The organism is Bacteroides cellulosilyticus (assembly GCF_020091405.1).
Lineage (GTDB): Bacteria > Bacteroidota > Bacteroidia > Bacteroidales > Bacteroidaceae > Bacteroides.
The window spans coordinates 6,576,521-6,691,863 of record NZ_CP081903.1; the positions used below are offsets into that span (position 1 = coordinate 6,576,521).

Sequence of the window (115,343 nt, forward strand, 5' to 3'; positions counted from 1 at the left end):
TGATATGTATCTTTTTCTCCATAATTATCTGATAAAACGCTCCAAAGATAGCTTTTGTTTCCGAAATCTCCCTATCTTTGTGGCAGTAACAATCATTTAATATCAATTTAATTATGATGAAAAAGTCAATACTTATTGCCACTTTAGGCTTATTGAGTTTCAATGTGTCAGCACAGGACACTCCGAAAGCGGAAGAAGGCTTCATCTTCACAACCGTTAAAGAAAACCCGATTACTTCCGTTAAAAACCAAAACCGTTCCAGCACATGCTGGAGTTTTTCGGCTCTTGGTTTCCTTGAAAGCGAATTGCTGCGTATGGGCAAAGGCGAATATGATTTATCTGAAATGTTTGTGGTACACCACACCATGATGGACCGCGGCGTGAACTACGTACGCTATCACGGTGACAGTTCTTTCTCACCCGGTGGAAGCTTCTACGACATCATGTTCTGCCTGAGAAACTACGGTCTTGTTCCGCAGGAAGCTATGCCGGGCATCATGTACGGTGACACATTGCCGGTACACAACGAGTTGGATGCCGTGGCCGGTGCTTACGTAAACGCTATTGCCAAAGGCAAACTGACCAAACTGACTCCGGTATGGAAGAAAGGCCTGTGCTCTATCTATGATACTTACCTCGGCAAGTGCCCCGAAAGCTTCACTTACAAAGGAAAAGAATATACTCCGAAGACATTTGCCGAATCCCTCGGAATCAATCCGGACGATTACATATCTCTGACTTCATTTACCCACCATCCATTCTACACTCAGATGAACATCGAAATCCAGGACAATTGGCGCAACGGCCTTTCTTATAACCTGCCTTTGATGGAATTCATGTCTGTTATCGACAATGCCGTTAACAACGGTTACACTGTAGCTTGGGGTAGCGACGTCAGCGAAAGCGGTTTCACTCGTGACGGTATCGCCGTTATGCCCGACGCGGATCGTGGTGCCGAACTCACCGGTTCTGACATGGCACGCTGGACAGGTCTTACAGCTGCCGACAAACGCAAAGAACTGACTTCCCGTCCATTACCGGAAATCACCGTAACTCAGGAAATGCGCCAAACAGCATTCGACAATTGGGAAACTACCGATGACCACGGTATGCTTATCTACGGTATAGCCAAAGATCAGAACGGCAAAGAATACTATATGGTGAAAAACTCCTGGGGTACTAACAACAAATACAAAGGTATTTGGTATGCTTCTAAACCTTTCGTTGCTTACAAGACTATCAACATCCTGGTACACAAAGATGCAGTGCCCAAGGCGCTGTTGAAGAAGCTGGGAGTTAAATAAAGTATGAAGTATGAAATATGAAGTATTAAGTATGAAGTATTAAATATGAAGTATGAAGTATGAAGTATTGAAGCTGCGCTGTAAAGCAACACACTTAATACTTAATACTTCATACTTAATACTTCTCTTTCATTTCATCATCCTACTATTAATATATTCCGTAAACTGATCCTTATAATTCTCTCCTACCGGAATATAAGTCTCTCCAAAAACGATGCGCAGGCGAGAAACTTCCGTTATCTTTTTCAAATTGACAATATAAGAACGATGTACCCGCATAAACTGAGAGGGAGGCAAAGTTTCTTCCAGACGCTTCATGCTGAGTAAAGGCATAATGGGCTTAGCCTCTCCTTCTACAAAGATACGTACGTATTCACTCATTCCTTCAATATATTTAATATCTGCCAGGTTGATACGCGTAACGCGGTAATCACTCTTCACAAACAGAGTACCGTCATTGAAAGAAAGTTCGGACGGGGCTGACGGTGGAGCAACTGTTCCATGACCTTTAGTACGAAATTCCCACCATTTATACGCTTTATCCACCGCCTTCAGGAAGTCTTGAAAGCCAAACGGTTTCAGCAGATAATCCAGTGCATCTACTTTGAAGCCTTCGACGGCATACTCCGAATAAGCTGTTGTGAAGATAACCAACGGCTTTTCCGTCAGGGAACGTACAAAGTCCATCCCATTCAGATCGGGCATATTGATATCGACAAACATCAGATCAATCTTTTGTGCGGAAAGAACACTCATAGCATCGAAAGCGTCTTGGCAGGAAGCTACAAGATTCAGAAAAGGTACACGGGAGATATATCCCGTCAGTTGGGTAAGAGCCAACGGCTCATCATCAATAGCTATACAATTTATCATAATATACCTCCATTCTGTATTAACTCACCGGCACAAGCAACTGCACATCAAAGCAATCGGCCGTATCATCAATAGATAGTTTATAACGCTCACCGAACAACAGACGCAAACGCTTACGGATATTATCAAGACCGATACCGTGGTGCTGATCTTCGGACCTATAATAATTACTGTTGGAACAAACGAAATGAATTTCCTCTCCCACCACCTGCAAACAGACTGATACGAATGAAGCATGCTGATAACTGACACCATGCTTAAAAGCATTCTCTACAAACGAAACAAACAATAGGGGCGGTACTTGTACTTCGCCCGTATCCGTAGGAAAAGATACATCTATCCGCACTTTATCCGTATAGCGGATGCGCATCAACTCTATATAATGATTGAGGAACTGCAACTCCTTGGAAAGCGATATCAAGCGGTTATTCGATTCATAAAGCACATAGCGCATTAACCGTGAAAGCTCGACAATGGTTTGTTTGGCCTTCTCCGTATCAATATCCACCAATGCATGTATATTATTGAGAGTATTCATGAAGAAGTGCGGATTTATCTGGTATTTCAGATAATCCAACTCCGTCTGAAGATTGTTATGCTCCAGTTCTTTCATAGCCTCCCGATCGCATACTGACTTAAAAAACAGCTTAACAGCAATGTTGAAACTGAACATAAGCAAAGCTATCAGCATGCGCCCCAGAAAAGGTCCACGAAACAGGGGCACAAAGAAAGGCATCTCTTCGAAAGGCGGACGCGGGAAGTCAGAATGCCGAGGATCAGGACGTTCCCCCCGTACAGACGGCATATCCGGTCCCGAAGGCTTACCGGGAGCATCATGCTCTCTCGGTCCGGGACCTTCCTTTCCCCGGTCGCGCATTCTCTGTTCTATTTGCTGCCGCTTCATGACAGGACGACTGGGAGACACCATATCCACTACCCAGAAAGTGAACGTAGATAATAATATGGCAACTACTACATACACTACCACTTTCTGCTTCAGGAAAAGGAAAGGAGCAAGCACACGATTATTCAACAAGAAAAGGAAAAAGAATGGCAACACATTGAGCCATAAAATAAAAACTCCTTTCCATCGCATCACTTCCACCTTACCCGATAAAAGTTCGAAGAAATTGCTTACCACCGGCACCATCAGTACGATAAGCCACACAGCAATGTAGATCATCATTTCCGGCAGGTAACGTTTATAGGTAGCACGGGCAAACACTTTCTTCATGTTTTGTTTCCTTTTTAGAGATGTCATGGCAAATATAGCAGACTTTCGATTAACTAACAAAAGAAATAGACAAGGAGGAGCTTTTCATCTGAACCTGTTGTATAGATTCCACCAACAGTCAATCCATAGAATTCAGTACCTCCGGTCACCGAACCGCCTGTATAAATCGTATAAGTGGTGCCCGATGCCAACTTCGAACTGCTGAACAACAATGTCATTTGCGAATAAGCACGGGGAATAGTGTAAGACATCACCTGATCAGAACCTTGAATACTCAAAAGCGTACCTTTACTACCCGAACCGCCATAGATAACCGTGCGTTGTGTACAAACGCTGGACGTGGGAGTACTAGTGCCGCCACTGATTCCCAAGATAGTTCCTCCTGTTATCTTAAAAGTATTCTGATCGCAGTCAAATCCTTCCTCGGGAGATGTAGTACCGATAGAGACAATCGTACCACCGGTAATAGTCAGGGTACCGTTAGAATCGACACCATCATTTCCACTGCTGTAACAATAGATATTGCCACCGTTGATAACAATGCTTTTAGAAGCATTCATACAGTCATCATAAGTTTACTGTGACATGTGCTCCGTTTGTGGTTACTGTAACCCCACTCACAGAGCCTGTCACCGTTGCCAAACCATTAGCATATGCTATTTGTATGGAAGAAGCGAATGATGAATTCTCTATAAAGTCATCATATTCGTCATCATCCTTGTCGGTTATGATAGTTTCAGCTATTTCAACATATGAATTATCGGCTATATCTTCCCACGAAACATCAAAGTCAAGTAATGTACCCGAAGCATCCGAACTGCCTGAACTTCCACCGGGATTCGTTCCCCCATCCGTTCCGTTCTCTCCCCAATCATCAAAAGGACTATCAGCACTACACGCGACACACAAGCAGAAACACACTGCATAAATCCCTATTTTCTGTATTCGTTTCATTTCCATCATTTATTTATGTGACTAATAAATCATTCACTTAAAACTTAAACGTATATCCCGCACCTACTACGTGCCCGTTCGTCTCGTCATCATCTGCATGATTCTGATACCGATAGAAAAAATTGCAGGACCGAATATATCCAGCATTTCCGCTATATCCTTCAATGTTTCTTCTGTTATCATACCTGTTTCGTTTCTGCGACAAATGTAACCGCAGGAGTGAAACAAAGAAAATAGATTCAACCAACAAGTGATTTTTAACGATAAACACAATCAAAAACGATGTGTTTTTTCTACCCTCTTTTGCTCAAAACCGTTCTGTATGTGCATTTTTTGCCCGCATTTCTTGTCAGAACGAACAGTTTGACTAATTTTGCACGCTGATAATTAGTTAACCGGATAATTTCAGTAGCTGGACACCGTGTACCTCCTACTCCTATTCCCGGCGATGACACTCCAAAGAAATACTAATACTAATAATTAATAACATGAGTTTGAAAATCGTAGTATTGGCTAAACAAGTTCCCGACACACGTAATGTTGGGAAAGATGCCATGAAAGCCGACGGAACCATTAACCGTGCGGCACTCCCCGCCATCTTCAACCCCGAAGACTTGAACGCTCTTGAGCAAGCCCTCCGACTGAAAGATGCACATCCGGGCTCTACCGTAACCATCCTGACAATGGGACCGGGACGCGCAGCCGAAGTTATTCGTGAAGGAATGTTCCGCGGTGCCGACAACGGCTATCTGTTGACCGACCGTGCTTTTGCAGGTGCAGATACCCTTGCCACTTCGTACGCTCTTGCTACTGCCATCAGGAAGATAGGCGAATATGACATCATCATCGGCGGACGCCAGGCTATCGACGGTGACACGGCTCAAGTGGGTCCGCAAGTTGCTGAAAAGCTCGGTCTGACACAGATCACTTATGCCGAAGAAATTCTGAATGTGGAGAAAACTACCGGACGTGTTGTCGTGAAACGTCACATTGACGGTGGTGTGGAAACTGTAGAAGGCCCTCTGCCCATCGTTATTACTGTGAACGGAAGTGCAGCTCCCTGCCGCCCACGCAACGCTAAGCTGGTACAGAAGTACAAACGTGCTCTCGGTGCACAGGAAAAAGCTGCTATCACCAAAGAAGGCGCTACCCTGCCTTATGCCGACCTCTACGAGAAGTATCCTTATCTGAACATCACCGAATGGAGTGTGGCAGACGTGAACGGTGACCTGGCACAATGCGGTCTCAGCGGTTCGCCCACTAAAGTAAAAACCATTCAGAACATCTCTTTCCAAGCCAAAGAAAGCCGTACACTGACCGGAAGCGACCAGGATGTAGAAGATCTTATTGTTGAACTACTCGCCAATCATACGATTGGCTAAGCTACGAGCAACAAGCGACAAGCTACAAGTTGCTGCGCCATTATACTGAATAGCACTTGTAGCCCGTAGCTAGTAGCTAAAAACTAAAAGTTATGAATAACGTATTTGTATATTGTGAGCTTGAAGGCACCGTAGTTGCCGAAGTAAGTCTCGAACTCCTTACCAAAGGACGCAAGTTAGCTAACCAACTGGGCTGCCAACTGGAAGCCGTTGTTGCCGGTACTAACCTTGCTGGTATCGAAAAACAAGTATTACCTTTCGGCGTCGACCGTCTTCACATCTTCGACGCTCCGGGCTTGTTCCCCTATACTTCACTGCCCCACTCTTCCGTACTCATCAATTTGTTCAAGGAAGAAAAACCGCAGATCTGTCTGATGGGCGCCACTGTTATCGGTCGTGACCTCGGTCCGCGCGTTTCTTCTGCACTGACCAGCGGATTGACTGCCGACTGTACTTCACTGGAAATCGGTGAGCACGAAGATAAAAAAGCAGGTATGGTATATGAAAATCTGTTATATCAGATCCGTCCCGCCTTCGGTGGTAACATCGTGGCAACCATCGTCAACCCCGAACATCGCCCGCAGATGGCAACCGTTCGTGAAGGTGTGATGAAGAAAGAGATTCTTAATGACAAGTATCAGGGCGAAGTTATCAACCATGACGTTGCCAAATATGTACCGACTACAGACTATGTAGTAAAAGTAATCGACCGCCATGTAGAGAAAGCGAAACACAACCTGAAAGGTGCTCCTATCGTCGTAGCCGGTGGTTATGGTATGGGTAGCCGTGAAAACTTCGACATGCTGTTCGAACTGGCTAAAGAACTTCACGCTGAAGTAGGCGGCAGCCGCGCAGCTGTTGATGCTGGCTTCTGCGACCATGATCGTCAGATTGGCCAGACAGGTGTTACGGTACGTCCGAAATTATATATCGCCTGCGGTATCTCCGGACAAATCCAGCACATCGCCGGTATGCAGGAGAGCGGCATCATCATCTCTGTCAACAATGATGAGAATGCTCCGATTAATACCATCGCCGACTATGTAATTAATGGCACGGTGGAAGAAGTGATCCCGAAAATGATTAAGTACTACAAACAGAACAGTAAGTAAGCTATGGCTAATTTTTATACCGAAGTTCCTGAATTGAAGTTCCAACTGAACAACCCGATGATGGAACGTATCTGCGAGCTGAAAGAGCGCGGATACGAAGATAAAGACAAATTTGACTACGCTCCGCAGGACTACTCGGATGCGATGGACTCTTATGATAAGGTGCTTGAAATCACCGGAGAAATCACTGGAGAAATTATTAACCCGAACGCTGAAGGCGTGGACGAAGAAGGTCCTCACTGTGCCGACGGTCGCGTAGAATATGCCAGCGGTACGAGACAAAACCTCGATGCCATGGTGAAAGCCGGCCTGAACGGCATGACTATGCCCCGCCGCTTCGGTGGATTGAACTTCCCGATCACTCCGTATACCATGTGTGCTGAAATCGTGGCTGCTGCCGATGCCGGTTTTGGTAATATCTGGTCTTTGCAGGATTGTATCGAAACACTGTATGAATTCGGTAACGAAGATCAACACAGCCGTTTCATTCCACGTATCTGCGCCGGAGAAACCATGTCTATGGACTTGACAGAGCCTGATGCCGGTTCTGATTTACAGAGCGTAATGCTGAAAGCCACATTTGATGAAAAAGAAAATTGCTGGCGCCTGAATGGTGTAAAACGTTTCATCACAAATGGTGACGCTGACCTGCACCTCGTACTAGCCCGTTCGGAAGAAGGAACCAGAGATGGCCGTGGACTTTCCATGTTCATCTATGACAAGCGCGAAGGTGGTGTAGATGTACGCCGTATCGAGAATAAGTTGGGTATCCACGGTTCTCCTACTTGTGAACTTGTTTATAAGAACGCAAAGGCTGAACTTTGCGGTGATCGTAAACTCGGTTTGATCAAGTATGTAATGGCATTGATGAACGGTGCCCGTCTGGGTATCGCTGCACAGTCGGTAGGTTTGTCACAAGCTGCCTATAATGAAGGTCTGGCATATGCAAAGGATCGTAAACAGTTCAATAAAGCTATTATTGAATTCCCGGCTGTATATGACATGCTGGCTATCATGAAAGCTAAGTTGGATGCGGGTCGTGCTTTGTTGTACCAAACTTCTCGCTATGTGGACATTTACAAAGCTTTGGATGATATCTCCCGCGAACGTAAACTGACTCCGGAAGAACGTCAGGAACAAAAGAAGTATTCCAAACTTGCTGATGCCTTTACTCCGCTGGCCAAAGGTATGAATTCCGAATATGCCAACCAGAATGCTTACGACTGTATTCAGATTCACGGTGGTTCCGGTTTTATGTTGGAATACGCCTGTCAACGTATCTACCGAGATGCCCGTATCACCAGCATCTACGAAGGTACAACTCAATTGCAGACTGTAGCTGCCATCCGTTATGTAACAAACGGTTCGTATGCCGCTACTCTCCGCGATTACGAAACAATTCCTTGCAGCGAAGAAATGCAACCGTTGATGGATCGCTTGAAAGAGATGACGAATAAGTTTGAAGCTGCCACCAATGCAACGAAAGAAGCTGCCAACCAAGAACTGTTGGATTTCGTAGCCCGTCGTCTTTACGAAATGGCTGCTGTATGCGTGATGTCTCATCTCCTCATTCAGGATGCTACCAAAGCTCCTGAGTTGTTCGCGAAATCAGCTGTTGTTTATCTGAACTATGCTGAAGCTGAAGTAGAAAAGCACTTCAATTTCATCCGCAAGTTCAAGGCTGAGGAGTTGGAAAGCTATCGCAAGTAATTGACTGACGAATAAGATAAAGAAAGCTGTCTCCACCAAAGAGACAGCTTTCTTAGTTTATACAAGTCAGAGACTTATCTTTCTATAGGTTTCGAATCACATTTCTGTCCTATAAAGAATACATAACCAAAAAACTCTTTATACCGCTGATAGACCAGAATATCCTTCTTCATCAGAGCAACGAACTTCTGTGCCGCTATGCTGTTATCATTCTCTTACAGAAAGTCCCGCATACGGGTTTCCATCTGGGCATAATAGTTGACCACCCAGCAACATTCGGAAACAGCGATATAACCTCCGCCCGGAAATGATTTCTTTAGCCAGAAGGTATTCAGCCGGATAAATTTCGTGACCGATGCCATACAGGTGAGATAGCTTATAGCCGAATCTCTGATAATAATTGGGATCACCCAACAGGAAAGCCGCCCCGTAGCCTGACGCTTCGGCAATGCGGAAACCTTCTTTCATCAAGGCAGAGCCAATACCTGCATTGCGGTATTCCAATAACACAGACAATGGAGCCACCATCAGGGTATCATACTTGCTGCCGTCCGGTTGGGCGACATACGTTTTTGTAAACATGACGTGCCCTATCAGTTGCCCGTCAAGTTCTGCCACTAAAGTATGCAAACGAATAAATAATCAAAAAAATAATGCTGCATGTCTGTGAATCAGTTTTTTTCGTGTACATTTGTCAAAGCTAAAATTAGACAGCTATGATAGAAATTCCTGAATCTACTACCATTAGCCGCCAGGCAACAGACGTATTGAAAGGCAAGATTGTTGCCGATGTAATGAACGCCACCAGTCCGCACCGCTTTGCCTGGTTCAATGGAGACGCAACGAAATATCCGGAACTCTTGATAGGAAAGACCATAGAATCCGTCAATGGTTACGGCTCTTTCATTGACATCTGTTTCAATGAAGATACCCATCTGGCCATCGGTGACGGCACCCATATGAAATATTATACCGCCACAGAGAAATGCCCTACTAAATTTCAGTTACTCATCGCTTTTGAAGATGACACGTATCTCGTCTTTACAGTAGCCATGTATGGTGCCATCTATGCTTTTAAAGGAGAATTTGATAATATCTACTACCGTGGCGGCATAGAAAAAGTTTCCCCGATGGAAGACCGTTTCGACTTTCCTTTCTTTGAAAGCATGATTGCAGGCATCGGAAAAGACATTTCGGTGAAAGCATTGCTGGCTACGGAACAACGCATTCCGGGACTGGGTAACGGTGTATTGCAGGACATTCTGTACAATGCCCGCATCCATCCCAAACGAAAAATCAGCACCTTGTCCGCTGAAGATAAAGAACAGCTTTTCTATGCCGTCAAAGACACGCTGGCGGATATGATTGAGAAAGGAGTGCGTGATACGGAAAAAGACTTCTACGGAATCCCCGGCAAGTACATAACCCGGCTTTCCAAGAATACATATACGAAGCCCTGCCCGCAGTGCGGTTCACGAATCATAAAAGAGGCTTATCTGGGCGGCAGTGTTTACTATTGTCCATGCTGCCAGCAATAAAACAAGCGTACTTTAATACACAATCCAATGAAGCTATTTACTATTCTACTATTATTATCATGCTTCATCTCATGCGGTCTGCGCCCCCAAAAGAGCATAGACGACCGCATCAATGAAGCCATCGAGCTGCAAAAGAACAAGCAACCGGAAAAAGCCATGGCAATCTACTACCAGGTACTTCCAGAGGTGGAAGACCTGAGCAAACGCTCCGTGATATGCTATAATTTAGGAGTAATGTACCTGTGGGACCGCGTATTCGACAAAGCATACGATATGCTTCATCAGGCTTACGTCTGCGACTCGATCCTGAAAGATACCTCCGCCATGAGTAGCCGGCTCAACTGTATGGGAAGTGCCCTGAATCACATGCAGGACTCCTTAAATGGAGAACGGCTGCAAAGAAAAGCCCTGTGCCTGGCACATGCCGTAAACGACTCCGCCATGCTCTACGAACTATACAGCCACTTTGAATATATGCACCAGCGCCTGAGGCAATGGGATTCGGTAGCCCACTACATACAACTTGCCATCCGCTATACCCCCGCAGGCCAGTCTCCATCGAAACAATATGCCGTTCTGGGCGAGGTATACCGCATGAAAGGCGACGCAGACTCCGCCCGTTATTATTATAAGAAAGGAATGGCTTGCCCGGAGATAGACGCACGGCTGCCGGCTTATTTTTATAGCGCCCAGTTGGAATCGCACCTCGACAACCATCAGAAAGCCTACGAACACCTGCTTGCCTACACCATGAGTGCTGATACCATCTACGCCCAACAAAAAACCACCGAGCTGGAAAAACTGGCTTACCAACATGAAGCCGAAATGAAAGTGCGCATAGTAAAAGAAAAACAACATCTGTACATCGGCTTAGGCATTTTAGTGCTTGTAACCGCCACCTTCATCTTCCTGCTTTTTGTGCAAACTCTCCGGAAACGGAAACGTATCATCCGGCTGGAATACGAGAACGAACTGAAAAATCTCCGCGAGAAAATAACTTTGCTGAAAGAGAACTTACACTCCGAAAGCCACGAAAAAGAACATATGCTGCAACAAATGGAAGAACAAATCAGCCAGTTGCGCAGCATTTCCTTCCGTCGCACTCCCATCTCCCGCCGCCTCGACACTCTTGCCGCTCAAAACAGCAAGGAAAAGAAGAACATCAAAGTGATGACCGAAAAGGAACAGACCGAGTTGAAACAAGTCATTTTCGAAATCTACGGAGATTACATCTGTCAACTGCAAAACCAATATCCCAAACTGACGGAAGCGGATTTGCTTTATTCCTGTCTCGCTTCTACCGGATTAAGCACTTTCGCCATCGCTCTTTGCTTCGGTAACACCGACACCGGCATCGTTGCCCAACGCAAACGCCGGTTGAAGCTAAAAATGGAGACGGAAGAGGCAAACGAAGAGTAAAATGTCATAACCGACCATAGTATTTCACTCATTTACAACGGATTGATTTTTTAGAATGTCATCCGTTTTTTTTCTTTTCCAGCCCGCACAGACCTAACTTTGTTGCATCAAAACATATAACTAAACGTATGCAGCAAAGACACGAAAATAGAAAGACTTACTTTCAGGAACTGGCAGCGACCAGTGAACTTCATTTCCTTCCCTACATTCACCGATTCACCTCCGTCACTCCCCAAAGCCGGATTCTTGAAATCAGTTGTGGCGAAGGTGGAAATCTGATACAATCATGAGGAACCGCATTCAAGAGCTGGACTATCTTAAATGCCTGTTTATCATACTCATGGTCATTTTCCACCTGAGCTATATAGGAGGTAAGTATCCGTACGTCAAAAGCATCGTATATACTTTCCATATGTCCGCCTTTCTGTTGATTTCGGGTTATCTGATTAATGTGCATAAAAAGCCGAAAGTTTTTCTGAAAGCGATGGCATGGATATTCATTCCATACGCCATTATGGAAATCAGTTATGCCTGCATGTCTACGCTGTTTCCCGTTTGGGACGGGATAAAAGAAATCAGCGCCTCAGTTCTATTCAGCAAAGTGCTGCTTGATCCCATTGGGCCTTACTGGTATCTACACACATTCATATTATGTGGCACAAGCCATTATTTCGTACATACTTATCTCCGGGCAAATCCATTTATCCGTCTGTTGGCAACAGGCAGTCTTCTTCTACTTTTCTCCGACGTCTTTCATTTGCTGACATTTGCCAATGCTTTCTATTTCATGGCAGGCACCGCTATCCATCTAGGCAAACGTTCGTTCCTGTCTTGTTTTCCCTCTTCTTTTCTTGCCATTATCCCTCTGATCTTTCTGTGCAGTCAGCCGGAGAATCTGAACAGAGGCACTTTAGGAGGAATATTAATCACCGGACTGGTCATCAGCTTCTCGCTGTACATCTACAAATATCTCCCCTATACAGTGAAACAGGCTTCCCTGTTCATCGGAAAGAACACATTGCCCATTCTTCTTTTCTCCCCCATCTTTACCGCACTATCCAAACTCTTTCTGCCTCTCTTTTCATTCGACCCGACAGGAATATGCTTTCTCTGCACCGCCACAGCCACCACCCTGTACGGTAGCATTTTCATGGCATTCTGTCTGGATAAAGCACGCCTCTCTCCTTTCTTCTTCGGGAAAAAGATGCTCATATAAAAAATTGGCATTTCAATAGAATTAAATTCATTACCGCTCCGAAATGAGTGAAGTGTTTTCGTTTATTTATCTAAATTTATTACCAACTTAAAAACAAAACGTAACCATTTGATTATGAGCGCATATAAATAGGGGCTATCTCAGTCGTATACTTAGGGTACCTCAGTCGTATACTGAGATACCCTAAGTATACGACTGAGGTACCCTAAATATACGACCCGAGGTAAGTATCTGCTTTTTGTAAAATAATATTCTCTTCAGATATCATCTGAACAGCCTCAACTGACTGCGCAACTCATGAAGTTCCCGTTGCATCTCTTCCATACGCTGCAACAGATGATGAATGGCATCGATCCCTTCCATATTGATGGACAAGTCATAATACATGCGGCTATAACGTTCCACGTCCGGCAGTTGGGTAAACGTCAGATAACGTTCACCACCTTCGGTTGTTACATCTATCAGACCACCTTCCTGCAACAAGTCAATAAACGACGGTTCGATGTGGCATTTGCGACAATATTCGCTGACTATGATTAATTCGTTCTGCATGGTACTACCTCCTTTTAGTTCATACTTTGAAGTTTACGGAACAGCTCTTTCTGTTCTTCCGTCAAGTTCGTCGGCAGTTTCACGGAATAAGTCACAATGAGGTCACCGAACTGTCCTTCTTTCTTATATACAGGGAACCCCTTACCTTTCAGACGGGCCTTCGTGCCATTCTGGGTTTCGGGTTTCACTTTCAGTTTCACCTGTCCGTTCAAAGTGTCCACCAACTGGTCGCCACCCAAAAGAGCGGTATAAAGATTGATGGGCACGTCTACGTACAAGTCATCGCCCAAACGTTTGAATACCGGGTCGTCCGCAATCACAAACGTAATGTACAAGTCACCGGCAGGGCCGCCGTTCACACCTTCGCCGCCGTAACCTTTCAGCTTGATAACTTGTCCGTTCGCCACTCCGGCAGGAATGGTGATACGCACATTCTTTCCGTTCACGGTCAGAACCTGCTTATGGGTTTGTGCCGCATCGCGGAGAGACAGACTTAAATCTGCATGATAATCCTGTCCGCGGAAACCGGCATTAGCGCCTCCACTACGTCCCCGATGTCCGAACATAGACTCGAAAAAGTCAGAGAAACCGCCACCGGCACTTCCGGAAAACTCCTGCCCGTCGGATGAATACCAGTAACTGCCGTTGCCATCCGAGCCATATCCTGCGCCCGAACCACCGAAGCCGCCACCTCCAAATCCGCCGAAACCACCGGCACCCGCCTCCTGTCGGGCTCGCTTCTGAGCTTCAAACTCATCGGCATGCTTCCAGTGCTCGCCGTACTCATCGTACTTCTTACGCTTTTCAGGATCGCTCAGCACTTCGTTCGCTTCATTAATTGCCTGAAACTTATCCTTGGCAGTAGAGTCGTTCGGATTCAGGTCAGGATGATACTTGCGTGCCAACTTGCGGAACGCTTTCTTTATATCATCCTGACTTGCCTTTTTGTCCACCCCAAGGACTTGATAATAATCTATATAAGCCATAGTCTATAATTTTAGTTTTTTCTTATATACCTTATCACAAATAACGCACCAAGCCCACCTTTTGAATACTAAAATACGTAAACGAAAATTAAAAAGAAGTATTACAGACTACAATACAAAGATACACAACTAATTAACCCTTCTATACAATCCTTATTAACACTATTTGAATTTTAAAATAATGTAAACGACACATAACATCAATTAATTATCCCTACTAAAAGTTCCTAAAATAAGCGGAAAACACTTTATTTGTATTTGAATAATGCAGTTACGGAGAGCAGATTTCCCCCAACCTTAATATATTGACTTATTATGAAAAGTAACCATTGGCTACTTACGGTAGCACTCACCTTCATCGTCCTGCAAGTAAAAGCAGATGCATGGATACGTATTAACCAACTTGGCTACTTGCCGCAAGCTGTAAAAGTGGCAGTGTTCATGAGCGAAGAACCGGCTGACATACAAGAGTATGCACTGGTAGACGCTTTCACCGGACAAACTGTCCGCACCTTCACCTCCACCAAAGCAACCGGAAAGATGGGCCTCATGAAAAGTACCTATCGTCTGAATTTCAGCGACTTCAATCAGCCGGGAACTTACTACCTGAAAGCAGGCAAAGCTGTTTCTCCCAATTTCCCCATCAACAACCACGTGTACAACGGCACCGCCGACTTCCTGCTGAACTACATGCGCCAGCAGCGTTGCGGCTACAACCCTTTCCTGAAAGACAGTTGCCATGTGCACGACGGCTATATCCTGTATCACCCCACCAAGACAGGACAGCACATCGACGTCCGCGGTGGCTGGCACGATGCCACCGACTATCTGCAATACACCACTACTTCCGCAAATACCATCTACCAGATGATGTTTGCCTATCAGGAAAACCCGGAAGCTTTCGGTGACTTCTACGATGCAGCCGGACTGCCAGGCGCCAACGGTATCCCCGACATCGTAGACGAAATAAAGTGGGGTCTCGACTGGCTGAACCGCATGAACCCGGCCCCCGGCGAATTGTACAACCAGATTGCTGACGACCGCGACCATGCCGGTATGCGTCTGCCCAACAAAGACGAGGTGGATTACGGTTACGGTCCGGGCAAGGGACGCCCCGTTTATTTCTGTAGCGGCGAGCCTCAGGTGCGCGGTCAGTTCATGAACGCAACCACGGGTGTAGCCAGCACAGCAGGCAAGTTTGCTTCCTGCTTCGCTCTCGGTGCCCGTCTTCTGAAAGATTTCTATCCTGAATTTGCTGCCGAAATCGGTGCAAAGGCCGATGCTGCCTATCAGGAAGGCGTAAAGAAACCGGGTGCTTGCCAGACGGCATCTGTCAAATCTCCCTATATCTACGAAGAAGATAACTGGGTGGATGATATGGAACTCGGTGCTATGGAACTTTTCAAAAGCACCGGAGACTTGAAATATCTGGAACAAGCCGTTGAATACGGACGCCGCGAACCCGTTACCCCGTGGATGGGCGCCGACAGTGCACGCCATTATCAATGGTATCCGTTTATGAACATGGGGCACTATCACCTGGCAACCGTAAACAATGACCGTCTCAGTAAAGAATTTATCCGCAATATGCGTGCAGGCATCGTTCGTACTTACGAAAAAGCTGTCGAAAGCCCCTTTATGCACGGTATCCCCTATACTTGGTGTTCAAACAATCTGACTACTGCCATGCTGACGCAATGCCGTCTATATCGTGAAACAACAGGTGACGACAGTTACAAGGAAATGGAAGCCGCCATGCTCGACTGGCTATTCGGTTGTAACCCCTGGGGCACCAGTATGATTGTGGAACTTCCTCTTTACGGAGATTATCCCTCCCAACCGCACTCTTCCCTACTCAATGCAGGTGTAGGCAATACCACAGGTGGCGTAGTGGACGGTCCCGTTTACCGTACCATCTTCGAAAGCCTGCGTGGAGTAAATATGACGGGTATTCCCGGCACTCCCGGTCAGGATTACGAACGTTTCCAGCCCGACCTGATGGTTTATCATGATGCCATCCACGATTACTCCACGAATGAACCGACCATGGACGGAACTGCTTGTCTCACTTATTATCTCTCTGCCATGCAGAAAGAGGGTATGAAGCAAGCAGGCATCCAGAGCGACAAGAATGTATACGTGAACGGAGGTATCATCCGTACCGACCCGTCAAAGAAACAAATAACCCTCGTTTTCACTGCCGCTGATAAAGCCGACGGCGCAGATGCTATCATCAGTACGCTGAAAAAGCATGGCATCAAAGGCGGTTTCTTCTTCACCGGTGAATTTTATGAGCTGTATCCTGATGTGGTAAAGCGCCTGCGTGCAGAAGGTCATCTGGTAGGCAGTCACAGTTACGGACATTTATTGTATATGCCGTGGGAAAACCGTGACTCACTGTTAGTGACTCGCGAGGAGTTTGAACAGGATATGCTGAAAAGTTACGAAGGTCTGCTCAAAGCAGGCATCGAGTATAAAGACGCTCCTGTCTATATCCCGCCCTACGAATATTATAATAAGGAAATTGCCGCATGGGCAAAGAATATGGGTATACAACTTATCAATTATACACCCGGCACGATGAGCAATGCGGACTATACCACTCCAGACATGGGTGCCAAATACCGTAGCAGTAAGTTCATCTATGACAAAATCATGGAGGTAGAGAAAAAAGAAGGATTAAACGGACACCTGATGTTGATACACTTCGGTACAGACGACCGCCGTACAGATAAGTTCTACAATGGTTATCTGGACAAAATGATTAAAACGCTGAAACGGAAAGGTTATACTTTCGTACCTGTCCTTGAAGCAACAGGAATATAGTTCATACCCATAGTTATTATAAAAAGGTTAGTTAAAGGTTATCATGCAAAGGTATTTAAGGTAATATTCAATCGGTTTGTTTTCAGTAGACTTTTTCCCACCCCCAAGGGAAAAAGTCGCAAACCAAAGCTCCATGCCTGCGAAGGTCCGGAGCTTTTTCTATTGTCAGATTTAAATAAATGCGTGATAACGAAGAATCAGAAACTATCCTTCACTGCCTGCAACAAAGACAGAATATCTTCTTCTGTCGTATCAAAAGAGGTCACAAAACGAATTTCATTTTCAGCTTCATTCCAGAAATAAAAGAAATAAGACTTCATCAATCTATCAATAACCGGACGAGGCATAGTCAGGAACAACTGATTACTCTCCATCTTTTGTGTGAATTGTACATCCGGCAATGTTTGCAACCCTTCATATAGTTTACGTGCCATCGCATTGGCATGTGCAGCATTCTTTTTCCACAAATCATCTGTAAGATACGCTGTGAACTGACAAGAAAGGTAACGCAATTTAGAAGCTAACTGAGCCGATTGTTTCCGTACATAGAGCGCTTCCTTTTTCAGGTCCGGATTGAAGATTATTACACTTTCACCTAACATCAATCCATTCTTCGTTCCACCGAAACTAAGAATATCAATGCCACAATCCACTGTCAGTTCCTTGAAACTGAGATTCAACGCAACACAAGCATTCGCTAAACGTGCCCCATCCATATGCACATACATACCATATTCATGCGCCAGGGTAGTCAGCGCTTTCAATTCTTCCGGAGTATAGACAGTACCTAATTCCGAACATTGAGAAATATAAATAGCACCCGGTTGAGAATGATGCTGTTCCCCGAAGTTCTTCAGATAAGGACGTATCAACTCCGGCGTCAGTTTACCATCCGGCGTTGCAATAGGACGTATCTGGCATCCTGTCATACGGGCAGGTGCACCACATTCATCTACGTAAATATGTGCAGTCTCCGCACAAAGAATTAAATTATAAGGGCGGGTAGCCAACTGCAAAGCTACTGCATTACTTCCTGTTCCATTGAAGACAAACAGTGGCTCACAATCAGGCGAAAATGTCTCTTTGATTTTGCGAACGGCTTCCTTAGTCCAAGGATCGTCACCGTAGCCAACTGCGTGATTTTGGTTTGCCCGGTTCAGCGCCTCCATCACCAATGGATGTACACCGGAATTGTTGTCTGAAGCAAAACTTCTCATAGTTATATTGATTTTATCGATAAATAGTTATAGCGTATAAATAATCCTTTAGCTCTAAAGGATATGCAAAGGAACGAAATAATTCGTTAGTAGAAAAAAAGAAGCGTGGATTTTACAATCCACGCTTTCGTTTAGGTTTTCAATCGGTTTTTTCGTTCTTACCCGATATAAACATTCACGCCCAAAAAAATGTAGAGCTCTCCGTCCTCCTGGTGCAATACGATCTTGTCTTCACAAGCTAACCATCCCAGGGCCGCTCCCAGTTCTTTGTCCTTCAGCCCGGACTTTCTCTTCAAAGTCCCATAGTCCCACTTGGCATAATTGCTAAGCAACCTCCAAATTTTGCCTGCGTTCAGGCCGATGTCGCTTTTGTTCATCTCTTTTCGTCATTAAAAAGGTTAAATAATTGATTGGTGATTTGTTTAGGTTATCCTATTATCAGCCTAAAGGTATCACTTTTTATTTATAAAACATAAAAAACGAACAAAAGATATTCTTTTTAATCAAAATTGTAACAGTTTCGTAATAATATACAGGTAATATAAGAAAAAACAGGCCAAAAAAGAGAAAAAAAGACCACAGCACCTTCAGAGAGATGCTGTGGTCATTTATTATAATTATGAATTCAGGGAAAAACGGGTATTACATCATTCCACCCATACCGCCCATGCCGGGAGCACCCATTGGCATTTCAGGTTTGTCTTCCTTCTTCTCAACGATTACACATTCAGTAGTCAGGAACATACCTGCAATAGAGGCAGCGTTTTCCAAAGCTACGCGAGCTACTTTTGCAGGATCAACTACACCGGCAGCATGCAGATTTTCATATACATCAGTACGAGCATTGTAACCGTAGTCACCTTTACCTTCGCGTACTTTCTGTACAACTACAGCACCTTCTTTACCTGCATTGGCAACAATCTGACGCAACGGCTCTTCAATAGCACGTTTAATAATGTCAACACCTGTAGTCTCATCAATGTTATCACCTTTGAAACCTTCCAATGCATCGAGTGCACGGATGTAAGCTACACCACCACCCGGTACGATACCTTCTTCAATAGCAGCACGTGTTGCACGTAAAGCATCGTCTACACGATCTTTCTTCTCCTTCATTTCAACTTCAGAAGCAGCACCTACGTAAAGAACAGCAACACCACCAGACAATTTAGCCAGACGTTCTTGCAATTTTTCTTTGTCATAATCAGATTTAGTAGCAGCAATCTGAGCTTTGATCTGTTCGCAACGTTCCTTGATATTTTGTTTGTCACCGGCACCGTTTACGATGGTAGTGTTATCTTTAGAAACTGTGATCTTATCAGCAGTACCCAACATTTCGATGGTAGCTTGTTCCAGTTTCAGACCCTTTTCCTCGCTGATCACTACACCACCAGTCAATACGGCGATATCTTCCAGCATTTCTTTACGACGGTCACCGAAGCCCGGAGCTTTCACAGCACAAATCTTCAACTGAGAACGCAGACGGTTTACAACCAACGTAGTCAAAGCTTCACTGTCCACATCTTCTGCGATTACCAACAGAGGACGTCCGGTTTGTACAGCAGGTTCCAAGATAGGCAAGAAATCTTTCAGGTTAGAAATCTTCTTGTCGTAGATCAGGATGTATGGTTTTTCCATTTCGCACTCCATCTTCTCCGTATTAGTAACGAAGTAAGCGGAAAGATAACCACGATCGAACTGCATACCTTCTACCACACCAATAGTAGTATCAGTACCCTTAGCTTCTTCGATAGTAATTACACCGTCTTTAGAAACCTTACGCATAGCATCAGCGATCAACTTACCGATAACCGGATCATTGTTGGCAGATACAGAAGCAACCTGTTCAATCTTATCGTAGTTGTCACCTACTTTTTCAGCTTGTGACTTAATTGAATCAACCACTTTGGCAACAGCCTTGTCAATACCACGTTTGATATCCATAGGACTTGCACCGGCAGTTACGTTCTTCAAACCTTCAGCAACAATAGCCTGTGCCAATACAGTAGCAGTAGTAGTACCGTCACCGGCATCGTCACCAGTCTTGGAAGCTACTTCTTTCACCAACTGTGCACCCGTATTCTGGTATGCATCAGACAGTTCCACTTCCTTAGCTACAGTTACACCGTCTTTCGTGATGTGAGGAGCACCGAATTTCTTTTCGATAATCACATTACGACCTTTAGGGCCGAGAGTTACTTTCACTGCATTTGCCAGTGTATCGATACCTTTTTTCAATTGGTCGCGGGCATCGATATTGAATAATATTTCTTTTGCCATAATGATATTTACAATTTAAATATTTTATAATTACTATATTAACCTAACACAGCGAGTACGTCACTTTGACGCATAATCAGATATTTAGTGCCTTCAACTTCCAGTTCAGTACCGGCATACTTGCCATACAAAACAGTGTCGCCCACCTTCAATACCATCTCTTCATCTTTCGTACCGTGACCAACTGCCACAACTTCACCTTTCAAAGGTTTTTCTTTTGCTGTATCCGGAATAATGATACCGCCAATTGTTTTCTCTTCTGCAGGTGCAGGGAGTATCAGCACTCTGTCTGCCAATGGTTTAATGTTCATAGTTCTTTTGTTTTTTATATGTTATACATTTATTATAGTAATGTCTTGTCTCGTTATTAGTGAGACGCAGAACAAATTGCGAAAATCGTGCCAAACGGTAAAGCGAAATTTCTGTCAGTATAAAAACTGACAAATTGGCATCTCAGCATAACTTTTTCATGCAAGCATGAAAATTATGCTTTCGATTTGCATTATCTTTGCACCCTCAAAAAACGTTTTTAGAACATGAATGCAGTCTGGATTGTTTTGCCTATTCTCACATTATTAATGTTTGAGTTGGGACTAACACTTGAAATTAAAGATTTTAAATTATTTCGTCAACGTCCCTATCCTGTTTTTGCAGGATTGATAGGGCAGATAGTCCTTTTACCAATATTGGCTTTTGCATTGGGTTATCTATTTCATTTGGAACCTCTGTTCTTTATCGGACTTGTGCTCATTGCTTGTTCTCCGGGTGGGAGTTCTTCCAATATATTCTCTATGATAGCCAAAGGTGATGTCGCACTTTCCGTATCACTGACTGCACTCAGCAGTATTATTACTTTGTTTACTATTCCTGTCATTATGGAGTTTGCCACGCAAATTGCAGGAGACAATAGTGGAATAACTATACATTTACCTATCGGCAGCCTCATTATCCAGAATCTACTGCTCATGTTACTTCCTATTGCAATAGGCGTTTTAACCAAACACTTTTGTCCTAAAGCAGCCGAACGGATACACAAAGTATTATCTAAGATAGCCTTCCCTGCCTTGATTTTATTAGCTACTGTTTTCTTCATACAACATCACGAAACGATAGCTGCACAGATCGGCCGATTAGGCTTGTGCATCACACTAATGATATTATTGGCTATGGGTGGAGGATATTTAATCTCCCGGTCAATGAAATTGAACAGGAAAGAACAGCGTACGCTTATCATTGAAATAGGTATGCAAAATGCAGCCCAAAGTATTGCTATTGCAAGTAGCCCGTTTATTTTCAATAATGACATAATTGCCATACCGGCTATAATTTATGCACTGATGATGAATATAATTCTATTAGTATATGTGGGAATAGTGAAGCGGAAATAACACCGTAGCCAGTCATGGTACCCCAAAATCCCCCATACAAGAAGTTAAGACTTTGCATACAAGAAGTTAACTTCTTGTCAACAGGGAGTTAAGTTCTTGTCAACAAGCTGTTGACGACTGATAAATAACAAGACTAAGACAGTTTAGTCAATATCCAAGTCTGTATCACAACTCAATTCAGTCGAATATCCCTGCCAGAAGCTCTTGGTAGAATGTACTAAAGCACTCCCCATCAAGAAAAGGAATATTACGGCTATTAATGTCATCACCATACCAATGGCTGCGTAATACTTCGGTTCTAAAACATCCATAATAGTTATCTTTGTTAGGTTAGTACTACAAAGATAACCAAGATGGATTACAAAGAGCTTACTCTTTTATGAAGTTTTTATTTCTTTAAAGTTTGTATCAATTCTTCGGCCGAAACCAGAGTCTGTTCACCAGTCTCCATATTCTTGAGTGTCACCTTATTTTCGTTCATTTCATTCTCTCCTACAAGAGCTACAAACGGAATATTTTTGGCATTGGCATAGCCCATCTGTTTCTTCATTTTAGATGAATCCGGGAAGATTTCCGCACGAATACCTTCTGCACGTACTTTGGCAAGTACATTCAAGGAAAAAGCTGCTTCTTTCTCACCAAAGTTGATAAATAGAAGTTGTGTACCGTTTACAGCTTCTTTAGGATAAAGATCAAGCTGGTTCAGCACATCAAAGATACGATCCGCACCAAAGGAGATGCCTACACCGGAAACTCCTGCCATACCGAATACACCGGTAAGATTATCATAGCGACCACCGCCTGTAATACTACCGATTTGTACATCCAATGCTTTCACTTCAAAAATGGCACCGGTATAGTAATTCAACCCACGGGCAAGTGTCAAATCAAGTTCCAATTCATTCTTCAGACCGAAAGCCGATAGAGTTTTCAAGATAAATTCGCTTTCTTCCACTCCTTTCTGACCTGTTTCACTTCCGGAAAGTACTTCTTTCAGGGTAGCCAGTTTCTCCTCGTTGGTGCCGCTCAGTAGAATGATAGGTTGTAATTTGGCAATAGCCTCATCGCTGATACCTTTTTCTTTCAACTCGGCATTCACATTGTCCAGACCGATTTTATCCAGTTTATCAATAGCCACAGTAATATCCACAATCTTATCAGCCTCACCGATAATCTCCGCAATGCCCGTTAAAATCTTACGGTTATTGATCTTGATGCAAACACGGATACCAAAGCGAGTAAATACAGTATCGACAATCTGCATTAATTCCACCTCGTTCAGTAAAGAATCACTACCTACCACATCAGCATCACATTGATAGAACTCACGATAACGGCCTTTTTGCGGACGATCGGCACGCCACACAGGTTGTATCTGATAGCGTTTGAAAGGGAAAGTTATTTCATCACGGTGCATCACCACGTAGCGGGCAAATGGCACTGTGAGATCATAACGCAAACCTTTTTCACAGAATTTACTTGCGAGTTTGGTTGCATTACGGCTCAACAATTCCTCATCGGTTAGTCCGGAGAAATAATCACCTGAATTCTGTATTTTAAACAGAAGTTTATCACCTTCTTCACCATATTTCCCCATCAGTGTGGAAAGCATTTCCATTGCAGGCGTTTCAATCTGTTGGAAACCATAAAGATGATATACATCGCGAATGGTATTGAATATATAGTTACGCTTCGCCATTTCTACCGGCGAAAAGTCACGGGTTCCTTTAGGAATACTGGGTTTTGCTGCCATAATTGTTTCAATTACTATTAAAATCGGAGGGCAAAGTTACAGGTTTTTATCGAGATAAGAAAAGAGATAAGCCGGTTTTATGCAAAACAACAATTAAGCTTGTAATACACTCAAGTGTTTACATTTGATTAAAACATTCATTTCTACCGGACAAAACATTCGAGCTATTAAAATTCCCGCATGCTGACTATAGAATAAGATTTCGAGTTCTTTTTATGGAACTTTTACATGCGCTTATGAAAAGAAATCGTATTTTTGAGACGAAATTACCAGATTTAAAAGAAGGATTATATGAATTCAGTTATCAGGGAAGTCAGGCAGTGTTTACAAGACAATATAGATGAAAAAGTGTTGAAAACTTCGGGACATTTCTTCAATTTGTGAGTTGAAGGAATGGGCGACATCCGAAAACCGCTGGATGAAGCGTGGTGAGGTATGCTATTGAGAAAATGCCACAGGAATTGAGGAAAGAAGCTATGAAAAAGGAGTAAGTATGAATATTGAAGAATACCGGGAATATTGTTTAAGTATCAAGGGAGTAACAGAGAGTTTCCCCTTTGACGAGCATACACTTGTCTATAAAATCATGGATAAGATGTTTACCTTTGCTCCGTTGAATCCTAAAGAGGGGCGTTTTTGGGCGGATACAAAATGCGACACTACCAAATCAACGGAACTGATGGAGCAGTATAGCGGCATTTCATTCGGTCCCTACTCCGATAAGAAATACTGGATTACCATCTATCTGGAAAGTGATGTGCCGGACAGTCTTATAAAGGAATTAATCAATCATTCCATAGAGGAGGTGGTTAAGAAACTGCCAAAGAAGAAGCAGGAAGAATATTATGCCGCATTAAGATAATGTAAAAGATCAGATACGTTTATTCCAATCCCGATTCTTCAAATAGAAATAGGAAAGAAGCAACAACATGCCTCCATAAATATACTCGCTAGTCCAGGCTACTGCCACATCTACCTTGAAGTACATAACCATGATGACGACATAAACGACATAAACAGCAATCGTCATCAACATGATTCTCATGGACTGGTTCGTGTTTCCTGTTCCTGAAACCGCATTGAACAGGACTAAGCCGGGGGCCGAAAGGAAATATCCCACCAACATGACGTAAGTGGTCGGCAAAGCTGCCTGCACCAGTTCCTCATTGTTCGTATAAATCTGCAACAGGGCAGTTGGAAATAAGGCGGACAGCAGCAAGAACGGGATACCAATCAGATAAGTCAGCTTTATCGCCCGCCTGCATGCAAGCCGGATTTCACTTTTATCTTTGCCACTTCCCAAGAGATTGCTGACCATAGAACTGGCCGTATCGGCAAATGCAAAAATCACCATAAAGAAGCAGGTGTTGATGCTGCGCATGATATTGGCTATCGCCAAAGAACGCTCACCCAAATGCTCTATCGCGATGAAAAACAGAAACCATTGCGATGGAAATAGTATGGATTGGAGCATCGTCCAACAAGAAATACTCCAAATCCGTTTGAACTCCGACAGCCGGAAAGCGAACCGCTGAAACAAGGCATATTTCTTTTTGTCCACCTTCAACCAGGTATATACTACGTAAAACAGCAAAGACACCAATTCCGCCAGTGATGAACCAATAGCTGCCCCCGCAATGCCTAGTGCCGGAAAACCGAACTTTCCGAATATAAGAATATAATTGAAAACAACGTTACTGAGCACCATCACAACAGAGTTAAGCGTCAGCGTGCGTGTTTCAGTAATACCGATGTAGAAAGCGCGAAACAGAATAGCGATAAAAGAGAAGAAAAGCCCGTATCTTCTCCATTCCAGATAAGAAGCTGCGGCAGCATAAACCTGGTCGGAAGAAATCAGTCGGCCGAGAATATGCGTTGTGATATAGTCGCACAAGAAAAACATGATAGTGGCCAATGCCAACAGGAAAAAGGCACCTTGCATGAATATTCCGCCAATTTCATCATACTTCTGTTCACCATTTCTACGCGCTATCAGTATCTGAACCCCAATGCTAAATCCAAACCCAAGCATATAAATAGCCATATAGAGCACACCCGCCAGCGCAGATGCTCCCAACTCCACTTCGCCTACATGACCTAAGAATGCCGTATCCGTAACATTTATCATGTGTTCCATCAGCAAGCTGATGAGAATGGGATACGCAATTAACCAGATTTGCTTATAGCTGAAATTCATATATATAAGAGCGGATTACCGCCTGTCTTTTCCCGTTATTTTGCCACCGTAGTGGCAAGTTATTGCCATCGTATTGGCAAGGCTTTGCCATAGGCATGGCAGGACTTTGCCATCGCATTGGCACAAGCGTGCCAAGCCTATGGCAATATCTTGGCACACTTATGGCAAAAAGTTCAGAGGATATCCCCCTTGTGGAGCATATCCTCTGTTGATATCAGAAATCAAACTTTTCGAGCTTCATGGAAGCCAATCCCTGTATTTTGGGAACCAACGTCACAAAATGTTCCGCTTTCTCATGGGCGGACAATGATTCTGCATCCTGCCATGTTTCGCAAATCATCAGGACATCATTACGGGTAGCGCTTTCAAAAACATCATAGGCAATGCAGCCTTTGTCCTTCAAAGAAGATGCCACCAACTCTTTTGCAGCTTCCAACACCGCAGCACGGTTACTTTCGTTTACTTGAATAAAAACATTCAGTCTAATCATATTTGTAGAATTTTAAAAGTACGCTGCAAATGTAAACAGAAAAGTCGGAACTCTGATTCACTTGTCTGCATAAATACCGATGCGGTTGCCTTCCGAATCGGCAAATACTGCAAAATAGCCTTTGCCATCGGCTTCTATCTTCGTACAGGGAATGAGCACTTTCCCACCCTTCTGCACCACACGTTCAAGGGTAGTCGCTATATTATCCGTATTGAAATGGATAAGTACACCCTTCTCAGAAGGCTGAAAATCGGGCAGGAGGTCAAAAGATTGTGAGATGGCTCCTACAGTCTCACCGTCTTCGGTGAAGCATGCCATCTTCTCCTGTTCACATTCAAAGACCGGAAGTTTCATGTTCAGTACGGTTTCATAAAAATCTACAGCCCGACGGAAGTCTGTAGCGGGAATCTCAAAAAATGCAATCAACTTTTTCATTTTGGTTTCTTTTTAGGGTTATTACTATGCCTTTGCAAAGACATTGCAAAAGTAGGGCAAGCCGGGAAACCTCCATAGAAGAAAACGGACATCTTTAGAGAGAAGAAAAAAAGTGTTTTTAGAGAGTGGAGAAATAATCGGAAACGGGAGCGCATACGGACAGGTATTCCACAGGGGTGTAACCGGAGAAGAGTTTAAACTCCTTAATCATGTGCGACTGGTCGGAGAAGCCACATTCATAAGCCACTTGCGCGAAAGGTAAACCGGGGTTTTGTTGCAGGACGTACAAGGCACGCTGCATACGCACGATGCGAAGAAATTCTTTTGGGGTAGTACCGATATAATCGGTAAAGACACGGCTGAACTGCTTGGTGCTGAGACAAGCTACATCGGAAAGTTGCAAAGTGTTTATCTGCGGATGAAGATTGATTTCGTCCAGAACTGTTGATAACCGTTTCAGGTTATATTCAGAACCGGAAGCCAGACGGCGGAAAAAGAATTGTTCAATCAGCCGGATGCACCGGTCGTTATCCGGAGTATCTGTTATCCGGCAGGATAAATCGAAAAGCTCCCTGTCTTCCACTTCGTCCGTGGAAACATTCTGCCCGTTGAAAAGATGCAAGGGAATTTGCAGAAAGACTTTTGCCGCATAGGGCTGAAAGACGACCGTTATCATTTCTATAATTCCTGTCGACACAACATCGGAGAAACCGAAAGTTTGTCCGCTAATAAAGGATTGCGGCTGCAACTGCGAATCTTGCAGGCACATCAAGCGCTTGCCTTTATGAAACACCAATTGCACACAGCCGACGGGTAGAGTCCGTTCCGATACCGGCATAGCCGCATCATCCCGCAATATCCAGTAATAACGGATATAGGGAGACAATGCAGGAGCTGGTTTTACGATACGGAAAGTTTGCATAGTGCAAATATACGGGATTTGATTATTGCGGCAAAGGTAGGCAAAGGGTTTTAGGGGGAATAGTAAAAATGGGACATTCTTCTGAGAGAATTTATCAGTCTCCCCACCTCTTATGGTATGCCCTATAGCGTTCATAAATATCCAATGAATATTTATCTCCGGATATAAATCCGCTTGAGAAAAATTCGTCTTCTACCTCTGCATAGTTACCGCAGCAGAACCGATCTACCAAGCCGGTAGTATACATGGCTTTTATCTCCGGCAACAATTCCTCAGCCCTGATATCCAGCAAATCACTAACCAACATTCCTGCCAAAGTGCCATCGCAATAGATATTGTCTGCAAGGTTTTTTGTAAAAAAGGTGAGAACCTGACGGAACCATTCAATGACTTCCTCCCTGCGTTCGGGCTGCAAGCGGGCAATGAGTGCCACCGCCGGAGCCACATGGCAACGGGCAAAGGTATATAGTCCCGGCTCCCTCATAAACTCCAGCAGCTGCGGCAAACGATTTTGACCTAATAAATAGAGAGTGGGAACAAATACCTCGTCACCCGTATCTCCGAAATAATAATCAAAGAATTCCTCTCTTTGTCTCAGCAGTTCAAGTATAACTGCCAGACTATCTTCCGCTCTCAATTCTGCCAGAAAGAAGGATGCATGCAGCAAAATATTAGGAGAACGCTCTTCACGACGTTCTTCTGATATTTCGTCACAAGTACAACCTGTTTCAAACAATGCCATTTGTTCCAAATCACGAATCAAGGATTCGCGAGGCAGTGATAATATATCACGGATGGTTGCATCAGGAAGCAGGCAACTGTCATTATTATAAAGCAACGTAATCAGTTGCTTATTCTGAACATCCAGTACTGCGGGATAGGCTAAGTGGACATAAGAATAAGGAGTAATTGGTATCATTTGTTGTTCTTCCGCTATTGTTTGAATCCGGCCCAGTGCTTCCAGTATATCCTTGACAGCATCACTATCCAAGGGGTCTTCATCATAATCTTCATATTCATCATATTCCTCCTCCTCATCATCATCTTCTTCTCTTAACACATACGAAAAATTATCTCCCAGATTCTTCTTCATCAACGGAAGCAACGTGTTGACTTGAAAGCGGCTTGTTGCCACCAAAAAGTGCTTTCCGTCTTTCCCGAATTCATATTCTATAAGAGGTATCTCCTCCGTATCTTCCTCCAGAATATACTGTGTCAACTTAAAAGAAGAATGCGGACTGAGCCCGGCTTCTTCAGCAAAAGCTATAACCCCGTAAACCAGGTTATGCACTTCCTCATAGCTAATCGAGTCCATTTCCAAGAAAGCGCGGCTCTCCTCTAATATCTCTTTATATTCATATTCCGACACATTGAAGTAATATAAGGAATCGGTCAATCCACAACAGAAAGTATCGAACATATAAACGCCCAATGTATAGTTACCATTTTTATGCTGTCGGGCTACAATTACCGTCCCGGAACCAAATTTATCCCAACCATTCGTTATCCAACACTCGGCTATCGGTAGCAAACGCGCCTTTTCCTTGATGTATCGTTCCGGTGATAAAGTCCGTTGTTGTGGTGCCTTTTTTTTCTTTGCCATATTCTTCCGTTCATTAGTAGTTTTATAATATGAGACAAAGATAATTTTAATATCACAGTTTACTGGCTTTTCATCAAATAATATATGTTTCATCACCATAAAACAACTAACTTTGCAAGCTCAAACTTATTATTTAGAAAACAAACGACACTATTATGTAATTATGTGTAAAACAAGCAGCGAACTTAAAAAGCAGATAGAAGAGCTTATTGAAGACCACAAAGAACAGAATCAGGTTCACTATAGTGACAACCACCCGCCACTATTTATTATTCACCCCATACCCAAATAAAGCGAAGTCTCCGAAACACGGATCATCCGGAAAGACTTCCGCCAATGCGGCAGTTATCCTTTGCGCGTTCTTCAAAGAAAAAGTTTCCGTTTCAGTCAGTTCCAGCAAGCAGGCTACGCGACAGACATGCGTATCCAAAGGAATGATTAAATCCCGACAATCAAAACTTTCCCAAATACCGAAATCAACTTCCGATCCTTTCCGTATCATCCAGCGCAGGAACATATTCAGTTTCTTCTGAGGACTTTTGTACGAAACTTCCAGAAACTGGCAAAGCTTCTCCATCGGTTTTCCCGGATATACCAGCAATGCATCTTCCAGACTGTCATAATCCGAATAAGCCGTATGCAAGCGTTCAAAATAAGAATGGAAGTCCGCATACGAAAGCATCCGGTAAAAACTGCGCCGCTCTTCCACAGGAAAATCTTTCTCCCAACGACGCGAAAGTACATATTGATAAGGAGAAGTCCCCATACAATCGTGTAATTCATCGGCCTTCTTCAGAATCTGCTTGCGATTGCCGAAACTCATAATAGCAGTCAACAGACCGCTGATTTCTATATCCTGTTTCTGCTGGTAACGATGCGGGAATTGTACCGGATCATTTTGAATAAAATCCGCACAATGATAGGTCTTTGCCCACTCCTGTAGTTTCTTTTTTATATCTTTGGTCATTTCTTTAAAATCATGGGGAGCTACAAAGATAATGTAAATCGAATGCAGAACTTTCATGCTTGCATTAAAAAGTTATGCTGAGATGCAGCTTATCTTATCCAAAGATATTGAATTTATAGCAACTTTGGACAAGTCCCCTATTCTATTTACCCTTATTTTTGCATCGTGAAATTCAAAAAAGAACTTATGGAACATAACAAGAAGACCACGCGTGAAGAGTATCAGAAATGCGTAAATGCAGTAGTAGATTACATCAACCTCCATCTTGGAGAAGAGATTGATCTGAAATCGTTGGCCAAGATTTCTCATTTCTCTCCGTTCTACTTCCATCGCATCATGAAAGCATTTCTGGGCGAGCCAATCGGGACGTTCATAGTCCGGACACGAACAGAATCTGCCGCCCGCCTGTTGCGTTACTCGGACCTGCCTATAGCAGATATCGCTTATCGCATCGGGTATTCCTCACCATCGTCACTGTCGAAAGTATTCAAGCAGTTCTATGGAATTTCACCTAATGAGTATCGTAACAATAAAAACTTTGTAATTATGAAACCAGCAATTATCAGACCCGATTTAGAGTTAAAGAAAGAAATAAGAGAAGTGCCTGCCAGAAATGTAATTTATATCCGCCTGTTCGGAGACTATAAAATGAATGATTACGGAGGCACATGGATGCGTTTGTTCCAATTTATCAAAGAAGAAAAACTGCCGATGGGTGACATGGCTCCTTATTGCATGTACCACGATGATCCCAAAGTGACGCCTGCCGACAAGTTGCGTACCGATGTTTGCATGGTGATGCCTGTAACCGTAACTCCCAAAGGGGATGTCGGCTTCAAGCAATTGCCTGCCGGACGTTATGCAGTGTTTACCTACAAAGGATCTTATGAGTATCTGCAAAGTGTATACGACACGATTTACGGAAAGTTCATTCCCGAAATGGAATGTACAATGAGAGACGAGTCGAGTGCCGAACGCTATCTGAATGATCCGTGCAATACGAAACCGGAGGATTTGTTGACAGAAATCTTCATTCCGGTAGAATAATCATCTTTAATATATTGTGGGCAAAGACTATTTGCCCGCAATATATAACTATTACTTTATCTCTCTTTTCATCGGCACATACTTCAGTCCATTCGTAATCTGTGGTTCCTGTACCTGCTCAAATCCCAGACTTTTATAGAAAGGCACTGCATACGTAGAGGAATTTACAGTCATTTCAGGCACAGAAGTCTCTTCGATAAAAGCATCGAATAATCTTCTGCCTATGCCCTTCCGGTGATATTCTTTCCGTATGAAAAACAGAGAAATATGTTTCCCTTCATTTTTGCTCCCCATCACACCCACAAGTTTTGCCTCATCAAACGCACCATAAATGACCAAGCTGTTTATTATCGCCTCATCATTGACGAAGCTTTTAAAAGTTTCCAACCCTTGTTCATCAAAATCTTCTTCACCCGTCTGAAGATATATTTCCAGAGAAAGAGACGCGGCTTCTTTATATTCGGATAAGTCTAATCTTCGAACGCTTATCCCCGGGGTTAAAGTCAAAGTATTCATAATAGTTAAGTTACAGTTCGCAACAAAGATATCAATTTTCTGGAAATGATGATTAAGACATTCCCATTATTCCATCCAGAAACACTATCTTTGTACAGGACATTTAACTAACCCAACTTTATTCAAAGATATGGAAAGACTTATCGACAAATATCTTCCGGCAGATTATCATGATACATTCGTTTTGAAATCCAGAAAGCCTGCAGAACAGATAATTCCCAAAGAACTGATCAAAAAAATATTCAACCACTCCCCGGCGTGGCTCAATTTTTTAATGAAAGTCAGGAATATTCTGGTAAAGCCTTTGGGGCTTGAAACCGGAAAAGTGTTGAAAACAGAAGATTGTATAATAGAAGATACGGAAAATGAGGCTATCATGAAGAAAGATGATAAGCACTTATTGTTTTATGTCTCCATTGCCAAGATAGGAAACGACCTGATAGATATAACAACCGTGGTTCAATATCACAATGCATTAGGAAAGGCTTATTTCTTCTTTATTAAGCCTTTCCATAAAATGATTGTGCCACGTGTAGCGAAAGAACTTATATAATGCCTAATCCGTAGCTACTGATCTCCTCAAAGTCCTCATCAGCATATGAGTTCTTCTGACGGGCATCTTGTACTATTTTCAGAAATCCTTCTGTTTTCGACAGGAAATCCTTGAATTTCTCTGATTCTTCCTCATGTCCTTTTACTACCGGCAGTTTCTCTGCCGCATCCAGTTGAAGCCGCAGTTCCATAATCTTTAAATCTAGGCGGGATTTATCTTCAACATGCTTACGGGCATACAAATTGATGATACTCTGCATAGTCGTACTCATGCTTTTCATCGCAATGATTTGCTCTTTCACAGGATTTTCTGCCAGAAGAACCCGCTGAGCATTTAAAGCAATCGGGCTCAATATATCAAATATATTCTGCTTACATTCAGACATTACCACGCTCAATTCATAGTTATCATTCAGCAAATCAGCCATCCCTTCGGTCTTTTTTTCTTTCAAGAGAGACAAGTATTTATTGAAATTAGCATAGAATTGATTTCTCGACTGAAAAAGCTCCGCATAATTCTGTATCAGGTTCTGTCTGACATCTTCACCGAGGTATTCACCCGGCAGCATCACGGCCGCAGAATCTTTCTTCGAAATGATAGGAGACATGATGTATGAGAACATGGGTACTTCCGTTTTTTGCTCCATATAACCCAATACAGCATTTACATCCCTCTCTTTTACCATATTTTTCAACAGAGCCAATGAAGTGTCATAGTATTTCATCACCTGCCCTGCATCTGCTATTTCTTCAGGGGTATAAGTCACTGTTTCTTTCCTGCCGCCTGTACATGAGGCAAGCATCAGGACGCTTACGAATGCGCCCAGAATTAATAAATTCTTTCCCATAACAATTTCGTTTTATAAATAGTTAATTCAGTTAAGCCAGACAGATAGAATGGCGTTGCTGTAATAACAAAAAAATTGCCTTTTGGGTCAGTAAGAGAGAAAAAAAGATAGAAGTAGAGAAACAGAATAAATTTGAGAACTTACTTGCTCTTCTTATAATCAGTGATGAAACCTTCCATCATCCACTTCGCCAATGCCTGACGATTGGAACTCATAACAAACCGGCGCTGGTCGAAAGTATTCTGAATATTGCCCAACTCTACAAACACTCCGGCAGGACTGGAATTGGCCAGCACATACAAATTGCGTGGGCTGACAGTTCCCGAAAAGCCGCGGTTAGGTTGGTGGCGGTCATATTTAGATTCGAAAGTATTCTTCATTGTAGTTGCCAATCGTTTACCATTGACACTTTTGGGAGCATGATAGAAGAATACATCCGTCTGGTGACTCTTACTACGGCTATCCACATGCAAGAAGATGGAACGGCAATACGTATAACTCTTGCGGTCTTTCTGATAGAGCGCATTTATTTTCTCACAGCGCTGGCGAAGGCGGGCAACCTGGTTCAGAGGAATAGGATCACCCATACAAGTTTCACGCTTACTGTTATTAAGGTATTGATCGTCACGGATACCGTCTTTGGCATCCTGAATAATAATATAAACCTTAGCGCCTTCCTCCATCAAATTCCGGGCAAGACGGAGAGCGACATCATAAGCATATTCATCCTCATGCAGTTCCACGCTTCCTATCCTGCCAATAGCACCGGGATCAGGGCCACCATGTCCACTCACCACGTAGAAACACGCACCTTGGAGACGGTTTCCCGTCACTTTAACTTCAGCAAGGCTTTTTCCGAAAAGAGGTTCACGAATTGTTTTGTTGCCGGAACGGGCAGAAGAGTTTGAAGCAGATGAATTGGATGAAGCAGCCGTATTGCCACTCCCCTTTTTCAGAGGTGGAAGCAAATATTTCACTCCCAGCCGCAATTCTTCTTTACCTCGCAATTGTTTCTTATTCAGTTTCAGGAACTCCTGATAGTACGCTTTTCCGGTACGCCCGTTACGTTGTAGAAAACCAGATATTCCCTCACCGCTTTTCGGCGTAGCCCGCTCTTCCTGGGCCAACGCTTCGTAAGAGAATGACATGCAAAAAAGCAAAATAAGAAAGCAAAATAACTGTTTCATTTTCCATTTATTCATCTTGCGGACAAAAATACAATTATTTTCCCTACTTTTGCGTCCACAAATGCGTTAATTGATAAAAAACTATAAAAACAGATAGCATTATGGCAAAGCAATTTAAACCGGAAACCCTCTGCGTACAGGCAGGATGGACTCCCAAGAAGGGCGAGCCCCGTGTACTCCCCATTTATCAAAGTACCACTTTCAAATATGAAACCAGCGAGCAAATGGCACGTCTCTTCGATCTTGAAGAGAGCGGTTATTTCTACACTCGCCTGCAAAACCCTACCAACGATGCTGTTGCCGCGAAGATAGCTGCTCTTGAAGGCGGTGTTGCCGGTATGCTGACGTCCAGCGGACAAGCTGCCAATTTCTATGCTATATTTAATATCTGCCAGGCAGGCGATCACTTCGTTTGTTCGTCCGCTATCTATGGCGGTACATTCAATCTCTTCGGGGTGACTATGAAGAAATTGGGTATCGAAGTTACTTTCGTTAGTCCGGATGCCAGCGAAGAAGAAATCTCCGCAGCTTTCCGCCCGAATACGAAAGCATTGTTTGGTGAAACCATTTCCAACCCGTCACTGGAAGTATTGGATATTGAAAAATTTGCCCGCATTGCCCATAGTCACGGTGTACCTTTGATTGTAGACAACACCTTCCCGACTCCTATCAACTGCCGCCCATTTGAATGGGGTGCTGATATCGTAGTACACTCTACTACCAAATATATGGATGGTCATGCCACCAGCGTAGGTGGTTGTATTGTAGACAGCGGCAAGTTCGACTGGGATGCACACGCTGATAAATTCCCCGGATTGTGCACACCGGATGAGTCATACCACGGACTGACTTATACAAAAGCTTTCGGCAAGATGGCTTATATCACCAAGGCTACTGCCCAGTTGATGCGTGACCTCGGCAGCATCCAGTCTCCGCAGAACTCTTTCCTGCTGAATCTCGGTCTGGAAACTCTGCACCTGCGTATGCCGCAACACTGCAAAAATGCACAAGCAGTTGCCGAATATCTTTCTAAAAATGACAAAGTAGCTTGGGTGAACTATTGTGGCCTTCCCGGCAATAAATACTATGAGTTGGCACAGAAGTATATGCCGAACGGCTCTTGCGGTGTTATCTCCTTCGGATTGAAAGGTGGTCGCGAGGTTTCCATCAAGTTCATGGACTCACTGCAATTGGTTGCTATCGTAACACACGTTGCCGATGCACGTACCTGCGTACTGCACCCTGCCAGCCATACCCATCGTCAGTTATCGGATGAGCAGTTACTGGAAGCCGGAGTGCGTCCCGACCTAATCCGTTTATCGGTAGGTATCGAAAACGTAGACGATATCATCGCAGATATTGAACAGGCTCTGAACGCATAATTTCATAAAGTACCTATAAAACAAATAATATATCCCCGTCTCCGCAACCGGAGTACGGGGATTTTCTTATCTTTGCGCCCAGTAAACATTTAATAAAGAAAGATTTATGAAACGTACAAAATTAGCTGCATCCTTTCTGTTGGTCGCAACTCTATTCCTGACAGGATGTGTGACCAAGAAGGAATTTGTGAATCTTCAAACAGATTATAACAAACTGAAAGACGAAAAGTCTGCTCTCGACAAGTCATATCAGGACGCACAAATCCAGCTTGCCGAATACCGTACACAATCTAAAAGCTTGGAGGATCGCCTAAGCGAAGCCAGAAAAAATAATCAGGAGCTGCGTAACAGTTACGCTACCCTGCAAGGATCGCTCGACAAGAGTCTCCAGCAGAACTCACAAGGCAACATCAACATCTCCAAACTGGTAGATGAAATCAATGCCTCCAACCGCTACATCAAGCAATTAGTGGATGCCAAGAGCAAGTCGGACTCATTGAACGTTATGCTGACCAACAACCTGACCCGCTCCCTGAGCCGCGAGGAATTGAAAGAAGTAGATGTGAAAGTACTGAAAGGTGTGGTTTACATCTCTTTAGCAGACAATATGCTCTACAAGAGCGGCAGTTATGAAATCAACGAACGCGCCGGCGAAACGTTGAGCAAGATTGCCAAGATTATCACCGACTACAAAGATTACGAAGTACTGGTAGAGGGTAATACGGACAACGTCCCCATCTCACGTACCAATATCCGCAATAACTGGGATTTGAGTGCCCTACGTGCCTCATCTGTAGTACAAGAATTGCAGAATAAATATGGCGTTGACCCTAAACGGCTTTCTGCTGCCGGACGTGGTGAGTACAATCCTATCACAGACAATGATTCCGAACTGGGCAAACAACGCAACCGCCGTACACAAATCATTGTTACACCCCGACTCGACCAGTTCCTGGAGTTGATAGATAAGGCTCCGGAAGCTGAAGGAGAAACGGCTACAGAATAAAGAAAAGCCATCTACTGCTGTATTTTCACAGGTAGAGGTATTTAAAAGCAGTCTATACTCAGACTATTTACAAACAATAAGGCGAAAGACTTTTCAGTCCTTCGCCTTATTGTTTGTTTCCCCCCCTCATCCTTGCTTTGACTTCCGACAGATTAAGTACTATTTAATAGTTTTTATTGCATGCGGACTTACACTTTATCACATTTATTCCTACCTTTGCGGCAAAATTATAACTTTTAACTAACAACTCATAATCAACTACCATGGCTAAGATAACTAAAGAAGCTGCCTTGCTGTATCACTCACAAGGCAAACCAGGTAAGATAGAGGTAGTGCCTACCAAGCCCTACAGTACCCAAACCGATCTTTCGCTTGCTTACTCTCCCGGTGTGGCGGAGCCGTGCCTCGAAATAGAAAAGAATCCGCAGGATGCTTATAAATATACAGCGAAAGGAAACTTGGTTGCTGTAATCTCCAACGGTACTGCTGTACTCGGTCTTGGTGACATAGGTGCGTTGAGCGGTAAGCCCGTAATGGAAGGCAAAGGACTTCTGTTCAAAATTTATGCCGGAATCGACGTATTCGATATTGAAGTAAACGAAAAAGATCCCGAAAAATTCATCGAAGCTGTAAAGGCCATTGCTCCTACCTTCGGTGGTATCAACCTGGAAGATATCAAAGCACCTGAGTGCTTCGAAATAGAGCGTCGTTTGAAAGAAGAGCTCGATATCCCTGTGATGCACGATGACCAGCATGGCACGGCCATCATCTCCAGTGCCGGACTTGTGAACGCTTTGCAGGTAGCAGGCAAGAATATTGAAGATGTAAAAATCGTAGTGAATGGTGCCGGTGCATCTGCCGTATCTTGTACAAAACTGTATGTTTCACTGGGTGCTCGCTTGGAAAACATCGTGATGCTGGATAGTAAAGGTGTAATCAGCAAAGCACGTACCGATCTCAACGAACAGAAACGCTACTTCGCTACTGATCGCACAGATATCCACACCTTGGAAGAAGCCATCAAAGGTGCTGACGTATTCCTGGGATTATCCAAAGGAAACGTTCTGTCGCAGGACATGGTACGCAGCATGGCCCCGTCTCCTATCGTTTTCGCACTGGCTAACCCTACACCGGAAATCTCTTATGAAGATGCCATGTCAGCACGTCCCGACGTACTGATGGCAACCGGACGTTCGGACTACCCGAATCAGATTAATAATGTAATCGGTTTCCCCTATATCTTCCGCGGCGCACTCGACACGCAAGCTAAAGCCATCAACGAGGAAATGAAGATTGCCGCTGTACACGCTATCGCTAATCTGGCAAAACAGCCTGTACCCGATGTTGTGAACGAGGCTTACCACGTAAACAACTTCAGTTTCGGCCCTGAATACTTCATCCCGAAACCGGTTGACCCGCGCCTTATCACCGAAGTGTCCTGCGCCGTAGCACGTGCAGCCATGGAAAGTGGCGTAGCCCGCAAGAACATCGAAGACTGGGATGCCTACTGCGTACAGCTCCGCGAACTGATGGGTTACGAAAGCAAACTGACCCGTCAGCTTTACGACACCGCCCGCCGCAATCCGCAACGTGTGGTATTTGCCGAAGGTTCTCACCCCAATATGCTGAAAGCAGCCGTAGAAGCCAAAGCCGAAGGTATCTGCCATCCTATCGTTTTAGGTAACGACGAGACCATTGAGAAACTGGCAAAGGAACTCGACCTCAGCCTGGAAGGTATCGAAATCGTAAACCTGCGCCATCCGAACGAGGCATCACGCCGCGAACGTTATGCCCGCATCCTTTCTGAAAAGCGTGCCCGCCAGGGTGCCACCTACGAAGAAGCCAACGACAAGATGTTCGAACGCAACTACTTCGGTATGATGATGGTGGAAACAGGCGATGCGGATGCATTCATCACCGGCCTTTATACGAAATACAGCAACACTATCAAGGTAGCCAAGGAAGTCATCGGCATACAACCGCAATACAAGCATTTCGGTACGATGCACATCCTGAACTCCAAGAAGGGAACGTATTTCCTTGCCGACACGTTAATCAACCGTCACCCCAATGCCGAAACATTGATTGATATTGCCAAACTGTCGGAGCATACCGTGCGTTTCTTCAACCATACCCCGGTAATGGCCATGCTGAGTTACTCCAACTTTGGCGCAGACACCGAAGGTAGTCCGGTAAGCGTACACGAAGCCGTAGAGTACATGCAGCAAAACTATCCTGATCTTGCCATTGACGGTGAAATGCAGGTGAACTTCGCCATGGACCGCAAGATGCGTGACGCCAAATATCCTTTCACCCGCTTGAAAGGCAAGGATGTGAACACCCTCGTATTCCCGAACCTGAGCTCTGCCAACTCCGCATACAAACTGTTGCAAGCCATGAATACGGAAATGGAATTGATTGGCCCGATACAAATGGGACTGAACAAACCTATCCACTTCACCGACTTCGAAAGTTCCGTGCGCGACATCGTAAATATCACCGCAGTAGCCGTTATCGATGCTATCGTAGACAAAAAGAAAGCAGGTAAATGAGACGTCCGTTATCGAAATCACAAAGTGTTTGCATTGTACTGCTTTGGGCAGCACTTTGCTACATAGTTCTGACTACTGTCGAACGAATTGATGGCCCAGTCATCATGACGCTTATCATTTCGGCAGCGTTAGTGTTCATTCCGGTAATAAAATCATTAAAGAGAGGATAAATAATGTCTTTTTATTCCTTTTTGCGGTAGAAAACAATAAAAATGTTGTTTTCTACCGCATTTTCTTTATAAATTGTTTGTTTGTCTCATTTTTATGTGTACTTTTGCAACCGCAACAGAGAAAAAGGGAAACGAGATACGAGGAAACAAGTTACAAGGAATTCCCTGCGGCAGCGCAAATGCCTTATCAACTGAATCCCTCGTCAACTTGTCAACTGAACTCTCGTCAACTGAAAAATAACCAATAAAAGAAATAGATTATGAACGCAGCTAAGGTATTAGAAGATTTGAAGAGACGGTTCCCCAACGAACCAGAGTATCATCAGGCAGTGGAAGAAGTACTTTCTACAATTGAAGAAGAGTACAACAAACACCCGGAGTTTGACAAAGTCAATCTGATTGAACGTCTTTGCATCCCCGATCGTGTTTACCAGTTCCGCGTGACTTGGATGGACGATAAGGGTAACATTCAAACCAACATGGGTTATCGCGTTCAACACAACAACGCTATCGGCCCGTACAAAGGTGGTATCCGTTTCCACGCTTCTGTAAACCTTTCAATCCTGAAATTCCTTGCTTTCGAGCAGACTTTCAAAAACTCACTGACTACGCTGCCTATGGGTGGTGGTAAAGGTGGTTCCGACTTCTCTCCGCGCGGTAAATCCAATGCCGAAGTAATGCGTTTCGTACAAGCATTCATGCTGGAACTGTGGCGTCACATTGGTCCTGAAACTGACGTTCCTGCCGGTGACATCGGTGTAGGTGGTCGTGAAGTAGGTTTCATGTTCGGTATGTACAAGAAGCTGACTCGTGAATTTACCGGTACATTCACTGGTAAAGGCCGTGAGTTCGGTGGTTCACTGATTCGTCCGGAAGCTACCGGTTACGGTAACATCTACTTCCTGATGGAAATGCTGAAGAAGCAAGGTACCGACTTGAAAGGCAAGACTTGTCTGATTTCAGGTTCCGGTAACGTAGCTCAATATACTGCTGAAAAAGTTCTCGAACTGGGTGGTAAAGTTCTGACAATGTCCGACTCTGACGGTTACGTTTACGACCCGGCAGGTATCGACCGCGAGAAACTGGATTACATCATGGAATTGAAAAACCTCTACCGTGGACGTATCCGCGAATATGCAGAGCAATATCCGGGTGTTAAGTATGTAGAAGGAGCTAAACCTTGGGGTGAAAAAGCTGACATCGCTCTGCCTTCTGCAACTCAGAACGAACTGAACGGCGATCACGCTCGCCAGTTAGTAGCAAACGGCTGTATAGCTGTTTCCGAAGGTGCTAACATGCCTTCTACTCCGGAAGCTATCAAAGTATTCCAGGATGCCAAAATTCTGTATGCCCCGGGTAAGGCTGCCAATGCAGGTGGTGTATCAGTATCCGGCCTCGAAATGACTCAGAACTCTATCAAACTGAGCTGGAGCTCTGAAGAGGTAGACGAGAAACTGAAGAGCATCATGAAGAACATTCACGAAGCCTGCGTACAGTATGGTACAGAAGCTGACGGTTATGTGAACTACGTGAAGGGTGCTAACGTTGCCGGATTCATGAAGGTGGCAAAAGCTATGATGGCACAAGGTATCGTGTAAAGAAAGCTATAGTTGTTATATATGAGAATCCCCTTTGCACCCGGTGTGAAGGGGATTTTCTTTATAACTCGTCGTCTTCAACCTCATCGGATATCCAAGTAGAAGCAATTTCACAGACCGCACAGTCATCCGTATAAGCCACACCGTTATCCTCCATCCACCTTTCTATCCAGAATTTCATGCGTTCGTTTTTAAATGCGAACCACTCTTCATATAAATATTTCTATTCTGTTTTCACATCAAACACTTCCTCAAATATATAGTGTACTTCACTTTATTTCAGTAAAAATACTACCTTTGATACACTTTTCCAAAGATAATCTCTATTTTTGCAGTAATAGCTTTATTCTTTAATATATTATGCCAGTAACAGAAGAAGAATTAAAAACGATATTTGCATCCTCATGCATCGAGTCCGCTGCCCGTGCTATTGGATGTCCGGCATCAGAAATGTATTTGCGCATGAAGCGCATCAATCTGATTGAGAACTATATTTGAGAATTTTATGATGTCCTTCATACCCAAAGCAGGGAATATGTGACAGAAGATATCCTGAAAACATTGAATATTTGGGAAAAGAAAGCTGGAATAAATCACTAATTCAAAAGAAAAATATATGTTGAGTGACCTTCTTATGTGGAACAAAATCGGAGGAATCGTAATGCGACTTTCCGAAAAGCTGGAGATTTCTCCATTACGTGCTTTGGATGTTTTCTATACATCAACAGTTTGCAACCGTCTGCATGACCCTGAAACCGAACTATGCACTTTCAGTGATGCTTATTGTAGATGAAATTATTATGGAGATTCGTAACAATAAGTATGTATAAAATCAAATATTTCATACTTTGTTTTCATATCAAAATATCTCCTCAAATATATTTCCCTGTAAGCAGTTCTTTCTTCAAATAACAATACACATACTTGGGACTTTGTGTATAGAGTCCAATTTCCGCATCATCCAATTTCCTGAAAAGTTCCGAATGATATATAGCTTTCATAGCGGTTATCATATCCCAACGGAATTCATCCATCAGATAAATAACCATCTGACTGACGATGCTTTGCACCAAATACTCTTTCGTACTCATATCTTCTTTAGTAAATTAATAGCCTTTACGGTGCCGAAATAATACTGTTTATTCAGTTTCTTATATTCTAAAGCTTTAGTCAATGCCGCTAAATCTATAAATCCATCCCTAAACAGCCCTATTTGCAAAGCCACTCCATCATCAGCTATAGGGCCTATCACAACATCATAATCATGTATAACCTTATTCGCAGGATTATATCGATTTGATATAATAAATTGTGCCCATTCTTCCGTAGGGCCTTCAAAAACCTTCACTTGAAGCGTCCCATCCTTCAAATAGTTCTCATCAAATCCATACTTCAGCACACATGGGGAACTTTTAGGAACAAATCTCGACTTACGAATAGCCATATCCTTTGCCTGCTGTTCAATATCAGTGAGATAGAATCCTTTTCCAAAATCCTTGTAAGGCATACATCTATCTAAATCAATAGAATGAATATCTATATATGTCCCATGATATAATATCATTCCAACTTTCCTCCATTATTTTTACATATAATACTCAAATCCCTAACAGCATCTTCTATAGATAACAAATGTTCTGCCGCATAACATTCATCCAGAAAAGCCACCCCTCCATATCGTTCCAGATAATTGAATGATTCCAGCAATGACATGTCATACTGCCTGGCAAAAGCATTAACACAGAAGTTAATATACTTCACTTTATTATCATCTATAGAATGTTCCATTTGCATATTATTTAAAACTCTCTTTTACAAAGGAACAAATTAATAGGAGGATTTGCAAATGTATTAAGTGAATTTTAAATTCTTTGCATTAAAGCATAAACCTTTTTCTTTATCAATCACGACAAAATATCCTGTTTCTTTTGGGTTTCATGCACTCACTTGGTTTATTACCTTTTTCTCATTTTCGGTTTGACAAATTATAGCAAATGTTGTTATAAGCATGTTTAAATAATCTTTTGCAAAAGTAAACAGAATAAACCAGAAAACAGAAGAAAGCGTAGTAAATCTGGCCAGCAAGAGCCAAGCCTTGATACCTTAATAAAACTAATACCATCCTTACTAAAAACTAATCCCCGCACCGCAAGGAACTAATAATTTGTTGCCTAAAAATTATTCATACATCAATTGTTGTAAGATAATTCTATAATTATTGTAAGAGAATAGAACAATTATTGTAAGAAACTACTATATTTGTAGTATGAATATTTTTTAGTATCTGAGATATTAGTTCGTAGCACATCCGACATTAGTTTCTTGCGGTTCCGGTGCCAGTTTGTTTCTACGGAAGTATAAACCTCTTAAAACAATGTATATATGAGTACTTTTTATGACCTCTACGAAACACCGGACCCCAGTGGCGAAGGCAAGAAGAAACCACTGCACGCACGCGTACACTCCAAAGGCACCATTACGGCAAAAGAATTTCAGGAACGGGTGATGAAGGAACAGCACATGCCGCACGCTATGATAGTAGGCATCATGCAAGCCATCAGCAATGCGCTGGGCGACTGGCTTGCCGAAGGCTACAATGTGGAATTTGACGAGTTGGGCTACTTCAGCACTACACTGAAATGCACACGGCCCGCTATGAACAAGAAAGATATCCGTGCCGAATCCGTACGGTTCGAAACGGTGAAGTTCCGTCCAAGCAAAGAATTTAAAAAATACGTGAGGTATCAAATGCATTTGGAAAGACTGGACAAGAAGATGGCAACAAAGAAACCGGCAGTAGCCCCGGAAAAAAGAAAAGAAATGATGCTGAAATTCCTGGAAGCAAACATCTGCATCACACGCGCCGAGTACTCCCGCCTGACGAATATAACGGACCGCCGTGCCAGTAGTGATTTGCAGGAATATCTGGCAGAAGGCATTATCCGCAAACGGGGTGGAGGACGTTCAGTGGTTTATATAAAAAATCAGTGATAATCGGTCTCTTTTACCGAGGAAACCTGAATGAAAGCGCCTCGTAGACCGCAGGATGGAGGAAGTAACGAACATCTTTCCCTTCCTCCATCGCCCGGCGAATAAAGGTAGAGCTGATTTCGAAAGTAGGCGAAGAAGCTACTTTTACATTCTTCGAAAGGGAATCGGAAGAAACCGGATAACCGGGACGGGGGTACACAAGAATATGGTTTTCAGCAAGAATACGCTCCGACTGATACCAGCGGGGAAAAAGCACCCAGTTGTCCGAACCAATAATCAAATGAAATTCCCGGTCGGGATAGGTTTCTTTCAGTTTATCCAATGTATGGATGGTATAGGACGGACGGGGCAGATTAAACTCAATATCAGAAGCTTTAAACTTGGGATACCCCGCAATGGCAAGTTGAACCAACTTCAAACGGAAGGTATCATCCATCAATTCATCTTCTTCCTTCAACGGATTATGAGGGGTTACGAGAAACCACACTTCATCCAACCCTTCATACTCGCAAAGATAATTGGCGAGGGCAAGGTGTCCGATGTGTACCGGATTGAAGGAGCCACTGAAGATACCCGTTTTCATTCTTTTATTTTCATACGTTTCCAGCAAGTATAAACATTGATGCAGCTTGAAAGCAGTACCACAGACATACCAATAATGATTGTCCATTGCAGGTAATACAAAGCAATCAACCCTGACACAAGAGAAACAAGTGCCAGGAGAACGTTGAGGATCAACAATGCTTTGTTTTGTTTGGGAGAAACAGGCTTCGGGTTATACATAGGAGCCAATTATTCGGATAAAAACTCTGTAATTACCTGCAAAGCTTCCGCCTTTGCCTTCTCCAAATCATCATTTACAATGACTTTATCGAACTTAGGGGCAAACGTCAGTTCATATTCCGCCTTGGCTACGCGGGCTTCTATCACTTCGGGAGCATCCGTTCCACGTCCTATCAGACGTTTACGAAGTTCCTCTACCGAAGGAGGCTGAATGAATACTGACAGGGCACGGTCACCATAAAACTTCTTTATATTGCAGCCACCTACAACGTCCACATCAAAAACCACATTTTGTCCGGCAGCCAACTGAGCTTCTACCTGAGACTTCAATGTACCGTAATAACGGTCTTTATACACTTCTTCATATTCCAGGAACTCATCATTGGCAATGCGGGTACGGAATTCTTCGGGAGAAAGAAAGAAGTACTCCACTCCATGCTGTTCTGTTCCGCGTGGCGGACGACTGGTAGCGGAACAAGAAAAAGCCAGATTCAGGTTCTGCTCCAACAAATAGTTGATAATGGTTGATTTCCCTGACCCTGAAGGGGCTGAGAAGATAATAAGTTTAGCCATATTGAAATAGTAATTACATCACGTTCAATACCTGTTCTTTGATTTGCTCCAGCTCATCCTTCATCTGCACTACAATCTTCTGCATCTCGGCATGATTGGACTTGCTTCCCAACGTATTAATTTCACGTCCCATTTCCTGGGCAATGAAACCCAACTTCTTACCTTGCCCGCTTCCATCCTCCATAGTATTGATGAAGTATTTCAAGTGGTTGCTCAGACGTTGTTTTTCTTCGTTGATATCCAGTTTCTCAATGTAGTAGATGAGTTCCTGCTCCAGACGGTTCTTGTCATAGTCCACGCTGATGGTCTTTTCCAAAGCATCCGTGATGCGTTCTTTGATTTTCTCTACACGCTCTTTTTCGTACGGATCAACAGAAGTCAGCAACTTGGCAATGTTGGAAATCTTTTCGCGGAATTTCTTCTCTAAAGCCGCGCCTTCCTGTATACGGAAATCAACAAGGTTCCGAATGGCCTGAAGCACAGTGGCATGAACAGCTTTCCATTCTTCCTCGCTCAGTTCCTGAATATCGTTCTTTGTCATCACGTCCGGCATGCGGAGCAAAGTAGAGAACCAGTCTTCAGGTGCAGGGATGCCTGTCGTTTCGGAGATGGTGCGAATCCGTTCGTAATACGCCACTACCACATCCTGATTAATGGGAGTAACCAGTTCACAGGCATCTTTTTTATCAATCCACAGACTGAAATCCACTTTACCACGTTCCAGTGCCTTAGCAATTTCGTTACGGATTTCTATTTCTTTTTCCCGGTAGAGGGGAGCGATGCGGGTTGACAGATCCATCGCTTTACTATTGAGCGATTTGATTTCTACATTGATTTTCTTATCGGACAGTTCAGCGGTCGCTTTACCGTATCCGGTCATGGATTGTATCATAAGATTCTTTAGTTTTCCGCAAAATTACATGAATATTTTCATTAGTGAAAATTATTCAAGAAATAAGTGATGTGTTTATCGCTTACTCTTTACTCCAAATACGTGTGTTCAAGTTCAGTTCATCTACAATTTCCAGCAAGGATTGAAGCACTGCAAAGTCCGATTTAAGGATGCTCATATCATTCAAAGAACTCCACACATCCGCTTCAAACCGGTTCTTTGAATCCGGAATGGCGACCAGAATCGTAGAATTCCGGAAACTGATGGTAACTCCTTTCTTGAAATTGCTGTCCAACTTCAACATTCTTTCCATCATGGAAGGGGTAATCAGATAGCGGGCCTCAATCTGGTTCGTGGAAAAGACATCAAAGACTTTTTCAAAATCGGGATTTTCCATTTTCACTCTTGAAGCCCCCATCTTAATTTTGAAAAAGCTATCCCGCAAAACAGTCGTTTCTCCCTGAAATTCCTTATGGAAGTCAGCAATGAAAAGAAATCCTTTGAAAATATCTTCCCAATAATATTGCACTCCATTCTTGGTAGAACGAGCCCTACGCTCTTCAGCATGTACTTCGGAACAGATAAAGCTGGTTTTATCCAGACATCCTTCTATCAGATCTTCGGCATGATAACGGTCGGGAGAAGTAAACAGTCCGCTATTTCTAAAAAGATCCTCACCCACTCCGTCATTCGGAGAATAGGTCGCATTCGGACAAAAGGCATGGATTATTTCATCTACCACTTCTTCTTTATAAAAAGAGGAGAATATTTTCGACTTATTATTGATACAAGTAATAAGAATGATAACAGAAATAACAACAATGACTATCGGACCAAAGATCCCTTCCAATTTAAGTATTAACAAAGCGATCACTCCTACTACCAGAAAAATAGCAGCATAAATCAAACCCTCTGAACGCCCTTTCCTCAGGAGTTCCTTACGTTTATTTTCCAGAACTTGCAATGTGGGGGCCAGTTTCTGCGCCAGAGAGTCAAAATCTACATAATCCATTGCCGGCTATTTTATGAATTGAACAAGTTCTTTACATCCGGAGTTGCACGTTCTGCTTCCGGAATTGTCAGCACCGCTTTTCTTGTAAAGCCAAACATACCTGCCAACAGATTTGTAGGGAAAGTCTGGACAGCATTATTGTAATCGGTTACAGAGGCATTGTAAGTGCGGCGGGCAGCTGCCAGCTGTTCTTCCGTTTCATTGAGCGAACGCTGCAATTGCAGGAAATTTTCAGAAGCTTTTAGTTCGGGATAGTTCTCCGCCACTGCAAAGAATTGAGTACGCACTTTGGAAAACATTTTGTCAAACTCCGCCTTTTCGCTGTCATTAAGAGAAGTGTAAGTCTTGTTGCGCATTTCCGTTATTGCAGCAAATGTATCAGCTTCATGCTTGGCATATTGCTGAACGGTTGCAACCAGATTGGGTATCAAATCGAAGCGGCGTTTTAACATGACATCGATAGTGGAAAAAGCATTTTCTATCTGATTTCTCTTTCTCACCAATGAGTTGTACATCGAAATCACCACCAAAATAAAAAGTACAATAATAATAGCTACGATCATAATTACAGATACAACGACCTCCTTGTGCCGGTTATTTTATGTTAACGAATTCAGCGTTTATTCCTAAAATCAGACAGCAAAGATAGAAATAATCTAAAAACCTGCCAATTATGCTGTAAGAAAGATACCGAACCCTTTTTGGATTCGCTTGTGTATCTGAAAATAAACCTGTAAATTTGCCACAATTAAACTAACAAAAGACTATGTCGTGTATCTTACATATTGAAACGTCCACCTCGGCATGCTCCGTTGCTGTGAGTGAAGATGGACAAAATGTATTTAACAAAGAAGACCTGAACGGCCCGTCTCATGCCGCTCTGCTGGGAGTATTTATAGACGAAGCTCTGTCGTTTGCCGACAGTCATGCCATGCCGATTGATGCAGTGGCGGTGAGTTGCGGACCGGGTTCTTACACCGGACTGCGTATCGGCGTATCTATGGCGAAAGGAGTTTGTTACGGACGTAATATTCCGCTGATCGGTCTTCCGACATTGAAGGTGCAATGCGTACCGGTATTGCTTTATCATGATGAATTGCCCGAAGACGCATTGCTATGCCCGATGATCGATGCACGCCGCATGGAGGTATATGCTGCCATCTACGACCGTGCCTTGAAACCTGTGCGCGACATAGCCGCTGACATTGTAGACGAAAACTCTTATACGGAATTTCTGGATCAACATCCCGTTTATTTCTTTGGAGACGGAGCCGCCAAGTGCAAAGATAAGATAACTCATCCCAATGCGCACTTCATTGACGATATTCGTCCGCTGGCAAAGATGATGTTCCCACTTGCTGAAAAAGCAATAGCCGAAAACGACTTTAAGGATGTAGCTTATTTTGAACCATTCTACCTGAAAGAGTTTGTAGCTTCCCAACCGAAAAAACTTTTATAATATATGCAATATAACACTCAACAAAAGCGGATGCCTTTGCCGGAATACGGACGCAGCATCCAAAATATGGTTAGCCATGCGTTGACAATCGAAGACCGTGCTGAACGCCAACGTTGCGCAAACACCATTATCAACATTATGGGTAATATGTTCCCGCATCTGCGTGATGTACCCGATTTTAAACATAAACTATGGGATCATCTGGCTATCATGTCCGACTTCAAACTGGACATTGATTACCCTTACGAAATTATCCGCAAAGATAATTTGAATACCCGCCCGGAAGTGATTCCCTATCCCAGTACCAAAATCCGTTACCGCCACTATGGCCGTACACTGGAAGTATTGATAAAGAAAGCAATTGACTTTCCCGAAGGAGATGAAAAGCAGAATCTGATTGCCTTGATCTGCAACCACATGAAGAAAGACTACATGACCTGGAACAAGGATACGGTAGACGACCGCAAGATTGCAGAAGATCTTAATGAATATTCGGGTGGCAAATTGCAGATGACGGATAGCATCATCAAACTGATGGCTGAACGTATTAATCAGAACTACCGTCCGAAAGTAAACAATCAGAATAACCGGAGAGATAACCGGAATAATAAGAGAAAGTACTAATAGATTTATGATTTCAGATTTATGATTTATAAGCGGCAGGTCCGTTCATAAATCATAAATTATAAATCATAAGTCATAAATCCCAATTTATGGCATCATTCGTAATTGAAGGAGGACACAGATTATCCGGCGAGATTCATCCGCAAGGCGCAAAAAACGAGGTATTGCAGATTATCTGCGCCACGCTGCTGACAGCCGAAGAGGTGACCGTACATAACATTCCGGATATACTGGACGTCAACAATCTCATTCAATTGATGCGTGACATGGGCGTTACGGTATCCAGAAAAGGGCTTGATACGTATTGTTTCAAAGCTGAAAAGCTAGATTTGAGTTATCTGGAAAGTGATGAATTCCTGAAGAAATGTTCCAGTCTGCGAGGTTCGGTTATGTTAATCGGCCCGATGGTGGCACGCTTCCATAAAGCGATGATATCAAAACCGGGTGGGGACAAGATAGGACGCAGACGTCTGGATACCCACTTTATCGGTATACAGAACCTGGGTGCAGATTTCTCGTACAACGCAGAACGCGAAGCGTATGAGATTTCAGCTTGCGAACTGAAAGGCACCTACATGTTGCTGGACGAAGCTTCGGTAACCGGAACTGCCAACATCGTGATGGCAGCTGTACTGGCCAAAGGAACAACCACGATTTATAATGCTGCCTGCGAACCGTATCTGCAACAACTTTGCAAGATGCTGAATCGTATGGGCGCCAAGATACAAGGCATTGCCTCCAATCTGTTGACCATTGAAGGAGTGGACGAACTACACGGTACCGAACATACGATACTTCCCGATATGATCGAAGTCGGCAGTTTTATCGGTATGGCAGCCATGACGCAAAGTGAGCTCACCATCAAGAATGTTTCTTATGAAAACCTGGGCATCATCCCTGAAAGTTTCCGCCGTCTGGGCATCAAACTAGAACAACAGGGAGACGATATCTATGTTCCTGCACAGGAAACGTATCAGATAGAGTCGTTCATAGATGGTTCCATTATGACTATTGCCGATGCTCCCTGGCCGGGCCTGACGCCGGACTTGCTGAGTGTAATGCTCGTAGTTGCCACTCAGGCAAAAGGCAGCGTGCTTATCCATCAGAAGATGTTCGAAAGTCGCCTGTTCTTCGTGGATAAACTAATAGATATGGGAGCACAGATTATTCTTTGCGATCCTCACCGTGCCGTCGTCATTGGCCATAACCATGCCATGCGTCTGCGAGGCGGGAATATGACTTCACCTGATATTCGTGCCGGTATTGCATTGCTGATTGCCGCCATGAGTGCGGAAGGAAGCAGTCGTATCCACAACATTGAACAAATAGACCGAGGGTATCAGGATATTGAAAGACGCCTGAATGCTATCGGAGCAAGAATTACGAGAATATGATATGGGATGGTAGAAGATGATTAAGAATGGTAGGATGATAAGATGATAAAAAGAGAAGATGTATATAAGATAGGAGTATTCAACAAACCGCACGGCATTCACGGTGAGTTGTCATTCACATTCACCGATGACATTTTTGACCGGGTGGAAGCTGAATACCTGATCTGCCTGTTGGATGGTATTTTCGTACCTTTCTTCCTGGAGGAATACCGTTTCCGCTCCGACTCCACTGCATTGGTAAAGCTGGAAGGAGTAGACACGGCAGAACGTGCACGGATGTTCACCAACGTGGAAGTTTATTTTCCTGCCAAACATGCCGAAGATGCCGGACCGGGAGAACTAACCTGGGATTTCTTTGTAGGTTTCCACGTAGAAGAAGTTAACCACGGAGACTTGGGAGAAGTGACAGAGGTGGATACTGCAACCATCAACACCTTGTTTGTAGTTGATCATCAGGGAGAAGAGTTACTGATTCCTGCACAAGAAGAATTCATCCTGAACATTGACCAAAAGCACAAAGTAATCACAATGGATTTACCCGAAGGATTGCTGGCTTTGGATGAAACAGAGGAAGTGTAATATGAGTGATAAAGCGATAGGGCGATAAAGTGATAAACGCATATGGTGAAAAAGAAACGACATAAAGCATTCTGGAGTAATATCAAATTCAAATATAAGCTGACTATCATCAACGAGAATACACTCGAAGAAGTAGTTGGTCTCCGTGTATCCAAGCTAAACGGCATCTCGGTATTACTTTCTGTGCTGACTGTTTTATTTCTGGTTGCCTCAGTTATCATTGCTTTCACTCCGTTGCGTAACTACTTGCCGGGATATATGAACAGTGAAATCCGTGCCCAAGTGGTAGAGAATGCTTTACGAGTAGATTCACTTCAACAGTTGGTAGATCGCCAGAATTTGTATATCATGAATATACAGGATATTTTCAGTGGGACCATACGGGTAGATACTGTGCACAATATGGACTCACTGACTACCGTACGCGAAGACTCGTTGATGGAACGCACACAGCGGGAAGCGGAGTTCCGGAAACAATATGAAGAAACAGAAAAGTATAATCTGACAAGCATTACAGCCCGCCCGGACATAGAAGGATTGATATTTTATCGTCCCACGCGAGGGATGATTACAGAAAAATTTGATGCTGACAGAAAACATTACGGTACGGATATCGCCGCCAATCCCGGAGAGAGCGTACTTGCTACGCTGGATGGTACAGTTATCTTGAGTACTTATACGGCCGAAACAGGGTATGTGATAGAAGTACAACATAATCAAGACTTTATATCCGTATATAAGCATTGCAGTTCCTTATTGAAACGTGAAGGAGACACTGTACAGGCCGGAGAGGCTATTGCTTTGGTAGGAAACAGCGGACAACTGACAACCGGTCCTCACCTGCACTTTGAGTTATGGCACAAAGGACGGGCGGTGAATCCGGAACAATATATTGTATTTTAAGTGATAGATAAATGAAAAAACAAATTGCTATACTCGGTTCTACCGGCTCCATAGGTACGCAGGCATTACAGGTGATTGAAGAACAATCCGACCAGTACGAAGCGTATGTGCTGACCGCCAACAACCGTGTAGAAGAACTCATTGCTCAGGCTCGGAAATTCAAGCCTGAAGCGGTAGTTATAGCCAACGAAACGAAATATGCCCAACTGAAAGAAGCCCTCGCCGACCTGCCTATCAAAGTATATGCAGGAACGGATGCTATCTGCCAGATTGTGGAAGACTCGGAAATTGACATCGTACTGACCGCGATGGTAGGTTATGCCGGACTGAAACCAACCATGAATGCTATTCGTGCCCGTAAGCCTATCGCTCTTGCCAACAAGGAGACGCTTGTTGTGGCAGGTGAGCTGATTAACGATATGGCACGCCTATCCGGTACACCTATATTACCGGTAGATTCCGAACATTCAGCCGTTTTCCAATGTTTAGCGGGGGAACTCGGCAATCCGATAGAGAAGGTGATCCTTACGGCATCCGGTGGTCCGTTCCGCAATTGCACAATGGAGCAACTGGCTACGGTAACCAAAGCCCAAGCCTTGAAACATCCTAATTGGGATATGGGAGCGAAGATCACGATTGATTCCGCTTCAATGATGAACAAAGGGTTCGAGGTGATAGAAGCAAAATGGTTATTCGGTGTACGTCCGGATCAGATTGAAGTGGTAGTACATCCGCAATCTATTATACATTCGATGGTGCAGTTTGAAGACGGTGCAGTAAAGGCACAATTGGGTATGCCGGATATGCGTCTGCCTATTCAGTATGCATTCTCTTATCCGCAACGCTTGAAGGCTTCATTTCCCCGGTTAGATTTCAAGATGTGCACAAACCTGACATTCGAACAACCGGATACCACCCGTTTCCGTAATCTGGCTTTGGCTTACGAAGCTTTGCATAAAGGCGGAAATATGCCTTGTATCGTAAATGCAGCCAATGAAGTGGTAGTTGCCGCTTTCCTGCGGGATGAGATTTCATTCCTCGGCATGAGTGACGTGATAGAGAGAGCAATGTCTATCGTATCATTTGTGGCAAAACCGGAATATGAAGACTATGTAGCTACGGATGCGATGACACGCCGTATTGCACAAGAGTTGATAAAATAAATCGTACAGGTATAAATAGAGTATCTCAATTCCCCTCTTCCTCGGAGGAGGGGTGCCCGAAGGGCGGGGTACTCCTCCTCCCGGGAAGAGGAGGATAAGAATAGTAAATAGTAGTTAATAGTAAAATAGAAAAATTATTAGATGGAAACATTTTTGATTCGTGCCCTGCAACTCATTATGAGCCTTTCGTTGCTCGTTATCGTTCATGAGGGAGGGCACTTCCTCTTCGCCCGTCTTTTCAAGACACGGGTAGAAAAGTTTTGTTTGTTCTTCGACCCTTGGTTTACCCTGTTCAAGTTCAAGCCGAAAAATAGTGATACGGAATATGGTATTGGTTGGCTGCCGTTAGGTGGTTATGTAAAGATAGCAGGTATGATAGATGAGTCTATGGATACCGAACAGATGCAACAGCCAATGCAACCGTGGGAGTTCCGGGCCAAACCGGCATGGCAACGGTTGTTAATCATGATAGGTGGTGTATTGTTCAATTTCATATTGGCATTATTCATCTATTCTATGATACTTTTTACTTGGGGAGATGAATACGTACCGGTACAAAAAGCTCCGTTGGGTATGGAATTCAACGAAACGGCAAAAGCTATCGGTTTCCGTGACGGTGACGTACTGATATCTGCTGATGGTGTACCCTTTGAACGTTACGGTGGTGATATGCTGACAAGCGTTGTCGATGCCCGCCAAGTAACAGTACGCCGTGATGGGCAAGAGGTATCCGTTTATATTCCTGAGAATTTTATGGAGCGTCTGCTGGCAGACAGTGTACGTTTTGCCTCATTCCGCTATCCATATGTTATTGATAGTATTTGTGCCAACCGTCCTGCTGCCCTTGCCGGCCTGCAAGCGGGTGACAGTATTATGCAATTGGACGGAAAGAACATTGCTTATTTCGATTTCAAAGAAGAGATGTTACGCCGTCAGAAAGCGGATTCGGCTTCTCATAATATCACATTGACTTATGCACGTGCCGGAGTAATAGATACTATAACTTTTGCTACAGATTCAATCTATGAGATAGGTGTAGTAGCACGTACGGCAACCAATCAGTTACTGCCGGTTGTAAAGAAAGAATATAGTTTTCTAGCCTCTTTCCCCGCTGGTGCAGCATTGGGAGTACAAACTCTGAAAGGCTATGTAGGACAGATGAAATATCTCTTCTCTAAAGAGGGCGCCAAGCAATTGGGTGGCTTCGGAACTATCGGAAGCATCTTCCCTGCTACATGGGATTGGCATCAGTTCTGGTACATGACAGCATTCCTTTCTATTATCCTCGCCTTCATGAATATTTTGCCTATTCCGGCACTGGATGGCGGACATGTACTATTCCTTATTTATGAGATTGTGGCTCGTCGCAAACCAAGTGATAAATTTATGGAGCGTGCGCAAATGGTGGGTATGTTCCTGCTATTCGGATTGCTGCTTTGGGCAAACTTTAATGATATTCTACGGTTCCTGTTCTAGTAATACAATACAAAAGAAGCTGAATCATTACTGATTCAGCTTCTTTTGTATTGTATTACCACATAACGACAGATGAGAATACTATTCTTTCACCAACATCCGATAAGTAGTATCCGTTAGGCAGTACAGTACGTCAAAAGCAACGTCACGAGGCAACTTAACCTTCATCTTCATACGTCCAAATCCGTCCACAAGGTGTTCCTGTATAAGTGGCTGCATCATCAATGCATCATACAGTGGACGAGAATTTTCATGATTATCAGGGAAGTCAATCTCAAGCTCCCACTTATAGGTACCTTCTTCATTCGGCAAAAGATAATAAATATTTGAGATACTATGCGTGAACTGTCTATCCGGCTCTAATGAATAGCTGAATCCCCCTTCTTCATCGAAATTAACGCCTATTCCAGAAAAAGAGTCATCCTCCATAAACCCATCCATCTTCTCAAAGAGTACAGTGGGACAAGTACAACGATAATCACTAATGTTATCCTTACCATTCTCATCCTCATAATGGTATTCATGCTCGAAGCGTTTCATTTTCTTCAGGTAGAACCGCTTCATAGCCCGATAATTATCTTCTAAATAACGCTTGTTGATACTATATATCAACTCGTCCAGTTCATCTGAAATTTCTTCCAAAACCTTACATCTTTTTCCGGCAACAGTGCTTTTCAGCAATGCTTCAAGATCGGAAGAGAGAGCAAGGATTTTGTCTTGCAGCTTTGACATGTGAGTCTTAAAATTATGATAATTATGATATCAGATATAAGAAGAAAAAGACCGGAGAGTATTCCCCAGTCTCATTTTCTTACACTAAGTGTCCGATCCACTCTTCACGATCTCCCGGCAAAAGATCAATAACCGGAACCTCTACCATAGTGTAACAACCAGGTTGTTGACGCATGGAAGCGCGAGCTACACAAACCAATACCTGAGCAGTTAGTGCAGGATTATTAATGCGCATATTGAACTCAAACAATTGATTCTGAGTTTTACCGGAAACACCTTTACGAGTGAGGTTTACACCATGTCCCATGTCAAGCAAAGCATCTACGCTGGGAACTAATTTCACATGTGTCTCGTCATTCACAAAGTATGGATCTGCTTTGATGGCAGCAGACACTTTATCAAACTCATAACCGTCTTTCAATTCGATATAAACCATGCGACGGTGAATACCTGTTCCGGTAGGAATAGTCATGGAAAGAGCAGCCTTTACACCATCAATAGCTTTTACAGCTACTGTATGTCCCATACTCATTCCCGGACCAAAGTTTGTATAAGTAATTCCTTTCGGAGCAATAGCTTCCAACAGGGTACGTACGATAGAGTCGCTTCCCGGGTCCCAACCTGCAGAAATAATAGAAACTGCTTTATGTTCTTTTGCAGAAGCAGACAGCGTGCGACGCAAATCGACAATACCGGTATGGATATCGAAGCTGTCAACCGTATTGATGCCAAGTGCAAGGATTTCTTTAGCATAATTCTCTACACTGCGGGTTGGCGTGCAAAGAATTGCAACATCAACACCTTCCAATTCCTTGATATTCTTTACAACAGGGTATTCACTCAGTTCTGCGGGACGGTTTTCAGCTCCAGTGCGGCGTACTACGCCGGCAATTTCAAAGTCGGGAGCCGCTTGCAACGCTTCGAGCACGTATTGCCCGATATTGCCATAGCCAACAATGGCTGCTCTTACTTTTTTCATTCTTTTATTGAATTTATTTATCAGTTTTCTATTTTATCGGCACAAAAGTAATCATTTTCATTCAATTTAACCACAAAACGATTCAGTGTTCCACAGAGTTTTTTCTTTATTAAGACTTCTTTCAAACTTATGTACCTTCAATAACTTACCACTCTAAAACAATTTCCAAAGGAAAAAGTTCCCTGAAACTCTTCTGAGTCTGTAATGAAGAAACACAATATTCTTCGCGCGCATGCGTTATAGTAAGTATTATGATAGAATACATTAGAGGCGGACTTGCCGAGCTCAGCCCGGCAACCGCAGTTATCGACTGTAACGGATTGGGATATGCCGTTAATATTTCATTAAATACGTATGCTGCCATCCAAAGCAAAAAAGAGTGTAAACTGTATATCTACGAGGCTATACGTGAGGATGCATACATCCTTTACGGCTTTGCAGATAAACAAGAGCGTGAATTATTCTTGTTACTGATTTCCGTTTCGGGCATTGGCGGCAATACTGCACGAATGATACTTTCAGCACTTTCACCGGCAGAACTGGTGAATGTTATCAGTACTGAAAATGCCAATTTACTGAAGACAGTGAAAGGTATCGGACTAAAAACAGCTCAACGGGTGATTGTAGATTTGAAAGATAAAATCAAGACAGGTGCCGCAACCTCAGGAAGTTCGATAGGAAGTCTTGGCGGAATGCTATCTGCTGCTAATGCACAGGTGCAGGAAGAAGCTATTGCAGCATTAACAATGTTGGGATTTGCACAGGCACCATCACAAAAGGTAGTTTTGGCAATATTGAAAGAAGAGCCGGATGCACCGGTGGAACAGGTTATTAAGTTGGCGCTGAAAAGACTTTAATTTAGCACTATGCGCTAAATTAAGTGACAAGCGACGAGCGACGAGCGACAAGAACTTTTCAGCGTGATAGCCGAGCGGATAATTATTCGCCCACGAGTATACTCAGTAACTTGTTACCCGTAGCTTGTAGCTCGTAACTTATTCAATTAAACACATTATGAAGTCTCCTCGTATACGACATATCATCTGGTTATTGCTGCTATGGCTCATGCCTGGCAGCTTTGTCGTTATGGGGCAGAATGTAAATGGGGAAAATACACAAGAAACGGAAGCGGAAAACATACAAGATACAATAGCTCCGCGATATTCCGTTCGCAAGACCGTACCGGGTACACTAAAAGACCTTTCTCCCCACCCTGCCGACCTGCAATCACCTATGAACCTGCGAACCGAGGCAGAATATGATGCAAAAACAGACAGGTACTACATACGCACAAAATTAGGGAATACCGAAATCGGTGTACCGATGATACTAACCCCCGAAGAATATCTGGATTGGACGTTGAAACAATCCATGCAATCTTATTACCGCCAAAAGAACGGAGAACAAATCGGCAAAGGAAAAGAAGCTTTCGACTTTATGGATATGAAGTTCAACCTTGGACCGGCAGAGAAGTTGTTCGGCCCCGGTGGGGTACAAATACGTACACAAGGTAATGCAGAACTCAGCTTCGGCATGACATACAAAAACGTAAAGAATCCCTCACTTCCGGAAAGTCAACGCAAAACACTTGGTTTTGACTTTGACGAGAAAATTAATATCAACGTCAATGGTAAGGTAGGTGACAAGGTGAATATGAACATGAACTACAACACTGATGCTACCTTTGATTTTGACACCAAACGGCTGAAACTGAAATATGAGGGAAAAGAAGATGAGATCATCAAACTGATTGAAGCCGGTAATGTGAGCATGTCCACCAATAACTCACTAATACGCGGAGCATCTGCACTGTTCGGCATTCGCACAGACCTGCAATTTGGCAAACTAAAGCTACAGGCTGTTATCAGCCAGCAAGAGAGTGAAGCCAAAACAGTGACCAGCCGCGGCGGTGCACAAACCACTACTTTCGACTTCTCCGCAGACAATTACGAAGGAAACCGACACTTCTTCCTTGCCCATTATTTTCGGGATGTCTATGACAAAAACCTGGCACAGCTTCCGAATATCCTTTCGGGAATCACAATTAACAGGATCGAAGTATGGGTAACCAACAAACGAAATAACTATGATAATCCGCGAAACATCGTAGCACTAACTGATCTTGGAGAAGCCTTTCACATAGGCAACACTACCGCCTGGAGCGGAGTGGGAAACCCCACCAACCCCAGTTCAAACGTCAACGCTCCCGCCAATAGTGCCAATAACCTCTATGCGGCAATGATCAGCAGCTATGCAGCCGCACGCGATATCAGCCAGGTAAGCAATGTCATGAGTACAATCCCCGGATCCGAACCCGGCATGGATTACGAAAAAATAGAAAGTGCCCGTCTGCTCACTTCCTCAGAATACACACTGAACAGTAAACTGGGTTATATCTCACTGAAGCAAACCCTTCAACCGGACGAAGTACTGGCAGTCGCTTTTGAATACACACTCGGTGGACGAAGTTATCAGGTAGGTGAGTTTTCTTCTGACATCAAGGAAACCGGGCAAAGTTTGTTCGTAAAATTACTGAAGAACACGGCAAACTCCCCGGACGCAGCCTGCTGGGATCTGATGATGAAGAACGTCTACAGTCTCAATGCCTACTCCGTGCAGAAAGAGAAATTCCAGTTGAATATCACTTACCAAAGCGATACAACAGGCGTATATCTACGCTATATCCCGGAAGGAAAGATTGCCAAAACACCCCTGTTGCGTGTCATGAACCTCGACCGCCTTAATAGCCAGAACCAAACAGGTGCGGACGGTTTCTTCGACTTTGTCGAAGGCTATACGGTGACAGCATCGGACGGACGTATTTACTTTCCTGTAGTAGAACCTTTCGGCAGCCACCTGCGCAAAGCCATCGGGAATGATGCACTGGCGGACAAATATGTGTTTCAGGAACTGTACGACTCCACCCGCACCGTAGCGCAACAAACAGCTGAAAAGAATAAATTCCGGCTAACAGGTGAATACCGTGCCTCCAATGCCAATGAAATACGGTTAGGAGCTATGAATATTCCACAAGGCTCAGTACGGGTAACGGCAGGCGGCATGACACTGGTAGAAAACTCGGACTATACAGTAGACTACACATTGGGAGTAGTTACCATTCTCAACCAAAGCATCATTGACGCCGGCACAGCCATCAGCGTAAATCTGGAAAGTAATACGCTCTACAGCATGCAACGCAAAACGATGATGGGCCTAAACTTCACCTACGATTTCTCACAGAACTTCTCTTTCGGAGGAAGCATCATGCACCTCAGCGAGAAGCCGCTGACGAGCAAAGTGGCAATGGGTGACGAACCTCTCTCCAATACATTGTGGGGAGTGAATGCTTCATGGAAAAAAGAGAGCCAGTGGCTGACAAACATGCTGGACAAACTACCGTTCGTCACCGCAACCGCCCCCAGCAGCATCAATCTCGGTGTGGAATTCGCCCATCTCATTCCGGGACATGCCAAAGGACTGCAACAAAACGCTTCGTACATCGACGATTTCGAAAGCACGCAAAGTGGTATCGACCTTCGCCAGCCCTCATACTGGATGTTGGCAAGCACCCCCTCTCCCCTCTTTCCCGAAGCAACCCGCAGCAATGATATCAATTATGGAAAGAACCGGGCACTACTGGCATGGTACCATATTGACGGACTTTTCACCCGCCGTAACTCTTCATTGACACCTACACACATCAAAAACGACCTCAACCAGCTCAGCAACCACTATGTACGTGAGGTCTATGAGCAGGAACTGTTTCCGAATAAAGAAACTCCCTATCAGGAATCGGCTTCCATGAACGTGCTGAACCTGGCCTATTATCCACAGGAACGAGGGCCGTACAATCTGGATACAGACCTGAATTCCGACGGTACTCTGCAAAATCCGGAGAATCGCTGGGGAGGCATGATGCGTAAACTGGATACCAGTGATTTTGAAGCGGCAAACATTGAATACGTCACGTTTTGGTTGCTCGACCCCTTCATCTATGGAGAGGGGGGTAGTAATCCTGCGGGGGTGCAGGAGCATAACCCTGCAGGGGTGCAGGAGCGTAATCCTGCGGGGGTGCAGGAGCGTAACCCTGCGGGGAACTCTTCCAAAGGCACTCTCTACATCAACCTCGGCGAAGTATCCGAAGACATCCTCAAAGATGGCAAGAAGTTCTTTGAAAACGGTCTGCCCATTGATGGAGATGCCACAAAGACCGAAGAAACTGTTTGGGGGCGTGTTCCCCGCGACCGCAGTGTGGTATATGCCTTTGATAATGCAGCCGGTGCACGCCGTAGACAAGATGTCGGACTGAACGGGCTCTCTACTGAAGACGAACGCACCTTCTCCACTTATCAGAAATATCTGACAGACATACAAGGCAAAGTGGATGCCTCCACTTACGAAAAATTCTACAACGATCCGGCAGGCGACAATTATCACTATTTCCGTGGCTCGGACTATGACCGTGAAGAGCGTAGCATTCTGGAGCGTTATAAATACTATAACAATACCGAAGGGAACTCCACCGCCAGTGAAGATTCTCCGGAACGATACGATATATCTTCAAAAACCGTGCCCGATGTAGAGGATATCAATCAGGACAATACACTGAACGAGACTGAGAAGTATTTCCAATATCGCATCAATCTGACACCTGCCGACCTGAAAGTAGGGCAGAATTACATCACGGATAAACGAACCGCCAGTGTCCGCCTGCGCAACGGACAAACGGAAGAAGTGACCTGGTATCAGTTCAAAGTTCCCGTACGCAGTGGTGAGGCTGTGGGAAACATCAAAGACTTCAAGTCCATCCGCTTCATGCGCATGTTCCTGACCGGGTTTGAGAAACCCATCGTGCTGCGTTTTGCCACCCTGGAGTTGGTACGCGGCGAATGGCGCACCTATACCGACGCACTGAGCAATACACAGCAAGGCACTTCTACCACCAGTTCTGCCGCACTGGACGTTTCTGCCGTCAATATCGAAGAAAATGGAGACCGTACTCCGGTGAACTATGTAATGCCTCCGGGTATCTCCCGTGTCATCGATCCGGGACAACCGCAACTTCGCCAGCAGAACGAGCAAGCCATGAGCCTGAAGCTGGAAAAGTTGGCTCCGGGTGATGCCCGTGCCGTCTACAAGAATACGGGTATGGACATGCGGCAATACCGCCGGCTGCAAATGTTTGCTCATGCCGAAGCTCTGCCCGATCTCTCCACAGATCCGCAGAACGGAGAACTTTCCGTATTCATCCGCCTCGGATCAGATTACCGCAGCAACTATTATGAATACGAAATCCCCCTCACACTCACTCCGCACGGAGAATACAACGGAAGTACCGTTGCCGGTTGCCTTGCCGTCTGGCCGAAAGACAACAATCTGGACATTGACCTCAGTGTGCTTACTAATGTCAAGAAAGCCCGTAATCGCCTAAAGAATATCTCGAATAGTGGTGTCAGCTATGCTAAAGTGTATTCGGAATACGATCCGGATAAACCCTCCAATAAGATAAGCGTGATTGGTAATCCTTCACTGGCAGAGGTCAAGACAATGATGATTGGTGTGAGAAATAACTCACGCACCGTCAAATCGGCAGAAGTCTGGGTGAACGAACTGCGCCTGACCGAATTCAACGAAGACGGCGGCTGGGCTGCACAAGGCAATCTCAACTTACAACTTTCCGATATCGGTAGTATCAACCTGACCGGTCACGTGGAAACAGCCGGTTTCGGCGGACTGGAACAGAGCGTCAGCGAGCGTCGGCTGGACGACTATTATCAGTATAGTTTCACCACCACATTCGACTTGGGACGTTTCTTTCCTAAAAAGGCCAAATTGGCCGCTCCTATTTACTTCTCTTACTCCAAAGAAGCTACTACGCCAAAGTACAATCCCCTGGACAAAGATATGTTGCTGGATGACGCCCTGGATGCCTGCACCACCGATTGGGAACGAGACTCGCTGATGAATATCGCCCGTGAAATTACGACCTACCGCAATTTCAGTCTCAGCAATGCACGACTGGGCATTACAAGTAAAAACCCCATGCCTTATGATCCGGGGAACTTTACTTTCAGCTATTCCCGTTCCCTCCGCCACAACCAGGGTAGTACCACAGCTTACGAAAATGAAACAGACTGGCGTGCTGCAATGACTTATAATTATGCTCCTGTCTATCGTCCGTGGGAACCTTTCAAAGCTATGGAAAGTAAATCTCCATGGATGCGCTTCGTCAAAGAGCTCAATCTGAACTGGCTGCCCCAAAGCATCTCGTTCAATACCGACATGACGCGTCACTATTACGAACTTCAACTCCGCGACCTGGAGGCACTGACTGCCGGAAGCAGTACCATCGGTAGCGGGGATATCAGTATCGAAGGCATCCCCATCTCCGTTGCTAAAGAATTCCTTTGGAACCGTGACTTCGCCCTGCGCTGGGACCTGACAAGGAACCTGAAACTGAACTTTACCTCCGCTACCCACGCCGAGATTGAAGAACCTTACGGTGTAGTAAATAAAGACCTTTATCCCGACGAATACTCAGCCTGGAAAGATACAGTACGCCGCAGCCTGTTCTCGCTCGGCCGTCCTATTGATTTCCAGCAGACATTCAATGCCACTTACAAACTCCCATTCGACAAGTTCCCCGCTACCGACTGGATCAGTGCCGATCTTCGCTTTGCCTCTTCTTACAACTGGGACCGGGGTGTTTCCCTTTCCGATGGCGTAGAAATGGGCAATACTGTCAGCAATCAGCGCAGCATCGACGTAAACTCGCGTTTCAATCTCGAAGCACTCTATAACAAGGTACCTTATCTAAAGAAAGTAAACCGCCGCTTTTCCGCCTCCTATCGCAAACCCTCCTCACCCAAAGAACAAAAGCCCCGCCGCTTCGACAAGGAAGTACAATTGCGTGCAGACACTACGGTTACCATTCAACACAGTATGAACTCCCGTCGTCCCAAAGTCACCGCTCTCACAGTGGACGGACGTCGTTATCCCGTACGTTATAAGATTATAAATGCTAATTCACTACGTATTGATACGCAGGACACGGCACGCATAAAGCTCACTGTAATCCCCGGTCCTGATCCGGAAGATGGTTGGTGGTATAAATTCGGTCAGCATGCCACCCGCCTTGCCATGAGCGTGCGCAATTTCAGTTTTACCTACAAAAATACGTATGCCATGACCCTTCCCGGTTTCCGTCCTGAAGTCGGTGACATGTTCGGCCAGAAGAAACACGGAGGCTTCCTTGCTCCGGGAATGGACTTTGCATTCGGTTTCACCGGAGACGGCTATATCGACCGTGCCTTGCAAAACGACTGGCTCATCTGCAACGACTCCGTTGTCAGCCCTGCCAGCAGCAATGCCCTTGAAGATCTTCAATTGCGTATCTCCCTTGAACCGATACGCGACCTCAAAATAGACCTTACCGCCAATCGTACCCGCAACCGCAGCCGCGAAATACAATATATGTTCGAAGGTATGCCGGATACCCGCAGTGGTAACTTCTCCATGAGTATCATTTCTATCGGTAGTGCTTTCGAACGCCCCAGCGCCGGCGACGGTTATCATTCCGGCACATTCGAACGTTTCCGCCGCAACCTTGACGTTATCCGTGACCGTGTGGAATCCCAATTCCTCGGTGCACAGTATCCGCAAGGCAGCGCCCTTGCCGGAAAGACATTCGATCCGGCAAACGGCACAATCAGCAAGCACTCACCGGATGTCATGATCCCTGCCTTCCTCGCCGCCTATACCGGAAGGAGCGCTCGGAACTCTGCCCTCGACTTCTTCCCCAGCCTGTTCTCCATGATGCCGAACTGGCGTATCACCTACACAGGACTTACCAAGATAGCCTGGTTCAAAAAGAACTTCCGCAGTGTCAATCTGAATCATGCCTATCGCAGCACCTACAGCGTCGGCAGCTACAACACTTTCCAGAGTTTCATGAGCTATATGGGCGATATAGGCTTTGTAGAAGATGTGCAATCAGGAAATCCTATCCCTTCATCGCGCTTCGACATCAGCATGGTATCCATCAACGAGCAATTCTCCCCCCTTATCGGTATGGATGCCACCCTCAAAAACGGGCTTACCGCCAAAGTGGAATATAAAACCAGCCGTATATTAAATCTCAGTATGAGTGCTTGTCAACTGGTAGAAACCGCTTCCCGCGATTTCGTTATCGGCCTGGGATATAAGATCGTAAACTTCAATTTATTCAGTGGCCGGAATGTAAAAGACAGCAAGAATCGTGTCAGCCATGACCTTGCTCTCCGTGCAGATATTTCATTCCGCAACCAGTCCGCCCTCTGCCGGGACATCCAGCAAGGTTTTGCACAAGCTACCAATGGCAACAAAGCCCTGAAAATATCATGTTCGGCAGACTACACCCTGAGTCGCTTGTTAACCCTGCGCCTTTACTATGACCGCCAGCAAAATACCCCGTTAATATCCTCCAGCTCATATCCGGTAGTCAGTGCCGACTTTGGTTTCAGTATGAAATTCTCTCTCACGCGGTAAATATACTCGACGATTAAGGAGCAATTCAAGGGAAAGTTTTATCTTTGTGAGATAAACAACAAGCAATATGAAACAAGCAAGAATTTACATGAAGCGTTGGCTAGGAATTAACGAACGCAGCAAACAACTCTCGACCGACACCTGGTATTTGAACTTCGCCAGTCAACTGCTATCTTTGATCGATGAATCCCCTTTATACAGTAAAAAATTTGAAACAGAGAAAGTAGATGCTGCCCTTTCATTGGCTATTTATCTGCAAGATGCCATCGCCCAGTCCGGTGGTTGGAAAGAGTTTTCCAATGCCTATTACGGATTGTACAAGTCCTATCTTCCTTTCTATACGCTGACCGACGAGTATCTTCCCGACGAAATCAATGTAGAAGACATCTCATTTATCCAGTGGACGCTTCTCTCCCGCTATGCCATCTTCGAGGAGGACGATGTTATTATCCAGAATCCCCATGATCCTGACCTGATAGAATTCAGCCAAAAGGTATATGAAGTGATGGATACCGCCTTTGAAGAAGCTCCCATCTGCGACGAGCCGTCTTCTCCCATTTGGGTGATGGGACTTGATTTACTGAAAATGCCATTAGTACCACTTCCCGAAATCACTCCCGGAATGACACTTAAAAAAGATGTGGAGAACTGCCTGTCATACAGCAAAGGAGAGCCGCTACTTTATTTTACCACCTACGATGAATTACGCCGTTTCTTTGTGGAAGAATTAAAATGGGAAGATAAAAATGAAAGTCTGTTGCCGGAATTAAGAGATGAAAGAAACTTTGTGATCTATGCCAATGCCAAAGGTATGCTGATAGCCTCTAATGTTTCTTATTGTTTCTGCGATCCACGTAATCCGACTTATAATACAGAAAAGGCAGCTGCCAAAGGATACAAATTATTCACTTATCCGGGTACCTGCCCCTTTGATCTCCTGAAGTATGGTATGGCAAAAAGCCTACTTCCTGATATGCAACTTCCCTTCCCTGGTGGAAAAGAAGTATTGCATGATAATTGGGACTTCATTGCACGATACTTCTTGTGTGAGTATTACGAAGGAGAGTGAGATAAATATGAAATATGAAGTATTAAGTATGAAGTATAAATTGCCATGCAGCATAATTCCGCAACACATTCATACTTAATACTTCATACTTAATACTTCATATTTCATACTTATCCTACATTTCTCTTATCTCTTCCTTGCACAGTGTCAACTTCTCTACCCCGTCTGCTGTCACTACCCATGAGTTTTCAATACCCAGGGGGCCGACACCCGGCAATACGATTTTGGGTTCGAGGGCAAATACCATACCCGGTTCTAATTCCTGCTTCATACGCGGAGCCAGTACAGGAGCTTCGTTGATTTCCAAGCCAATGCCATGACCGATAAATTTCGCCTTCTGTGCTACTCCCATAAAGTAATCGGCAAATCCGGCTTTCGTTACGATATCAATAGCTGTATTATAGAGATCTTCGCAAACAGCACCCGGTTTTGCCTTTTCAATCACAGTTGCCTGTACATCCAGACATGTTTGATGTGCAGCATAAGCCTTCTCCGGTAACTTACCGATAGAGAATACTCGGCTCATATCACCCATGTATCCATAGAAGTTTCCACCCATATCAACCATAAAACTCTGACCGGGTTGCAGCAATGCACCGTTTGCACCGATAGGTATAGACGGATCAAGTCCTTCACCACCTAAAGCAAAGTCATAAGGTGCAGGAGCAGTGGCATTATCTCCCGCCAGCAAGCTACCCATAAATATCTCCATACTCTGACCAAATGTACGGAAAATACCCAGACAACCTTCCAAACGCATCAGGCGTTCTATTTCAATAGACAACTGACGATCTGTCATTCCTGGTCGATACACAGAAGGAATCTGTTCATAAGCCTTCGTATGGGCAATACCCGAACGACGGAACATTTCAATTTCAATATTTGTCTTTACACTACGCGCCTTACGGATCAGGGGAGTACCATTCACAACAGTAGCTTCAGGAAAGCAAGCTGCCAGACGGGTATACTCCGTATAAGAGAGTTCGTCTCCCTCCAACATCAATTTCGCAGGCAAGGGCAGACCGCACTCTTTCAATAAATCGGGCAATTGTTCCGGCTTACGGATAGAATGTATATGTTCTCCTTCAATATTATTAGGGCGTTTGATAAATAAGCGTGCCGGAGCATTCAACGGTAAATACAGATAGCCGCTGACAACGCGTCCGTACGTATAAATCAAGTTTACATTGCAAGTGATAAGAGCGGCGTCAATCTCTTGTTGAGCCATCAAGACGCGTATTTTATCGCGTCTTAATTTTAGTTCCGGTTGTAACATCTCTTTGTTATTTTATGATTTTCCGGATGCAAAGGTAATAATTTTGGTATTAAGTACGAGGTATTAAGTATTAAGTTTGACTGATAGCGGCGCTGTAGAAGTGAATATACCTAATTGTTGGTATGCCTATAAAAAAAGTACTGCCCTACACCTTCACAGGCAGGACAGCACAAACCACAAATACAAATACAACTAAACAAAGTTTTCCTTTAAATAATTCCCTGACCCATCATTGCGTGAGCCACCTTCATGAAGCCTGCAATATTGGCTCCCTTCACGTAGTTGATGTAACCGTCAGGTTCTGTCCCATATTTTACGCATTGTGCATGAATGCCGTGCATAATAGCGTGCAGTTTCTCGTCCACTTCGGCAGCACACCAACTGAGGTGCATTGCATTCTGTGACATTTCCAATCCGGAAGTAGCAACACCACCGGCATTGACAGCCTTACCCGGAGCATACATCACCTTATGTTCGATGAACAGGTCGATAGCTTCCGGCGTACAGCCCATATTAGATATTTCACCCACACACATCACTTTATTTTCAATCAACTGACGGGCATCATCACCATTCAGTTCATTTTGCGTAGCACAAGGCAATGCAATATCAGCTTTCACTTCCCATGGACGCTTACCGGCAACAAATGTAGAACCGGGGAATTCGTCTGCATACGGAGCCACTATATCATTGCCCGATGAACGGAGTTCAAGCATATAATCTATCTTTTCGCCACTGATACCATTCGGATCATAAATATATCCGTCCGGTCCGGAGATAGTAACCACCTTGGCACCCAACTCGGTTGCTTTGGTAGCGGCACCCCAAGCTACATTTCCGAAACCGGAAACGGCAACGGTCTTACCTTTGATATCAATGCCTTTAGTTTCTAACATCTGGTTCACGAAGTACAATCCACCGAAACCTGTAGCTTCAGGACGAATCAGAGAACCGCCGAATTCCAAACCCTTTCCGGTAAATGTGCCGGTAAATTCACGGGTTAACTTCTTATACATACCGAACATATAACCCACTTCACGACCACCTACACCTATATCACCGGCTGGTACATCCATATCCGGACCAAGGTGACGCCATAACTCCAACATGAATGCCTGGCAGAAGCGCATGATTTCACCATCGCTCTTACCGCGCGGAGAGAAGTCGGAACCACCTTTACCACCACCCATAGGCAGAGTAGTCAGTGCATTCTTAAACGTCTGTTCAAAGCCTAAGAATTTAAGGATGGAAAGATTTACGGAAGCATGGAAACGAATACCGCCTTTGTACGGGCCAATGGCATTGTTGAATTGCACACGGTAACCAAGGTTGGTTTGTACATCACCTTTGTCGTCCACCCAAGTAACACGGAACGTAAAGATACGGTCGGGTTCAACCAAGCGTTCTATGATTTTAGCTTTCTCGAACTCTGGATGCTGGTTATAGATATCTTCGATGGAAAGAAGTACTTCCTTTACGGCTTGAAGATATTCAGACTCGCCGGGATGCTTTGCCTCTAAAGAGGACATAATTCGTTCGATATTCATAATATTACGTTTTAAAGGTTTATTCCTTCGTGACTTTAAGGTTATTCGAGCAAATTGTCAACGAATAACACTGCAAATATAGGAAAACTTTTGGATTCACCTATACTTTTCAGTGATATTTTGATTAAATAATGATAAAACGTCAATTACAGCATTAATATTTGCTGGCTACTGATTCAATCTGAGATTCTATTTGCTCCATAGAAGAAATCTTACTACTTATGAATACTTCATGTTGCTGCAAACAGTTCTTAATAGGCAAAATCAAGTGATTACAAAAGTATTCGTACTGTTTGTCATTCCATATATTGCGCAAACTGCTAGTTATAAAATCCAATTCTTGCTGTTTTTGAGATAATAGTCCGTATTCCAACATAAAATTACCTTTTAGTATTTTGCAAATGATAGATAAGCTTATCAATAAAACGACAGGCATTATCAGCATATTGTTTTGCTTCATTCATACATGTAAAAGCCTCTTGAGTAATATCATCCGCTAGATTCCGGGCTTGATATAATCCATTCTGCACTTCTTCCATATCATTCTCACATTCAATGAGCTCGTCCTCCAACTCTTCTTTCTCATCAGTTTTCATATCAATCTCATCTAAAATATGTCTCCGATATGCTTCATCTTCCACGTTATATAAACTGTTATGCAGAGAATTTATAGAAGCCTCCAAAGAATTTATTTGCCTATTGATACGTTCACGGGCCCGTTCAATGCGACTTATCAGATTTTCGCACCGACTGACTTTGCTCTGTGCACCCGACTGAAGACGGCTACGCACAGAATCAAGTCCACTTATAAAATTATTTATTTGCGAATAAAATGAATACAATTCGTTTATCTCCCGAACGGATACATCATTCATATTATCTTATGTTTTTTACTTGCTGAATAGCAGCAGCATAACGACGCATATATGCACTGTAATCATTCATCATCTGGCCTATTTGATTAATGACTTGTACGCTCTGTTCAAATTGCCGCATAAACTGTTGATTCTGTTCATCATTCCATCCCTCATTTACGCGATACATTTCAGCTCTAGCCTTATTAAAGTTCTGCACCATAGCATTACTTAATCCGTCCAAGGCTTGCGCAAAAGCGATGAGTTCTTCTTCATTTCTTACATTAACTTCATGTGCCATAATTAGTTATTTCATTAAGTTTTTTATATCATTTACTGTAATAGAGTCAAAAGGACAATAAAGTATCTCTGTCCCTGTTATGTCGTTACGAAAGTAGCTACGCAAACGTTCATGGTCATCACTCATTTGTTCCGGCTTAAAATCATCAGACAGAGCCAGTTTTATTGCCGTTTCCGAATCTGTTCTCTGGACAACAACATACTGGAACATCGAATAAATATCTTTTTTGTTCAAAGAATATTCCTGAAAGAGTAAATTATCCAGTTTGTTAACTTGAAGAATAGTGTGAATCCCATAATCAGGTCCTTTTGTTAAAACAGTTTGCAGTATGTGCTGCACAGTATCTACCTTGTTTTTAGATTTTGCAGGTTTTTCCATCACAGATTCTGCTGTAAACGGGAAAGGACAATCTGATAAAAAATCATTTGCATTTTGATTGGCAGGAGTTGATACTGGCGAATGATCTTCAACTGGCAGCTCAACCTCCGCATTATGCTTTAGTGATGTAAAGTAGTCTTGTTCAAGGATAAACAAGAAAGTATCTTCTTTTTCTTTTCTTTCACGTATCTGTATCGCCAATTGTGAAAGCATCTCATTGCGTTGACGATTGCGTACCAAGATATGACAACCGTAATCTTCCAACGTATTCAAAACTTCTTCGTCAACAGCATATTCATCATCGGGGTCCATACAATCAATAAGATAGAAACGAGCATCTTCACCCATTTTTTTATAATAGTGCATCAACGAGAGTAGTATATTTAGCTGGATACGGGTACTTTGTAGACGCTCATTAATACCTATTAATAATAGATTAGAGGCTGTTTCAGGTTTAAAACTTGCAGAGATCAAGTTCGATTTCACACTGATACCTTTACCCAGATAAACTGCAGGATAACGCCGGGGCAATTCATCCGGTATCCAGTCTACCAATCTATATGTCTGCTTTCCAGAGAAATAGAATGGTTGGAAATCCACTATACTGTTTGTACTTTTTTGATTTATATTCTGCAAATTTTCAGCCAGCCTCTCACGATCATAAAAATCCGCTTTGAATATAATCCCCTCCTCAAAACCTTTAGGACGGTAATATACCTCTCCTGTGGATAAAGCTTCTGTACGAGTTCCCACTGTAGGAATAAATACTTGCGCATCCGTCATACGACAATTCAACAAGTAAGGATCTGTGATATTATTTTTTATTCCCCCTGGAATGTTAGTCCCTGTCAAAGTCTGAGTGGCAAAAATTAAATGTACCCCCTGATTACGTCCCTCCTTAGCAATACGTGTCAGAATAACATCTATTTCACTTTGTATTTTAAATCTTCCTTCTTTAAAAAGTTCATGGCACTCATCTACCAGTAAAACTATACGTGGCAACTTTTTATTAGATGTTATTGCATTGTAATCTTTCAAATTAGAGACTTCTTCATTGCGCATAAGTCGTGCACGTTCTTGCATCACCTCCCACAAATCTTTCAAAATTTCCAATGTGATTTGTGGGTCTGATTCATCCACCATTAAACATCGTACATGTTTACAAGTCCGATAACGATTAAATTCCACACCTCCGAACTTAAAGTCCATCAAATAGAATTGCAGGCTCTCCGGAGAATATTTCAACATGGCATGATTTAAAATATCATGCAGAAAGACTGATTTTCCAGAACCTGTCTGGCCAATTATAAATGAGTGTACATGAGATATTTCATCAAGAACAAAATTAATGCGCCCCTGATTGTTTGTTCCTACTTCAATACTGAATTCTTTAGCTGCATCTTGGTAAGGAGTAACAGTCATTGTTTCTTGTATTTGTTGTTTTTGCAATTCAGCTTCCCGTTCTTGTTGCTGTGAAAGTTCCTTTTGGAAGTTCTGATAACATTGCTGCCATTTTTTTAATATTTCAATTCTTTTGGAAGCAGTTCCTATGGGAGTATTTGCTACAGCCGACATTTTAGGTCCATCCGTTTCGATAAACAATTCCTTTTCCCATTGAGAAGGCAGATTACCCACTACTATAATATGAAAACCTACACGCCAACCATTGCGAATAACGGATTTCATAGTTTCTGTCAGGTGTGAATCTAACTGTTGGGGTAAATCATTCAACACGATCACCTCATAAGGATATTCTATCCGTTTCTCCCGGAGGTGGTATTTTATGATATCACCTGCTTCACGGAATCGTTTTTCTATCTCTGAATTCCAGACCTGTATCTGTCTCAATAAATCACCCAGCTGCAAGATAGTCCCTCCTACCATCACATCATCCAATTGCTTGAAATTCTCAAAGGCCGAAGTGAAATTCAAGTCAACGCCGGTAATATGTAGTTTACCAGGAACGAAATGCAACAACATTTCAGTGAGCATAAATTCAACCTTCGCCTGATCTACTATGGATAAATGAAAATAACTGCTCTTCCCTTCCACTTGCCAGTTTATCATTTGGGGAATATCAGCAGCTACATAGATGCTACCATAACATTGGGTTTCTTTCCGCTCATAATTGACAGGAAATTGTTCACATACATATCGTTTATCTGCAGCTTGCAGACAACTGTTTATATAGTCTTCTACGGAATAATCCTCTTTCTCCTTCACTATGTAAGGAAGAAGGAAAGGATCATGTTTCCGTAGGAGTTCTTTTCCGTAATTTATACTATCTTCTGTTATTGAGCGAGATTTCCGGGCACAATAACTTATAAAATCATCGCATATCAGCGTTGCTTTCTGCTTGAAATTTTTAGGTTGATCGGCCAGGCTAGGAAGGTTTTTCAGTTCTTTTCGGATATCAGGATAAAAAGTTTCAAGATCTGTATATGATTTTAATACTTCCTCAGCAATAATTTCTCCCAGCTGATTGGCACGCGACAAGCTATCATTATATAACAGCAATCGACCTGCATCTACATATTGATTAGCGTAGTCTTTAAAACAATTGAAAAGTCTTCTTTTCAGTTGTTCAATATTATACAATTGCACATGTCGTTCGACCTCTGTTTTTATAATATTATCTGTCAGGCTCATAACTACTTTCCTAAAATTTTCTTCAATTTGTTTAATGTCGGATGCTCCAGCTCATAAATAAACTGCTTGGCATTTTCTACCATCTTGACTTTCTTTACAGAATCAGGATATGGTGTATACTTTATGAAGGACCGATAAAGTTCCAACGCCTTTTGCTGATTTATTTGATATCCTCCTATCCCCTGATGACAGAATACAGCCCAATAAAAATAGGCGTTAGGATAGCTGAATTTATTAATAGCTACAGATATTAATTTCCCGGCTTTTGTATATTGTTGTTCATCATAATAGATATCTGTCAAACGGCAAACTGCCAATTTATGATTTTGATCGGCAGCTTTTTGAAACCATTGAATAGCAGTCAATACAGGATTTGCATCCTTAATCGAATAAAGTCCAGAATTAAAAAACATTTCTCCTACTTCATATTGAGCTTCCGCATAACCTTGATTGGCAGCCTTCAATAACCATTCCAGAGCAAATCGATAACTACAACTAGTACCTATTCCATTCTTATAGCATAATCCCAGTTCAAATTGTGACTGTTTTATCCCCTTCTTAGCAGACTTTTCAAAATTCTGAAATGCCATTTGAGGTGATTTCTCCGTACCATAACCATTTTTGTAACAAAGACCCAGATAATACTCTGCGTATTTATCCGGATTCACATCTTCATACCTGCGAAAGTACCAAAATGCCTTATTCAGATTCTTATTTAATTTGCCATACCCGTAATAGTAGAACATTCCCATAAAATAGTAAGTACCGCTAAATGTTCCGGCATTACTGAAATAAGCAAACGAACGGTCAAGGTCCTTAGTAACTCCCCAACCATGATAATACATTACTCCCAAATAATAGTTAGCAGGAAGATTACCATGATTTACAGCTGTTTGCAGCCATGTCAGGGCATCATGATATTCCTTGACTAAATATTTTTCTTTTCCCAACTCATACTGGGCAGCTATGCAACCTTTTAAGGCCGCTCTGCGATACCAGTCCAAAGCTCTCGTCTTGTCCTTTATTCGATGTACACCCTCATTATAAGCTTTTCCCATTTTATATGCCGCTTCAGAATGTCCTTGCATTGCTGCTTTTTCATACCATTTATAAGCCATCGCATAATCCTTTTCAGCTCCTGCACCCGATTCATAGATTGTGCCCATTTGATACTGGGCCAAGACATGCCCTGCTTCGGCAGCTTTCAAGTAATATTGCACAGCCTTTGCATGGTTCACAGGCACTCCTTTGCCAGAATCATATTCTACACCTATATTATATAGAAAAGCCGGTTCCCCTTTCGTACCGATCAAAGTATAACAGACATGAAGCGATAGACCAGCTTCTTTGAAATGTTCTATGGCTTTCACCGAATCTTGAGCAACTCCCCACCCGTTGGCATATAATTTTCCCAAGAAGAAATGACAATCAGTGACATATTCCTTTTTAGCGATCGATGCCATAAAAAGCGCGCGCGCTTTTTGATGTTGTTTTAGGTTACCTAGCATTCTGGCATGTCCATACAAAGCACCCTCATACCCTTTATTCGCAGCTTGTTCGTACCAGTAAGCAGCTTTCTCGTGATACTTCACCCATTCATATACAATCGCCACTTTGTAAGAAGCTTCAGCATTGCCTTGATCTGCACATCTTTTATACCATTTGTAGGCCTGCCCTATGTTTTTTTCTATATGTTTACCTGTTTCATAGCAGGTGGCTAGTTTATATTGCGCCAATTCATGCCCTTTTTCTGCAGCTCTCAAAAAGAATTTCATCGCCTTCACAAAATCGACAGCTACTCTGTCTCCTTTTTCGAATTGTAATCCAGATTGATACAATGCGTCTGGCGTATCCCCCCCTAGTCCTTTAATAGAATAGTAGAACTCTCCTTTGGGAAAATTGTATCGTTCCACACATTCTACATACCTTTCCGGAGACGACATAAAACGTTTATCAGCAAGGCGGTGAAAAATCTCGGTAGCTTCATGGTACTTGCCTGTAGCAATGAAACATTCAGCCAAAAAATATTCAGATTTCAGATGTCCTTTCTCAACAGCTTTTTTATACCATTCTATAGCTTTACCGGGTGCTTTATCCCGTTGATGATAATAATAGCCTATGCTATAATATGAATTAGCAATTCCCCCTGCAGCTCCTATCTCATAGAAAGCCTGTGCAGTTGACCAACCGTCTACGCCTCCATAACATTCAGCAAGCATATCGGCAGCTTCAGGATGGGTAGACACTTTCGAAAGGCAAGAAATTGCTTCCTTACGCAGATATTCACTTGATTTTTCCGACAGACTCCTTTCATAGCAACGTTTGCCATATTCCAGATAGGCAGGATATAAGAAGTTTTTTAATAATTTGTTCTTCAGATCATCCGGAATATTCCATTCATGCAGTTGTGTGAATTGCTCAAGTCCTATTTTATAGTTCTTCTTTCGCAGGTTTACTCCTCCCCACACTATCTTGGAATAAATGTCTCCTTTTTCTGCTGCTGTTCTAAGTTGTGTTTCACCCGAGATTCCACAGTTAAATATCCGTTTCCCAATATTTAGTACATATTTCTTATTTTCCAATAGTTCCATTGCCGTTATTACATCTGATATATAGGGAGGGACAGGACGCAATAAAGGTTCAGGAGAATTAATCGCTGAAAGCTTATTTCCTAATGATTGAAGAATTTCTTCCGTCTTCTTTTGTAGTTCTGCAAAGTACATAACAGGATTACATTTAATGCCTTTTAAAATTAACTGAAACAAAAATAAGCAAACAAGATCAAAAAGGCAAATTAATCAGAACATATTTATTGGAAGCAAATTCAGAGGTATAAAAGAATAGGGTTCACCATCTATAACTCAACAGATGACAAACCCTAAACACAAATAAAAACTTTTACTTAGAATTTCGGTTTCATTCCCATGTTATACATTATAAATCCGTAAATGTCAGCCTGTTCTTCCAGAACCTTAGCCATAGGCTTGCCTGCACCATGTCCGGCTTTACTGTCGATACGGATAATAGTAGGATTCGTTCCGTCATTACATTCTTGCAGGGTAGCGGCAAATTTGAATGAGTGGGCAGGAACTACACGGTCGTCATGGTCGGCGGTAGTAACCATGGTTGCGGGATACTTGGTGCCGGGTTTCAGGTTGTGTAGCGGAGAGTAGCCTTTCAGATACTCAAACATTTCCTTGCTGTCCTCGCTCGTACCGTAATCGCTTGCCCAGTTCCAACCGATAGTGAACTTATGATAGCGGAGCATATCCATTACACCTACCTGCGGAATGGCTACGCGGAACAAATCGGGACGTTGTGTCATACAGGCACCTACCAGTAAACCACCATTAGAGCCACCTACGATAGCTATTTTATCTTTGTTGGTATACTTATCATTAATAAGGTATTCGGCAGCTGCGATGAAGTCGTCGAATACATTCTGTTTCTGCATCTTCGTACCCGCTATGTGCCAGTCTTCGCCATACTCACCGCCACCACGCAGATTAACCTGTGCATAGATACCTCCATTTTCCAGGAACGGAATACGTGATGTAGAGAAGCCCGGATTAAGGCTGATATTGAAACCACCGTAACCATAGAGATACACCGGATTCGTACCGTCTTTCTTAAGATCCTTCTTATAAGTCAGGAACATCGGTATCTTGGTACCGTCCTTGCTGGGATAGAATACCTGCTCCGTTATAAATTCATCGGAGTTGAAGTCAACCTTCGGAGCACGGAAGAGCTCATACGTATTCGCATCCATATCATATTTATACGTAGCACCGGGGATGGTGAACGAAGTAAAACCGAAGAAACATTCCTTATCATCCTTGTCGCCACTGAAACCTACGGAACCGAGCGAAGGCAACTTAATTTCCTGTATCTCCTTGCCGTCCAGGCCATATACATACGCGTGGTTGGAAGCATCTTTATCATATGTCAGGAACAACTTCTCACCTATCACACCCACATCCGAAAGTACATTCTCACTTTCCGGAACCAGCTCCGTCCAGTCTTTCAGGGCGGGTTTGTTGATATCCACCGTCATGAGGCGATATTTCGGTGCATTGTAGTTCGTAAACATATAGATTTTGTCACCTATCACCTCTATAGGAGCATAAGTGTAATCCATATCCGTAGCCATCGCAATGAACGGTGCGTTCGGTTTACGCAGATCTTTCATATACAAGGCATTGCCGCGTCCGTCGCCACTTTCATACAGGAACAGGATGGTTTCATCCTCATTCACACTGGCGCTGTAGAAACGTTTGGGATATGCCTGATTCTGGTAAACCAGCTTATCCTGCGATTGCGGCGTACCCATCTTGTGATAGTAAATCTTATGATTCTCGTTCACGTTAGAGAACTCCTTCCCTTTCACCGGAGCATCGTAAGCGCTATAGTAAAATCCATCGCCCTGCCAGCTAGCACCTGTAAACTTTGCCCATTCGATATGATCGTCCAGCAACTTGCCGGTTTCGGTATCCATTACATAAATTTCCTGCCAGTCCGAACCACTGCGAGAAATGGTATAGCCGGTATATTTTCCGTTATTCGAAAAAGAAATGCTTGTTAAAGCTACCGTACCGTCATCCGAGAGTTTGTTAGGATCAAGGAATACACGCGGTTCACCGTCCAATGCATCCTGCACATACAGTACGCTCTGATTCTGCAAGCCGTCGTTTTTATAGAAATAATACTTACCATGCTTTTTGAATGGCGTACCAATCTTTTCATAATTAGCCACATCCGTCAACCGCTTCAGCAGGGCATCACGGAAGGGAATTTTAGACAAATAGTCGTTTGTCACCTTGTTTTGCGCTTCCACCCATGCGGCGGTTGCGGCAGAAGTATCATTTTCCAGCCAACGATACGGGTCGGGTACTTCTGTTCCGAAATAAACATCTACAGTATCCACCTTCGCGGTTTCAGGATACGTAATCTTCTGTTGTTGTTGAGCACATGACATCATGATGATACCGGTTGCAAATAAAGTCACTTTTTTCATATTATACATAAATAAGAAATGATTGTTCATTCTTTTTTGAGAATTGTCGTGAAAACGTCTCACCAAATTCAGGCGTTAAAAATACAAAAACAACCAATAGGAAACAAGGGTTTATCCTATAATTATATTTTAAATTGCATTTAATGCAGAGGGAAAAGAAAACCAGTAGCCAAGAAGAAGGGCAGAGTGAATGAAGATGATATTCAGAAAGTATCGAATCTGCCAAGAGAAAATATCCAATATATACGGAAGAGAAAAGAACGTAGGCAAAGGAAGAGGGAATTAAGAAGAAAAGAAGGATACCTTAGTTTAAATATTATCACAAGAAGTCGAAATTCTATCATTTTCCTTCTTTTTGATGGTTTTTAAAGGTTTTATGGCAGTTATCAAACCTTCTTTTGCTAAATAATAGCTAACCTTGCATTAGAAATAAAAGGTTAACATAATCATGAGAAAAAAATCATTCGTATTACTCTTGTTGTTCATTGGCAATTCTTCTCTTTTCAGCCAAAATCTTCTGACGGGGGATGCCCAACTGGAAAAGCAAGTTTATGAAACAGGATTGATTCATGCTCCGCTACCTTTGAACACCGCCCGGTCTTTCGAAGAAAAAGCCCTGAAAAAAGAAATCCTGTCCAGCCAACCGCTTACGGTATCCGGCAGAACGGATGGATGGCGCCACTCCGGACAAGGGGAAATGTCTTTTTCTAAAGAGAAATCCGTATCGGGTAAAGGAAGCATCCGTCTGTCCTTCCCTACATCTACAGGAGAAAGGGCTACCGGCTCTCCCTCCGACCCCGACTATGCGACCTATGGAAACAGCCGCGTCACCTATCACGTCAATGGAAAAAACTGGGAAGGATACAACCGAATCTTCTTTTCCATCTATCCCGATTGTGACGGAGCCCGCGTGGTCAATATGAACCTGACATTTACAAACGACAGTTCCACCCCCAAAGCAGGATATAACCCTCCCAGCGGTTCGCATCTCATCAATCTCGTAAACAAGACGTGGAACCATTGTTTCCTTGAGATAGATGAATATCAACGGGATAAAGTAATGGCAATCAGCTTTGATACGGCCCTGAAAGGGAAAGACCGGACTACGGATGATTCTGCCGTTTATTATATCGATAACCTCCAACTGCAACAAATCAAGAACCCTGAGCAGGTAAGCGGATGGAGTCCGGCAGAGCATACAATTGCTTATTCCACCACAGGATATGAAACAGGTGAACGGAAAACGGCCATCGTCAACACCGGATTGTGTGGTCAATGGAAACATTTCCAACTGATTAATGCTGCTAACAACCAGGTTGCGCACGAAGGTTCACTGGAGCGGCAGCAAACGACCATCGGAGAATTCGGAGTTATCGACTTTACCGCTTTCAATCAGCCGGGAGATTATCAACTGAAAGTAGGCGACATCATGACGCCCCCGTTCCGGATAGGTGAAAACATATGGGATAATTCCCTTTGGAGAGTACTGAACTTCCTGTTTTGCCAACGCTGCGGACATCCCGTTCCCGGCAAGCACGCCGCCTGTCACACGGATTTATTTTCCCGGCATGACGGAAAAAGCATCTCCTATTCAGGCGGATGGCACGATGCAGGCGACTTGTCGCAACAGACCTTACAAACCGGAGATGTGACTTTCTCCTTATTGGAAGCCTACAATCGCCTCAAAGAAACCAATGCTGCACTGGCTGCACGCTTACTGGAGGAAGCCGAATGGGGAGTTGAGTTTATCTTGAAGAACCGCTACGGGGATGGTTACCGTGCCAGCAGCATGGGATTGCTTATCTGGCAGGATGGCGTTCTAAATACATTGGATGATATTCATTCGGTACGTGTTCAGAACCTGGCATTCGACAACTTCCTGTATGCAGGCTACGAGGCTTATGCCGCCATGACCATAGACCGGGACCCGATGCTGCAAGAACATCTGCGGAAAGTGGCGGAAGAGGATTTCTCATTTGCTACGGAGAAGTTCAAAAAAGATGGTTTCGACCAGTTCAAGCAGATGTACGAACATAGCTACAATACCTCTCACAGCCAATATATGGCAACCATATCCTGGTCCGCCAGCATGCTCTACAAACTGACGGGGAAATCTTGCTATGCGGAAACTGCTGCGGAAGCCATCCGGTACGTACTCGATTGCCAACGCACCAAACCGTTGAAAGACAAAGGCAGGACATGCGGATTCTTCTATCGGGATAAGTCACGGAAATCTATCGTGCACTATATCCATCAGTCGCGCGAGCAGGTTTACATGCAAGCCATGACCTTACTCTGCGAAACGCAGAAGGAGCACCCTGATTATCAGAAATGGTCGAGCTCCATAAAACTGTACGGAAACTATCTGAAAGGCCTGATGAAATATACCCAACCTTACGGAATGGTTCCGAGCGGAGTATATCATGCGGAGGAGTATAAAGATTCCGCCAGCTTCTATTCGCTCCATCTTTTTCCACCTGCCAATGCACAGGAACTATACACGGAACAGATAACACGGGGAGTCAAACTCGATAAAGAACATTATCTGAAACGTTTCCCCGTATGGTTCAGCATCTTCAACGGCAACACAGCCATCCATCTTTCCACCGGAAAATCCGCCGCCATCTGCGGAAACTTCCTCAAAGATGAAGAACTGCTGAACATCGGACGGGAACAACTTTACTGGACCGTCGGGAAGAATCCTTTCGGGCAATCGCTGATATACGGTGAAGGGTACAATTATCCTCAGATGAACACTTTTTCCTCCGGCGAGATGACCGGCGAAATGCCTGTCGGTATCCGTACGCTGGGCAACGATGACATCCCCTACTGGCCGCAGACCAACAATGCCTGTTACAAGGAAGTGTGGGTGACCTCGGCCGGAAAATGGTTATCGCTTATCGCCGAATATTAAGAAAGAAATTATTAATCATATAAAATATACATGCTATGAGAACAATCAAATTCCATCTTACTCTATTGTTTGCTGTCTGCACATTTCTGGTAAATGCGCAAGCACCTCAGGGCTATCCGGCCAATTATGCCAATGCGCCCCGTTTCAAAGCGCTGGTTTATTATACGCAACATGCAGAAGAAGCACACTATCAATTCTCCCTGCAGGCAGTAGAGTTCTTCAAGAAACTGAACTATGGTGACGGCTTTGTACTGGACTTCACCATGGACCTCTCCCCATACACCTACGAAAAGCTGAAAGAGTACAGCGTAGTAGTCATGCTCGATGGTTATCCCAATACAAAAGCTGAACGTGACGCTTTTGAGAAATATATGGAAAACGGAGGAGGCTGGGTAGGCTTCCACGTTGCCGCCTATAATGACAAGAACACAAATTGGCCTTGGTTTGTAGATTTTCTGGGTGGCGGGGTTTTCTATTGCAATAACTGGCCCCCTCAACCTGTATTGGTTGAAGTTGACAATGAGAATCACCCCGTCACCAAGAATTTACCTGCCTCCTTTGTGGCTCCGTCCAGCGAATGGTATCAGTGGAATCCCAGTCCGAGAGCCAACAAAGATGTGGAAGTTCTGCTGTCCCTCTCTCCCAAGAACTATCCCCTAGGCATCAAAGATGTAGTGAACTTCGGTGATTTCCCCATCGTATGGACCAATACCAAATACAGAATGATATATCTGAATATGGGGCATGGCGATGAAGAATTCATTGACGCCACACAAAATCTTTTGTTTGTCAATGCCTTCCGCTGGGTGGTAAGTACGGACAAGCAAGGAGATCCTTTTAAAAAATAGTACAAAAAGAAGTTACAAGTAGACAAGAAACCGCACATACAAGACTTGGTATGTCGCAGAGTTCTTGTTTACTTGTCAACCTATCCTAATGATAGCAAATATCTATCACCATTAACTTACTGAGAGAGAACCGATTTTATGACTAATGTCCTTTAATGCACGATTAAATGTTTCAACTTCTTTTTCATTAAGAGAATACACGCGTCCTCTTACTTTATATCCGTTGATCCGTTGGTACAACCATGCACGGCTTTTGCCAAAGTAATTTTTAGCAATGTATGATATAGGGATTAAATCTATGATTTCACTCATTTGTTCTCTAATAGTAATACGCTTATCTAATGAATCAATCCTATTTTCTATAGTATCCAATTCACCATCAAGATGTTTTCTAATAGCATCTTTTTCATCTGATTTTATATAAAGCTCTTTCATTTCCATCAGATGTGCATCTAATGCCTCACCATGCAAGGTATCCATCTTCAATAAATCATCTTTTAAAGTTCTCATATCCATAGTGGTTTAATGCCTCTTCAGGGCGGTTAATTACTTCTTTAAATTTTCTTTTCGTTTCAAGAGTTCAGATATCCTTTCAAGAAGGAGATTAGTACGTCTCTCATCATCTTCATTTCCGATATTTGTACCTTTCTTTTCCATTCCCGTAGATTCTGTTTTTCCCTTTCTATCTCTAACTCGATTTTCTCAACTTCATTAAGCTCCTTCATCTTTTCTTTTTTGATAGTTAATCTGTCGTTTATCCGGCACCACAAAGATACATAATCTTTTGTATATAACAAATTAGTTCTATATAAATTATTCGAGTTTCACAAGTGCAGTGAGATAAGATTATATATCTTTTGTGAGTATACAGCACCCGCATGAACAACATCATTAAAAATACCTAATTAATATTGGGAAAGAGGAGGAGCGATAGTTCATCCTTTTTGTTTTTTTCCTTCCCTCCTATCCGGAAAAGAGGAATATTCTGATTTTTCCGGTTTTAACAAATGGATGTCGGAAGGAAACAAATAGAACAGATTATCTTTTCTTTTGTCGTACATAATATGTATTTCTATAAATTGATAATAAAACTATGGCGACTGTAAAAGTAAAATTCAGAAAATCATCGGTGGAGGGAAAAGCCGGTACTATCTATTACCAGCTATGCCACAAGCAAAGCAACAGGCAGATAACCACCCGAATGCGTATACTTCCCCATTGGTGGGATGCAGAAAAAGAAACATTCATAGCCGAAGCGGACAACATTGGGTTTTCCGCCCGCTACCAGCAGCAAATAGAGAAAGACCTGCAGTGTATCCGTCGGATTCTATGCGAATGGGACGGAGAAGGAAGAGACTACACTTTAGCGGATGTCATTGACCGCTTTCGTACTTTGAATGAAAACGGAGACACAGTGCTGTCTTGTTTGACAGTACTGATCGATGAGCTTAAAAACGATGGCCGATGGGGAAATGCCCGCAATCTCCAACGGGCATCGAACAGCTTCTCCGACTTTCTGGGAGGCTTAGACATACCACTCAAGCAAATAGACGAAAGACTTGTCATGGAGTACGAGCAATGGCTCCGGGCACGAAAAGTGAGCAAAAACAGCAGTTCTTTCTATATGCGGACTTTGCGCTCCGCTTACAATAAAGTGATAAACCGGAATCAAATGGAACAAACATTTCCTTTTCGGAATGTTTATACCGGTGTGGAGCGTACCCGCAAACGTGCCGTACCCGAAGATATCATGGTTCGTTTACAAAAACTGGACCTGACACATTCTGCTCCACTTGCCTTTTCTCGCGACATGTTTATCTTCAGTTATTGCACCCGTGGAATGGCTTTTGTAGACATTGCCTATCTGAAAAAGGAGGATGTAAGCGGAGGAATACTTAGTTATGTCCGCCATAAGACGGGGCAACGCCTCACCGTTCGCATAGAACCTCTTATTGAGGAGATTATCAAGCGTTATGAGCCATCTGTCCGCAACAGTCCCTACCTTTTTCCAATCATTACGTCCAATGATCCGGAAGAGACTTTCCGACAATATCAGACGGCGCTGGGCTATCATAACCGAAAATTGAAAAAACTGGGGAAGTTAACAGGAGAAAATCTACATCTCTCCTCCTATACCGCAAGGCATAGTTGGGCGACGGTTGCACGCAAACACAACGTCCCGTTGTCCGTCATAAGCGCAGGTATGGGGCACACTTCCGAAAAGACCACGCTCATATACTTGGACTCTGTAGAAAACTCACTGATAGATAAGGCTAATGAAGGGATTTTAGAGGCGTTATGTTGTAACGTTTCTAAGTAAGAAACCTTAAAATTACGCCGCAAAGATATAACAAATAAAAGAATAAAACAACATAATACTATAAATATTTGTTTATATTTTAATCTCAAAACAAGTATAAAATACTGATTTTTAAGACAATAAATAGCTACTTATAAAAAAAAGAAATGAATAGATATTAAAAACAAATGTCAATATAGAACTCGATAGATATATTCTAAAAAAATTATCCAAACATCGTACCGAATCTACAAGACCTAAAAAAATAGGATAAAAATGTCTTTTTATCCTACAATAATTCAAGGTTTTAAAACGTCGTGCCGTTTCTTACTTAGAAACGGTACAATTACAGGGTTACGGATATCTTCTCCTGGGTCAGGAGAAATTCCGAGTTCCAAAAATCGACAGACAAAACGAAGAATTGGATTAACCTTGCTTGCTGCGCATCAGAGTTGTTTTGAAAATCAAAAATACTCAGATATGCAGGAATGGAAGGAACATCTTTTAGGTGAGATACGACAAATATGGAAGAGTTATCTTCAATTATGCATTGGTATGCATTCAAAGTCTTTTACAATAAAGTATTTGAGATAGAAGACTCGCTGAATAAAGACAAAATCGAGAGCTATATTCCTTGTGAAAGAATTCTGGTGGAGCGGGGCGGAGTGAAAAAGCATGTACGTAAACCGATCATTTCCTCCCTTCTGTTCTTCCATTCCACAGAGAAACAAGCATTGGCCTTACAGCAGAAGCTGGCAGACCGAGTCCTACTATATACCCGTCTTGTCAATTGGCAAAAGCTGCCGATAGCTATCCCTGAACGGGAAATGAAAATTTTCATGCTTGTCACTTCCTCCGGAGAAAAAGGGCTGGACTATTTCGGCGATGTCCCCATGGAGTACAGCACCGGCGAACGGGTTCTTGTTACGGACGGTCCATTCAAGGGAGCAGAAGGCTGCATACACCGCATCAAAGGAAACCGCCGCCTGATAGTGGCAATACAAGGTGTGTGCGCGGTGGCAACTGCCTATATTCCCCAATGCTTTCTCAGAAAGATATAAATCAATACATTTAAACAAGCTCTCACCTAATCAAATCCTTCAGAAATGACAATCTGCTATTTTGAAACTTTAGCGGCATTTGCCGTCAGCTGCCTGCTCAGTGCAATGATCATTCCCAAAATATCATTGATAGCTTTCAGACGGCGACTTTTCGATCCGTTGGACGACCGAAAGTTGCATACGACACACATTCCCCGTCTGGGGGGAATCGCTTTTTTTCCGTGTATCATTATGCCCATTTCGCTCGTCATCGCCTGCCATAATCTCTGTACAGACAGCAATTTGCTCAGTTGGGAACAATCCACCTGCCTGCTCACCCTGTTCAGCTGCCTCTTCATGCTCTATCTGATGGGGATGAGAGACGACCTGATAGGTATGCGCTACCGCGCTAAGTTTGTCATCCAGACACTTTGCAGCCTTTTACTGGTAGCTTCAGGCTTTTGTTTCAACAATCTCTACGGACTGTTTGGCATTCACGAATTGCCCCATTATGTGGGCATACCATTCACAGTCTTTATCATTGTCTATATCATGAATGCAATTAATCTTATAGACGGTATTGATGGCCTGGCTTCCGGATTGAGCATGATAGCCTTCTTCGCTTTCGGTTGCATGTTCGTCTGTCTGCACTGGTGGTTGTATGCCTTTATCTCCTTTGCGGCTTTGGGGGCACTGATACCATTCTTCTATTATAATATGTTCGGGCAGACCCGCCGCGGACGGAAAGTATTCATGGGAGATACCGGTTCATTGACTATCGGTCTGTTGCTGGCTGTAATGGCCATCCATCTCAGTATGTCCGATCCCGCCAAGGAAGAACTCTTTCCCGGTGCCATCGTGACGGCTTTCTCTTTCCTGCTGGTGCCGATGCTGGACGTAGTTCGGGTAGTGCTTCACCGCCTGCGCAACCATCAGCCTCTGTTCCTCCCCGACAAGAATCATATCCACCATAAATTCATCGCCCTGGGAATGTCGCAACATCAGGCACTGTGCTTTATCCTGAGCATCGCCTGGCTTTTTATTATGGCCAATACACTCTTGGCCCCTTACTTGTCCGTCACCGTACTGTTCCTGCTGGATGTGGCGGTATGGACAGCGATGCACTTCTACATCACAGCGAAAATTACCAAAAAACACCCAAGAAATTAATACTTCATACCTTATACTTCATATTTCTATTTTATATTAAAATTAAAACATGAAAAATCATCTTTTATGCCTGTTCCTTTCGTTGGCGTTGCTCTCATCGTGCAACACATCGAAAGAGATAATCTATTTTCAGGACGTGGAGGTAAACAGCCCCGAAGCAGTTGCCCCACCCCAGGACATCACCGTGCAACCCAAGGATCAGATATCCATCGTAGTGTCGAGCAAGGACCCTGAGCTGGCGGCTTTGTTCAACCTGACCCGCGTGCAGCAGAGAGTAGGCTCCACAGGACTAAACAACAGTAACAACAACGGAGAAATTTCCGGCTATACGCTTGACGACAAAGGTGACATCGACTTTCCCGTGCTGGGAAGCCTCACCATAACGGGCATGACCCGGAGCCAGATTGCCGCATTGGTAAAACAAAGGCTGAAGGAGGAGAACCTGGTGAACGACCCGGTGGTCACCGTGGAATTTATGAACCTCAGCTTCTCCGTCCTGGGCGAAGTGAAGACTCCCGGAAAATACAGTATCTCGAAAGACTATATAACCTTGCTGGAAGCTATCAGCATGGCCGGTGACCTTACCATCTACGGCAAGCGGGATGCCATCTTCGTGATCCGTGAAGAAAAAGGAGAACGGGTGACGCATTGGGTGGATCTCCGCTCCTGCGATCTATTCAAATCTCCCGTTTATTACCTGAAGCAGAACGACGTGGTGTATGTGCAGCCCAACAAGGTACGTGCCGGACAATCCACGCTGAATGAAAACAGCGTGAAAAGCGTAGGATTATGGATTAGCATCGGATCATTCCTCACCTCCCTGGGTGTATTGCTGTTTAAATAGTGGTACAGTTACGAGTTACGAGCTACGAGCTACAAGTGCCTTTCGGTACATAGCGCAGCCACTCGTAGCTCGTAACTAGTAGCTAGTAACTAGTAGCTAGTAACTAATTTATATTATTATGATTGAAAAGAAAACGCCTGCCGGCAAACCCGCCGATGACTTTATACGGATACAGGATCTGTGGAGCATGTTCGTTCCCAAATGGTACTGGTTCGCCATCTCCCTGTTCATTGCCCTGACTATAGCGGTGTTGTACCTGCTGAGTACTCCCCCTATTTACACCCGTACCGCTGCCATTCTCGTCAAGGACAACTCGAAAAGCAGCTCTTCTACCGGCACTATGAGCGACTTTTCCGATTTGGGTATCTTCAAGTCCAATACCAACATCAACAACGAGTTGCTGACATTAAAGTCGCCCACACTGATGACGGAGGTAGTCAACCGGTTGGGATTGAATGAAACCTTCACCGTCCGCAAGGGATTAAAGAACGTAGATTTGTACAAAGTATCCCCTGTCACCATAACCTTCTGCGACCAGGTAGAAGTGCCATTAAGTTTCAACATCAAGTTCCTTTCAAGAGAAGCGTTTGCCATTTCCGAACTTGAAATACCGGGAGAAGACACAGGGGAAACACTCTCCGCCCAAATGGGCGACTCCATACAGACCTCTGCCGGAACCATGATCGTATCCCCTACCCCAGAGTTTACCGACGCTTTTATAGGCACCTCTGTCCGGTATGTCCGGGGAAGCGTGCGTGCCGCCGCCGATACTTATGCAAATGCACTGGTCGCTGAATTGGGTAACGAAGACGCCACTATCATCAACCTCAGCATCAATGACGTCTCCATCCGGAAAGCGGAAGACATCCTGAATACCCTGATCGAGGTTTATAATGAGAACTGGATTCGAGACAAAAACCAGATTGCCGTCAGCACCTCGCAGTTCATTAGCGACCGTCTGGGCGTGATAGAGAGCGAATTGGGCCATGTAGACGAAAATATATCCAGCTACAAAAGCGAGCATTTGCTACCCGACGTACAGGCGGCATCCAGTCTCTACATGGCACAGTCCGCCGAGAATAATAAAGAACTGTCCACGCTGAACAACCAGCTCTCCACCGCCCAATATATCCGCAGAGAACTGAACACAAAACAGTTGGACCAAACGCTGCCCGCCAATTCAGGCATCGTCAGCGCCAATATAGAAACGCAGATCAGTGAATATAACAATCTGGTGCTGGACCGCAACCGATTGATAGCCAACAGTAGCGAAAAAAATCCGCTGGTAAAGAACATGGCCAGTTCCCTACAGAGTATGCAACGCACCATCATCCAGTCGGTCGATAATCTGATTGTTTCACTGAATACCCAGATACGCAGTCTCCGCCGTCAGGAAGAGGCTACCACCAACCGGCTGGCATCCAACCCGAACCAGGCAAAGTATTTACTGTCAGTGGAACGTCAGCAAAAGGTAAAGGAAGAACTTTATCTCTATCTGCTACAAAAGCGTGAGGAAAACGAACTCTCACAAGCATTTACCGCCTACAACACCCGCCTGATTACCGCTCCGCGCGGCAGTGTGTTTCCTACCGCTCCCCGCAAGATGAATATCCTGTTGGTGGCATTTGCCGTGGGATTGCTGGTTCCGGCGGTAGGCATCTTCATGAAGGAGAACATGAATACCAAAGTGCGCGGCCGGAAGGACCTGGAAAATCTGAGCATCCCATTCATAGGCGAGATTCCCCAATACTCCGGCACAAAGAAGAAATGGTGGGAATTCAAGCATCGGAAGCGGCAGGACATGAAAACCATAGTGGTGAATGAAGGCAACCGCAACATCATCAACGAGGCATTCCGCGTGCTGCGCTCCAACATGGATTTCATGGCAAGCAAGGACAGCAACCAACATGTTTTCGTACTGACCTCATTCAATCCCGGCAGTGGAAAAAGTTTCCTGGCCATAAACATCGCCATGAGCTTCGCCATCAAAAAAAAGAAAATTCTGGTCATTGACGGAGACCTCCGGCACAGAACCGTCTCTTCTTATGTCGATTCTCCGGACAAGGGATTAAGCAACTACCTGAACAACCAGGTCGGCAACTGGAAGGAAATCGTAGTTCCCTATAAAGGATACACGAACCTGCACATCCTGCCCATCGGAACAGTACCTCCCAATCCAACGGAACTACTGGAAGACAGCAAATTGTCTATGCTGATAGAGGCTCTAAGACCGGAATATGATTATATCTTCATAGACTGTCCTCCTGTCGACATCGTAGCCGACGTACAGATCATTGAAAAATGGGCGGACCGCACCATCTTCGTAGTCCGCTCCGGCTTGCTGGACCGGTCCATGCTTTCCGAACTGGAAAATATGTATACCGGAAAACGATTTAAAAACCTCTCCATGATACTGAACGGAACTGAAAGCACCGGAGGACGTTACGGCTATCGCTACGGATACCATTACGGCTACGCTTCTTATTATGGCGGTAAAGATAAATAAGACTCATGTGGCCATTTTCTAAATCCCAGCACGTCACGGCAAGCGGCATCCTTTGCGAAATGACCGACTACCACTCCCACATATTGCCCGGGGTGGACGACGGCGTGAAGACAATGGACGAATCGCTTCAGATTCTTGCGGAGATGAAACGCCAAGGCGTCCGCAAAGTGTGGTTTACTCCCCATATCATGGAGGATATACCCAATACCAACGCCGAACTGAAAGAAAGATTTCAAGAATTGAAAGAAAAATTCCGGAAGCCGGAAGATTCCTATTGCGGCACGGTGGAACTGAACCTCGCCGCTGAATACATGATGGACAACCTCTTCACGGAGCGTCTTGAGTCCGACGACCTGCTTCCGATTTACGAAGGCGGTTGCCGGTATCTGCTGGTGGAAACCACCGGCTTCACTCCGCCCATGAACCTGCTACCTGTCCTGAAACGCATTCAGACGAAAGGCTACCGGCCTTTACTGGCACATCCCGAACGCTATCTATATATGGGCGCGTCCTACTACTGCATGTTGAAGCAAGAACGGGTTGCTTTCCAGCTAAACCTTCCGTCTCTGACGGGAGCATATGGCACGTATATACAAAAAAAGGCCGTATCCCTGCTGAAAGCAGGGATGTACGACCTTACAGGAACCGATGTGCATTCTTTGGAACATTTCAAAGAATGGCTCGGAACACGGATTGGCAGTCGAGACAGGGACATGCTTTCGGCACGCTTCCAAAAGTGGGAGAATGAGATATCTCAACCGTTGGAATAGTGCAGTCTAGAAAGGAAAATTAACTATAATAGTGCAGTTTGATGCAAATAAAATAACAGAATAGTGCAGTTTAAGGGATTAAAGAACTATCTTTGTTCCAGATAAAAAATAACGCTATGAACATCAACGAATATGCACAGATTATAGCAGACCAAAAAGAGGAGTTGAAATTCATCAATCCTAAAGATCTATGTTCGCGGAAAGAAGAAAGTCAGTTCGACATAGATAGTCCCTTAGCACAAATCGTCATAGGAGTACGCCGGAGTGGGAAATCAACAATCTGCCATAAAGTACTAAAAGAAAGAAACATACCTTATGCTTATGCCAATTTCGATGACGAACGATTATACAAATTAGAGTCCAAAGACTTAAACTCACTATTGGAAGCGATATATATGGTATATGGAGACTTCCAATATTTATTTCTTGATGAAATACAAAATATAGAAGAATGGTTTCTTTTCGTAAACAGATTGCTCAGACAGAAAATTCATCTTGTTATAACCGGCTCTAATGCCAAACTTCTAAGTAGTGAACTCAGTACACACTTGACCGGACGGTATAATCAAATAGAGCTTTACCCTTTTTCATTCACAGAGTTCTGCCAATATCGAAAAATAGATACCAAAGACATTTCAACCAAAGGAGTGGCTTTCAAAAAAGCTGCATTCGAAGAATATTTCCAAAAGGGAGGTTTCCCTGAATTATCCGAAGTTAAAAACAGTCGAGGATATATTCAAGGGTTATTCGACTCTATCATACGTAAAGATATACAGCAACGATTTAAAATCAGATATATAGAATCGTTGCGCATGTTAGCGAATCATCTGATAGATAATTTCGGTCAGGAGATTATCTATACCGACCTTGCGGAACGCTTTGGCTTTGGCTCTTCACATACAGCTGAGAATTACGTTTCATATCTAAAACAGACCTATCTTTTATTAGGCATACACAAATTCTCATTTAAAAGCAAAGAACGTATTCGTAATGAGAAAGGGTATGTGGTTGACATCGCCTTCATAACTGAGAGGGATGATGCTATGAACGGACAAAATCTGGGGTGGAAATTAGAGAATATCACTTATGTTGAACTGCTAAGAAGAAATAAACCTTTATTCTATGATATTTTCTACTATCGGGAGCAATATGAAATTGACTTTGTAATCTGTGAAGGAAATAATGTCAGAGAATTAATTCAGGTATCCGTTGATATTTCTTCCGCAAAAACTTATAATCGGGAAATATCAGCATTGTGTAAAGCTTCTACTGATTTAAAATGCAATAAACTAACTCTAATAACCATGAATGACAATAGAATTATTGAAGAAAAGAATCATACGATACAAATTATATCTATCACAGACTGGTTATTACAAGAATAAAAAACAGAATATGTGGCTATCTTATAAAAAGATCGTACCCCCCTTGCTCAAAGCAGGGATGTACGACCTTACAGGAACCGATGTGCATTCTTCGGAACATTTCAAAGAATGGCTCGGAACACGGATTGGCAGTCGAGACAGGGACATGCTTTCGGCACGCTTCCCGGCATATCGCGATGGCCTCTGAGTTGCGCTTTCGGGAAGAGTTTCAGTAACCTCGACAGAAGTTGTTCCAGTTGCTCGAACTGCTCCGGGGTGAGCGTATCAGCGGGATGTCCTTCCGCATCCAGTCCGCCTTCGTAGCACACGCCGATGGAACACCGGTTGAAGGGACGGCAGTGAGCACCCACTTCAAGCAACCGGCGATGCCGGCTGACAGTGCCATCGCGACGGACATAAAAGTGATAACCGATAGTACGGAACCCACGGGCACGATGGTCGCGCAAGAGTTGCTCCACGGAATAGGCGCAGTCACAACGGGTGGCGGAACAGTGCAGAATGATGTAGCGTACCGAATCGGTGGAGTTCATCATCAGTCCGCTCTCTACCCGGGCGAGGAGTTCGCGCTCATTGAGTACTTCCTCCCCGCCCACAATCATAGGGAATGTTTCCTGTATCATGGCAACAGACATTCGATAGCTGTTGAACAACTGGTTATTCCCAGTGCCGTGAGAGCCGCAATGGCTGCCTGGATGATGGCATTGAGCAAGGACACCCAGGTGATTTTATTCTTTTTTACAGAGTCGTTCATAATCAATAATTAATAGTTAATAGTTTATCCCAACGGATTTTCATCCAGTCCGCCGCCTCCGCCTTCTCCATCCACATTACCCGGATCGGAGGAAGTTACCTGCTTGATGATTTTTCCGTCCTTGTCGTAGCAGGTGATGCTGACGGAGGTATTCTTCAGCTCCTGCTTGATGTCGGTGCTGGGAGTGAAGATAACTTTGCGGGTACTAATAAGCCCTGCACCCACGTCTTCCACTTTCGACACAGCTTCGGCTTGCAGTCCGAAGCGCATTGTTCCCAGTCCGGGCAAGGCTACGGAATGTCCCTCAGTGGTCCATGCCCTGATAACGTCACCGATAGCTTCCCAGGCAGCGTTAATGCTTCCTTTCGGAATTCCCGACCGGATGGATGCTTCGGATATAACCTTGTCCTGCTTCAGCGTACTGTAGATTTCCGCCTGCATAATGAAACGATACTCCCCTTTCGAGGGACCCACCGTCAGTTTGGTCTGACGGGCTTTGACTTTGATTCCCATAATCTCAATAAAAATTAGTTAATAGTTAGTTAACGAGGTTTTCAGTTGACAAGAAGACAAGGAGAATAGTCTCCTGAAGTAGTGTTCAAAACATAAAGGGAAACGCCCTCCCCTTGTCAACTTGTCAACTGAAAAACTTGTGAACTTATCTCTCCGACAAAGGTATAGCGAACCGGAAACCAGCTTATGGGTTTCGGTGGGTTTTGCAGGTTTCCTCTTTACGGGTCGCCCAGGTGACGTACAATTAGTGACACTTGCCGGGAGGTAAGCAACTTCTGCGAGCGATGGTAGCCGGCGGCTTCCAGTTCCTCCATCAGGAGAGGACAGCCGTGAATCCAGCGCATCAAACGGTTAGTTGCCACCGCAGGCATTGAATCGGGAAAGTAGAGAAGAGACAATTCGCTCTTTTTCATGGAAATGGGATGGAAGGACATGCGTTTTTTCAATTATAAATTATTAATTATGGGGAAGACTGTGAGAATTGTGCAATACTTCCCTATTGGCAAAATATTTTTTCCCAGTTGGAAAAAAAAATCAGAGTCGTGCAAAACTTGCAAACTTGCAATTCTTGCAGGCCCCTCACACCCACACACGCACGCGCATTATATCAGGTGTATTTGATTTTTTCTTCCCCACCCCTGCTTCAGTTGAACCGGTATTCTCCCCTGCCGCTTTTCTTCAGCTGGCCTTTGTCCGTCATGCGTTTCAGCATCGAGTCGAGCGTGCCGGGGGATATTCCGCACTGTTCGCTCGCCCGGAGGGCTTGAGTACGAGTAAAGCTGAGAGGCAGTAAATCCAGGAATGCCTCCGGCGAAGCCTTCTGCTGCGTCAAGGTGTCGCCAGCCGGGAGAAATGAAAGGACATGGCACGAATGCAGGTAGAGAGGCCCCGTGAGGGATAGTACAGCGTGGAAGTCCTCGCTGCTGACAGTGAGGTCGAACTGCGGTACCACCCCATCTTTCACGTTCTCTTGCGGAATACGGGGTGAAGGCGACAGTCCCGGACACGACATCAGTGTCTTTATCAGGTCATCCGTCGTGCCCAATGCCAGTAAAACGTCGAGTGAGCGCATCAATGCCACGATACCGATGATGCGGCAGATGTTGATGGCGATACGTGCCACTGCGCTCTTCATGTGACTGCCATGAACCACGCCCGCCCTACCGAATACGCCGGAGAAATGGACGTTGAATTCATCTTGCTGCTCCTGAGTGAGTTTCAGGTTTATGCCGCTTATAGCAGCTGCCAGGGCATCGAGCAACTGTTTCCAATGTTCTCCCCAAGCGGTGAATATACAGTCGTAGTCGGTTCCTGACTGATCGAACTGATTCCTCCACTCATTAATGGGAGGCATACAGTAGAACAGTTGACGCGAGAAGAGGCCGTTCTCTGCCGAGGGAACAAGCGGTTTTACCTGATTCGGTGTGCCACTGAGCAGTACACTGAGATATGACTTTGGGCACTCACGATATTCGTGATTGGTACGGCGGTTATAGGACAGCCTGTCGTGATCGAAACTCTTGCGGAGTGTTTCGCTCCAATGTCCGTACTCGGCTCCGATGGCTTCGCTCACGGTGTCTGCTTCGGTCTCGCAGATCAGTCCGACTCCGTCGGCATCCATCAGATTTTCCATCATACCGGCACCGGAGTTGTCACCCGCGATGAGGAACATCTTCATGCAAGGCGGTTCGGGCTCGGCATTTTTGGCTTTCTCCTTGCCCAGCGTGTCCCATTGCGCTTTCTCACAGCGATAGGCTTTGAGCTTTTCGTGGTACGCTTCCAGCAGCGAGTTGTGTATGGGCTCTGCCAACCGACGCACCCACGTCAGCGCCCCTTTTCCGGAAGCGGGCGGAGCAATGATGAAAGTTTGCAGGCACGGATATTGGCTTTTGCGTCCGTAGACGAAGTGCAGCAACTTGTTGAGAGTGGCTCCGAATACAGTTACCGCTCCCAACAACAGGATGTCCTTTTGGGCAGGCGTATCGCCGCAGTCTATCACCTGTTGCAGGAAATGAGGCCACTGATAGTCCGGGAAACAAGGCAAGCGAACCGATTTATCCACCTCCTCGTGCACGCGCGCAGGTGTGTGGGTGTGAGGGGACTGCAAGTTTTGCAAGTTTGCAAGTTTCTTGTCGAGGCGCACCCCTGCCAGTTGCGCCAGATGTAATACCGTTCCCAGGGAATTACCTCCCCGCCCGTGCTGCAAGGCATGGCTGTAGAGCTTGTCCGCTTCATCCTGCCGGTACTTGTCGGACAAGCGGCAAAGGCGGTGGAAAAAGCTACGTCCCGCTTCACCGCAACTGTTGGCCACGGCAAAGGCCAATGGCATGTATTCCTGATAAGTGGGGGCAAGATTGACTCCTGCCTGTTCTACGGCAATGGTCAGTTGTTCTATAATGTCAATATCGTTCATGAGATTATTTATGATTTATGGACTTCGCTTCTTCATCGTATGCCAGGAAGCAGGCTCTCGACATATCAGCGTTGGCGGTATCGGCTTTCAGCCCGTGCTTCCATTCCAGATAGTCCCAGGCGGTGTGCACTGCATTGTCAAACGACTGTTCAAGCGTATCTGTGAGATTCAGCCGGTAGGGTACAAAGAGTTTCACTCCTTTAGCACCAGGGCTTACGAAGGCGAGGTCGGGTTGCAGCACTTCGTCGGCAAAGAGGCGGTCACGCCACATTGCAGCTTCTTCGGTAGAAGCAAGATGGTCGATATCTATCACGAATAGTCCGGAGGGTACCATGATACACTGCTCCCGACAATACGAAAAGATTCCGGCAGGCGTGACGTAAGGCAATAACGTCTGTTTTTTTCCACGGAATGCCTTATCATTTTCGATATCGGCCCTTACTCTTTTTGTCAGTTCCTTCAGACAGGAATCGGAGGAGATGTAGGCATGAAGCCCTGCTACGCTGCACACTCCCGCAGGTACTTTATTAGTGACGGGAGCGTTGAAAAAAGACATGATATATTCTTTCATGATGTTGATTCTAATTTAATTAAAAATATATTCTATAATTTTCAGATTTATGCCTACAAATATACGGCTTATAAACCATCCTTTTTACTTCGTTAAAAGGCATTTACTAAGCGTTTACACTCATTAATCGCCCATTGATTATTCATTGAAAATTATTAAAGAGAATGGAGAGAGAAAATATAAATATGAACGACAAACCGGAAATAGAGATAAAGATATTCGGCGGTACGAACATGATAGCCCCGGCAGGCGCTACCGCCGTTCAGAATTTTTACGGCGATCAGTTTGCCGAGGTCGCCATCCGTCCCGAAGAAACCGAGGGCATTGAAAGTCTGAACGATGCCGAGTGCCTTCTTTTCACCTACGTGCCCGACGTGAAAAAAGTGCATGAGTACACCCGACTTCTGGGAGAATGCGCCACCGCCCACGATCTGGCGGGTGTAGTGAGCATCATGCTCGGCGAACCCCGCGTGAACAAGGACACGGTGGTGAAAGGCACCTTCATCGAGGTTCTTCTTCCTTTCGCTTCCCGACTGACATCGGGGGCAAAGGTGGACAATGTGAGACAACAGATTAATAATATGCTGATGAGGCAAGGGAGAGGAGGAAAATAAAAGAAAGCTTTGTTTGGAGAAAACGGGCGGATTTTGTTACTTTGCCAATAAACCATACGTGAAGGAGGAAACAGATATGATGCAGCGACGACTTTATCCGATAGGGATACAGACTTTCTCAGAAATCCGGGAAAAGAACTATTTGTATATTGACAAGACAGGATACGTTTATAGAATGACGAATTCCAACTCTAAGTATGTGTTTCTGAGCCGTCCGCGCCGCTTCGGAAAAAGCTTGCTCACCAGCACGCTTCATTCTTATTTCGAAGGCCGGAAAGAACTGTTCGAAGGTCTTGCCATAGAGGGACTGGAGACGGAATGGACCCGGTATCCGGTGCTTCATTTCGACATGAGCACGGCGAAGCACGTGAACAGGGAGCAACTGGAACAGGAATTGAATCTCAAGTTATTGAAGTATGAAAAAATCTATGGCAGAGAAGAAGGTGAAATAAATGCCAATCAGCGCTTGCAAGGTCTTATAGGACGTGCTTATGCTCAGACCGGCCGGCAGGTTGTTGTTTTGATAGACGAATATGACGCCCCGCTTCTCGATGTGATGCATGAAGAGAAGAACCTGCCCACGCTTCGGAACGTAATGCGGAATTTCTACAGCCCGCTCAAGGCGTGCGACCCTTATTTGCGTTTCGTGTTCCTGACAGGTATCACGAAATTCTCTCAACTGAGCATCTTCAGCGAATTGAACAACATCAAGAATATCAGCATGGATGAACCGTATGCCGCTATTTGTGGCATTAGCGAAGAGGAAATGCTGACCCAAATGTCCGATGATCTTAATCTTTTGGCTGACAAGCTGAAGGTTACCCGCGATGAAATCATTGGTCAGCTGAAAGGGAACTATGACGGCTATCATTTCACCTGGCCGTCGCCCGACCTATACAATCCGTTCAGCCTGCTGAATGCTTTTGCCGATGGCAAGATGAACTCTTATTGGTTCGGCAGCGGCACGCCTACCTATCTGATAGAAATGCTGAACAAGTATGGCGTTGCTCCCCAACAGATAGGAGGACGGAAAGTATTTGCCACAGCTTTCGATGCTCCAACGGAACGGATGACGGATATTACCCCGTTGCTCTACCAGAGTGGCTATGTCACCATAAAGGACTACTCTTCGTTGACAATGCTTTATACACTCGACATTCCCAATAAGGAAGTGCGCATCGGACTGATGCAGAGCCTGCTTGCCAATTATCTGCACCGATATACCAACGACGGTCTCACCACCGTGGCTTTGCTGTACGAAGCTATTGTCGAAGAAAGGTTGGACGATGCCCTGCGCCTGTTGCAGACTTTCCTTTCCACCGTTCCCAAGTGCGACAATACCGATTATGAGGGTCATTATCAATCCTTGCTCTATGTCATATTCAGCCTTCTGGGTATGTACGTCGATGTGGAGGTACGCACGCCTCGTGGTCGTGTAGACATGGTGATGCGCACGCACGCCATTCTTTATGTAGTGGAGCTGAAACTGAACAAGAGCGCCGACGACGCCATGCAGCAAATCGATCTGAAGAATTATCCTGAACGCTTCGCCCTGTGCGGACTGCCGATAGTAAAAGTAGGAATTAACTTCGACAGTGAACGGAAGACATTGGGGGAGTGGAAGATAGAAGGGAAGGGTGAAAATATGGACAGGAATGACATTAATTACTGAAATAGCACTATATTTGCAGTAATTAGCAGTTCATAAAAATCTCACAAATGACAATGCAGAAGTTGAAAGTAAAAAATTTGGGTCCGATAAAAGAGGCGGATGTTACGCTCGGCGACCTCACTATATTGGTGGGTGAACAGGCAAGCGGAAAAAGCTTGTTCCTGCAAGTGATGAAGCTGCTGTTGGACAAGACCCATATTCTCAATACATTGGAGAAATACAACTACGTGGTCAATAAAAGTCCGGAGAACATCCTGACACTTTATTTCGGTGAAGGCATGTCCGGGGTGTGGACTGATGAAACGTGCATTGCCAACATGGATACAGAAATCTGCAAAAAGAGTTCTCTGTTGGAAAAGGATGGAATGGACAAGGAATCTCTTTTCTATATTCCGGCACAACGTATCCTGAGTATTTCGGACGGGCGTCCTAAGAATTTTATGGAATTTGATGCCTCTACTCCCTACGTGCTGAGAACTTTCAGTGAAACTCTACGCTTGTTTTTTCAGAGTGGGCTAAATGCTGACGGAGTTGTTTTTCCTGCGCATGAGGAAATGGACACCTCTTTTGACGAGAGCATCTTTCATGGCGGACGCATTGTGGCGGACGAGAGTTCGGGACAGAAAAAAATGCGGATGGAAATTGATGGAATGAGTGTGCCATTCATGACCTGGAGTGCCGGACAAAAGGAGTTTATGCCGCTATTGATGGCTTTCTATTGCCTGTATGGTCATTATTCAGCCGTAGCTCCCAAAGAGAAATATGAATATGTGGTGCTGGAAGAACCGGAAATGGGACTTCATCCGCAAGCAATAAAGACTATTATCCTGCAAGTGCTGGAGTTGATACAAATGGGATACAAAGTGGTTATCTCCACTCATTCTCCTGTTTTTCTAGAATTTGCATGGGCTTTTAATTTACTGAACAGCCATGTAAAAGAGGAAAAAAATGAAGCTTTGCTTGAAATGTTTGATTTGAGCAGTGCAAGATCCATAAAGGATAAACTGAACAGCATCTTCAACAAGTCTGTCCATACTTATTATTTTGCACGTAAATCAGGCAAGGTGCACTCATTAGATATAACCTCTTTGGATGCAGGAGATGATAACCCCGATATTTCCGAATGGGGAGGAATATCGCAATTTGCCGGCAGGGTATCTGAAATCGTAGCTAAATATATGAGTGCAGATGAATAAAAAAGGAGCATATACGGCAACAAAGAAGAATTCGGCAAAAGGAATATCTCTATTTGAAGAGGCCATAAACGCCACTCCAGATGTCACAGGAAAGTATCAAAAAGGATTGGCGGCTTTGGGTAATTACAGTACCAAGATAGAGATTGAGAATTCTCAACTGATAGACGGAAGTCTTGATATTGATAAGACTGTCAAACAGCTATATCCGGAAGATGCTCGCTGGGATTATGCAGTATCATATAATGGAAAGGTCTATTTTATAGAAGTACATCCGGCAATGACTTGTGAAGTTACAAAAATATTAGAAAAATTGGCTTGGTTGAAACAATGGTTACAGCAGCAGGCTCCACTCATAAATAAGATAAAGGCGGAGGTGCCATACCATTGGGTGCAAGCTTCCAATTGTATGATTTTACCTACATCGCCACAATATCGGCGGTTGGCTGCTGCGGGATTGTTTCCTAAAAGAAAGTGTAAATTGCCCATTAAGATGTAGTATCAATCATTTTCAATCCGAAGGTTTCTATACCCCATTATATCTTTAAAATTAAACCTTTCATCTTTTAAAAACAGTGTTTATACAAAAGACAAACGTAGAGGGTTTGGCCATCATTGAGCCATGCCTTCTCAAAGACGCACGCGGTTACTTCTTCGAGTCTTTCTCCCAACGGGAATTCGAAGAGAAAGTACGCAAGGTGAATTTCGTGCAGGACAATGAGAGTATGTCATCATACGGAGTACTTCGAGGGCTTCATTTTCAGAAGCCGCCTTTTGCGCAAAGTAAACTGGTGCGTTGCGTAAAAGGCAGCGTACTTGATGTGGCGGTTGACATTCGCAAAGGATCGCCCACATACGGTGAGCATGTGGCTGTAGAATTGTCAGAGGATAATCATTTGCAATTCTTCATTCCCAAAGGTTTTGCCCATGGTTTTGCTGTACTGAGTGAGGTAGCCGTATTTCAATACAAATGTGACAACTATTATGCTCCACAAGCTGACGGTGGAATCAGTATCTTGGATGAAGGTATAGGGATAGACTGGAAAATACCGGTTGATAAAGCGATACTTAGCGAAAAAGATATGAAGCATCCGTTACTGGGGGAGTTTGAGAGTCCGTTTGAATACAGTGCCAATCTATACCCCGAATTCGAATAAGCATGAATATACTTATTACAGGAGCCAACTGGCACACACGTCCTCGATTTCGCAAAGGCATCAGGCACTTTGGGCATCCGAATCCCTTATTGGACGGAATCTCAGAAACAACATATCAACAATCTGAAAAAGCGGCAGTCGCACAAAATATGGAAACGAAACGAGATTTGTATTTAGATATAGCAAAGGGAATTTGTATTATTCTAATGGTACTTGGCCATAGCGGATGTCCTGAGTGGATGAACCGTTTCATGGTTTTGTTCAGAATGCCCTGCTTTTTTTTCATCAGCGGCATTTTGTTGAGTGACAGATACCTAACCGACGTTAAAGGAGGAATCTGCAAGAAACTGAAAGGATACTACCAGCCTTATGTCAAATGGACGCTAATTTTTCTGTTGCTACACAATACATTCACTTATCTACACATTTACGAAACGAGTTATACATGGCAGGAAACAGCCATAAAAATAGTACGTACCATTATTATGACCGGCGGAGAACAGTTGCTGGGTGGATATTGGTTCTTAATCTCGCTAACCTGGGCTTCCATAGGCACTATCGTTATTTTAAGCGCACTTCGAAATAAAAACAAATTAACAAACGTCCATATATGGGAGGGGGTAATTTTAGCTGTGCTAATTGCTTCGACAGAGCATTTGCTGCCATTTAAACTACCAGCCCAGTTTGGGCCACAAACATTCCTGGCATTGGCATTTTTCATGAGTGGTTACATTTACCGCAAGAGCGGATTGAACAAAAGCAAACATCTGTCTCAATTATACGTACTTTTGCTTTTAATTCCGGCTATTGTTTCCGTATTCGCAGATTTGTCAATGTCAACGGCGGAAGCGCTATCCGGAGGGTATTTTGTAGTTGCATTGTCGGGAATAATTGGTTTTATACAATTGGCAAAGAAGCTCGAACATGACAAAGTTGTGGCATTGTTCAACTACATCGGAAACAAGACTCTGTATATCCTGACTTTCTACTTCCTTGCTTTCAAACCAATCAGCTATATTCTTATAAGATTGAATGGCCTGCCAATTTCTGACCTCTCGCAATTCCCTGTCTTGAAAGAGACAAGCAGTTGGATGTGGACAATCTATACAGTTGCCGGTATCTGCCTGCCGTTATTGGTTTGGGAGTTGTTCCACCTTCCTTTTTTGAGGTTTAAGAAAATAAAAAATAAATCTAACTACTATGAATCTCTATCTCTGCTGATTTGGGAATTGAAAAATAAAGTAGTTAAGTGTTTGATGAATCTTACACACACTAATCACTTCCGGAAAGTATAAAAGTATTGTCTCCTATCATTCTTGGGCAACTTAATACCTCTAAACAGAATACTAACATAAACCTCTTACCATATGCAAGAATCTCGTGTTAAGAAAAGCCTACTGAATGCACGAATCAACCTAATTTGTTATTTCGTATCGTTAGCAGTAGCCTTCTTTACTCGCAAAATATTCCTTGATCGGTTAGGAACAGAATTTATCGGTTTTACTGGCACCTTGCAAAGTCTGTTAGGCTTCCTAAATATGGCAGAATTAGGCGTTAGCAGTGCTATCGGTTACGTTCTCTATAAACCCATTTTTGATGATGACCATTCTAAAATAAACGAAATAATTTCCGTATTTGGCTATCTGTACCGTTGCATAGGTTTATTCATCATTGGGGCGGGATTTATCTTGTCGCTATTCCTACCCCTGATTTTCCCTAATACAGATTTCTCGTGGGGAGTAATTTATCTGGGGTATTATTCTTATTTGACTTCTTCATTATTGACTTATTTCGCAAACTATAAAATGACATTACTTTCTGCCGACCAGCGCAATTACGAAGTAATGGGGTACTACCAAACGGTTGTTTCAATGAAGATGCTCATGCAAATGGCATTAGCTTATTTCGTATGCAGCTTTTCTTTATTCCTTGTCACTGAATTGGCATTCGGAATTCTTTATTCAATAGTTTTGAATATGCGTATTCGTAAGGTTTACCCTTGGCTACAAGCTGATGTAAAGATTGGTAAGCGGTTATTTAAGAAATACCCTGAAATAGGTAAATATATCAAGCAATTATTTGTGCACAAGATAGGTTCATTCGTACAATCACAAGTAACTCCATTTCTTATTTACTCCTATGTGACATTGCCTATGGTAGCTGTTTATGGTAATTATACACTGATAATCCAGAAACTCCAAGGACTATTAGGTAGCGTACTTGATAGTACGAATGCCGGCGTGGGGAATCTTATCTCTCAAGGAAATCAAAATATCATATACCGAACCTATAAAGAGTTACTCTCATTCAGAGCTTTTTGTGCAGGATATTTTAGTATCATAACCTATACATTTATCAATCCGCTCATCTCTATATGGCTTGGTAAACAGTATATGCTCGATGATTACATTGTATTTTTGATTATAGCGCAATTATATCTAAGTATTCAACGTGGAGTAAATGACCAGTTCTTATTTGGATACGGATTGTTTTATGATACTTGGGCACCGATTGTCGAATCAATAATCTTCGTACTAGTCGCAATACTTGGAGGAACTCTGTGGGGACTTTGTGGCGTATTGATGGGCCCCATCATTTCCATAATAAGTATAGTCTATATTTGGAAACCGATTTTCTTGTTTAGACGAGGGTTCAAGAAGGGAGTCTGGAGATATTGGGGATTGCTAATTGTGAATATCATAATAACATATACTATATGGATAACGACTAAGCACATATTTTCTCTATTTGATTCGTCACGCTATTTAAATAATAGCTGGTCTGATTTCTTATTGGGAGCTTTTCTATTTTCAACTATTTGTTTCCTACTTTATTTCATCTTACAAATAATATGTTTTTCCGAATTTCGGATGCTTATCCTGAGATTGACCAAAAAAAAATGACCATTTCTATGAGTTTTATACAAAGTCTAAAACAAGATGTCTACACCTAAAGTTTCAGTTATCATTCCAGTCTATAATGTAGAACCTTACATTGAACGATGTGCCCGAAGTTTGTTTGAGCAGACTTTGGAAGAAATAGAATATATCTTCGTTAACGACTGCACGCCTGATGCTTCTATGCGGATACTACAAAATGTATTGGGAGATTATCCGCAGAGGAAGAACCAAATAATAATCATCAACCAGCCGTACAATATGGGAGCTGCCAAAGCTCGTGAAATAGGCATAAAGGTTGCCAGCGGAGAGTATATCATCCATTGTGACAGCGACGATTGGGTGGATAAAGAAATGTATCGCACCATGTATGAAAAAGCGGTGAAGAGTAGATTAGACTGCGTACTTTGTCGCTCGATATATTATACAGACGGTAGTTCACATAAGATGATAAAATATACTTTTAAAGAAGACAAGATGAAGTTCATTGCCGAACTTATTTATGGCAGAACATCTGTCAGTCTTTGTAACAGACTGGTTAAGAGAGATATTTATCAACTCCATGATTTCATATATCCTACCGATCACATGATGGAAGACAGAGTCTATTCTATTCAAATTTCTTATTATGCCCAGTCACATGGCTGTGTTGATAGTCCTTTCTATTATTATTATCAACGCTCCGATTCGGTGTGCGGCAACACCTCTAATGAGGGAATGCTGCACAACTTCCATCAAGCAAGTGCAAATTTTGCAATTATAGAGCATTTTTTGCGAGAAAAAAAACTGCTAAGCGAATACAAGGATGCTCTATTCCATTTTGAGTTTGTAGTGAAAGGCTTCCTTATTCCATTGCTGAAAAAAAACAATAAATATCGCCGTCTGTGGATGAACAGTTTTCATAGGGGAATAAGCAGAATATGGTTGTCCAGATCAATACCATGGATAATGAAAGTTATCTCATTCTTCATCGTAATCGGAGCCTATCCTGCCATTTACAAGCTATCGCACATCAGAAGAAAATTAACCAAACAAAACAAGTAAGTTATGACTTGGAACAATATTCAATGGAAACTACGAATGTTAATGTTTGACTGTTATCAAATATCAACAAGCAAGATAGATAAAAACATTTCAATATTTTGTAATAACTGCATAGGAGCATTTGTTGCGCATGACTTTCGACTTCCATTCAATTCTCCTACGGTAAACCTGATGATACCTCCATCCGACTTTATTGAGTATATTGCCAACCTCGAATATTACACCAATGCGCCCATCGAACCAACAAAATCCGACCAATCATGGCCAATTGCTTTGCTGGGAGGTAAAGTACATATACATCTAATTCATTACAAAACAGTTGAGGAAGGGGTTCTCGCTTGGCGGCGGCGAGAGATACGTATTAATGCGAAACGGATGTATTTCGTACTAATCGAAACCGACGGTTGTACCTACGAAGACCTGGAACGCTTCGACCAATTACCCTACAAAAACAAAGTAGCCCTAACCCACAAGTCCTATCCACAAATCAAATGTGCTCATTATATAAAAGGATATGAAAATCAGAATGGAGTAATTGATTCTTATCGTTTCCACAAGATACTTCCGTTACGAATTTATGACCAATTCAATTGGATGAAGTTCTTAAAACAAGTATAAGTATATGATACCTAAAAAATAATTATCAAAATATATACATAATGGTTATAGCCAAAGAAATAAATAAGCCAAGACGAGAGATGAATATTGAACTATTTAGAATATATTGTATATTCTTTATTGTTTTCGGGCATCTATATGGTAGTTATTTACAAATAAATCCAAGCAGCTGGCTATTTAGTATTACAAAGCTATTGGGTTGTTGTGGTGTAGATGGATTTATTTTTATTACGGGTTATTTTTTAGTCAATGCGAAGTTCAAGATGGAGCGAATATTTCGTGTACTGATAGAAGCAACCTTTTATACCGTAGCAATCAATATAGTTTTGATAGCTATAGGAAATAAAGAAGTCACTATATTTGAACTTCTGAAATCATTTTGGATATTGGGGCCAACTCATTTTAACTTATGGTTTATCACCAAATACTTGGCTTTATTGGTAATGCAACCTGTACTTTCAAAGATAGCATGTTCTTTCACAAAGCGTCAGTATCAAGTAGCGTTAGCTGTACTTTTGTTGTTCAATCTTGATTTTATTTATGGATTTCCGTTCGGTGATCAATTGGGCGGACCTTGGAGTCTTATGTGGTTTGTATGTATTTTCTTCGTTGCTGGTTATGTGAAATTATACGGATTGGGAAAGTTGAATACAAGTTTGAGGTGGAATGTGGTGCTATTCTTTATTCTGGGAATAGTCTCAATATTCTTATCTGATTTTCCAATAATATCGTTAGAGTATAATTCTCCGATCACATTTGCAAAGTCTGTGATAGCCTTTTTAATTTTCAAGAACTGTAACATTATGCAAGGAGGAGGAATTCACTATATTTCACCACATATTCTCAGTGTTTACATCATACATCAACATTATTGGTTAATTCCGATTATCACGACTTTTACAGCATCTATCATGCCAGAACAGACTTCTCCATTGCGAACGCCATTTCTGTTAATGATTACATCAGCAATTTTTACGGCATGCGTATGTATTGATAAATTAAGAATGCTATTGTTTAAATTCATCGGCTTAGACCGTCTCGTAAGTATTACATCCGAGAAATGCACTAATATTATTTCCAATTTTATAAATAAATAGAGATATGATTCCTAAAAAAATACACTTTTGCTGGTTGAGCGGAGATGAATATCCGCCGCTAATTAAGTACTGTATAGATACCTGGCACAAAATATTACCGGATTATGAAATTGTGCTTTGGGATACCAAGCGCTTTGATATAAGTTCAGTACCTTGGGTAAAAGATGCCTATGAAGCCAAAAAATTTGCTTTTGCAGCTGACTATATCCGTGTTTATGCTTTATACACAGAAGGAGGAATTTATCTTGATTCAGATGTTGAAATGATAAAATCATTCAATCCACTGCTAAACTACAAATCGTTTTTAGGATACGAAGCTTCTACTCATGGCATTGAAGCTGCCATTATGGGAGCAGAACCCGGCATGTCATGGTGTAAGAAAGCTTTAAACTTTTATGAAGAACGACGATTTTCTATGGAATATATAAGAGAGAATGGATTCCTAGCCCCCAATGTAATAAAAATGGCTTTGCAAAAAACTTATCCGAACGAAAAAATAGAATCGGGTAAAAAGGAAGTGAATATCAATGATGGAGAATTACTGATATGTCCGGCCAATTATTTTTCTCCCATAAAATATGACATAGAAAAATGTTATTTGGATGGGAAAAATAATGCCGACAAATATAAACGTGATCCACATACATTCTGTATCCACCGCTTTAACGCATCATGGACAACTAGACCTTCTCGCAAATTACAGTTATGGGATTATTTAAAAAAACGATTACAAGAAACATTGGCTTCACTTTCTAAAAAGTAACCAGCAATAAAGTAATTTTCTATATTAAATGTTATATGTTAATCCCAATAATCTTACTTAATTATAATTCTTCGGAAGATTGCCGTAAATGTATTGGCTTTTTAAAACGTCAACAAGGTGTCGAATTAGAAATCATCATCGTAGATAATTGTTCTCAAGATGAAGACCGGGAACAAATAAGGTTACTATGCAGGGAACATGATTGCACTTTCATTCCTGCCTATGAAAATCGAGGGTACAATGCCGGTAACAACATCGGCCTTCGTTACGCAGCCACCCATAACTACAAATATGCACTAATAGCTAATCCAGATATGGAGTTTCCACAAACTGATTATATAGCAAAGATGGTAGATGCAATGGAAAAACGCCCTAACGTAGTAGTGTGCGGAAGTGACATTGTAGGACCAGAGGGTATTCATCAAAATCCAATGGAACGTGACGGTAATTGGCAAAGTAGTGTCTATTGGTTATTCGGTATGTTAAAATGGAAAAAGTCAATCAACAACTCTATGCCTACTATTCGTTTCTGCAATAGCCAATATTGTTACAAAGTATCCGGATGCTGCCTATTAGTACGCATAGACTATATGCGAAGCATAAATTATTTCGACGAAAATGTTTTTCTTTATACAGAAGAGGCTATTTTGGCTAAACAGATAGAACGTGACAACAAACAAATGTATTACTTAGCTGAAGCACGAGCAATACACCGTCATATAAAAAGTGAAAAAGGAGATCCGATAAAACATATTCGCCAATGGAAAAAATCGCGCATTTATTTTATCAAGTATTACAGTAGTGATACGTGCATGGGAAAGCAAATATCCATCATTACTATGCGCTTATATGTAGCTATTATAACAATAATATTGAGATTAAAAAAAAGATGAGAGAACGTACCCAATATATTGATATAGCAAAAGGAATATCCATTATCTGCATCGTATTGCTCCATTTCGAAGATGGGTTATTTCCACAACAACTGAACACATTCATTGGCTCCTTTATGATTTCAATGTTTTATATAGTTGCCGGATGGATTGACGCACTACACCACGAACAGCGCACGCTGAAAGAATTAATAAAAAAACGGTGGAGGCAACTTGGTATACCATATATATTGTGGACAATCATAATCCTTGTTTTCGACTGTATACTGTGGACTTTAGATTATTATGACAATTATTTCATAGGAAGAGAGGTGTACAAAACACTAACTCTCCGTGGGATAGGTACATTATGGTTTCTTCCTGCATTGTTCAGTGGAGAAATTTTGTGGTACATTATACGCAAAAAAAAAAGCATATCAATAATATTAATCACTCTTGCACTGATATTGGTATATCAACATTTTTATTATAATATTTTCGATGGGCGTACCGATTCTTCAAGTAAGATTATTGAGGCACCATTCCGTACTGTAAGTAATGTGTTATCCGCTTGGATTGGAATTGCTACAGGGTATGGATTTTGCCGGATGCGCTTATCATATCCCGTTTTGTTTAACAACAAAAGCAAACAAATCTGCTTCGGACTATTGCTATGCCTCATCGCATATTATACTGCCAATTACTGGCCAATCCCATTCTTGTGGGGACTATTGGCTCCTCTCTTAGGTCCTATTGGAATAATACTCATAATAATGGCTATCGAAAAGTGGAGTATATTAGCCTACTTCGATTACTGGGGGCGTCATTCCCTGATACTAATGGTTACGCACTATTCAATTATACAGGTAATCTGTGAAATAATAAATAAGACCATATATAATGAACCTCATTTAACCGGCTATCACGCTCTCTATTTTTTTATCGTCACAATGATAGTCGAGTATTTTATTGCAGAACTTATACATCGCAGGATGCCATTCTTATTAGGCAAACATTAATATGAACAAGATTCTTAAATATATATCGCTACTATTCTCGGCACAGAGCTATACGTTACGCAATTTCACTACATTTCTTCTATTGCTATTTTGTATTCAGTATATTCCTATTGAAAGTCGTGCAGGAGTCAGTTGGCTGAAAGTTGCTGTAATGGCAATCTGCCCTTTCATTTTCTTACTGAAAACAGCGAAAATATCTAAGGCGCTATATCTGGCTACAATTTATCTGAGCATAATGTGGATTGTCAGTCTGATTCATTATGAAACGTTCAGGGCAAGTACTTTAATTTATACCACACTATTCCTTTTACTATATGCTACTTACTATAATTTATTGTATTGTAACCATGTCTTTGATATTGATTATTTCATCAAATTATTAAAAGGTTTAATACTAGCCTATTCTGTCTGTTTGTTAATTCAACAATTTTTTATTTTGATAGGAATTGTTCAATTCCCAATTATTAATCTTGTACAGGTTCTTAATCGAAGCTTTGGAGCAAACTCTCTATCGTTTGAACCATCTTCCTCCGCACGTATTATGGCGGTAGCCTATTTAGGATTATTACGAATGTATGAACTCAAAAAGGGACGGTTACCTAACATCAAAGAACTGTTTCAAGAATTAAGATGGTCAAGTATCGGCTTTCTTTGGGCTATGTCGACTATGGATAGTGGTACAGCTTTTGTTGCATTAGGAATACTATCTATCCTATTCATAAAGAGGCAATATTTACTTAGTATCGTTCCTACACTTATAGCTATATATTTCATTATTCCTTCTATTGAATTTGAGCCTCTTCAGCGTGCTCGTAACGCCGTAGAAGTAACATTAACGCTTGAAACAGAAAGTGTAATAGAAACAGATGGCAGCGCAGCAACACGCATAACTCCGTTGATTAACACAATTAAAAACATTGATCTGTTCAATTTAAATTCATGGGTTGGATATGGCGCAGATTATGTCAAGAGATTTAAAGGACCTGTGGAACAAATGAAAAAACAAATGATAGGAAGAATCCAAGAGTTTGGTCTTTTTAGTTTCATCATTATGCAAATGCTTATTTTTTCTTGTGCTATTCGAAAGGTTTTGTCAGTAGAGACATTATTGTGGCTTTTCCTTTTCAGCATGACATTCGGGAATGTGTCCTATACTTGGGGTGCTATTATGATATTCACTGCTGTACGCTATTTCCAAGAACAATATGAACAAGAATTATTAGTAATTACTGAATAAATTAATTTTCTCCAAATGATTCCTGAAATAATTCATTATTGTTGGTTTGGCGGCAAAGAAATGCCAGCCAAAGAAAAATTGTGTATCGAAAGCTGGAAGAAGTATTTCCCAAAATATAAGTTCATAAAGTGGAATGAAGAAAATTTCGACTTAAACTCCTCTACTTTCTGTAAGCAAGCTTATGACATGAAAAAATATGCTTTTGTCAGTGATTATGTACGTACTAAAGTTCTTTATGAATATGGTGGATTATATTTTGATACAGATTACGAAGTATTAAAACCTATAGATACATTAATAAAGGGTAATAACAATGTTTTAGGATGGGAAAATCACTCGAATATTGGTACGGCGTTTATGGCTTTTGAAGCAAAACACTTCGTAATGAAACGTTTCCTGGAATATTACAATACTCATTCTTTCATAGATAAAAAGGGACGTATAGATAATACCGCCAATGTTTCTATATTAACCGATATTCTTATAGCTGATGGAGCAAAGTGTGACCGCACATTGCAAATAATAAAAGATTTGATTATATATCCAAGAGAATATTTCTATCCTAAACGACTTGGTGAAAACCAATTCAGACTATCTGATGACACTTATGGTATACACCATTACTCTATGAGCTGGCTCACTGAACGTCAGAAGCGAAGAGGAAATAATATATTTTGGGTAAAAGTGATGCGTCCATTGCTAAAAAAATGCCGCAGTCTTTTCCTAAAAATAATAGGAAAAGAATCAGTTCGTACACTCGAAATCAGAATAAGAAACTTCATGAAATAATCATAGTAGCGATGAATAAACATTGGGATAAAAAACATGGAACCATATTGATGGATTTAATAAAAGAGTTAGATAAAAATCAAGTCAGATACTTCATTCTTCGAAATTATGAAGGTTTGCCGGAGACTAACCAGTCGAAGGATGTAGATATTATTGTGGAGCCTTCCAAAGTTAAAATTGCTAATACAATTCTGCCAAGTATCTATAAGCAGCATGGACTGTCGCACTTGTATATGATACGATTTACCGACGTTTATTGTTGGCATGGCATGGATATAGAGCAGCATTTAAGTATTCATATTGATATTATCGGAGGTTATCGAGTAAAAGGATGTGAAGTCTTCACATTTGATGAACTCTATGAACATACATCTGAATACAAAGGATTCAAAGTAGTTGATCCATTATATGAAGGAGTGATGGTATTTGTATACAAACAATTCGGGTATAAAACCCCTAAACTAAAAGAGGAATACAAGCAAGTCATATCTAAAACGAATCAGCTCTATCCTGAATTTACCTCCATACTTCAGAGAATTTTAGGAGATAAACTAGCACAAGTCGAACTGGAATTCATTGTTCAAGGAGATTATGACAAGTTGTTATCGAAGCATAAGGAACTAACCCAACAGTTACGCCACTACGCATTGAGAAAAGCCCCCTTATCGTGTTTAATTCATACCATGAAGTTCTATGCGTTGAAGTTATGTCGATTGGTATTATGTCGTCGTAGGTATGTAAAGTCCTTCTCTGTGATGGCTCCTGACGGAGCGGGCAAAACAACTTTTTTGAATAGCCTTGTAGAAGAAATGGCCTTCTATTTCACAAAAGATACAAGTTGCGGGCATATTTATCATTTCCGCCCTACTATTCTGCCTAATTTGGGAGAAATAGGAGAAAAAGTGGGGATAATGGAACAAGACACCAACTATTCCGTTCCTCATCGCGCAAAACCAGTAGGTATAATGAGTTCTTTCACAAGGATTACTTACTACTGGATTGATTATATATTGGGATGGTTCATAGTAACAACGAAAGATATTCTGCACGATCGTTTCACAATCTTCGACCGTTATGCTTATGACTTAATTGTCGATCCAGGTCGTACACGGCTCAATTTGCCCATATGGATCAGGAAAAAATTTGTAAAATTTATGCCGGAACCTCGTTTGTCTTTTTATATCAAAGTGGCCCCCGAAGAGATTTATCGCAGAAAACAGGAATTGCAATTGGATGAGATTAAACGGCAAGTATCTGACTACGAGAAATTGGTCTCTACTAATAAACGTATACTCCCAATTGACGGAAATCGTCCAGTGCAGGAAATGGTAAACGATGCAATTAAAATGATTTTAGACCAGTTTACAATAAAATTAAAATAATATGCAACTATGGAAAACGAAAAAATAAATCAGAGAAGATGCTCTTTTTCTCTATTATCATTCCAGTATACAATGGTCTTTCCTATATTATATTGCGTATTTTCTACATTAACAATTCCCTTGTTTAGAATACTCAGATATATTCACCGCTACAAGACTGCAAAACGAAGAAATAAGGAATAAATGGAAAAAGATAAACTTAAATTATTTATCTCCGCCTACGCTTGTGAACCGGATTTAGGTAGCGAAATCGGTGTGGGCTGGCATTGGGTACTGGAGATGTCCAAGTACTTTGAGCTATGGGTATTAACTCGCAAGAGCAATCAACATACTATCGAACCTTGGATTACTAAACATCCCAAATACAACCATATACATTTCCTTTATTACGACTGGCCCAAATGGGCACGGTTTTGGAAAAAAGGTTTGCGAGGTGTACGCACTTACTACAATATCTGGCAGTATTGCACTAATGACATCGTGAAACGAACAATGCAGAAAAATGACATTCACATATTCCATCACCTTACTTACGGCAATGTACTCTGGAAGGTGAGTAAATATGGACAAACGCAATTTTTCGTATGGGGACCAGTTGGTGGATTAGAGAGTATTCCTTCAGAATACTCCCGTCATTACAATAAGAAATCGCAAATCATAGAGAAAATCCGGAGGATAGCAATATCAGCAACATTTTATAACAGAGGTTTTAGACAACGTTGTAAACAGGCTAATCTAATTCTTTGTAAGACAGAAATAACCCATAAGCGAGTACCACAGAAGTACGCAAACAAAGCAATTCTTTTTACTGATGTGGCAGCAGATATTATCAACACACCAAGAGTATCCCAAAAGAAAAATGATACGATTGAATTTATCACTGTAGGACATCTGGATGCATGGCGAGGTTTTGACCTAACGATTGAAGCTATGGCAGAAGCTATAAAAGAAAATACTCATCTTCATTTGACAATCGTTGGGGATGGATCGGACAAGAAAAGACTTGAAGAACTTATTAAAAAATTTAAGTTGGAAAAGGCTGTGACACTTACAGGAAAAGTTCCTATGGAAACTTATAAAACAATGATGGATAGAGCAGATGTTGTGATTAACGCTGCCCTAAAAGAGGGTGCTGTTACCGTATCATTCGACTGCATGGCTATGGGTAAACCGTTGATTTGTCTGGATACCACCGGTTACACCCGCTACTTTACCAATGAATATGCCATCTTAATTCCGCAAACCGGAAGAAAAGAAGTCATCCGGAATATAAAAGACGGAATATTACGTCTCACAGACTCAAAAGAACGGGAAGTACTGGGACAAAGGGCACAAGAAACCTCCTTCAAATTCTCATGGGAGAATCACGGGAAAGAAATTCGCGATGCGATTGTCAAGGCTTATATATCTTATTCTTCTAAATAAAATAAATGCAAGTCGATTCTATTTTAGAACGTTTTCTAATAAAGGGAACAGGTAAACATCTATATCGTTTTTCTAATGCTGACGGTAAAACCTGGCTGATGCCTGCACATAATATGCAGGTGGCAATGAATCTTTACCAGCCCAGCGGACGAAATGGAAAAATGGTGAAAGCGTTACTTCCGCGGCTACACCGTCTACCATTCGTTCCCAAAGTCATCCATGCGAAAAGTGTGTATTATGACATAAATAATGAGTTGAAGCGGTTGTTTTATCAGTTATTCCACGAAGCGGAGATCGATTTTTCGATTTTCTGCGGTACTCCTTGTGTACATCAGAAGATTACAATGCAAATCAGCAAAGACAAACGTATTTTAGGCTATTGCAAGGTGACGGACAGTGAGAATATTGCTACTTTGTTCAAAAGCGAAGCCCATATTCTAAAAGAGTTGAATCAAAAAGGATTAAAGGAAACACCAGTATGCATGTTCTGCGGAGAAACAACAGATGGAATAAAGTTGTTCGTGCAAAGTACAGTAAAAACCCGGAATTCACAAGTTGTGCATAAATGGACAGCATTACATGAAGATTTTCTTGACAGACTCTATAAAAGCACCCATCAACTCATTACTTTTGAGCAAAGTGATTACTACCGGACATTAACTGATTTACAGTTGCATATCGAATGGCTTCCCCAAGAAGTGGATGTCACATTGGTAACGACTGGCATTAATCGGATATTGTTGCAATACCAAAAACAGGAAATGGATTTTTCTACCTATCACGCTGACTTCACTCCATGGAATATGTTTATGGAGAACGGACAATTATTTGTATTCGATTGGGAATATGCACGGCTTACCTACCCTCCCAAGTTAGATAAATATCACTTCTTTACTCAAACGGCATATTTTGAGAAGCATTGGAGCGTTTCACAGATTATCGAATATATAAATTCAGAAAATGGAAAATGGATAGACCGGGAAATGTATTCACTCTATTTATTGGAGATAATATCCCGTTTCGCTATTCGTGAGAAAGGGAACATAAACAGAGAAATGGTTAAATCATTTCAAACCTGGATATCCTTACTAAAATATTTACAGGAATGAACCGTATTATCTGTTTCCACCTCTTTAACGACTACAGTGGC

105 protein-coding genes and 2 pseudogenes (2 of these 107 running past the window's edge) are annotated in these 115,343 nt (G+C 43.0%); 59 read left to right on the forward strand and 48 right to left on the reverse strand.

Translation table 11 applies throughout. From position 1 onward, the window contains the following. A protein-coding gene (locus tag K6V21_RS25135; protein ID WP_044263435.1) for a patatin family protein crosses the window boundary here: on the reverse strand, positions 1-22 show its start. Its footprint begins 827 nt before the window's first position; the window shows 22 of its 849 coding nt (coding positions 1-22); the start codon lies at positions 20-22; the stop codon falls past the left edge of the window. Positions 23-116: 94 nt separating this feature from the next. On the opposite strand from K6V21_RS25135, the gene K6V21_RS25140 reads away from it, so the two are divergent. Then, a complete protein-coding gene (locus K6V21_RS25140; protein WP_224322094.1) occupies positions 117-1,304 on the forward strand; it encodes an aminopeptidase C in 1,188 nt (395 codons plus the stop codon). A 129-nt stretch (positions 1,305-1,433) separates the two neighbouring features. On the opposite strand, the gene K6V21_RS25145 is transcribed toward K6V21_RS25140, so the two are convergent. From K6V21_RS25145 to K6V21_RS25160, 4 genes and pseudogenes are all read right to left on the reverse strand, one after another. Then, on the reverse strand, positions 1,434-2,177 hold the full coding sequence (locus tag K6V21_RS25145; protein ID WP_118402460.1) for a LytR/AlgR family response regulator transcription factor: 744 nt from the start codon (positions 2,175-2,177) through the stop codon (positions 1,434-1,436). 19 nt (positions 2,178-2,196) lie between these two features. Beyond that, positions 2,197-3,411: a sensor histidine kinase gene (locus K6V21_RS25150; RefSeq protein ID WP_224320282.1), complete on the reverse strand. Its 1,215-nt coding sequence runs from the start codon at positions 3,409-3,411 to the stop codon at positions 2,197-2,199. Between the two features lie 89 nt (positions 3,412-3,500). Continuing rightward, positions 3,501-3,983 (reverse strand): annotated as a pseudogene (locus K6V21_RS25155) (hypothetical protein); the annotation flags it as partial. After that, positions 3,979-4,365 (reverse strand): hypothetical protein, encoded by a 387-nt coding sequence (locus K6V21_RS25160; protein ID WP_224320284.1) that lies wholly within the window; start codon positions 4,363-4,365, stop codon positions 3,979-3,981. The gene K6V21_RS25160 and the pseudogene K6V21_RS25155, both read right to left, overlap by 5 nt. Before the next feature lie 488 nt (positions 4,366-4,853). On the opposite strand from K6V21_RS25160, the gene K6V21_RS25165 reads away from it, so the two are divergent. From K6V21_RS25165 to K6V21_RS25175, 3 genes are all read left to right on the forward strand, one after another. Next, complete coding sequence (locus tag K6V21_RS25165) at positions 4,854-5,747, forward strand: electron transfer flavoprotein subunit beta/FixA family protein (protein WP_007217365.1); 894 nt, start codon at positions 4,854-4,856, stop codon at positions 5,745-5,747. A 92-nt stretch (positions 5,748-5,839) separates the two neighbouring features. Further along, a complete protein-coding gene (locus tag K6V21_RS25170; protein ID WP_217715369.1) occupies positions 5,840-6,859 on the forward strand; it encodes an electron transfer flavoprotein subunit alpha/FixB family protein in 1,020 nt (339 codons plus the stop codon). Between the two features lie 3 nt (positions 6,860-6,862). After that, positions 6,863-8,569: an acyl-CoA dehydrogenase family protein gene (locus K6V21_RS25175; protein ID WP_217715368.1), complete on the forward strand. Its 1,707-nt coding sequence runs from the start codon at positions 6,863-6,865 to the stop codon at positions 8,567-8,569. A 207-nt stretch (positions 8,570-8,776) separates the two neighbouring features. Here K6V21_RS25175 and K6V21_RS25180 read toward each other — a convergent pair whose 3' ends face one another. After that, positions 8,777-9,151: a GNAT family N-acetyltransferase gene (locus K6V21_RS25180; protein ID WP_254883046.1), complete on the reverse strand. Its 375-nt coding sequence runs from the start codon at positions 9,149-9,151 to the stop codon at positions 8,777-8,779. Between the two features lie 134 nt (positions 9,152-9,285). Between K6V21_RS25180 and K6V21_RS25185 the strand changes: the two genes are divergently transcribed. The 4 genes from K6V21_RS25185 (at position 9,286) to K6V21_RS25200 (ending at position 12,742) form a co-directional block, all read left to right on the forward strand. Next, positions 9,286-10,107, forward strand: coding sequence for an endonuclease VIII (locus K6V21_RS25185; RefSeq protein WP_217715367.1), 822 nt, complete (start codon positions 9,286-9,288; stop codon positions 10,105-10,107). Positions 10,108-10,134: 27 nt separating this feature from the next. Then, entirely contained in the window at positions 10,135-11,526 is a 1,392-nt protein-coding gene (locus tag K6V21_RS25190; protein WP_224320286.1) for a hypothetical protein, read from the forward strand. A gap of 128 nt (positions 11,527-11,654) precedes the next feature. Continuing rightward, on the forward strand, positions 11,655-11,816 hold the full coding sequence (locus K6V21_RS25195; protein WP_224320287.1) for a hypothetical protein: 162 nt from the start codon (positions 11,655-11,657) through the stop codon (positions 11,814-11,816). Beyond that, the gene (locus K6V21_RS25200) at positions 11,813-12,742 is read left to right on the forward strand and encodes an acyltransferase family protein (protein ID WP_224320288.1); all 930 of its coding nucleotides are present in this window, start codon (positions 11,813-11,815) and stop codon (positions 12,740-12,742) included. The genes K6V21_RS25195 and K6V21_RS25200 overlap by 4 nt, the downstream gene beginning before the upstream one ends. A 264-nt stretch (positions 12,743-13,006) precedes the next feature. Here K6V21_RS25200 and K6V21_RS25205 read toward each other — a convergent pair whose 3' ends face one another. Then, positions 13,007-13,294, reverse strand: coding sequence for a chaperone modulator CbpM (locus K6V21_RS25205; RefSeq protein ID WP_025831563.1), 288 nt, complete (start codon positions 13,292-13,294; stop codon positions 13,007-13,009). Between the two features lie 14 nt (positions 13,295-13,308). Continuing rightward, positions 13,309-14,280 carry a DnaJ C-terminal domain-containing protein gene (locus K6V21_RS25210; RefSeq protein ID WP_217715364.1) on the reverse strand — a complete coding sequence of 324 codons (972 nt, stop codon included), beginning with the start codon at positions 14,278-14,280 and terminating at the stop codon, positions 13,309-13,311. 315 nt (positions 14,281-14,595) lie between these two features. On the opposite strand from K6V21_RS25210, the gene K6V21_RS25215 reads away from it, so the two are divergent. Next, entirely contained in the window at positions 14,596-17,106 is a 2,511-nt protein-coding gene (locus K6V21_RS25215; RefSeq protein ID WP_224320289.1) for a glycoside hydrolase family 9 protein, read from the forward strand. Between the two features lie 197 nt (positions 17,107-17,303). Here K6V21_RS25215 and K6V21_RS25220 read toward each other — a convergent pair whose 3' ends face one another. The 4 genes from K6V21_RS25220 to K6V21_RS25235 all read right to left on the reverse strand — a co-directional run bounded on the left by K6V21_RS25220 (position 17,304) and on the right by K6V21_RS25235 (position 20,914). Next, positions 17,304-18,323, reverse strand: coding sequence for a threonine aldolase family protein (locus K6V21_RS25220; RefSeq protein WP_007217363.1), 1,020 nt, complete (start codon positions 18,321-18,323; stop codon positions 17,304-17,306). Positions 18,324-18,481: 158 nt separating this feature from the next. Continuing rightward, positions 18,482-18,700, reverse strand: a complete 219-nt coding sequence (locus tag K6V21_RS25225; RefSeq protein WP_007214862.1) for a winged helix-turn-helix domain-containing protein — start codon at positions 18,698-18,700, stop codon at positions 18,482-18,484. Positions 18,701-18,965: 265 nt separating this feature from the next. Then, positions 18,966-20,603, reverse strand: coding sequence for a chaperonin GroEL (gene groL, locus K6V21_RS25230; RefSeq protein ID WP_007664493.1), 1,638 nt, complete (start codon positions 20,601-20,603; stop codon positions 18,966-18,968). A gap of 38 nt (positions 20,604-20,641) precedes the next feature. Beyond that, positions 20,642-20,914 (reverse strand): co-chaperone GroES, encoded by a 273-nt coding sequence (locus tag K6V21_RS25235; RefSeq protein WP_005679636.1) that lies wholly within the window; start codon positions 20,912-20,914, stop codon positions 20,642-20,644. A gap of 225 nt (positions 20,915-21,139) precedes the next feature. On the opposite strand from K6V21_RS25235, the gene K6V21_RS25240 reads away from it, so the two are divergent. After that, on the forward strand, positions 21,140-21,991 hold the full coding sequence (locus K6V21_RS25240; protein WP_217715361.1) for a bile acid:sodium symporter family protein: 852 nt from the start codon (positions 21,140-21,142) through the stop codon (positions 21,989-21,991). 143 nt (positions 21,992-22,134) lie between these two features. Here K6V21_RS25240 and K6V21_RS25245 read toward each other — a convergent pair whose 3' ends face one another. Then, a complete protein-coding gene (locus K6V21_RS25245; protein ID WP_007214867.1) occupies positions 22,135-22,302 on the reverse strand; it encodes a hypothetical protein in 168 nt (55 codons plus the stop codon). A 77-nt stretch (positions 22,303-22,379) separates the two neighbouring features. After that, positions 22,380-23,744: a histidine--tRNA ligase gene (gene hisS, locus K6V21_RS25250; protein WP_217715360.1), complete on the reverse strand. Its 1,365-nt coding sequence runs from the start codon at positions 23,742-23,744 to the stop codon at positions 22,380-22,382. A gap of 493 nt (positions 23,745-24,237) precedes the next feature. Between hisS and K6V21_RS25255 the strand changes: the two genes are divergently transcribed. Further along, positions 24,238-24,606, forward strand: coding sequence for an MmcQ/YjbR family DNA-binding protein (locus K6V21_RS25255; RefSeq protein WP_217715359.1), 369 nt, complete (start codon positions 24,238-24,240; stop codon positions 24,604-24,606). A gap of 9 nt (positions 24,607-24,615) precedes the next feature. Here the strand turns inward: K6V21_RS25255 and K6V21_RS25260 are convergent, their stop codons facing one another. The 6 genes from K6V21_RS25260 to K6V21_RS25285 form a co-directional block, all read right to left on the reverse strand. Beyond that, a complete protein-coding gene (locus K6V21_RS25260) occupies positions 24,616-25,947 on the reverse strand; it encodes an MATE family efflux transporter (protein WP_224322095.1) in 1,332 nt (443 codons plus the stop codon). Positions 25,948-26,155: 208 nt separating this feature from the next. After that, a complete protein-coding gene (locus K6V21_RS25265) occupies positions 26,156-26,431 on the reverse strand; it encodes a putative quinol monooxygenase (protein ID WP_044263411.1) in 276 nt (91 codons plus the stop codon). A 57-nt stretch (positions 26,432-26,488) separates the two neighbouring features. After that, entirely contained in the window at positions 26,489-26,866 is a 378-nt protein-coding gene (locus K6V21_RS25270) for a VOC family protein (RefSeq protein WP_044263412.1), read from the reverse strand. A gap of 118 nt (positions 26,867-26,984) precedes the next feature. Next, a complete protein-coding gene (locus K6V21_RS25275) occupies positions 26,985-27,788 on the reverse strand; it encodes a helix-turn-helix domain-containing protein (RefSeq protein WP_217715356.1) in 804 nt (267 codons plus the stop codon). Between the two features lie 94 nt (positions 27,789-27,882). Continuing rightward, positions 27,883-29,391: a DUF1186 domain-containing protein gene (locus K6V21_RS25280; protein ID WP_224320290.1), complete on the reverse strand. Its 1,509-nt coding sequence runs from the start codon at positions 29,389-29,391 to the stop codon at positions 27,883-27,885. A 262-nt stretch (positions 29,392-29,653) separates the two neighbouring features. Next, on the reverse strand, positions 29,654-30,358 hold the full coding sequence (locus tag K6V21_RS25285) for a TIGR02757 family protein (RefSeq protein ID WP_224320291.1): 705 nt from the start codon (positions 30,356-30,358) through the stop codon (positions 29,654-29,656). 186 nt (positions 30,359-30,544) lie between these two features. Between K6V21_RS25285 and K6V21_RS25290 the strand changes: the two genes are divergently transcribed. Then, positions 30,545-31,405: a GyrI-like domain-containing protein gene (locus K6V21_RS25290; RefSeq protein ID WP_224320292.1), complete on the forward strand. Its 861-nt coding sequence runs from the start codon at positions 30,545-30,547 to the stop codon at positions 31,403-31,405. A gap of 51 nt (positions 31,406-31,456) precedes the next feature. Here the strand turns inward: K6V21_RS25290 and K6V21_RS25295 are convergent, their stop codons facing one another. Next, positions 31,457-31,921, reverse strand: coding sequence for a GNAT family N-acetyltransferase (locus K6V21_RS25295; RefSeq protein WP_081743629.1), 465 nt, complete (start codon positions 31,919-31,921; stop codon positions 31,457-31,459). 130 nt (positions 31,922-32,051) lie between these two features. On the opposite strand from K6V21_RS25295, the gene K6V21_RS25300 reads away from it, so the two are divergent. Then, complete coding sequence (locus tag K6V21_RS25300; protein ID WP_044263415.1) at positions 32,052-32,474, forward strand: DUF2867 domain-containing protein; 423 nt, start codon at positions 32,052-32,054, stop codon at positions 32,472-32,474. On the opposite strand, the gene K6V21_RS25305 is transcribed toward K6V21_RS25300, so the two are convergent. Both K6V21_RS25305 and K6V21_RS25310 read right to left on the reverse strand, forming a co-directional pair. Then, entirely contained in the window at positions 32,467-33,321 is an 855-nt protein-coding gene (locus K6V21_RS25305) for a DUF6845 domain-containing protein (RefSeq protein ID WP_217715352.1), read from the reverse strand. The genes K6V21_RS25300 and K6V21_RS25305 overlap by 8 nt on opposite strands. 140 nt (positions 33,322-33,461) lie before the next feature. After that, entirely contained in the window at positions 33,462-34,508 is a 1,047-nt protein-coding gene (locus tag K6V21_RS25310; RefSeq protein WP_224320293.1) for an N-acetylmuramoyl-L-alanine amidase, read from the reverse strand. Between the two features lie 101 nt (positions 34,509-34,609). On the opposite strand from K6V21_RS25310, the gene K6V21_RS25315 reads away from it, so the two are divergent. The 7 genes and pseudogenes from K6V21_RS25315 to K6V21_RS25340 all read left to right on the forward strand — a co-directional run bounded on the left by K6V21_RS25315 (position 34,610) and on the right by K6V21_RS25340 (position 42,009). Further along, on the forward strand, positions 34,610-35,890 hold the full coding sequence (locus tag K6V21_RS25315; protein WP_224320294.1) for an O-acetylhomoserine aminocarboxypropyltransferase/cysteine synthase family protein: 1,281 nt from the start codon (positions 34,610-34,612) through the stop codon (positions 35,888-35,890). 106 nt (positions 35,891-35,996) lie between these two features. After that, on the forward strand, positions 35,997-36,896 hold the full coding sequence (locus K6V21_RS25320) for a flagellar motor protein MotB (RefSeq protein ID WP_224320295.1): 900 nt from the start codon (positions 35,997-35,999) through the stop codon (positions 36,894-36,896). A 263-nt stretch (positions 36,897-37,159) separates the two neighbouring features. Further along, on the forward strand, positions 37,160-39,448 hold the full coding sequence (locus K6V21_RS25325) for an NADP-dependent malic enzyme (RefSeq protein ID WP_224320296.1): 2,289 nt from the start codon (positions 37,160-37,162) through the stop codon (positions 39,446-39,448). A 430-nt stretch (positions 39,449-39,878) separates the two neighbouring features. Beyond that, positions 39,879-41,216 carry an NADP-specific glutamate dehydrogenase gene (locus K6V21_RS25330; RefSeq protein ID WP_224320297.1) on the forward strand — a complete coding sequence of 446 codons (1,338 nt, stop codon included), beginning with the start codon at positions 39,879-39,881 and terminating at the stop codon, positions 41,214-41,216. A gap of 360 nt (positions 41,217-41,576) precedes the next feature. Further along, positions 41,577-41,714, forward strand: coding sequence for a hypothetical protein (locus K6V21_RS26790; RefSeq protein WP_309493863.1), 138 nt, complete (start codon positions 41,577-41,579; stop codon positions 41,712-41,714). Positions 41,715-41,720: 6 nt separating this feature from the next. After that, positions 41,721-41,816, forward strand: a pseudogene (locus K6V21_RS26795) (DUF3791 domain-containing protein); the annotation flags it as partial. A gap of 34 nt (positions 41,817-41,850) precedes the next feature. Beyond that, on the forward strand, positions 41,851-42,009 hold the full coding sequence (locus K6V21_RS25340) for a DUF3791 domain-containing protein (protein ID WP_224320298.1): 159 nt from the start codon (positions 41,851-41,853) through the stop codon (positions 42,007-42,009). 79 nt (positions 42,010-42,088) lie between these two features. On the opposite strand, the gene K6V21_RS25345 is transcribed toward K6V21_RS25340, so the two are convergent. From K6V21_RS25345 to K6V21_RS25355, 3 genes are read right to left on the reverse strand one after another with little or no spacing between them, the layout of a single operon-like run. Next, complete coding sequence (locus K6V21_RS25345; RefSeq protein WP_217715345.1) at positions 42,089-42,307, reverse strand: hypothetical protein; 219 nt, start codon at positions 42,305-42,307, stop codon at positions 42,089-42,091. After that, positions 42,304-42,723, reverse strand: a complete 420-nt coding sequence (locus K6V21_RS25350) for a DUF3990 domain-containing protein (RefSeq protein ID WP_254883045.1) — start codon at positions 42,721-42,723, stop codon at positions 42,304-42,306. Before K6V21_RS25350 ends, K6V21_RS25345 begins: the two co-directional genes overlap by 4 nt. Before the next feature lie 53 nt (positions 42,724-42,776). Next, complete coding sequence (locus K6V21_RS25355; RefSeq protein WP_224320299.1) at positions 42,777-43,004, reverse strand: DUF3791 domain-containing protein; 228 nt, start codon at positions 43,002-43,004, stop codon at positions 42,777-42,779. A gap of 594 nt (positions 43,005-43,598) precedes the next feature. On the opposite strand from K6V21_RS25355, the gene K6V21_RS25360 reads away from it, so the two are divergent. Continuing rightward, positions 43,599-44,207 carry an HU family DNA-binding protein gene (locus K6V21_RS25360; protein WP_224320300.1) on the forward strand — a complete coding sequence of 203 codons (609 nt, stop codon included), beginning with the start codon at positions 43,599-43,601 and terminating at the stop codon, positions 44,205-44,207. Positions 44,208-44,220: 13 nt separating this feature from the next. On the opposite strand, the gene nadD is transcribed toward K6V21_RS25360, so the two are convergent. The 6 genes from nadD to K6V21_RS25390 all read right to left on the reverse strand — a co-directional run bounded on the left by nadD (position 44,221) and on the right by K6V21_RS25390 (position 48,030). Then, positions 44,221-44,790, reverse strand: a complete 570-nt coding sequence (gene nadD / locus K6V21_RS25365; protein WP_224320301.1) for a nicotinate (nicotinamide) nucleotide adenylyltransferase — start codon at positions 44,788-44,790, stop codon at positions 44,221-44,223. Next, positions 44,787-44,990, reverse strand: coding sequence for a hypothetical protein (locus K6V21_RS25370; RefSeq protein ID WP_217715340.1), 204 nt, complete (start codon positions 44,988-44,990; stop codon positions 44,787-44,789). The genes nadD and K6V21_RS25370 overlap by 4 nt, the downstream gene beginning before the upstream one ends. A 9-nt stretch (positions 44,991-44,999) precedes the next feature. Beyond that, positions 45,000-45,563 (reverse strand): guanylate kinase, encoded by a 564-nt coding sequence (gene gmk / locus K6V21_RS25375; RefSeq protein WP_224320302.1) that lies wholly within the window; start codon positions 45,561-45,563, stop codon positions 45,000-45,002. Between the two features lie 13 nt (positions 45,564-45,576). Then, positions 45,577-46,455: a YicC/YloC family endoribonuclease gene (locus K6V21_RS25380; protein ID WP_224320303.1), complete on the reverse strand. Its 879-nt coding sequence runs from the start codon at positions 46,453-46,455 to the stop codon at positions 45,577-45,579. Between the two features lie 82 nt (positions 46,456-46,537). Further along, positions 46,538-47,467, reverse strand: coding sequence for a DUF3137 domain-containing protein (locus K6V21_RS25385; protein ID WP_224320304.1), 930 nt, complete (start codon positions 47,465-47,467; stop codon positions 46,538-46,540). Between the two features lie 11 nt (positions 47,468-47,478). Then, positions 47,479-48,030 (reverse strand): LemA family protein, encoded by a 552-nt coding sequence (locus K6V21_RS25390; RefSeq protein WP_118296668.1) that lies wholly within the window; start codon positions 48,028-48,030, stop codon positions 47,479-47,481. A gap of 203 nt (positions 48,031-48,233) precedes the next feature. Between K6V21_RS25390 and tsaB the strand changes: the two genes are divergently transcribed. The 7 genes from tsaB to rseP all read left to right on the forward strand — a co-directional run bounded on the left by tsaB (position 48,234) and on the right by rseP (position 55,065). Beyond that, positions 48,234-48,926, forward strand: a complete 693-nt coding sequence (gene tsaB / locus K6V21_RS25395; protein ID WP_022210863.1) for a tRNA (adenosine(37)-N6)-threonylcarbamoyltransferase complex dimerization subunit type 1 TsaB — start codon at positions 48,234-48,236, stop codon at positions 48,924-48,926. A 3-nt stretch (positions 48,927-48,929) separates the two neighbouring features. Continuing rightward, entirely contained in the window at positions 48,930-49,550 is a 621-nt protein-coding gene (locus K6V21_RS25400) for a DUF4290 domain-containing protein (RefSeq protein WP_224320305.1), read from the forward strand. Positions 49,551-49,639: 89 nt separating this feature from the next. Further along, entirely contained in the window at positions 49,640-50,944 is a 1,305-nt protein-coding gene (gene murA, locus K6V21_RS25405; RefSeq protein ID WP_118464194.1) for a UDP-N-acetylglucosamine 1-carboxyvinyltransferase, read from the forward strand. Between the two features lie 42 nt (positions 50,945-50,986). Beyond that, a complete protein-coding gene (gene rimM / locus K6V21_RS25410; RefSeq protein WP_224320306.1) occupies positions 50,987-51,523 on the forward strand; it encodes a ribosome maturation factor RimM in 537 nt (178 codons plus the stop codon). A gap of 42 nt (positions 51,524-51,565) precedes the next feature. Beyond that, the gene (locus K6V21_RS25415; RefSeq protein WP_007667822.1) at positions 51,566-52,426 is read left to right on the forward strand and encodes a M23 family metallopeptidase; all 861 of its coding nucleotides are present in this window, start codon (positions 51,566-51,568) and stop codon (positions 52,424-52,426) included. Between the two features lie 11 nt (positions 52,427-52,437). Next, positions 52,438-53,589 carry a 1-deoxy-D-xylulose-5-phosphate reductoisomerase gene (locus tag K6V21_RS25420; RefSeq protein WP_224320307.1) on the forward strand — a complete coding sequence of 384 codons (1,152 nt, stop codon included), beginning with the start codon at positions 52,438-52,440 and terminating at the stop codon, positions 53,587-53,589. Positions 53,590-53,730: 141 nt separating this feature from the next. Continuing rightward, positions 53,731-55,065 (forward strand): RIP metalloprotease RseP, encoded by a 1,335-nt coding sequence (rseP, locus tag K6V21_RS25425; protein ID WP_224320308.1) that lies wholly within the window; start codon positions 53,731-53,733, stop codon positions 55,063-55,065. 81 nt (positions 55,066-55,146) lie between these two features. On the opposite strand, the gene K6V21_RS25430 is transcribed toward rseP, so the two are convergent. Together K6V21_RS25430 and K6V21_RS25435 are read right to left on the reverse strand one after the other, a co-directional pair. Continuing rightward, positions 55,147-55,797: a hypothetical protein gene (locus K6V21_RS25430; protein WP_224320309.1), complete on the reverse strand. Its 651-nt coding sequence runs from the start codon at positions 55,795-55,797 to the stop codon at positions 55,147-55,149. A 79-nt stretch (positions 55,798-55,876) separates the two neighbouring features. After that, the gene (locus K6V21_RS25435; RefSeq protein ID WP_217715335.1) at positions 55,877-56,776 is read right to left on the reverse strand and encodes a diaminopimelate dehydrogenase; all 900 of its coding nucleotides are present in this window, start codon (positions 56,774-56,776) and stop codon (positions 55,877-55,879) included. Between the two features lie 251 nt (positions 56,777-57,027). Here K6V21_RS25435 and ruvA point away from each other — a divergent pair, with 251 nt between their 5' ends. From ruvA to K6V21_RS25450, 3 genes are all read left to right on the forward strand, one after another. Then, entirely contained in the window at positions 57,028-57,633 is a 606-nt protein-coding gene (gene ruvA / locus K6V21_RS25440; protein ID WP_224320310.1) for a Holliday junction branch migration protein RuvA, read from the forward strand. Between the two features lie 157 nt (positions 57,634-57,790). Beyond that, entirely contained in the window at positions 57,791-65,302 is a 7,512-nt protein-coding gene (gene sprA / locus K6V21_RS25445; RefSeq protein WP_224320311.1) for a cell surface protein SprA, read from the forward strand. 67 nt (positions 65,303-65,369) lie between these two features. Continuing rightward, complete coding sequence (locus K6V21_RS25450) at positions 65,370-66,371, forward strand: DUF3843 family protein (protein WP_224320312.1); 1,002 nt, start codon at positions 65,370-65,372, stop codon at positions 66,369-66,371. A 115-nt stretch (positions 66,372-66,486) separates the two neighbouring features. On the opposite strand, the gene K6V21_RS25455 is transcribed toward K6V21_RS25450, so the two are convergent. The 7 genes from K6V21_RS25455 to K6V21_RS25485 form a co-directional block, all read right to left on the reverse strand. Further along, complete coding sequence (locus K6V21_RS25455; protein WP_224320313.1) at positions 66,487-67,647, reverse strand: M24 family metallopeptidase; 1,161 nt, start codon at positions 67,645-67,647, stop codon at positions 66,487-66,489. Between the two features lie 209 nt (positions 67,648-67,856). Then, positions 67,857-69,194: an NADP-specific glutamate dehydrogenase gene (gene gdhA, locus K6V21_RS25460; protein WP_007217307.1), complete on the reverse strand. Its 1,338-nt coding sequence runs from the start codon at positions 69,192-69,194 to the stop codon at positions 67,857-67,859. 380 nt (positions 69,195-69,574) lie between these two features. Next, entirely contained in the window at positions 69,575-70,069 is a 495-nt protein-coding gene (locus K6V21_RS25465) for a hypothetical protein (RefSeq protein WP_217715330.1), read from the reverse strand. Between the two features lies 1 nt (position 70,070). Then, a complete protein-coding gene (locus K6V21_RS25470) occupies positions 70,071-70,349 on the reverse strand; it encodes a hypothetical protein (protein WP_217715329.1) in 279 nt (92 codons plus the stop codon). Between the two features lie 6 nt (positions 70,350-70,355). Beyond that, positions 70,356-73,376, reverse strand: a complete 3,021-nt coding sequence (locus K6V21_RS25475) for an FtsK/SpoIIIE domain-containing protein (RefSeq protein ID WP_224320314.1) — start codon at positions 73,374-73,376, stop codon at positions 70,356-70,358. A gap of 2 nt (positions 73,377-73,378) precedes the next feature. Further along, the gene (locus tag K6V21_RS25480; RefSeq protein WP_224320315.1) at positions 73,379-76,099 is read right to left on the reverse strand and encodes a tetratricopeptide repeat protein; all 2,721 of its coding nucleotides are present in this window, start codon (positions 76,097-76,099) and stop codon (positions 73,379-73,381) included. Positions 76,100-76,278: 179 nt separating this feature from the next. Then, positions 76,279-78,390: a prolyl oligopeptidase family serine peptidase gene (locus tag K6V21_RS25485; RefSeq protein ID WP_217715326.1), complete on the reverse strand. Its 2,112-nt coding sequence runs from the start codon at positions 78,388-78,390 to the stop codon at positions 76,279-76,281. Between the two features lie 448 nt (positions 78,391-78,838). Between K6V21_RS25485 and K6V21_RS25490 the strand changes: the two genes are divergently transcribed. Together K6V21_RS25490 and K6V21_RS25495 are read left to right on the forward strand one after the other, a co-directional pair. Then, a complete protein-coding gene (locus K6V21_RS25490) occupies positions 78,839-81,304 on the forward strand; it encodes a glycoside hydrolase family 9 protein (protein ID WP_224320316.1) in 2,466 nt (821 codons plus the stop codon). 35 nt (positions 81,305-81,339) lie between these two features. Next, a complete protein-coding gene (locus K6V21_RS25495; RefSeq protein WP_224320317.1) occupies positions 81,340-82,152 on the forward strand; it encodes a ThuA domain-containing protein in 813 nt (270 codons plus the stop codon). A 111-nt stretch (positions 82,153-82,263) separates the two neighbouring features. Here K6V21_RS25495 and K6V21_RS25500 read toward each other — a convergent pair whose 3' ends face one another. Then, complete coding sequence (locus tag K6V21_RS25500; RefSeq protein ID WP_029428258.1) at positions 82,264-82,662, reverse strand: DUF5053 domain-containing protein; 399 nt, start codon at positions 82,660-82,662, stop codon at positions 82,264-82,266. A gap of 583 nt (positions 82,663-83,245) precedes the next feature. Here K6V21_RS25500 and K6V21_RS25505 point away from each other — a divergent pair. The 7 genes from K6V21_RS25505 (at position 83,246) to K6V21_RS25535 (ending at position 92,166) form a co-directional block, all read left to right on the forward strand. Beyond that, a complete protein-coding gene (locus tag K6V21_RS25505; RefSeq protein ID WP_224320318.1) occupies positions 83,246-84,472 on the forward strand; it encodes a site-specific integrase in 1,227 nt (408 codons plus the stop codon). A 503-nt stretch (positions 84,473-84,975) separates the two neighbouring features. Beyond that, positions 84,976-85,512, forward strand: a complete 537-nt coding sequence (locus tag K6V21_RS25510) for a UpxY family transcription antiterminator (protein WP_224320319.1) — start codon at positions 84,976-84,978, stop codon at positions 85,510-85,512. Between the two features lie 45 nt (positions 85,513-85,557). After that, positions 85,558-86,661, forward strand: coding sequence for an MraY family glycosyltransferase (locus K6V21_RS25515; protein WP_224320320.1), 1,104 nt, complete (start codon positions 85,558-85,560; stop codon positions 86,659-86,661). 49 nt (positions 86,662-86,710) lie between these two features. After that, positions 86,711-87,505, forward strand: coding sequence for a polysaccharide biosynthesis/export family protein (locus tag K6V21_RS25520; RefSeq protein WP_224320321.1), 795 nt, complete (start codon positions 86,711-86,713; stop codon positions 87,503-87,505). A gap of 118 nt (positions 87,506-87,623) precedes the next feature. Beyond that, entirely contained in the window at positions 87,624-90,011 is a 2,388-nt protein-coding gene (locus K6V21_RS25525) for a GumC family protein (protein ID WP_224320322.1), read from the forward strand. Positions 90,012-90,016: 5 nt separating this feature from the next. Then, a complete protein-coding gene (locus tag K6V21_RS25530) occupies positions 90,017-90,781 on the forward strand; it encodes a tyrosine-protein phosphatase (protein WP_224320323.1) in 765 nt (254 codons plus the stop codon). A 116-nt stretch (positions 90,782-90,897) separates the two neighbouring features. Beyond that, complete coding sequence (locus tag K6V21_RS25535; RefSeq protein WP_224320324.1) at positions 90,898-92,166, forward strand: ATP-binding protein; 1,269 nt, start codon at positions 90,898-90,900, stop codon at positions 92,164-92,166. 101 nt (positions 92,167-92,267) lie between these two features. Here the strand turns inward: K6V21_RS25535 and K6V21_RS25540 are convergent, their stop codons facing one another. The 6 genes from K6V21_RS25540 to K6V21_RS25565 all read right to left on the reverse strand — a co-directional run bounded on the left by K6V21_RS25540 (position 92,268) and on the right by K6V21_RS25565 (position 96,414). Then, a complete protein-coding gene (locus tag K6V21_RS25540; protein ID WP_224320325.1) occupies positions 92,268-92,786 on the reverse strand; it encodes an N-acetylmuramoyl-L-alanine amidase in 519 nt (172 codons plus the stop codon). Next, positions 92,783-92,917: a smalltalk protein gene (locus K6V21_RS26860; RefSeq protein ID WP_217715984.1), complete on the reverse strand. Its 135-nt coding sequence runs from the start codon at positions 92,915-92,917 to the stop codon at positions 92,783-92,785. Before K6V21_RS26860 ends, K6V21_RS25540 begins: the two co-directional genes overlap by 4 nt. A 24-nt stretch (positions 92,918-92,941) precedes the next feature. Then, positions 92,942-93,430: a DNA-binding protein gene (locus tag K6V21_RS25550; protein ID WP_217715985.1), complete on the reverse strand. Its 489-nt coding sequence runs from the start codon at positions 93,428-93,430 to the stop codon at positions 92,942-92,944. Between the two features lie 218 nt (positions 93,431-93,648). After that, entirely contained in the window at positions 93,649-93,876 is a 228-nt protein-coding gene (locus K6V21_RS25555) for a DUF4248 domain-containing protein (RefSeq protein ID WP_408912634.1), read from the reverse strand. A 197-nt stretch (positions 93,877-94,073) separates the two neighbouring features. Continuing rightward, the gene (locus K6V21_RS25560) at positions 94,074-95,843 is read right to left on the reverse strand and encodes a DUF3987 domain-containing protein (RefSeq protein WP_224320326.1); all 1,770 of its coding nucleotides are present in this window, start codon (positions 95,841-95,843) and stop codon (positions 94,074-94,076) included. A gap of 4 nt (positions 95,844-95,847) precedes the next feature. Beyond that, positions 95,848-96,414 (reverse strand): BT4734/BF3469 family protein, encoded by a 567-nt coding sequence (locus K6V21_RS25565; protein ID WP_217715987.1) that lies wholly within the window; start codon positions 96,412-96,414, stop codon positions 95,848-95,850. A gap of 164 nt (positions 96,415-96,578) precedes the next feature. Here K6V21_RS25565 and K6V21_RS25570 point away from each other — a divergent pair, with 164 nt between their 5' ends. The 19 genes from K6V21_RS25570 to K6V21_RS25660 all read left to right on the forward strand — a co-directional run. Then, positions 96,579-97,028 carry a hypothetical protein gene (locus tag K6V21_RS25570; RefSeq protein ID WP_217715988.1) on the forward strand — a complete coding sequence of 150 codons (450 nt, stop codon included), beginning with the start codon at positions 96,579-96,581 and terminating at the stop codon, positions 97,026-97,028. A 76-nt stretch (positions 97,029-97,104) separates the two neighbouring features. Next, on the forward strand, positions 97,105-98,700 hold the full coding sequence (locus K6V21_RS25575) for an ATP-binding protein (RefSeq protein ID WP_224322097.1): 1,596 nt from the start codon (positions 97,105-97,107) through the stop codon (positions 98,698-98,700). A 47-nt stretch (positions 98,701-98,747) separates the two neighbouring features. Then, entirely contained in the window at positions 98,748-99,896 is a 1,149-nt protein-coding gene (locus tag K6V21_RS25580) for an AAA family ATPase (RefSeq protein WP_224320327.1), read from the forward strand. Further along, positions 99,889-100,392 carry a hypothetical protein gene (locus tag K6V21_RS25585; protein ID WP_224320328.1) on the forward strand — a complete coding sequence of 168 codons (504 nt, stop codon included), beginning with the start codon at positions 99,889-99,891 and terminating at the stop codon, positions 100,390-100,392. The genes K6V21_RS25580 and K6V21_RS25585 overlap by 8 nt, the downstream gene beginning before the upstream one ends. A gap of 76 nt (positions 100,393-100,468) precedes the next feature. Continuing rightward, a complete protein-coding gene (gene rfbC, locus K6V21_RS25590) occupies positions 100,469-101,050 on the forward strand; it encodes a dTDP-4-dehydrorhamnose 3,5-epimerase (RefSeq protein WP_224320329.1) in 582 nt (193 codons plus the stop codon). Between the two features lie 2 nt (positions 101,051-101,052). Further along, a complete protein-coding gene (locus tag K6V21_RS25595; protein WP_224320330.1) occupies positions 101,053-102,345 on the forward strand; it encodes an acyltransferase family protein in 1,293 nt (430 codons plus the stop codon). Positions 102,346-102,417: 72 nt separating this feature from the next. Further along, positions 102,418-103,953, forward strand: a complete 1,536-nt coding sequence (locus K6V21_RS25600; protein ID WP_224320331.1) for a lipopolysaccharide biosynthesis protein — start codon at positions 102,418-102,420, stop codon at positions 103,951-103,953. Between the two features lie 36 nt (positions 103,954-103,989). Continuing rightward, entirely contained in the window at positions 103,990-104,991 is a 1,002-nt protein-coding gene (locus tag K6V21_RS25605; RefSeq protein ID WP_224320332.1) for a glycosyltransferase family 2 protein, read from the forward strand. A 42-nt stretch (positions 104,992-105,033) separates the two neighbouring features. Beyond that, positions 105,034-105,609: a DUF1919 domain-containing protein gene (locus K6V21_RS25610; protein ID WP_224320333.1), complete on the forward strand. Its 576-nt coding sequence runs from the start codon at positions 105,034-105,036 to the stop codon at positions 105,607-105,609. Between the two features lie 41 nt (positions 105,610-105,650). Then, entirely contained in the window at positions 105,651-106,706 is a 1,056-nt protein-coding gene (locus tag K6V21_RS25615; RefSeq protein ID WP_224320334.1) for an acyltransferase, read from the forward strand. 4 nt (positions 106,707-106,710) lie between these two features. Beyond that, positions 106,711-107,469: a glycosyltransferase family 32 protein gene (locus K6V21_RS25620; protein ID WP_224320335.1), complete on the forward strand. Its 759-nt coding sequence runs from the start codon at positions 106,711-106,713 to the stop codon at positions 107,467-107,469. A gap of 35 nt (positions 107,470-107,504) precedes the next feature. Beyond that, a complete protein-coding gene (locus K6V21_RS25625; protein WP_224320336.1) occupies positions 107,505-108,362 on the forward strand; it encodes a glycosyltransferase in 858 nt (285 codons plus the stop codon). Next, positions 108,359-109,360: an acyltransferase family protein gene (locus K6V21_RS25630; protein ID WP_224320337.1), complete on the forward strand. Its 1,002-nt coding sequence runs from the start codon at positions 108,359-108,361 to the stop codon at positions 109,358-109,360. The genes K6V21_RS25625 and K6V21_RS25630 overlap by 4 nt, the downstream gene beginning before the upstream one ends. 1 nt (position 109,361) lies before the next feature. Next, positions 109,362-110,597 carry a hypothetical protein gene (locus tag K6V21_RS25635; RefSeq protein WP_224320338.1) on the forward strand — a complete coding sequence of 412 codons (1,236 nt, stop codon included), beginning with the start codon at positions 109,362-109,364 and terminating at the stop codon, positions 110,595-110,597. Positions 110,598-110,612: 15 nt separating this feature from the next. Then, positions 110,613-111,386 (forward strand): glycosyltransferase family 32 protein, encoded by a 774-nt coding sequence (locus K6V21_RS25640; RefSeq protein ID WP_224320339.1) that lies wholly within the window; start codon positions 110,613-110,615, stop codon positions 111,384-111,386. An 11-nt stretch (positions 111,387-111,397) separates the two neighbouring features. Continuing rightward, entirely contained in the window at positions 111,398-112,768 is a 1,371-nt protein-coding gene (locus K6V21_RS25645; RefSeq protein ID WP_224320340.1) for a hypothetical protein, read from the forward strand. 183 nt (positions 112,769-112,951) lie between these two features. Beyond that, complete coding sequence (locus tag K6V21_RS25650; protein ID WP_224320341.1) at positions 112,952-114,193, forward strand: glycosyltransferase family 4 protein; 1,242 nt, start codon at positions 112,952-112,954, stop codon at positions 114,191-114,193. 5 nt (positions 114,194-114,198) lie between these two features. Continuing rightward, positions 114,199-115,302 (forward strand): phosphotransferase, encoded by a 1,104-nt coding sequence (locus tag K6V21_RS25655; RefSeq protein WP_224320342.1) that lies wholly within the window; start codon positions 114,199-114,201, stop codon positions 115,300-115,302. Beyond that, positions 115,299-115,343, forward strand: partial view of a glycosyltransferase family 4 protein gene (locus K6V21_RS25660; protein ID WP_224320343.1) — the beginning only. The gene runs 1,041 nt beyond the window's last position; only the first 45 of its 1,086 coding nucleotides appear in the window; its start codon is at positions 115,299-115,301; its stop codon lies off the right edge, out of view. The genes K6V21_RS25655 and K6V21_RS25660 overlap by 4 nt, the downstream gene beginning before the upstream one ends.

Coding starts and splice junctions, on each gene's coding strand:
- K6V21_RS25455 (WP_224320313.1), bottom strand. CDS start 67,647: ATGTTACAACCGGAACTAAAATTAAGACGCGATAAAATACGCGTCTTG.
- K6V21_RS25240 (WP_217715361.1), top strand. CDS start 21,140: ATGAATGCAGTCTGGATTGTTTTGCCTATTCTCACATTATTAATGTTT.
- K6V21_RS25635 (WP_224320338.1), top strand. CDS start 109,362: ATGAACAAGATTCTTAAATATATATCGCTACTATTCTCGGCACAGAGC.
- K6V21_RS25315 (WP_224320294.1), top strand. CDS start 34,610: ATGGCAAAGCAATTTAAACCGGAAACCCTCTGCGTACAGGCAGGATGG.
- K6V21_RS25505 (WP_224320318.1), top strand. CDS start 83,246: ATGGCGACTGTAAAAGTAAAATTCAGAAAATCATCGGTGGAGGGAAAA.
- K6V21_RS25320 (WP_224320295.1), top strand. CDS start 35,997: ATGAAACGTACAAAATTAGCTGCATCCTTTCTGTTGGTCGCAACTCTA.
- K6V21_RS25280 (WP_224320290.1), bottom strand. CDS start 29,391: ATGGCAAAGAAAAAAAAGGCACCACAACAACGGACTTTATCACCGGAA.
- K6V21_RS25290 (WP_224320292.1), top strand. CDS start 30,545: ATGGAACATAACAAGAAGACCACGCGTGAAGAGTATCAGAAATGCGTA.
- K6V21_RS25380 (WP_224320303.1), bottom strand. CDS start 46,455: ATGATACAATCCATGACCGGATACGGTAAAGCGACCGCTGAACTGTCC.
- K6V21_RS25255 (WP_217715359.1), top strand. CDS start 24,238: ATGAATATTGAAGAATACCGGGAATATTGTTTAAGTATCAAGGGAGTA.
- tsaB (WP_022210863.1), top strand. CDS start 48,234: ATGTCGTGTATCTTACATATTGAAACGTCCACCTCGGCATGCTCCGTT.
- K6V21_RS25645 (WP_224320340.1), top strand. CDS start 111,398: ATGAATAAACATTGGGATAAAAAACATGGAACCATATTGATGGATTTA.
- K6V21_RS25450 (WP_224320312.1), top strand. CDS start 65,370: ATGAAACAAGCAAGAATTTACATGAAGCGTTGGCTAGGAATTAACGAA.
- K6V21_RS25355 (WP_224320299.1), bottom strand. CDS start 43,004: ATGGAACATTCTATAGATGATAATAAAGTGAAGTATATTAACTTCTGT.
- K6V21_RS25245 (WP_007214867.1), bottom strand. CDS start 22,302: ATGGATGTTTTAGAACCGAAGTATTACGCAGCCATTGGTATGGTGATG.
- K6V21_RS25550 (WP_217715985.1), bottom strand. CDS start 93,430: ATGGGAATCAAAGTCAAAGCCCGTCAGACCAAACTGACGGTGGGTCCC.
- K6V21_RS25475 (WP_224320314.1), bottom strand. CDS start 73,376: ATGAGCCTGACAGATAATATTATAAAAACAGAGGTCGAACGACATGTG.
- K6V21_RS25165 (WP_007217365.1), top strand. CDS start 4,854: ATGAGTTTGAAAATCGTAGTATTGGCTAAACAAGTTCCCGACACACGT.
- K6V21_RS25305 (WP_217715352.1), bottom strand. CDS start 33,321: ATGGGAAAGAATTTATTAATTCTGGGCGCATTCGTAAGCGTCCTGATG.
- K6V21_RS25570 (WP_217715988.1), top strand. CDS start 96,579: ATGGAGAGAGAAAATATAAATATGAACGACAAACCGGAAATAGAGATA.
- groL (WP_007664493.1), bottom strand. CDS start 20,603: ATGGCAAAAGAAATATTATTCAATATCGATGCCCGCGACCAATTGAAA.
- K6V21_RS25430 (WP_224320309.1), bottom strand. CDS start 55,797: ATGTCAAAGCTGCAAGACAAAATCCTTGCTCTCTCTTCCGATCTTGAA.
- K6V21_RS25340 (WP_224320298.1), top strand. CDS start 41,851: ATGTGGAACAAAATCGGAGGAATCGTAATGCGACTTTCCGAAAAGCTG.
- K6V21_RS25490 (WP_224320316.1), top strand. CDS start 78,839: ATGAGAAAAAAATCATTCGTATTACTCTTGTTGTTCATTGGCAATTCT.
- K6V21_RS25520 (WP_224320321.1), top strand. CDS start 86,711: ATGAAAAATCATCTTTTATGCCTGTTCCTTTCGTTGGCGTTGCTCTCA.
- K6V21_RS25595 (WP_224320330.1), top strand. CDS start 101,053: ATGAATATACTTATTACAGGAGCCAACTGGCACACACGTCCTCGATTT.
- rseP (WP_224320308.1), top strand. CDS start 53,731: ATGGAAACATTTTTGATTCGTGCCCTGCAACTCATTATGAGCCTTTCG.
- K6V21_RS25180 (WP_254883046.1), bottom strand. CDS start 9,151: ATGTTTACAAAAACGTATGTCGCCCAACCGGACGGCAGCAAGTATGAT.
- K6V21_RS25310 (WP_224320293.1), bottom strand. CDS start 34,508: ATGAAACAGTTATTTTGCTTTCTTATTTTGCTTTTTTGCATGTCATTC.
- K6V21_RS25185 (WP_217715367.1), top strand. CDS start 9,286: ATGATAGAAATTCCTGAATCTACTACCATTAGCCGCCAGGCAACAGAC.
- K6V21_RS25235 (WP_005679636.1), bottom strand. CDS start 20,914: ATGAACATTAAACCATTGGCAGACAGAGTGCTGATACTCCCTGCACCT.
- K6V21_RS25350 (WP_254883045.1), bottom strand. CDS start 42,723: ATGCCTTACAAGGATTTTGGAAAAGGATTCTATCTCACTGATATTGAA.
- K6V21_RS25500 (WP_029428258.1), bottom strand. CDS start 82,662: ATGAGAACTTTAAAAGATGATTTATTGAAGATGGATACCTTGCATGGT.
- K6V21_RS25485 (WP_217715326.1), bottom strand. CDS start 78,390: ATGAAAAAAGTGACTTTATTTGCAACCGGTATCATCATGATGTCATGT.
- K6V21_RS25605 (WP_224320332.1), top strand. CDS start 103,990: ATGTCTACACCTAAAGTTTCAGTTATCATTCCAGTCTATAATGTAGAA.
- K6V21_RS25580 (WP_224320327.1), top strand. CDS start 98,748: ATGACAATGCAGAAGTTGAAAGTAAAAAATTTGGGTCCGATAAAAGAG.
- K6V21_RS25220 (WP_007217363.1), bottom strand. CDS start 18,323: ATGAGAAGTTTTGCTTCAGACAACAATTCCGGTGTACATCCATTGGTG.
- K6V21_RS25535 (WP_224320324.1), top strand. CDS start 90,898: ATGAACATCAACGAATATGCACAGATTATAGCAGACCAAAAAGAGGAG.
- K6V21_RS26790 (WP_309493863.1), top strand. CDS start 41,577: ATGCCAGTAACAGAAGAAGAATTAAAAACGATATTTGCATCCTCATGC.
- K6V21_RS25630 (WP_224320337.1), top strand. CDS start 108,359: ATGAGAGAACGTACCCAATATATTGATATAGCAAAAGGAATATCCATT.
- K6V21_RS25400 (WP_224320305.1), top strand. CDS start 48,930: ATGCAATATAACACTCAACAAAAGCGGATGCCTTTGCCGGAATACGGA.
- K6V21_RS25610 (WP_224320333.1), top strand. CDS start 105,034: ATGTTTGACTGTTATCAAATATCAACAAGCAAGATAGATAAAAACATT.
- murA (WP_118464194.1), top strand. CDS start 49,640: ATGGCATCATTCGTAATTGAAGGAGGACACAGATTATCCGGCGAGATT.
- K6V21_RS25215 (WP_224320289.1), top strand. CDS start 14,596: ATGAAAAGTAACCATTGGCTACTTACGGTAGCACTCACCTTCATCGTC.
- gdhA (WP_007217307.1), bottom strand. CDS start 69,194: ATGAATATCGAACGAATTATGTCCTCTTTAGAGGCAAAGCATCCCGGC.
- K6V21_RS25655 (WP_224320342.1), top strand. CDS start 114,199: ATGCAAGTCGATTCTATTTTAGAACGTTTTCTAATAAAGGGAACAGGT.
- K6V21_RS25515 (WP_224320320.1), top strand. CDS start 85,558: ATGACAATCTGCTATTTTGAAACTTTAGCGGCATTTGCCGTCAGCTGC.
- nadD (WP_224320301.1), bottom strand. CDS start 44,790: ATGAAAACGGGTATCTTCAGTGGCTCCTTCAATCCGGTACACATCGGA.
- K6V21_RS25195 (WP_224320287.1), top strand. CDS start 11,655: ATGCAGCAAAGACACGAAAATAGAAAGACTTACTTTCAGGAACTGGCA.
- K6V21_RS25415 (WP_007667822.1), top strand. CDS start 51,566: ATGGTGAAAAAGAAACGACATAAAGCATTCTGGAGTAATATCAAATTC.
- K6V21_RS25270 (WP_044263412.1), bottom strand. CDS start 26,866: ATGAAAAAGTTGATTGCATTTTTTGAGATTCCCGCTACAGACTTCCGT.
- K6V21_RS25140 (WP_224322094.1), top strand. CDS start 117: ATGAAAAAGTCAATACTTATTGCCACTTTAGGCTTATTGAGTTTCAAT.
- K6V21_RS25325 (WP_224320296.1), top strand. CDS start 37,160: ATGGCTAAGATAACTAAAGAAGCTGCCTTGCTGTATCACTCACAAGGC.
- K6V21_RS25170 (WP_217715369.1), top strand. CDS start 5,840: ATGAATAACGTATTTGTATATTGTGAGCTTGAAGGCACCGTAGTTGCC.
- sprA (WP_224320311.1), top strand. CDS start 57,791: ATGAAGTCTCCTCGTATACGACATATCATCTGGTTATTGCTGCTATGG.
- K6V21_RS25330 (WP_224320297.1), top strand. CDS start 39,879: ATGAACGCAGCTAAGGTATTAGAAGATTTGAAGAGACGGTTCCCCAAC.
- K6V21_RS25435 (WP_217715335.1), bottom strand. CDS start 56,776: ATGAAAAAAGTAAGAGCAGCCATTGTTGGCTATGGCAATATCGGGCAA.
- hisS (WP_217715360.1), bottom strand. CDS start 23,744: ATGGCAGCAAAACCCAGTATTCCTAAAGGAACCCGTGACTTTTCGCCG.
- K6V21_RS25295 (WP_081743629.1), bottom strand. CDS start 31,921: ATGAATACTTTGACTTTAACCCCGGGGATAAGCGTTCGAAGATTAGAC.
- K6V21_RS25225 (WP_007214862.1), bottom strand. CDS start 18,700: ATGAACAAAAGCGACATCGGCCTGAACGCAGGCAAAATTTGGAGGTTG.
- K6V21_RS25420 (WP_224320307.1), top strand. CDS start 52,438: ATGAAAAAACAAATTGCTATACTCGGTTCTACCGGCTCCATAGGTACG.
- K6V21_RS25370 (WP_217715340.1), bottom strand. CDS start 44,990: ATGTATAACCCGAAGCCTGTTTCTCCCAAACAAAACAAAGCATTGTTG.
- K6V21_RS25510 (WP_224320319.1), top strand. CDS start 84,976: ATGGAAGAGTTATCTTCAATTATGCATTGGTATGCATTCAAAGTCTTT.
- K6V21_RS25525 (WP_224320322.1), top strand. CDS start 87,624: ATGATTGAAAAGAAAACGCCTGCCGGCAAACCCGCCGATGACTTTATA.
- K6V21_RS25360 (WP_224320300.1), top strand. CDS start 43,599: ATGAGTACTTTTTATGACCTCTACGAAACACCGGACCCCAGTGGCGAA.
- K6V21_RS25275 (WP_217715356.1), bottom strand. CDS start 27,788: ATGCAAACTTTCCGTATCGTAAAACCAGCTCCTGCATTGTCTCCCTAT.
- ruvA (WP_224320310.1), top strand. CDS start 57,028: ATGATAGAATACATTAGAGGCGGACTTGCCGAGCTCAGCCCGGCAACC.
- K6V21_RS25625 (WP_224320336.1), top strand. CDS start 107,505: ATGTTAATCCCAATAATCTTACTTAATTATAATTCTTCGGAAGATTGC.
- K6V21_RS25390 (WP_118296668.1), bottom strand. CDS start 48,030: ATGATCGTAGCTATTATTATTGTACTTTTTATTTTGGTGGTGATTTCG.
- K6V21_RS25145 (WP_118402460.1), bottom strand. CDS start 2,177: ATGATAAATTGTATAGCTATTGATGATGAGCCGTTGGCTCTTACCCAA.
- K6V21_RS26860 (WP_217715984.1), bottom strand. CDS start 92,917: ATGAACGACTCTGTAAAAAAGAATAAAATCACCTGGGTGTCCTTGCTC.
- K6V21_RS25600 (WP_224320331.1), top strand. CDS start 102,418: ATGCAAGAATCTCGTGTTAAGAAAAGCCTACTGAATGCACGAATCAAC.
- K6V21_RS25205 (WP_025831563.1), bottom strand. CDS start 13,294: ATGCAGAACGAATTAATCATAGTCAGCGAATATTGTCGCAAATGCCAC.
- K6V21_RS25615 (WP_224320334.1), top strand. CDS start 105,651: ATGGTTATAGCCAAAGAAATAAATAAGCCAAGACGAGAGATGAATATT.
- rimM (WP_224320306.1), top strand. CDS start 50,987: ATGATAAAAAGAGAAGATGTATATAAGATAGGAGTATTCAACAAACCG.
- K6V21_RS25345 (WP_217715345.1), bottom strand. CDS start 42,307: ATGAGTACGAAAGAGTATTTGGTGCAAAGCATCGTCAGTCAGATGGTT.
- K6V21_RS25285 (WP_224320291.1), bottom strand. CDS start 30,358: ATGACCAAAGATATAAAAAAGAAACTACAGGAGTGGGCAAAGACCTAT.
- K6V21_RS25480 (WP_224320315.1), bottom strand. CDS start 76,099: ATGTACTTTGCAGAACTACAAAAGAAGACGGAAGAAATTCTTCAATCA.
- K6V21_RS25620 (WP_224320335.1), top strand. CDS start 106,711: ATGATTCCTAAAAAAATACACTTTTGCTGGTTGAGCGGAGATGAATAT.
- K6V21_RS25495 (WP_224320317.1), top strand. CDS start 81,340: ATGAGAACAATCAAATTCCATCTTACTCTATTGTTTGCTGTCTGCACA.
- K6V21_RS25560 (WP_224320326.1), bottom strand. CDS start 95,843: ATGAACGATATTGACATTATAGAACAACTGACCATTGCCGTAGAACAG.
- K6V21_RS25585 (WP_224320328.1), top strand. CDS start 99,889: ATGAATAAAAAAGGAGCATATACGGCAACAAAGAAGAATTCGGCAAAA.
- K6V21_RS25530 (WP_224320323.1), top strand. CDS start 90,017: ATGTGGCCATTTTCTAAATCCCAGCACGTCACGGCAAGCGGCATCCTT.
- K6V21_RS25385 (WP_224320304.1), bottom strand. CDS start 47,467: ATGGATTATGTAGATTTTGACTCTCTGGCGCAGAAACTGGCCCCCACA.
- K6V21_RS25575 (WP_224322097.1), top strand. CDS start 97,105: ATGATGCAGCGACGACTTTATCCGATAGGGATACAGACTTTCTCAGAA.
- K6V21_RS25160 (WP_224320284.1), bottom strand. CDS start 4,365: ATGAAACGAATACAGAAAATAGGGATTTATGCAGTGTGTTTCTGCTTG.
- K6V21_RS25650 (WP_224320341.1), top strand. CDS start 112,952: ATGGAAAAAGATAAACTTAAATTATTTATCTCCGCCTACGCTTGTGAA.
- K6V21_RS25640 (WP_224320339.1), top strand. CDS start 110,613: ATGATTCCTGAAATAATTCATTATTGTTGGTTTGGCGGCAAAGAAATG.
- K6V21_RS25190 (WP_224320286.1), top strand. CDS start 10,135: ATGAAGCTATTTACTATTCTACTATTATTATCATGCTTCATCTCATGC.
- K6V21_RS25540 (WP_224320325.1), bottom strand. CDS start 92,786: ATGATACAGGAAACATTCCCTATGATTGTGGGCGGGGAGGAAGTACTC.
- K6V21_RS25200 (WP_224320288.1), top strand. CDS start 11,813: ATGAGGAACCGCATTCAAGAGCTGGACTATCTTAAATGCCTGTTTATC.
- K6V21_RS25175 (WP_217715368.1), top strand. CDS start 6,863: ATGGCTAATTTTTATACCGAAGTTCCTGAATTGAAGTTCCAACTGAAC.
- K6V21_RS25565 (WP_217715987.1), bottom strand. CDS start 96,414: ATGAAAGAATATATCATGTCTTTTTTCAACGCTCCCGTCACTAATAAA.
- gmk (WP_224320302.1), bottom strand. CDS start 45,563: ATGGCTAAACTTATTATCTTCTCAGCCCCTTCAGGGTCAGGGAAATCA.
- K6V21_RS25300 (WP_044263415.1), top strand. CDS start 32,052: ATGGAAAGACTTATCGACAAATATCTTCCGGCAGATTATCATGATACA.
- K6V21_RS25210 (WP_217715364.1), bottom strand. CDS start 14,280: ATGGCTTATATAGATTATTATCAAGTCCTTGGGGTGGACAAAAAGGCA.
- K6V21_RS25465 (WP_217715330.1), bottom strand. CDS start 70,069: ATGAATGATGTATCCGTTCGGGAGATAAACGAATTGTATTCATTTTAT.
- K6V21_RS25265 (WP_044263411.1), bottom strand. CDS start 26,431: ATGATTAGACTGAATGTTTTTATTCAAGTAAACGAAAGTAACCGTGCT.
- K6V21_RS25150 (WP_224320282.1), bottom strand. CDS start 3,411: ATGAAGAAAGTGTTTGCCCGTGCTACCTATAAACGTTACCTGCCGGAA.
- K6V21_RS25470 (WP_217715329.1), bottom strand. CDS start 70,349: ATGGCACATGAAGTTAATGTAAGAAATGAAGAAGAACTCATCGCTTTT.